The following is a 112432-nucleotide window of genomic DNA, read 5'->3' as shown; positions in this document are numbered from 1 at the left end:
CAAGAGGCGCAGCGGCGGCCCGTGGCGCTTGCCGAGTTGCAGCAGCGCATCGATGACCGCAACAGGATTCCGTTCGCGATATGGGACGACAAGGTACGCATGTCGGTAGCGGGATACCAGGACAAGCTGCTGGTGCTGCGCGAAGGAGAAGCCTTGTTCCTAGCGGATGGCTCGCTCTCTTCGACGCACATCCTCAAGCCCGAGCCGTTGAACGACAAGCTGCCCTGCATGGTGGCCAACGAGCATTTCTGCATGCAGCTCATCAACCGGCTCGGCCAGCGGCGCTTGAAGGAAAACTGGGCGGCCGAGGTGGAGATCCTGCGCGTGCCCGCGCCGGTCCTGTGCGTCGAGCGCTTCGACCGGGTGCGTGACGGCGGGGATGTGCGGAGAGTGCACGTCATCGACGGCTGCCATGCGCTGAACCTCCCCGTATCGCACAAGTACGAGCGTCCACTGGGCAACGCAGAGGACGTTCGGCACATCCGCGACGGGGCCAGCTTCGATGCCTTGGCCACGCTGCGACCGCATCTGTCGAATGCAGCCATCGGCATCCGGCAGATGGCTCTGTGGGCAATCACCACGCTGCTGCTGGGCAACAGCGATGCGCATGGCAAGAACATCTCCTTCTTCGGACGGGGCGATGCCTTGGCAGTGGCACCGTTCTACGACCTGGTCAGCGTGGCCGTGTACGACGCCCGCCACATCGATCAGGAACTGGCGATGGCGTTCGGCGATGAGTTCGTGCTGCCGGCCGTGAAGTCGTTCGCGCTGGCTGACTTCTGCGAGCGACTGGGATTCCCCCGGCGAACGTTTGCGCGCGAACTGAAGCAGCTCTGCGAGTGGGCGCGGGAGGAGGCGAGGGCGCAGGCCCAAGATCCCGTGTACGTGGAGGCGGAGCGGCCCTTTGTTCGCGCTCTGGCGGACTACGTTGTGGCCAGGGCGGATTTTCTGTTGGGACAGGTGATGGAGATCCCTCGGTTCAGCGACGATCTCTTCTGAAGGTTGGGCCCGAGCGCCTCGCTGCTCAACGGTGGCAGGATTGCTGGATCGATCAACAACCAACGCTGCCGAAGTGGCTACCGCGCGCGCACTTAGCCCTCAGGTTGATTGCTGCCGGTGGGATTGGGGGCGTGGAAGGGCAACTGCTGCCGAAACCTGACGTTGAAGCTCCCCGGGAGTTCGACCAACGCGTCCGAGAAGAGCAGGCGGTCGATCTCGACGTTGATCGCTACCACCACAGTCGTACTTGATCCGTCCTATGGCCGCTGGCGCCAGGTTGAAAGCAGTGCATCGTCCTCCCGGCAGCTTCCCTGCCGATCCGCAGCCCTTGGCGACTGATCAGGTCCACCACGACCTCGGCATGGTGATGGCCTTTGTGCGAACCACACTTGTCTCCCCGCCATGTCACCTCAGTGAGGATTTGACATTGTCAGAAAAAATAAAATAAAATCTGACAAATGGAGGCATCCAATGAGTGACGGACCGCACAGAAGTTTGGACCTGAGGAAGCAATGGAAGAAGCTGGCCGAGGTCGGCGACAACCAGGCTTACGCCAATGTTGAAGTCGCGCAAGCGGCCGCTACAGCCTTGGCGAGCGACTTCATCAACGAGGTCTCTTGGAAGTTGCTTAACATGCTGAAGTCCATCTTCAGCTGCAGTGACAATTCATTGGGCTCGCCGGAAATCGCTTTGCAGCAGCTGAACGATGCGCGCGCTCTGGCTGGTGGGTCCGTATTTGGACAAAACGCGGTGTCCTGTAGCGAGGTACTCGTAGCCGAGGGCCGGCTTGAACTACCGGCGTTCTATGACGCTATCGGTCTTGCCGCCAAGATGCGAGGGTTGGCCAACGCAAAGGCGGTAGAGGAGCACTATCTCCGCAAATCCACGGTAAAGAGAGCAAATAACGTGGCCAGCCGGATTAAAAGCGCCGTTGTTAGCTTTTCCGAGAGCAGCCTTGGCACACTGCTCATAGATGCCCGGTCAGCAATCTCTCAATCGCGTAAACGTAAGAGCGGGCTCGATGATGGAGTGCAGATAGCATGAATATGCTTGCCCTAAAAGAACTCATTGTCGACGTTGTAGAGCCGAACGGGCGCTGCCGCCGAGGCGCGGAACCTTGCCGGATCAACAACAACATCACCTTTGACATAGGGGCTCTCGAGTCCTTTTCGTCGCGTAGATGGCAGCCATTGGTTTATGACTTGCTGCTTCTGGCCGCCGCGGTGGAATTCTGTGACCGTACTCTTGTGCGTAGCTCCATGAATTGGGGTCGTCGATTCAAATTGCACATTCCCGTTCATGAACCCTATCGATGGAAGGAGGCGTCCGTTGGCAGAGCGTTGACCGAGGCATTGAATCTTCTGACCGGTGATGACTGGCACCTCGAGTTTCGCGCGCGAAAAGCGCCAGCGCCCCGTCCTGCTCAAGAGCGAATGACGTTTCCTGCAGATGCAGAAGCTGTAATCGCGTACAGCGATGGTATGGACTCACAGGCAGTTGCGGCTTTAGAAGGCAACAGGTTAGGAAAACGCCTAGTCCGGGTTCGTGTCGGCAGCAAGCAGCACGACATCTCGAGGATTGAGCGAAGAGAGATGCCTTTCAAGGCAGTTCCTTATGACGTAAAGCTAAACAAGAAAAACGGTGAGTCCAGTGCGCGCAGTCGTGGCTTCAAGTTCAGCGTGGTGTCTGCCGTTGCGGCTTACCTGATTGAAGCTCCGGCCGCTATCGTTCCGGAAAGTGGGCAAGGTGCCTTGGCTCCTGTGTTTTTGCCCGTTGGTCATGGTTACGAGGACTATCGCAACCACCCGGCCTTCACTTCGCACATGGAGCGCTTCTTTTTTGCGCTCTTGAACTATCGTGTCAAGTTTCAGTTTCCGCGCCTGTGGGCGACCAAGGGAGAAACCCTGCGGGAGTTCGTCGAGAGCTGTGACGCTGGAGCTAAATGGCAGAAGACCAGGTCATGCTGGCAAAACTCACGACAGGTCTCCGTTGGACGGGCCAGAAGGCAGTGTGGGGTCTGCGCAGCGTGCATACTCCGTCGCCTGAGTGTGCATGCGGCAGGCCTTGTTGAGTCCCCGGACGTCTATGTGTGGGAATCGTTGAGTGCTGAAACGTGGAAGGAAGGTGCTGCTAAGCAGTTCTCTCAGTTCACGAAGGCCTTGCATGAATACTCGATTGCCGGAGTTCTCCACTTCGAGCACCTTGCAGCGCTTCCGGGCTCCTCTCAGTACCAGCTCATCAAGCGCTTGAAGACTTACGAGCTGGCTCGTTCCTTAGGGCAGGACCCTCAAGATGTTTCACAGAAGCTGGATAGGCTTCTGCTGCAACACGCCAAGGAGTGGTCGGCGTTCACGAAGGACCTCGGGCCGAGGTCCTTCGTGAGGCAATGGATAGATGAATCATCATGACCAAAGACAACTATGAACTGAGCCAACTTGAGCTCGGCGAACGACTTAGGAGCGCGCGTGAAACCGCAAACCTTACCCAGGACGTCGCAGCAAAGGCTGTTGGCATTGCTCGAACGACGCTGGTAGCCATCGAGAAGGGCCAACGCGCAGCCAAGCTCAAGGAACTACAAGACCTATGCAGGTCATACGGCGTGTCAGTCAATTCCATGTTGCGTCGCGAGTCCGTTCATGTGGACCTTGTCCCTCGCTTTCGCACGTTCGCAGAAACCGGCGATGCAGGAATCGACCAAGCCGCAAAAATGCTCAGTGACTTGGTCAAAGCCGAGGTCGAACTCGAGAACATTCTGGGTATTCAGAAGACCTACAACTACCCCGCTGAAAAGAACATACTTCCTGGAGATGTGCGCCAACAAGCGGAGCAAGACGCACTGAGCTTGCGTAACTGGTTGGGGTTGGGGGAAGGGCCGATTCACGACCTTTATGCAATCCTTGAATTACAACTCGGCATCCGGGTTTACACGCGAAAACTCGACGCCAAGGTTTCCGGACTATTTGCTTATGATGATGCAGTTGGGGCTTGCATGCTCATCAATGCTAGTCATCGAAAAGACCGGCGGGCCCAAACGGGAAGCCATGAGCTGGGTCATTTCATTGCAACTCGCCGTAAGCCTGAAATTTACCAGGATGATGTGTATGAAAACTCTCGTGAGGAGCGGTATGCAAATTCATTTGCACGAGCGTTCCTGACGCCAGCGAGGGCGGTCATGGAGAAGTTCAGGGAGGTGACCATTGGGTCCACGCACCTCACGCGCCGGCATATCATCTTGCTAGCCAATTTCTTCGGCGTATCGCGCCAGGCCATGGTGATGAGACTTGAAGACCTAGGACTAACGAAGAAGGGAACGTGGGATTGGTTCGTTGATAACGGCGGTATCACCGATGATCAAGTTCGTCAGGTGCTTGGAAGTGACGCAGACGAAACTCCTGCTGTCCAATCACCTCAATCATCAAGACTTTATCTTTTGGCAATTGAGGCTTGGAAAAAGGAGCTAATTAGTGAGGGACAGATGTCGGACTTGCTCAAGCTGAACCGTGAGATGGTCCGAGAACTGCTTGATGAGGCGCAAGAGGATGAGGTAGATGACCTTTTCAAGCTGCCTAGTTGAGCAATCACCCCCAATCGTTCTAGATGCCAGCGTCATCATCAACCTGCTGGCGACGGGACATGTGGACACAATTCTGCAGGCTCTGCCCGGGGCTTCCTGCGTCACGGAAAACGTGGTCGTCGAAATCAAGGGTGGTGCGGAGAACGGCCGCCCAGAATCGAAGAAGCTTTTTGATCTCATTGAGCGCGGGCGCCTTGAGGTTGTAGAGTTGGACGAGGAGGCACTCGAAAGCTTCATCGGCATCGTGTCTGGTTCGGCGTCGGACTCCCTGGGTGACGGAGAGGCTGCCACACTGGCTTTCGCTCATCGCAATGGACGGATTGCGGCTATTGACGAAAGGAAGGCCACTCGCGTTGCCGCTGAGCGTTTTGGTTCGCTAAGAATAGCAACCACTATCGATATCCTCGCGCATACCCCTGTGAGGCTCGCCTTAGGACAAGAAGGGCTCTCCACAGCCGTCCTCGACGCGCTCCGTCTGGCGAGAATGCAGGTTTGGGCACAGCAGTTCGATTGGGTCGTCGAACAAATCGGCGCGGCCAACGTCGTGTCATGTCCAAGCTTGAGGCGTCTCGCAAAGAAATTGCCCGAGACCATTGCCTGATCCCTTTGATCAAGCGGCAGTCGTTAGCCATGGCGCACAACACAAATTTGCCGGTCATAGCCAGTGCGCTGGCGACGACCGGTAATCACAGGAGATCTTGCAATCTCCAAAACCTTGGGCTTGCTAACTCAGCATTGGTATACCTGAAGAGGGCAAGTGACTTCCAGCAACGGTTTGAAGCGCATGGATACGCGAAAACTGACGGAGACGTTCTTTCCCTCGGACATGGTGGGCTCTTCCCGGCTGTATAGAGCTCCACCATACATGTATCCAATGGTTTCTGGAAGTGGTAAAGGCTGGGAAATCGCTATGTCTGCCGGACGAATCCTGGCATCAAGGCCTCGACTTCCGCACGGTTCCTGAGCGCGATTTGTTGTGCTTCGGGCTTGGCGGATTCAGCCAGTTCAAGCCGAAGGTGGCGCATCGCATAGAAGAGAAATGCTTGCCGGCAACGGAACTCCACCCGCCCATCTTCCATGCCGAAGTCAAGCTCAATCGCGCGCTTGTGGGATTCGGACAGTCGGGGGTGAGGAATCAAAATCAACGGGACGATGGTGTGCCATTCCGAGTCTTCCGCCGGGTCGGCTAGACCAGGCTCGGTTCCAGTGACTTCCAGCATGCGTGCGATGACGAAGTCGCGAAATTCCTTGCGCGTATGACAGAACGCGCGTGCGTGCCAGCGAAACCCGTCATGGGCCAAGGCATGTGGCGCAATCGTGCGCACGGTGGGCTGCGGACGTGTCAGGGACTGGTATTGCACGCTGATGGCTGCTCCTTCTCTGATGGCGCGCAATAGTGCGAGCAGAACGTCGGTCCGAAAATTCCGACTGGGTGTCGGTACCGTTGCCACCGGAGGGGCCCAAGCCAAAAAGCTGCTTTCTTTCGCCTGCAGTCCTGCACTGTTTTCAAGCAGCTCGTTCAGGAAACGACCTGCATCGCTGGAGGAATAGAGCGGCTGGAACCCAGAGGAAGCGGTGTAGACCCGAGAACTGCGGTCATACACGAGGTTGCCTGGCGCCAGGCTGGTGTACTTGGCGATGTCCAGTGACGCTTGAGGGACGGAGATGCCGAAGAACTCCATGAGGTCGCTGCGGTTGAGTCGACCGTCCCAGCGCAGGCGGAAGTCTATGAATTCCAAGCGACGGTCTTGGCTCCACCGACCAGAGGAGCGACCTGGGGCTTGTTCCGCTTTGGTTGGCGGCTTGGCGTCTGGCTGTGTCATTCCGCGATTGTCTCACGGGTACAGAAATTAGATGGGAATAAAAAATAGACGCAAATAGTAAATAGATGTATGCTGGTGACCTTGGTCAGCAAACTTGGAGGTCTCTGTGGGAGAAGTCGGCAGGTTTGAAGTTGTCGGGCAGGGGACATGAAAGCCCTTCGCGGTGCGGCCGCCCTCCGCAATCTTCGCGAGCAACCCCTATGGCGCCTGCTGGCCGCCAACAAGGGGCCTGTTGTGATTGCCCTGCTGCAGTCCTTGTTTGTGGAGTCCGAGCAAACGCTTCCAAGTTCAGTGCTTCATGAGCGCTTGACCCGGGATATCGAGGCGCTACGCGCTGTAGGGGAGGAGCTTCCGCAAACGCCGCAGGCGTATGTCGCAGAGTGGCTCAGCCAGGGGTGGTTGACGCGTCGATTTCCTGCCGGCGCGTCCGAGGAGGAGTACGAGCTGTCCGTGGACGCGCTGACGGCACTGCGCTTTGTGACAGGGCTTTTGAAGCCTCGTACCACCGCGACAGAGAGTCGGCTATCCGTTGTGATTCACCAGCTGTCACGACTGGCGGAGGAGACCAACACCAATCCGCAATCGCGTCTGGCTGCTCTGCACGCCGAGCGCGACCGCATTGACCGGGCGATTGCTGAGGTCGAACGTGGTGGGGTCAAAGCGCTTGCCCCAGACCGTGCTGTGGAGCGGGCGCGCGAAGTCATCGCCTTGGCGCAGGAACTCGCAGCCGACTTTCGAAGCGTTCGTGATGAATTCGAGAGGTTGAACCGAGGTCTTCGTCAGAGCTTGATGGAGAACGAAGGGAGCCGCGGCGATGTGCTTGAGCAGCTCTTTGCCGGGGTTGACCTCATCGGTGAAAGCGATGCCGGCCGAACTTTCCATGCTTTCTGGCGGTTGCTGACAGATAGCGAGCAGGCCGCGACGCTGCGCGAGTCGTTGGATGAGGTGACTGGTCGTCCCTTCGCACGACAGCTGGAGTCGCAGGAGCGCAAATTTTTGTTGGGGCTGACGGGGGCCTTGTTGAATGAAGGACGAGGGGTGCACGATGTGCTGCAGCATTTCGCGCGTAGCCTCAAGAGCTTTGTCCAGAGCCGGGAATTCCTCGAGCACCGCCGGCTGCATGGCCTCCTCAAGGCGGCGACGCAGGCTGCGCTGGGCGCCAAGGACGAGGTCCGGCCAAACGAGCAAGTGGGCTTCGAGCTCATGCAGTCCAGCAGCCGCATCAGGTCGGTGTCTCAATGGGCGCTGTATGACCCGGCTGAGCGTGTGACTGACTCATCAATGCAGGCCGCGGAGCCATCCGAGTTGGACCTCGAAACGGTGAGCGAGCTGGTTCGGCAATCGGAAATCGACTTTCGAACGCTCAAGGCCCACGTGCGAGCCATCTTGGAGCGGCAATCTCAGGTTTCCATTGCGCAGGTGCTTGCTGAGTACCCCGCGGAGCAGGGTTTGGGAAGTGTTGTCGGCTATGTCGCCCTGGGCTCCAAGCATGGGGAAGTGACTGACGGGACAGAGCTTGTGGTCTGGGAAGGGGACGACGAGGTGCAGCGCCGCGCCAAGGTTCCCACCATCTATTTCATGAGGGAGCGCTATCTTGAATTCGTTGACTGACACGATGGGTGAGTCTCTTGTAGACGACGCGGGGGCGGACTCCCCTGTTGCCGAAGCTGCAACCTTCCAAGGAGATACGGGGGCGCTGCCCATCGACACCCGGCGGGTCCTGGTCCAGCTCCTTCTGGGGCCCTCGGTGGACGCCCGGCGTCAATCGAAGCTCTGGCCGGTTCTGTTGCGAGATGAGGCTGCCATCCGTTCGCGCATGCATGACCTCTTTCTTGAAGTCGTCATCGACCATGAGCAGAAGGTCGCCTTCACAAGGCAAGTTGTTTCTGAAGACCTGGATGTCCCCATCTTGCTGCGCAAGGCTTCGCTCACATTCCTGGAAACCGCATTGCTGCTTTTCCTGCGGCAGCGGCTGACGCAGGCCGATGCACAGGGCGAGCGGGCGGTTGTGTCGCGCGAAGACATGCAAGAACATCTGGCGGTGTTCGAAAAAGAGAACAACCCCGACCACGCCAAGTTCGGACGGCAGGTCATCAATGCGATCGACAAGGCGAAGAAGCTGAGCCTGCTGCAGTCCATCCGCGGGTCGGGGGAACGCTACGAGGTCTCACCAACACTCAAGCTCCTGTTCTCCGCCGAGGAAATTCAGGAGCTCACGCGCACGTATGCCACTTTGGCTGCCTGCCCCGGAGGAGTCGGTCCCAGTGGGGAGCCTGATGGCGATGACGACGAGCAGCCTGCAGATGAGGAGGAGGCCCAATGAACCCGTTTTCTCAAGCCGAACTGCTGGGCGGCAGCAGTGACCAATTCCGTCTCGCACGGATTCAGACGTTCAACTGGGGGACGTTCTCGAATGTCTTCGACTTCCCCATCCCGAAAGAGGGCTACCTCTTCGTCGGCCCCTCGGGGTCTGGCAAGTCGACAGTCCTGGATGCGCATGCTGCACTTCTGACGCCTCCGAAGTGGGTGGACTTCAACGTTGCTGCGCGCGAGGCCGAGCGCAATGGCCGGGACCGCAGCGTCATGACCTACCTTCGTGGGGCTTGGGCGCAGCAGACTGGCGAGGCTGGCGAATATGTGTCGCAGTACCTGCGTGGCGGCACGACGTGGTCGGCCATTGCGGAAACCTACCGTGATGAACTGGGGCGTGTGGTGGTGCTCGCCCAAGTTCTGTGGGTGAAGGGAAACTCGACCGCCCCCGGTGATGCCAAGCGGGTGTACCTGACGCTTGAGCGGGAGTTTGATGTTCAGGAGCTGGAGTTCTTCGCGAAGAACGAATTCGATGCTCGCCGCTTCAAGCACGATTTGCCTGATGCAAAGGTGCATACGGAGTTCAGTGCCTACCAAGAGCGTTTCCGCCGGCTGCTGGGCATCGAGAACGAGCGCGCGTTGCGCTTGCTGCACAAGACGCAGTCCGCCAAGAACCTGGGCGACCTCAACGTGTTCTTGCGGGACTTCATGTTGGATGAACCCGAAACCTTCGGCATCGCCGCTAGCCTGGTCAATGAATTCGGGGAGCTCAACGAGGCGCACCAAGAGGTCGTCGCTGCTCGCAAGCAAATTCAGACGCTGGTTCCGGCGCGCGATGAACACGGAGAACTGGACAGGGTAAAGCTTGAGAGCAATGGCTTGCAGGCCATACAGACCGCCATTGACCAATATCGAGAACACCGGCGCAAGCTTCTTCTCGACGAGCGCATTGCCGAACTCGAAGTGGACAGGGAGGGGTCGAGGCAAGAAACGTTGCGTCTCGCCTCCATTGTCGAGAACGAGTTCCAGAAGCTGACTGACCTTCAGCGGCAGAAGCTCAACATGGGGGCCGATGTTCTTGTGCGGCTTGAAGATGACATCAAGGCCGCCGAAGCTGAAAAGCCAATCCGTATCGGCAAGCGCGACCTGGCCGCAGCAGCATGCGAAGCCATGGGATGGGCTGTTCCTGATTCCGTGGTGTGGTTTGTCCAGCGTGTCGAAGCCGCCAAGCAGCGGGTGTTGAAGGCGCGCGACTTGAAGAAAGAGGTTGAAGAACGGAAGGACGGTGTCAAGGAAGAACTGCGCAAGGCAAATGAAAGGTTCCAGAAGGTCGTCGCTGAGGTCAAGGCGCTTGAACGCCAGAAATCGAACTTGCCGGCACGGCTGGTCGACCTGCGGGAGCGCATGGCACGGGACCTCTCGATTCCCGAAGAGAAGCTGCCGTTCGTTGGCGAACTGGTCGAGGTGCGAGCCGAGGAGACGGCGTGGCGTGGTGCCATCGAGCGTGTCCTTGGTGGCTTCGCACGTTCTATCCTCGTGGACGAGAAGCACTACTCTGCGGTATCGGCTTACCTGAACGAGCGAAACATCGGTGAGCGGTTGGTGTACTTCCGTACCATTCCCCAGACCTCGGGGCGGTCCCCCGGGCCCAACTCCTTGGTGCGCAAGCTCAACATGGCATCGGGTAGTTTCGGGGACTGGGTTCGGGAGGAGCTCAAGCATTCCTTCGACTTCGAGTGCGCCGACACCCTGCAGGCGTTCCGCAATGCTTCGCGTGCGGTCACCCGGGAGGGGCAGGTCAAGCACAGCACGATGCGGCATGAGAAGAATGACCGCCACTCGGTCAACGATCGTAATCAGTGGGTCCTGGGGTTCGACAACAAGGAAAAACTGGCCCTCTTCAAGCAGCAGGCTGCGGAAATCGGTGGTCGCATCAGCGAGCTGGAAGAGACCGTTCGCAAGATTGGGAAAGAGGAAGATGCTCAACAGGTGCAGATGCTGAACTGCCAAAACCTGTCGAACCTGACTTGGAACGATGTGGATGTCGGGTCTCTGTTGACGCGCATCAACGACCTGACTCTCCGGTTGAAGGCTGAGCGTGAGGCACGTCCGGACCTTGCAGCGTTGAACGACAGCATTCGGAAGCAAGAAGATGCGCATTCCAAGGCTGTCGGAAAGAAGAACACTGAAGACGGCAAAGGGCAGTCCATTTCTGCCGAAATCAATCGTTTGAAAGGGAAGCTGGAAGAGCTTGCCCGGCTGTGGCCGACTTCGGACCGTCCGCCTGCGTTCGCCGCGCAGATTGCCGTCCGGTACGAGGCCACGGAGAAGGCTGTCACCTTGGAGAGCCTTGACCATGTGACCACGCTGGTTGAGCGCGGCCTGAACTCGGAGCTGCGGACACTGGAAAGTCGGTTGTCGGACCTTCGCAATTCCATTGTGCAGCGTTTTGCGGATTTCAACCGCGTGTGGCCTGCGCTTGCTGGCGGCCTTGATGCGACGCTCGAAAGCGCCGACGACTATCTGGCGAAGCTCAAGCGGCTGGAGGACGACAACCTGCCTGCGTTCGAGGACCGGTTCTTTAGCCTTCTGCGGGAGCAGAGCGACCAGAATCTCACGCTGCTCACCACGAAGCTGGACGAGGAGCGCTCTGCCATTCGGTCGCGCATGGAACTCGTCAATGAAAGCCTGCGGACGGCGCCGTTCAATCCAGGTACGCACCTCGTCATCGACACGACCGACAAGGCCATCGAGGATGTGCGCCTGTTCCGCGCGAGCCTCAAGGAATCGCTCAGCCACTCGTTCTCCAACGACCGCGACTTGGCCGAGGAACGCTTCAAAGCTTTGGCTTCCCTCGTAAAGCGTCTCGCGAGCCAGGAAACCGCAGACAAGAATTGGCGGAATTTTGTGCTCGACGTGCGGCAACACGTGGAGTTCGTTGCCCGTGAACTGGACGAGGACGACCTGGAGGTCGAGGTCTACCGCAGTGGCGCCGGCAAGTCCGGTGGTCAGCGCCAGAAACTGGCGGCAACGTGTTTGGCGGCAGCGCTTCGGTACCAGCTTGGCGGCCAGGACAGGGCACTTCCCCGCTACTCCACTGTTGTGCTGGATGAGGCTTTTGACAAGGCTGACGCGGAATTCACGGCCATGGCCATGAACATTTTCAAGACCTTCGGATTTCAGATGATTGTGGCGACGCCGTTGAAGTCCGTGATGACGCTGGAGCCGTTCATCGGCGGCGCATGCTTTGTGCACATCAAGGACCGCAAAAAGTCGGCGGTCATCCCCATCGAATACGACAGCGAGTCTCATCGACTGAAACTGACCCAGGACGTGCGCGATGTCGAAGAAATTACTGTCTCCTGAGGCTGCGCGCGATTTCTTGGTTCGTCGCTTCAACAACCAGCATCAGAACTGGCTGGCCGGGGAAGGAACCTGGCCGCTGGTTGTGGCGCTGGGCGTTCCAACCGAGAAGGACATCGCGGAGGATGCTTCCGCGGTCAGGGCGTGGGCGGCCGCTTGGCAGTCACGGACTGGCCCAGGGGCGGTTCTGTTCGAAGAGCGGCAATTTGCGCGATTCGGCAGGCATCGGCTACCCAGCCGGCTGAGCTTTGAAAGCGCTGCCGTCGTGGCCGCTGCGGTTGGTCAGTCCAGGCGGTGGGAGATTGCCCGCGAGCGATATCAACGGATGTCGAGCCGGTGGCCGATACTTGCTCATGGCAGTGTCTTGGTTTCTCGGTTCGATGTGCTCGCGGACTATTCTGCCGAGGATTTTGAACGCTTGGTGACCCTGCTTGCGTGGTTGACCGCGAATCCCGTCTCGGGCCTGTATCTACGGCAGCTCCCGGTGGAGGGGCTAGATACAAAGTGGTTGGAGAAGCGCACGGGGCTTGTGGCTGGTCTTCTTCGCGCGATACGGGGTATTGGGGATGAGGGCGGTGACTTTCATGCGTTGGTTGGCCTCAAGAAGCCTGCTCACCGAGTACGCATCCGATTGCTCTGTCCTATGCTGCGCAGCCGCGTCGGAGGCTTGGGTGACATTGAAGCACCGGTAGGGGATCTCGGCAGATTGCCCATTTCTCCGGCAACTGTCGTGATTGTCGAGAACCTCGAAACAGGGCTGGCACTTCCCGATGTCGCGAACACTGTGCTCGTCATGAAGCTCGGAAATGCGGTGAGCGCTCTTGGGGCACTTCCCTGGTTGCAGAGTGCTGACGTTGTGTATTGGGGAGACATTGACTCCCATGGCTTTGCAATCCTGGACCGCGCCCGCAAGGCTGTTCCTCAGATTCGATCCGTTCTGATGGACGAAGCAACGCTTTTGGCTCACCGACCGCTGTGGGTCGAGGAGCCGGCGTTGTGCGCCAATGTGGCCTACGACGAGCTGACCCCTGGGGAGAAATCGGTCTACGAGCACCTGCGTGCGGGCACATGGGGTGGTCGTGTGCGACTTGAGCAGGAGCGACTGGAGTGGAGCACTTCGTTGAAACAACTGACGGAGGCCCTTGGCCGTGACTGTCTTTACACTGGGGTCTAGCTCCGCAGGGTGACTCGGGGTTTGGTAGGTCTGCCGAATCAGTGACTGAAACTTGATAGCAGTTGCTCCGTCTCTCAAAACGTCCGGCTGCCCAGGATCATGACTCAAGAAAGAATACCGATTCCCTTCTCTTGACCAGTTGGGCTATCACGGCTTGTCTTGTTCCTTCCGGTTAAGAACGATGACTACATCAGTAGATACCGTATGGCCAGAATTTGATGCCGACTCTCAGTCTGATGACGACATCGCGATAGCCAAGGATGGTTCTGCAGCGATAGCAATTGGTGAGGTAAATCGTGGATGGCTGTCAGTCCTCTGTCGGTATCAAGTGGGTGAGCTGCTGCAGCGAAGGGGGCGACCTTGTTTCACACAAGCTCACAAAGAAAGGGTAGCTGGAGAAGTGTGTTGCGAGCCGTTCTTGATTTGCAAGTGATTGATTTTTAATGAATTTAGGACATTAAACCAGACATGTACGACATCGTGCTGCTGTGAGGGGTTGTTGCGGACTGGCTCGGGGTGTGCGTTTTTAACTCGAAGGGACGGCAATTGCCCTTCTCATCACCACAGCCCCAGCACCGTTTAACGTTGGAAGCCAAGTGCTGCCAAAGGCTGTCGCCTCTGGATCGACGGGTTAAAGATCACTTCGCAACCCCTGTGGTTCGAGTCAGCCCGATGAATGAACATCCCTCGGTCAAAGCGATGTACTCGAACACCGGCGTTTCGGCAAATTCCTTCAAAGCCTTGCGGGAGTATTTACCGGTCATCAATACGTCACCAGAGTCCGTGTTCATAGTGGACAGAACCGCTTTAACTTTGCCACGAGATACTTTCCCATCAATCCTGTGGCGGAGGCCCATGCCCATTTCCTTTTCGTGTAGTTCAGCAACCAGGCTGCTGCCAGTGAACACCACCGAGGCGGTTCCTTTGTAAGTAAGCCAGTTACCAGTAGCCGAGCAAGTTGATTCGGACCAAGTCCAGTCTCGCACAGGCTCAGCCGCAAAAACCAAAGGCAGAGTGGCTGACAACAGCAGCACGGCGATCAGTTTTCTCATACTTGGGTTTTTGGAGCTTTTTTACTCAAAGATGAACGGAAATTCTGCATGGCATCCATTTCGTAGCTTTTGCAGCAATTGCTCGGATCGTTTACATAGCTGCTTTCAACGCTTCTTCAGACGTTTCAGCGCCTTCACAGAGTGCATACCCCTGCTTTTCGCTTACTAAGTACCGCAATACTCCCATGTTAGGAAGGCCCGTATCGCGGGTTTCTTCCCGAACATTGAGTTCTTTCCAAGGCTTTTGCTGGCATGCCTTTGTTGCCTCAGCTTCCCACGCGCTCCTTGCCGAACGAAGGTTGGGCCATGGCGCCCAGTTGGTCTGCGAACGAACAAAAAAAAGTCCGGGCTTTACTTCTGAGTGCATAACGCCGCCGCCAAAAGCTCCGGGGCCTTTGCTTAGGTCGTGAGTTGAAGCGCAACCACCAAGAAGAAAAATGATGGAGCAAACCGGATACTTAAGGTGCTGGTACTTGTTTCTCATTTGACTATTTTGGAGCGAAATTTTGAAGCCCACGGAATGTTGCGAAATAAGCTAGACGCTGCGGGGTATCTTGGTCACGGTCTCCCCCTGAAAGTGGCATGCAGCTTGGGTTTGCGGTCGAAATACTATTCAACAACCCAAGCCTAAACAACCCCAGCAAACCCGGCATACCTGTTTTGGATCTCGATTCGCCTGTTGAACCAACTTAAGGGGGCAGACCCGCTACTTCCACTATGGTCTCAGCACCGAGAGGGGCCCGCTCCCCGCAGCCAGTACGATAGCGGCTTGTTTCTCCCGCCGATCCGCATGACCCGCCCCCCCATCCCCATCCTGACCTACCATCAGGTCGATGCGCCTCCGCCCCAGGGCACGCCGTACCGCAGCCTGGTGGTGGCGCCCGCGGCGTTCGCGCGGCAGATGGGGCTGCTCAAGGCGCTGGGTTACCAGGGGCTGTCGATGTCGGCGCTGGAGCCCTATCTGCGTGGCGAGAAGGCGGGCCGGGTGGTGGGCATCACGCTGGACGACGGCTATGTGAACAACCTCACGCACGCGCTGCCCGCGCTGCGCCGGCATGGCTTCTCGTCCACTTGCTACATGGTGAGCGGCCAACTGGGTGGCAGCAATGTGTGGGACGCGGACAAGGGCGTGCCGGCGTCGCCGCTGATGGATGCCGCGCAGTTGCGCGCCTGGGTGGCGGGCGGCCAGGAGGTGGGGGCGCACACGCGCCATCATGTGGACTTGAGCGCGCTGGACGAGACCCATGCGCGCGAGGAGATCGAAGGCAGCCGCCGCGACCTTGAAGCGGTGCTGGACGCCCCGGTGCGCCAGTTCTGCTATCCCTACGGCCACTACGGCGCGCAGCACGCGGCCATGGCGCGCGCGGCCGGCTATGCCTGCGCCACCACCACGCAGCGCGGCCGTGCGATGACCAGCGACGACCTGTTCGAGCTGCCGCGCGTGCCGGTGCTCCTGTCCACGGCGTGGCCGGTGTTCTGGCTCAAGCTCGCCACGGCCTATGAAGACCGGCGGCGTGGCCGTTGACCGAGCAGAGCACCTGATGACCGATTCCTCTTCGCGCCGGCTGCGCATTGCCGTGCTCAACCGCGTGTTCGCACCCACGGGCGGCGGGGCTGAGCGCTATTCCATCGCGCTGGTGGAGCAACTGGCGGCGCGCCACGACATCCATGTGTTCGCCCAGCAGATCGACCATGCCTGGCCGGGCGTGCACTACCACCGCGTGAGCCAGCCCTGCGCCAAGCCGCGCTGGGTGAACCAGCTCTGGTACGCCTGGGCTACGTGGCGCGCCACGCGCCAGGGCTTCGACGTGGTGCATTCGCACGAGAACACTTGGCACGGGCAGGTGCAGACGGTGCATGTGCTGCCCGTCAAGTACAACCTGTTTCGTGGCCGCAGCGGCGCGGCGCGCCTGGCGCGCTGGCTCAAGGTGGTTCTGAGCCCGCGCCTGGGCAGCTACCTGTGGCTGGAACGCCTGCGTCTGGCGCCGCGGCCTGATCGCTGCATCGTGGCTGCGTCCGACACGCTGCGCGAGGTGCTGGCCGAGAGCTACCCGGCGTCGCGCAACGCCACCGTGGTGATTTCCCCTGGCGTGGCCGAGGTGGCTGCTGCGCCCGCCACGCTGGCGCAGCAGTGCGCCGCGCGTGAGCAGCTCGGTTGGCCCACCGAGGGGCGCTGCGTGCTGTTCGTCGGCAACGACTACCGCAAGAAGGGGCTCGACGCATTGCTGCAGGCCCTGGCCGGGCTCCCGCCCGATGTCTGGCTGGCCGTGGTGGGCCACCCGGGGCAGCAGGGCGCTTTCCAGGCGCAGGCCGAGGCGCTGGGCGTGGCGGGCCGCGTGCACTTTGCCGGCCCGCTGCAGGAGGTGACGCCGGCCTATGTGGCCGCCGACGCGCTGGCGCATCCGACGTTGGAAGACACCTTTGCCATGGTGGTGCTCGAAGCCATGGCCCAGGGCCTGCCCGTGGTGGTGAGCGGACCGGCTTTCTGCGGCATCGCCGGCCTGCTGTCGCCGGGGCGCGATGCCTGGGTGCTGCCCGAGCCGCGCGACGTCGCCGCGCTGCGGCAGGCGCTGGCCGAGGCGCTCTCCGGCACGGCCGCAACCCAGGCGGTGCGCGCCGCGGCGCTGGCTTTCGCGCGCGCCCATGCCTGGCCGCAGCAGGCGCGCCTGCAAGAGGCGGTGTACCGCGACGTGGCAGGGCGGAGCGCGCCTGGCTCCGACTGAGCTGGGGTTGCTATTGTTTTTATAGCTACAAAGAACCAGCTGGCCTGGACATCGGGCCATTTTGGCTTGAAATTCCGGGTGACAGACCCTTTTCCGGGCTGCGGAGGGGCCGGCCCGGCGCGGAGGCGCCTCAGGCCACCAGCTTGAAGTGCTTGCGGCTGAAGTCGAGCCCGGTCAGGCTTTCGAGCCGGCGCATGAAGTGGTACTTGTTTTCTTTGGGCGTGGGCTGGTAGGCCGGGTCGATGTGCAGTTCCTGCTCGGCGCCGGTGCGCAGCCACTCCCGCACGGCCTGCGGGTGCGTGCCGGTGAACGGTGCCAGCGCGCGCTTGTCGAAGCGGCTGTAGGTCACCTTCGTGGCGGTGTCGGAGCCCCAGTACTTGCTGACCTGGTCCAGCTTCTTCTGCATGTCCTCGTTGCGGCGGATCCAGCCATAGTGGTAGATGTGGGCGTTGGCCAGTGCCGCGTGCGGGTTGCGCGGACGCTTGTGTTCGTGGGTCACGAGCCAGTACTGGCCATCGGGGGCGTAGCTGCGGATCGTGTTGCGGATCAGCCGGCACTCGCGCCGGTACCAGCCCGGGCTGATGGAGATCCACTGCGGCGAACCGTAGAAGTGGATGTAGTCGAACACCAGCGCCTCGACGGCCGGGTTGCCATGGTGCAGCTCGACGCTGGCGCGGATGGTAGCCAGATCGTCTTCGTGCACCACCTCGTCGCCTTCGAGGTAGAAGGCCCAGTCGCCGATGCAGGCGTACTGCGCGATCATCTTCTGCTGGGCGTAGACGAAGCCGCGGTCGGCCATGCGCTCGTTCCAGCGCGTTTCGATGATGCGGATCTTCGGGTCGCCGATGGCGCGCACGCGTGCCAGCGTGTCGTCGCTGCCCGCACCGACGGCGACCACGAACTCGTCGACCAGCGGCAGCAGGGAGCGGATCGAGGCTTCGAACGGGAACCCCAGTTCGACGCCGTTGCGAATGAAGGTGAAACCGCTGATGGAAATGGTCATGAGGGGGCGAGCTCGGTCGGTGAAGCCGAAGGGCTTTCGGGTGAATGCAGGCCCAGCCGGTACAGGCGGGCGTAGAGGCCATCCTGCAGCAGCAGGTCGGCGTGGCTGCCGGTCTCGACGATGCGGCCGGCCTCCATGACCACGATGCGGTTGGCATGCTGCACCGTGGACAGGCGGTGGGCGATGACCAGCGTGGTGCGGTTGGCCATGAGCCGCTCCAGCGCCTCCTGCACCGCGCGCTCGGACTCGGCGTCCAGCGCCGACGTGGCTTCGTCCAGGATCAGCACCGGCGCGTCCTTGTAGAGGGCGCGTGCAATCGCCAGCCGCTGGCGCTGGCCGCCCGAGAGCTGGGTGGCGTTGTGTCCGACCAGCGTGTCCAGGCCCTGCGGCAGGCCGGCCACCATCTGCGCCAGGTTGGCGGCCTGCAGGCAGCGCTCGACCTTGGCGCGGTCCAGCGGGCGGCCCAGCACCACGTTGGCGGCAATGGTGTCGTTGAGCATGATCACATGCTGGCTGACCACCGCAAACTGCGCGCGCAGCGAGGCCAGGTCCCACTGGTCGATCCGCACGCCGTCGAGCAGGATGTCGCCGCTGGTGGGCTCGATGAAGCGCGGCAGCAGGTTGACCAGGGTGGTCTTGCCCGAGCCCGAGGCGCCGACCAGCGCCACGGTTTCACCGGGATGGATCGAGAGGTCCAGCGCATCGACCGCGGGCCCGCCTTCAGGGGTATAGACCACCGTCACCCCGCTGAAGCGGATGTCTCCCTGCGCGCGGGGGCTGGTGTAGGTGCCCCCGGCTTCGCTGGGCGTGCCTTCCACCAGGTCCATGCCGCGCTCCAGCGCGGCGAGGCCGCGGGTGATCGGGCTGGCCACCTCGGACAGGTGCTTGATCGGTGCCACCAGCATCAGCATCGCGGTCACGAAGGCCACGAAGTCGCCCACCGTGGCGCCCTCACTGGTGCTCTGCAGCAGCGCCACCGAGATTACCGCCGACAGCGCCACCGCGGCCAGCATCTGGGTGATCGGCGTCATGGCGGCCGAGGCCACCGTGGTCTTCATCGACAGCCGGCGCAGCGACTCGCTGAGTTCGCCGAAGCGGAACGACTGCGAGGCCTGCGCGCCGTGCAGCCGCACGTCGCGGTGGGCCAGCACGTTTTCTTCCACCACGTAGGCCAGGCTGTCGGTGGCCTGCTGGCTGGCGCGCGTCAGCCGGTACAGCCGGCGCGATAGCGTCTTCATCACCACCGCGATAGCGGGGAACAGCAGCGCCACGATCAGCGTGAGCTTCCAGTTGAGGTACAGCAGATAGCCCACCAGCGCCAGCAGGGTCAGGCTGTCGCGCGCCAGGCTCATCAGCGAGTTGACCAGCATCGAGCTGCCGTTGTAGACCTCGTAGACGATGGTGTTGGCCAGCTTGCTGGAGGACTGGCCGCCGAACAGCGCGAGGCGCGCATCGAGCAATTTTTCGAACATGCGCCGGCGCAGGGTTTGCAAACCCTCGTTGGTGACCTTGGCCAGGGCCATCTGGGCGAGAAATCCGGCCAGCCCCCGTATGCCGAACAGCAGCAGCAGCGAGGCCGGCACCACCCACAGCTTCAGCGAGCCCTGGTTGAAGCCGCGGTCCAGCAGCGGCTTGAGCAGGGCCGGGATCATGGGCTCGGTCGCCGAGGCGACGACGGTGGCCAGCACTGCGATCGCCCACGAACCCCAGGAGCGGCCGAAGTAAGGCCAGACGCGCCGCAGCCGGGTCTTGATGTCCGGCGGGGCCGGCGGTTCTGGGGACATGGGTTCAGGCATGGGCGCGGACAGCGGTTGACTCGTGAAATCCGTGGAGGGTGGCCAGGGCCGGCTCAAGCAGGAGCCGGCAGGCCTGGCCGATCTGCTGCGCCGACAGCTCGCTGACGGCCCCGGTGGATCGCAGGGCGATGATATGCGGATCGCGGGGCAGCCGCCAAGCGGGATCGATGCTGCGGTGGAACAGCGCCACCACGGGGGTGGAGGTGGTGAATGCCAGGTGCATCAAGCCGCCGTCGGCGCAAACCACCAGCGCCGCCTGCCGCATCAGGGCCTGGCTCTGGGCCAGCGTGGTCCGGCCGGTGAAGTCGGCCACCCTGGCGCGCAGCGCCGGGGGCAGGGCCTCGATCAGATCGCTGGCGGCCTGCCGACCGTTGTCGCTGCCGGTGAGGGCCACGCCCAGGGGCGTGCCGTCCAGGATCCAGCGTGCCAGCGCTGTCCACTGCGTGTAGGTGCGCACCGGGTCCACGCCGCCGAGGCCCAGCACCACGTAACCCGGCGCAAGGCCGGGGCGATCCACCGAGGGCGAAGCGACGGCCGGTGTGTCCAGCTTCTGCCGCGCGTGCCGCTGGAACGCGGAGACGGAGAGGGGGCTTCCCGTGAGATCGGCCAGGCGGCGTGTTGCGAATTCCGCGCGATGGAAGTCCGGCCCCACATAGTGCTGCTGCAGGCAGACCCAGGGCAGACGCGGGAACAGCCGCCGCTTCAGCGGGAACGAGCGGCGCATGAAATTGAGGACGAGGGCACCATCGAACACCGCGTCGGGCGGGTGGTGTTCGTCATGCACCCCCTGGAGCCAGGCATCGCCGCGAAACACCGCGGCCAGCGCAGGCGAGGTCAGCAGCGAAACCTCGTAACCTTGCTCCGCCAACAGCGAGCGCGGCGCGAGGTCCATCAGGGCATCGCCAATCTGCGCCATGCCGTCGTAGATCCACAGGATCCTGCGGCCGCCGGGCGGCAGCGCGTCCAGCCGATGGCGCTCCTGCCCGAGGCCGGCATAGATCAGCTTGCGGCGGGCAACGCGCCAGCCGAGCTTGCGCAGGCCCAGCTCCGCAGCGAAGGCGTCGCTGTTCGAGGCCACCGGCGCCGACAGGGGCTGCACCAGACAGCTGCGGGCCTGACGTTGCAGGAATCCTTCAGCCGTCATGGCGCGCCGTGCTTCGCAGTCCGAGGGCCAGGGTCAGGCCCATGGCGACGCAAAAGAAGTCGCCGATGGTGGCGTCGAACAGCGAGGAGTTGAACAGGCACGACAAGGCCATGGCCGCCAGCACTGACAGGGCGGCGCGGTGCTCCTGCGTGGGCAGCCGCAGCGCATCGCGCAGCAGCGCGAGCAGCACGCCGCAGAACAGCAGCAGGCCGCCGATGCCGGCCTCGACCCCCCACAGCAGGTACTCCTGGTGCGGGTTGCGGACCACGTCGGTGCCCGAGCGTCCCTTGCCGCCTTCCAGGCGGTTGTATTCGAGGTTCCAGCTGCCCACGCCATGGCCCGTCAGCGGCCGCTCCTCGATCGACTGAAGGGAGCGGCGCCAGAAGTTCAGGCGCTGGCTCGACGAGGTGTCGACATTGGCGGTCTGTTCATACAGATTGACTTCGGTGACGATCAGCGACAGGCGCTCGCGCAGATGCGGCGAACCGGCCAGCAGCACCAGCACGACCACGAACGGCACGGCCACCGCGGCAAACTTGTACCGGCGCGGAAACTCCCAGATCAGGGCCAGCGACAGCAGGCCGATGGCCGCGACATGGCCGGTGCGCCCCTCCATGAAGAACAGCACGTTGCCCAAGGTCAGCAAGATCACCGCGCCAACCAGATAGAGGCTGTGGCGGCCCGGCACCAGGCCGCGCAGTTGCCAGCACAGGGCTGCGAAGACGCTCATCATGATGGGCTGATCCAGGTGGCTGGTGAACACCGAATGATCGACCAGTGCGCTGCCGGCGCTGGCCCAGGGCACCGGCCACTCCAGGATCAGCATCCAGGAGCTGAGCACGGTGAACAGCTGCGCGCCCGCGAAGCAGGCCAGGGCCAGCACCGCCTCGCGCCGCGTGTGGATCAGGCAGATCAGCAACGGGATGACCAGCAGCTTGCCGTGCTTGGCGAGTGCGACCAGCGCCTCACCCATCGGTGCGGCGGTCCAGAACAGGGTCAGGCCCAGGCCCGCCAGGGCCAGCAGCACAGCCGGCGGCGTCCAGAGCCACCGGGGCAGGGCGCCCGCAGCGTCCTTGCGGAGCCAGGCGGACCCCAGCACGATGACGCCGCCCACCAGCAGCAGGGCCTTGGCGAGACTGATGACTGCCATGGCAAGCCCCACGGAGGTGGCCGCCGCGCAGACGATCAGGAGGCGGGGGTTGGGCTTGTTCTTCAGGGAAAATGCGGACATGGGAACGGGTGGCGAACATTCAGGCCCGCATTATCCGTGTTGCGCCCGGCGCCTCCTTCGAGGGGTAGGCGCTCTGCTATGCTCGATTGCTTCGGAGATCGTGACCTGTGCCCCAGATTTCAGCCTATATCATTGCCTACAACGAAGCTGCCAAGGTCGCCGATGCGATTCGCAGTGTGAGCTGGGCCGACGAGGTCGTGGTCGCGGACTCCCACAGCACGGACGACACCGCCAGGATCGCCGAATCGCTGGGGGCCCGGGTGGTCCAGATCCCCTTCAACGGCTTTGGTGCGTTGCGCAACGATGCCGTGGCGGCCTGCACGCACGAGTGGATCTTCAGCCTGGACTCGGACGAGCGTTGCACGCCCGAGGTCGGCCAGGAAATCAGGGACCTCGCAGCCCGGGCCGAGCATGGCGCTTTTTTCGTGCCGCGCCGGAACTTTTTTCTTGGCCGCGAAATCCGTCACTCGGGCTGGTATCCCAATTACCGCCAGCCCCAGCTGTTCCGGAAAGAAGCCATGCGCTATGAGATGAGTCCCGTGCACGAAGGCTTTGAACTGGCCGACGGTGTCACGGTCGGCTATCTTCGGCACGCCATCTGGCAATTGCCGTTCAAGGACCTGGCCGAAGTAATCGGCAAGATGAATCGCTACTCGACCCTGGGCGCAACCAAACGCCGCCAGGCCGGTTCGAGCTACGGCAAGGCCTTCACGCACGCCCTGTGGGCGTTCTGGAAGCACTACCTGTTCAAGCGCGGCTTCCTGGATGGATGGCCCGGGTTTGTCATTGCCCTGTCCTATTTCGAAGTCACGTTCTACCGCTATGCCAAGGCGGTCGAGCTGGCCCATGAGGAACAGTGGGCCGAGCAGTGGAAAAACATCCTGAAACGCTGAGACACCCTATTTGTTGGAGGATAGACGCAAGTTATGGGTACTGATATTTCCATTCGGCGCAGAACATGTCTTGCGGGGTTGCTGATGGCAGGGAGCCTGCCCGCCTGGAGCCAGTTCCGGGTCGAGGTCTCGGGCGTGGGGCTGACCCAACTGCCGATTGCCGTGGCGGCCTTCCGCGGCGATGAGTCGTCTCCCCAGAAATTGGGCGCGATCGTGCAGGCCGATCTGGAGCGCAGCGGCCAGTTTCGCGCGGTGGACACGGCAGGCGTCGGCGGGCTGGACGAAACCTCCCGCCCCGACGTGGCCCTGTGGCGCCAGAAGAATGCGGATTCGCTGGTCACCGGCAGCGTGGCCCGGCTGGCTGACGGCCGGTTCGACGTGCGCTTTCGTCTCTGGGACGTGGTGCGCGGGCAGGATCTGGGGGGCCAGAGCTACGCCGTGACGCAAGGCGATCTGCGGCTGGCCGCGCATCGCATCGCAGACTTCATCTACGAAAAGCTCACGGGCGAGAAGGGCGTGTTCTCGACCCGCATTGCCTACGTCACCAAGGCGGGACAGCGCTTCAATCTCTGGGTGGCCGATGCCGATGGAGAGAACGCGCAAACCGCCCTGACCAGCCCCGAGCCCATCATCTCGCCGGCCTGGTCGCCCAATGGAGCGCAGCTCGCCTACGTCTCCTTCGAGTCGCGCAAGCCCGTGGTGTACGTGCACGACGTCGCCAGCGGCAAACGCCGGCTGATTGCCAATTTCCGCGGCTCCAATAGCGCACCGGCCTGGTCACCCGACGGCCGCACGCTGGCCGTGACGCTGAGCCGCGACGGCGGCTCGCAGCTCTACACGATCGACGCCAACGGCGGCGAGCCGCGCCGGTTGATCCAGTCTTCCAGCATCGACACCGAGCCGGCCTTTTCGCCCGATGGCAAGAGCATCTATTTCGTGAGCGACCGCGGCGGCGCGCCGCAGATCTACCGCATGCCGGCCGCTGGCGGCTCCGCAGAGCGCGTGACCTTTACCGGGAGTTACAACATTTCGCCGGCCGTCAGTCCCGATGGACGCTGGCTGGCCTACATTTCCCGGGTCAACGGGGCCTTCAAGCTGCAGGTGATGGAGCTCTCGGGCGGTGCCGTGCAGGCCATCACGGAGACCTCCGCGGATGAAAGCCCGAGCTTCTCTCCCAACGGCCGGCTCATCGTCTATGCCACCCAGCAACAAGGCCGCGAAGCGCTGATGACCACCACGCTGGACGGAAAGATCAAGGCGCGCCTGGCCGGGCAGGGCGGTGACATCCGCGAACCCGACTGGGGCCCGTTCCAGAAACCCTGACTATTTAAGACTTGTCATTCCCAGGAGATAGATGATGAAACGAATCTTGTTGATGCTTGCCATGACCGCTTTGATGGCTGGCTGCAGTTCCGGCGTCAAGCTGGACAACGTGCCGGTCGAAGACAAGACCGGCAATGCGGTCATGTCCGGTCAGAACGACGGCAGCGCCACGACCAAAAGCGGCGTCGAACCGGTCGATCTGAGCAAGTCAACAGAGGACAAGGCCGGCCCGGCCGGCGTGGCCCGCATCGTTTACTTCGATTACGACAGCTACGTCATCAAGCCCGAATTCCAGAGCCTGCTGGACGCGCATGCGCGCTTCATCAAGGCCGACAAGAACCGCAAGGTCGTGATTGAAGGCCATACCGACGAGCGCGGCGGCCGCGAGTACAACCTGGCGCTCGGCCAGAAGCGGTCCGAAGCCGTCCGGCGCGCGCTCGGCCTGCTGGGGGTGACGGACAGCCAGGTCGAAGCGGTCAGCTTCGGCAAGGAGAAGCCCGCCGTGCCAGGCCATGACGAAGCGGCCATGGCCAAGAACCGCCGCGCTGAAATCGCCTACCGCTGATGTCCAGCCTAAGCCTCACCGTGAAGCGGTTTTCCCTGTCGCGTGCGCGGCTTGGCCGCGCAGCCCTCGTGTCCCTGGCCTGCCTCTGGCTGTCTGCGGCCCATGCGGGGCTGTTCGATGACGATGAGGCGCGCAAGGCCATCCTGGACCTGCGCCAGCGCGTCGAGTCCACTCGCGAGGACTTGCGCAAGTCCAATGACGACAACGCGCAGATGCGCCGCAGCCTGGTCGACCTGCAAAGCCAGATCGAAAGCCTGCGCGCCGACCTGGCGAAGATGACCGGCCAGAACGAGCAGCTGGCGCGCGACGTTTCCGAATTGCAGCGCCGCCAGAAGGACATCGCGCAAGGGGTGGACGATCGCCTGCGCAAATTCGAACCGACCAAGGTGGCGGTGGATGGCCGGGAGTTCACCGCGGACCCGGCGGAGAAGCGGGATTTCGAAGCGGCGCTGGCGGTCTTTCGCAAGGGCGACTTCCCTGCGGCCCAGACGGCCTTCGTGGACTTCGTGAAGCGCTACCCGCAAAGCGGCTACGGGCCGTCCGCGCTGTTCTGGCTGGGCAATGCGCAGTACGCCACGCGCGACTACAAGGAAGCCATCGCCAATTTCCGCTCGTTGCTCGCCCAGGCGCCCGATCACGCACGTGCACCGGATGCCGCGCTGTCCATTGCCAACTGCCAGATCGAGCTCAAGGACAGCCGCTCGGCCCGCAAGACGCTGGAAGACCTGGTCAAGGCCTACCCGCAGTCGGAGGCCGCACAAGCGGCCAAGGACCGGCTGACCCGCCTCAAGTAGCGGAGCCTAAGAGGCTGTGAGCAGGCATCTAAAATCAGGGGATGCAATCCTCTGATTTGTCTTCGCTCACCACCCAGGTGCTGTGGGCCGCTTTCTTCCTGTCCGTGGTGTTTGGCGCGATCGCCCAGCGCACGCACTTCTGCACCATGGGGGCCGTCAGCGACGTGGTCAACATGGGCGACTGGACCCGCATGCGCCAGTGGGGCATGGCCATCGGCGTGGCCATGATCGGCTTCGCGGCGCTGGCCTTCGCCGGCCTGATCGATCCAGCCAAGACCCTCTACGCCTCGAACCGATGGATCTGGCTGTCGGCTGCGGTGGGCGGATTGATGTTCGGCTTCGGCATGGTGCTGGCCTCGGGCTGCGGCAGCAAGACGCTGGTGCGCATCGGCGGCGGCAGCCTCAAGTCGCTGGTGGTGTTTGTCGTCATGGGCGTGGCTGCGTTCGCCACGCTCAAGGGCGTCACGGCCGTGATCCGGGTGGCCACGGTCGACCGGGTTGCTATTGATTTTGTAGCGGGAGCGAACCTACCCGCCTGGACATCGGCCGCTTTTGGCATCAGAACCTCGATCGCGGGGCTGCTTTGGGCACTGGTGCTCGGCGGCGGCCTGATGGCGTGGGCCTTCGTGGGCTTCCGGCGTTCCGGCGAACTGCCGAACAACCTGCTGGCGGGCCTAGGCATCGGCGCGGTGGTGGCGGCCATGTGGTGGGTCAGCGGACACCTGGGCTATGTGGCCGAGCACCCCGAGACCCTGCAGGAAGCCTTTCTCGCCACCAACTCCGGGCGCGCCGAAGCCCTGAGCTTCGTCTCGCCCGTGGCCTACACGCTGGACTGGCTCATGTTCTTCAGCGACAAAAGCAAGGTGCTCACGCTCGGCATCGTTTCGGTGTTCGGCGTGATCGCGGGCTCGGCGCTCTGCGCCATCGCCACGCGCACCTTCCGCTGGGAGGGGTTTGGCAGCACCGAAGACGTGGCCAACCACCTGGCCGGCGCGGTGCTCATGGGCGTGGGCGGCGTCACCGCCATGGGCTGCACGATCGGCCAGGGGCTGAGCGGCATTTCCACGCTCAGTGCCACCAGTTTCGTGGCCGTGGCGGCCATTCTGGCGGGGGCGGTTGCCGCCTTCAAATACCAGGTCTGGCGCCTGGACCGAATGGCCTGAGCATGAGCGCCGTGACGAGCGTCATTGAGGCCGCTTTGGCCCCGGACCTTGCACGCCGTTTCAGCGGCCTGGAGCGCTTGTACGGGGTGGCGGGGGCGGCGCGCATCCGCCAGGCGCATGTCGCTATCGTCGGCCTCGGCGGCGTTGGCTCCTGGGCGGCTGAGGCGCTGGCACGCAGCGGGGTAGGGCGGCTGACACTGATCGATCTCGACCATGTCGCCGAGTCGAACATCAACCGGCAGATTCAGGCGCTGGACACGACGGTGGGGCAGGCGAAGGTGCAGGCAATGCGCGAGCGCATTGCCCAGATCAACCCGGCGTGTGAAGTCATTTGCATCGAAGAGTTCGTTGAGCCCGGCAACTGGCCCCGGTTGTTGCCAGCAGGGGTGGATGCCGTGATCGACGCCTGCGACCAGGTCAAGGCCAAGACCGCCATGGCCGTGTGGGCGCGGCAGAGTGGAACCCTGTTCGTGACCGCCGGTGCGGCGGGCGGCAAACGGCTCGCGCACCGCGTGGATGTCGGGGATCTCGCCGAGACCACGCACGACCCGCTGCTGGCGCAGTTGCGCTACCGCTTGCGCAAGGAGCATGGCGCGCCGCGTGAAGGCAAGAAGATCGGAGTCGCCTGCGTCTTCAGCCGCGAAGCGGTAGCGCCGCCTGACGCCTCGTGTGCCGTGGAGGGCGACGGCTCGCTGAATTGCCACGGCTATGGCTCGGTGGTCAGCGTCACGGCCACCTTCGGCCAATGCGCGGCGGGCTGGGTTCTGGATCAGCTGTCCAGACGGGCGAACAGCGAGTAAATCCACGTTATAATCATAGGCTTTGCAGCCACCCGGTGGGTGGAGCAAAACGGGACGTTAGCTCAGTTGGTAGAGCAGCGGACTTTTAATCCGTTGGTCACAAGTTCGAATCTTGTACGTCCTACCAAAAACACGAGGCCCTGCAATCATTGCAGGGCTTTTGTTTTTTGCTATCGAAAATATAGCAATCATGGTGAGCTACGCCGCCTGATTTTTCGGGATTGTGCGCATTTTTTTGCCCACAGTGGCCAGGGCCCTGACCAGCTTTGCATTCAGGTGTTGGCCAAGGCCGGCTGACATGCCAGCACCGCCAGCAGGTTCTTCGCGGCGCCCACGCCCATGTTGACGTAGGCGTCGCTGGTGACGCCGCCGATATGCGGGCTCAGCACGATGCGCTCCTGGCCCTGGAACGGGTGGCCGGCCGTCATCGGTTCCACCGCGAAGCTGTCCAAGCCGGCGGCCATGACCTGGCCCGAGCGCACGGCCGCCAGCAGCGCGGCCTCGTCGACGAGGCCGCCGCGCGCGGTGTTGACCACGATCACGCCGCGCTTGCACCAGCCCAGCGTGTTGGCGTTGAGCATGCCGCGGTTGTCGTCGGTCAGCGGGCAGTGCAGCGAGATCGCGTCGGACTCGCGCCAGACCGTCTCCAGGTCCACGCTCTTCACGTAGGCCGGCAGGTCTTTCGCGAACGGGTCGAAGCCGATCACGCGCATGCCCAGGGCGTCGGCCATGCGCGCAAAGCGCAGGCCGATGGCGCCCAGGCCCACCAGGCCGATGGTGCGGCCGCCCAACTCCAGGCTCTTGTGCGTGGCCTTGTCCCAGTGGCCGGCGTGCATGCGCGCGTCCAGCGGAACGACCGACTTGGCGCAGGCCAGCAGCAGCGCCAGCGCCTGCTCGGCCACGGCCGCGGCGTTGGCGCCGACGGCGGCCACTACCTCGATGTCGCGCGCCTGGGCTGCTGCCTTGTCGATAGTGTCGGTGCCGCTGCCGTGCTTGGAGATGACCTTGAGCGAGGGCGCGGCGTCCATCACCGCGGCGCCGACTTTGCCGTAGCGCACGATCATGGCCACCGGGTCGTGCGCGCCGCACAGCGCCACCAGGTCGGCTTCGGTCGGCGTCTTGCCGGCGTAGACGATCTCGTAGTCCTTGAGCAGGTCCAGCGCCTGCTGCGCCAGGTCGGCGCCCGTGACGACGATGCTGCTCACAGTTCCTCGCCTTCCTTCAGCACGCCGGCCGCGCGCAGGGCGGCGGGCAGCCACTTGGAGGCGGTGTCGCCGCGCGCGATGGCGTCCAGGCGGGCGGCCTCGTCATCCACCTTCTTGTCGGCCAGCGCCAGCATGGCGGGGGCTTTCTCGCGCTCGATCACCACCACGCCGTCGGCGTCGGCCACGATCAAGTCGCCCGGGTTCACCACGGTGCCGCCAGCCGAGATCGGGTGGTTGATGCGGCCGGGCACGAGCTTGGTCGGGCCAGCCGGGTTGAAGCCGGCGCTGAACACCGGGAAGCCCAGATCCAGCAGCTCCAGCCGGTCCCGGATCGCGCCGTCGACCACCACGCCAGCGATGCCCAGCTTCTTGCAGGCGCTGAGCATCAGCGTGCCCATCAGCGCGGCGGTCTGGTCGCCCTTGCCGTCCACGACGATCACGTCGCCGGGGCGGGCCAGCGCGATGGCGGCGTGGATCATCAGGTTGTCACCGGGGCGCACTTCCACGGTGAAGGCGGGGCCGGCCAGCTGCATGCCATGGTGCACCGGCGCCACGCGGGCGTGCATGGTGCCGCGGCGGCCGGCCACGTCGGCGAGGATGGCGGCCTGGAAGGTGCGGGCCTTGGCGACGACGTCGGGGGAAACGCGTTCGATGTCACGGATGATGTCGGGGAGGGTGCTCATGGCGTGTGTCATGGAGGTGGGTTACGAAGAGGGGGTGGCGGAAGGCACGTGCGACGTCACTCGTATGTGGCAGTCAAAGGCATCGGCTGGCAGCATCGCTAGTGGTCGCCCTGTGCCAGCCGAGAACGGCACGGCGGCAGGTATTGCCCCTTGCAAAGAGGTTGGCGAAGACACGAAGTGCGTAGCCTGAGGATTAGTCGATGCGCGCGCCCGAATCGCGCACGATCTGCCCCCAGCGCACGATGTCGGTCTTGAGCAGAGCCGCAAACTGCTCGGACGTGCCGCCCAGTACATCGCCGCCCTCCGACTTGAGCTTGGCAGCCACGTCGGACTGTTTGAGCACCTTGTTGATCTCGGCATTGAGCGTCTGCACGATGGCCGCGGGCGTGCCGGCGGGGGCCAGGATGCCGAACCAGGTGGAGGCATCGAAGCCCGGGTAACCCGACTCCGCCAGCGTGGGCGCCTGCGGCAGCTCGCTCGAGCGCCGCAGCGAGGTAACGGCAATGGCGCGCAGCTTGCCGTTGTTCACATGGCCCAGCAGCGTGGGCACCGAAGACATGTAGATGCCGACCTGGCCGCTCATTACGTCGGTCATGGCCTGGGCCGCGCCCTTGTAGGGCACGTTCTGCATCTGGATGCCGGCGGCCTTCTTGACTTGCTCGCCCGCCAGGTGCGCCACCGTGCCGTTGCCGGAGAAGCCGAGCGTCAGCGCATCCGGCCGAGCCTTGGCGGCAGCCACGATATCGGCAAACGTCTTGTAGGGTGACTGCATGGGCACCACGATGGCAATCGGCGAGGAAGCCACCAGCGCCACCGGCACCAGATCTTTCAGCGGGTCATAGGGCAGCTTGGGGTAGAGCGTCGGGTTGACCGCGAGATTGCTGGTCTGCCCCATCACGAGTGTGTAGCCATCGGGGGCGGCCTTGGCCACGGCATCGACGCCGATGTTGCCGCCCGCGCCAGGGCGGTTGTCGATGACGATGGTCCATTTGAGCGTGTCGGAGAGCTTCTGCGCCACCGTGCGCGCCAGCAGGTCGGTGCCGCCTCCGGGGGGGAACGGCACGACCAGCTTGATGGGCTTGGCCGGGTAGGGCGCCTGGGCCAGCGCTGCCCCCGTGGCGGCAGCGGCCAGCAGGAAAACGAGGGCCGTGCGTCGGCTGAATGACCGGGTCATGGAATGCATGGATGTCTCCGTCTTTTCGTCTCTGAACAAGGCAGGCATGGCTGCCTGCATGGGAACGAGACTTTAAGTTCGGGTTTCATTCCATACAATGCTGTTTCATTTCTCAGATCATGTTTCATGGTACGAAACAACATTGTCAAAAAGGGGTTGACCCAAGCCCCTGTCGCGGCGCCGGTGTTCGACGCGTCAGCCTCTGGCGTGATCGCGGTGACACGCGCGCTGCAGATCATGGAAGCCTTCGGGGTGGCCGAAGCCCATCTCTCGCTCGCGGAGCTGAGCCGGCGCTGCGGCATGCACAAGACCACGGTGCTGCGCCTGGCACGCACACTCGCGCAATCCGGCTACATGGTGCAGCGCGAGGACGGCGACTGGCGCCTGGGGCCGGCCGCGGGCTGGCTGGGCATGCGCTACCAGTCAGGCTTTGATGTCAACAACGTGGTCGAGCCCACCCTGCGCGAACTCTCGCGCACCACCGGCGAAAGTGCCTCGTTCTACGTCCGTGAAGGCGACATCCGGGCCTGCATCTCCCGGGTGGAGGGGCCGCAATCGGTGCGCCACCATGTGCGCATGGGCGAGCGGCTGCCGCTGGACAAGGGAGCGCCGGGCCGCGTGATCCTGGCGTTCTCGGGCGCCAGCGGCAAGGTCTACGAGGAAATCAGGCAGCGCGGCTACCACATGTCCCTGGGTGAACGCGAGCCCGAGGTCAGCAGCGTGGCGGCACCGGTATTCGGCCTCAACTGGAGACTGCTGGGCTCGATGTGCATCTCGGGACCGACAGCCCGCCTGACGCGCCCCAAGCTCGTCAAGCACGCAAAAACGGTGATGGATGCGGCCACCCAGCTGTCATATGCGCTGGCGGGGGCGCGCTCGCACCAAACGCCAAAAGTTGTGTCGACCTGGCATCCCTGAAGCGATAGCATTTCTCACTGGCTGCGTGTCGATGATCAATTGCCCAGAACAGCCGTTCAGAGAGAGGGGGCTGGGCTACCGCGCAGCGATCATTGCACTGCCGTCTTTATTATTTAACATAATATACATCGTATAAAGTTAAAATCAATAAAAAAGAGCAAATGGTTGATTTCATTTCCATTTATTTCCCTTTTTGTTTCCCACACGCCTCCCTACACTGCGGCGCCAAGTGATTCATCGAGGAAACCATGTCTGTCTACCGCGCTGCCAAGATCCGATTGTCCGAAAACGTGCGCCCGGAGCTGGCCCGGGTCTGCCTGCCTGGGCCTGACGCGGCGGTTCTGGGCCAGTATGCCCGCATGGGCCCGCAGTTGGCCGCATTCCATGCTTTTGACAAGGCCCACATCCTGATGCTGGCCGAGGAAGGCCTGCTGCCGAAAGCCGATGCCGCCGCGATGCTGCGCGAGCTGCGCAAGGTCGAGCAACTGGGCGCGATCGAGGCCCGCGCGGCCACGGCCGAGCACATGCATTCGGGCGAAGCCATCCTGACTGGGGCGCTCGGCCCGGACGTTGCCGGAAAAATGCACCTGGGCCGCAGTTCGGGTGATCTGCTCGCGGTGTCTTTCCGCTACACGCTGCGCGGCAAGCTGCTGCTGGTGGCCGCCCAGCTCAACGAGCTGCGCCAGATGATGCTCGACCTCGTGCCATTGCACATCGACACGGTGATGCCCGGCTGCACCCATCTGCAGCACGCCCAGCCCGAAAGCTTCGCGCACTATCTGCTCTCCTGGGCCAGCGCCTTTGACCGTGATGCACAGCGCATTCGCCAGTACTTTGCGAGGCTCAACACCAGCCCGGCCGGCGCGGCGATTCTGAACGGCTCCGAATTCCCTTTGAACCGGGAGCGCACGGCCTCGCTGCTGGGATTCGACGGCCTGGCGCTGAACACGCGCGATGCGGTCTGGGGGCGCGACCTGGAGATCGAGGCGCATGCGATCACCACGCTGCTGGCCGGCAACTTCAACCGCCTGGCCGAAGACCTGATGCTGTGGTCCGCACCCGAGTTCGGGCTGGTGGAGTGTGCGGACGGGTTCTGCGGCACGAGCAGCATCATGCCGCAGAAGAAGAATCCCAACGCGCTCGAATGCCTCAAGGGCGTGGTGGCCACGTCCACGGGCTACTTCGTGAGCACCGCGATGATCCACAAGAACCCCTCGACGGTGCCGGTGTTCGAATGGGTTCGCTCCATGTCGGACGCCTGGCGCAGCTACGACGAAATGAGCGGCGCGCTTCCGCTGATGACGGCCGTCCTGGGCAGCCTGACGGTCCGCGCGGGCGCCATGGCGTCCACTGCCGGCCGCCATTGGGCGACTGCCACCGACCTGGCCTCCGCCATCGTCCGGTCCACCGGGCTGCCCTGGCGTGCCGCGCACCAGATCACGGGCATCGTGGTCCGGCTGTCGCTGGAGGCTGGCCGCACTCCGGCGGATGTCGATACCGCCCTGGTCGATCGCGCTGCCATCGAACACACCGGCCAGCCCCTGGGCCTCGATCCCGCCGTGATCGCCTCGGCCATGGACCCCGCCGAGTCGGTTCGCCGGCACCAGATGCCCGGCGGGCCGGCGCCGCAACGCGTCCAGGAAGCGCTGGCGCTTCACGCAGAGGCCCTCGCGGCTGACCTCCGCTGGCTCGAAGCCGCCCAGGCCCGGGTGGCCGAGGCGCAGCACCGGCTGGAGGCCGGAATCGACGCCCTGCTCGGCTGACCGGCTCTCATGCAACTTCCCATTTCCCTTCAGTACCAAGACCAGGAGACTCCCATGACCCCGATTTCCCGCCGCCGCCTTGTGGGCGCCGCACTGGCCGCCGCCGCCTCGCAAGCCTGGGCCCAGAAAGCCGGCGGCTGGCCCGACCGGCCCATCAAGCTGCTGATTGGCTACCAGACGGGTGGCGCCACCGACGGCGTCATGCGCCCGCTGGAACCCCGGCTGCAGGCGGCGCTGGGCCAGCCCCTGATCTTCGACTACCGGCCGGGCGCGGGCGCCACCGTGGCGGCAGGACTGACGGCCAAGGCCCCCGCCGACGGCTACACGATCCACATCACCGACAGCGGCCCGATGACCATCCTGCCCAACGGCAAGCAGCTGAGCTACGACCCGACTTCGGCCTTCACCCCGCTGGGCATGATCTGCGAAGGCTGCTCGGTGATCGCCGTCCATCCGTCGGTGCCGGCCAAAAATCTGGCCGACCTGGTGAAGATGGCAAAGGCCAGGCCCGGCAGCCTCACGTATGGCACCTCGGGTATTGGCGGCTCCGCTCATCTTTCGGGCGAGCTGTTCCAGGCCATGACGGGAACGGAGCTGGTGCATGTTCCCTACAAGGGCGGCAGCCCGGCTGCCGTTGATCTGGTGGGCGGCCAGATTCCCATGCTGTTCGCCTCCACGGGCACGGCCCTGCCCTTCATTCAGTCGGGAAAGATGCGCGCCCTGGCCGTGACCTCCGCCAGCCGCAGTTCCGTGCTGCCGGAGGTGCCGACGGTGGCCGAGCAGGGCTATCCCGGCTACGACGCCACCGTGTGGTTTGCCCTGGTGGGGCCGGCGCGCATGCCGGCTGACGCCAGCAGCCGGGTGCACCGTGCGCTGCAGGGCGCCCTGGCCGATCCGGCCGTCGAGCAGGCCTTGCGCCGGCAGGGCTACGAGCCGATCCTGGGCCCGGCCGATGTCATGCAGGCGCGGGTGCGGACCGATCTGGCCAAGTGGGGAAAACTGATCCGCGAAAGAAAGATCAGCTTCGAGTGAGCGAAGACAGTTCCACGGCTTGCGCGGATGGCGCCTGCACAGCAGGCCGGTCCGCAAGCTGCCGCAAGACCAGTTCGCGAAACAGCCGCGCCGTGGGCCGCGTCGGCAGGGCTTCGTTCCAGATCATGCCGACTGAATCGGTTGCGGCCGGCACGTCCAGCGGCAGGATGCAGCCGACCGGCAGCTTCAGGTGGTGCTCGGCCACCCGGCGGGGCACCAGGGTGACGTAGGGGCCCAGGCGGAACAGCGGCGCCACCATCGTCATGTCGCTGGTTTCCACATACTGCTGCGGCAAGCCCAGGCGCCGCGCGCCGAGCAGGCGCTCCAGGTGGTCCCGCATCAGCGTGCCGGGCACCGGCAGGCACCAGCGTTGGCCCACCAGTTCAGGCCAGTCCAGATCCGCACGGCCGGCCAGGGGATGGTCGGCGCTGGCCGCCACCACCACGTCGTCCGTGAGGATCGCCGCCTTCTGCAGCCCGGAATGGACGATGTCCGGGCTCAGCCGGGCAAACAGCAGCTGGATCCGGCCGTCATCGAGCAGATCGCGCAGGTGCTTCGACGTGCCTTCGACCAGGCTGATGCGCACTTGCGGATAGTGCGCGGCGAAGGCGTTGATGGTGTTCGCCAGGAAAGGATGCAGCGAGACCGCCTTGGTGCCGATGGCCAGTTCCCCCTGGTAACCCCCCTGCAGCCCCTGCACCACGTCGGACAGCCCCGCGAGTTCGGAACCCACGACGCGGGCCGAGGCCAGCACGGCCCGCCCGAGCGGCGTCAGCCGCACCCAGCCGCGCCCCCGGTCGAACACCGCAGCGCCAAAGACCTCCTCCACCTCGGCGAGCGCCTTCGACACGGCCGCCGCCGTGACGTGAAGCCGTTCGGCCGCCTGCGCCAGGCTCTCGGCTTCGCTGACCGCCAGGACGATCCTCAGATGCCTGAGCTTGAGGCTGCGCATCTCACCACTTGCCCTTGGGCTGCCGGCCGCGCACGAACGCGGCGATGATGTCGGCCGATTCCTTGCGGTTGGCGCGCTGGGCGAAGTCGATGGCGCTGAGGTCCTGCTGGTTCTTGAGCAGCGGGTCGGCGCCCTCTTCCAGCAGCAGCTTCACCGCCGAGGCGCTGCCGTAGAACGCCGCCATCATCAGCGGCGTGGTGCCATTGGGCGAGGCGGCGTCGATGTAGGCGCTGTTGTCCAGCAGCAGCCGCATGACGTCGAGGTGGCTGTTGGTGGCCGCGTAGTGCAGCGGCGCCCAGCCGGTCTTGTTGACGCTGGCATCGCGCTCGATCAGCTTTCGGGCGATGTCGAGCTGCCCTTTGAGCGCCGCAATCATCAGCGGGCTTTCACCCTGGGCGTTGAGGACATCGACATCGGTCTTGGGCCAGTCGATCAATACCTGCGCCACCTTGAGCGACGGTTCGCGCAGCGCGAGGTAGAGGCCGTTCTGCCCCTTCGGATCGGGCGTATTGGGGTCGAAGCCGCGCTGCAGCAGGCGCGTCATGGCCGCCGCATTGTCCTGCTTGATGGCAACGAAAAAATCCTCGTAGGAGCCGGCATGACAAACATTAAATCCAATTAAAACAATCAAATAAATTAAATTCTTAAAGTAATTTCTCATGATTGAACTCCCTTGAACAGGCGCTCGAAATTGGCGCTCGTAACCTCGGCAATCTGTTCCATCGGGAGCTGCTTCAGATCGGCCACCTGACGGGCCACGTAGGGCACGTAGGAGGGGTTGTTGGTCTTGCCGCGGTAAGGCACGGGGGCCAGATAGGGGCTGTCGGTCTCGATCAGCAGGCGGTCCAGCGGCACGAAGGCCGCCACGTCGCGCAGGTCCTGCGCGTTCTTGAAGGTCAGGATGCCGGAGAACGAGATATAGAACCCCAGGTCCAGCGCAGCCCGGGCCACCTGTGCGGTTTCGGTGAAGCAATGGAACACCCCGCCGGCCGCGCCACGGGAGCCGTCCTCGCCCTCCTCCTTCAGGATGGCCAGCGTGTCGGCCGAGGCGCTGCGGGTGTGGATCACCAGCGGCTTGCCGCACTGGCGCGCGGCGCGGATGTGGGTGCGAAAGCGCTCGCGCTGCCACTCCATGTCGGCCAGCGTGCGGCCGCCCTTGCGCTCGTCCATCTGGTAGTAGTCGAGCCCGGTTTCGCCGATGGCCACCACGCGCGGCTGCGCGGCGCGCTCGAGCAGGTCCTGCAGGCTGGGCTCGGTAACGCCTTCGTTGTCGGGGTGCACGCCCACGGTGGCCCAGAAGTTGTCATAGCGCATGGCCAGCGCATGGACCGAATCGAACTCCTCCAGCGTGGTGCAGATGCACAGCGCCCGGTCCACCTGCGCCTCGGCCATGGCCTGGCGGATCTGCGGCAGCTGTGCGGCCAGTTCGGGAAAGCTCAGGTGGCAATGCGAGTCGACAAACATGGAATATCAATGAAAAGGGCCGCAGGTCCAGGTGCTGCGGTCATTGGGCGCTACGAAAACCGTAGCAGATCAAATGGTCTGGGTCGGCCGTTCCGACGCCAGGTGCCCGCCCAGCAGCTCTTCGATCCTGATCTTGAGCAGGCGCGACTTCTCGTCGGCCGGAAACCGGATGCCCACGCCCTGCGTGCGGTTGCCCGCGGCGCGCGGCGGCGTGACCCAGGCCACCTTGCCGGCCACCGGGTAGCGCTGCGGGTCTTCGGGCAGCGACAGCAGCACGTAGACATCATCGCCCAGCCGGTAGTCGCGCGTCGTCGGGATGAAGATGCCGCCTTCGGAGAACAAGGGAATGTAGGCGGCGTAAAGGGCCGCCTTTTCCTTGATGGCGAGCTGGATGACGCTGGGGCGCGGGGTGGTGGGAGAAGGATTGCTCATGGGCAGCGAAGGCTCAGGGCCTCGAGTTTAGGGCCAGGCGGGCCTGGCTCACAAGCGCCTCCAGCATCAGTCCGGCATTGAACGGGTGTTCCACGGTGCGCGCGGCCTGGCCCAGGTCGCGCGACCAGCGGGTCAGCGCCGCCAGCGACGCGGTGGGAGCGGCCGGCAGGTCGGCTGCCGCGAAGAAGCGGGGCTGCGCGCCGGCCTGCAGCGCCAGCAGGTCGTGGCAGAGCTTTTGCAAGGCATCGACGGCGTGCGCCGGAGCCCAGTTGGCCAGCGCGCCGGCATCGCCGCGCGCCATGGCCCGGGGCAGCAGCGCCCACAGCTTGGGATCGCGCCCGGACTGCGCGAAGCCCAGCGCGTCGTCGGGCCGGCCGCCGGCCGCGCGCAGCAGGGCCGGCGCGTCGGCAGAGGCCACGCCCTGCTGCTGCAGCCAGGCCAGCGCCGCGGGCGCCTCCGGCCAGACCATGGTGTGGCCCAGGCAGCGGCTGCGGATGGTGGGCAGCAGTTGATGCGAGGCTTCGCTGGCGAGCACGAATTTCACGTCGCCGGGCGGCTCCTCGAGTGTCTTGAGCAAGGCGTTGGCCGTCACCGTGTTCATGCGCTCGGCCGGGTACACCAGCACGGCCTTGCCGCGGCCGCGGGCGCTGGTGCGCTGGGCAAACTCCACGGCGTCGCGCATGGCCTCGACGCGGATCTCCTTGCTGGGCTTGCGCTTCTTGTCGTCGATGTCGGCCTGGGCCTTCTCGCTGAGCGGCCAGCCGAGCTCCAGCATCGCGGTTTCGGGCATCAGCACGCACAGGTCGGCATGGGTGCGCACCTCGATCGCATGGCAGCTGCCGCAGTGCCCGCAGGCACCCTGGGCCGTGGGCTGCTCGCACAGCCAGGCGCGCGCCAGCTCGAAGCCCAGGCGGTACTGGCCCAGGCCCGACGGGCCCTGCAGCAGCCAGGCATGGCCGCGCTGGGCCAGCAGGCCGCCGAGCTGCTCGCCCAGCCACGGCGCCAGCGCAGCGCCGGCCGCCGCCGTCATGCCGGCCCCCCGTTGGGAGCCACCATGATGGCCAGCCAGCCGCGCCGCACGAAGGCGCTGGTGAGCTGCTGCCAGACCTTGTGCCGGTCCTGCGCCGCGTCGATGCGCGCGAAACGCTGCGGCGCCTGCGCCGCGCGTTGCCCGTAGCCCTCGGCCACGCGCCTGAAAAACTCGATCGGCTGGGCCTCGAAGCGGTCCGGCAGGCGGGCGCCGGCCAGCCGCTGGGCCGCGATCTCGGGCGCCAGGTCGAACCACACGGTCAGGTCGGGTTGGCGCACGAAATCCGGCTGAGGTCCAGGAACAGCCTGGACCCATTGCTCCAGTTTTGATAGCACGGCGAAGTCGAAGCCGCGCCCGCCGCCCTGGTAGGCGAAGGTGGCATCGGTGAAGCGGTCGCACAGCACCACGTCGCCGCGTGCCAGCGCCGGCTCGATCACCTGCTGCAGATGGTCGCGCCGCGCGGCGAAGATCAGCAGCGCCTCGGTCAGCGCGTCCATGGCGTCGTTGAGCACCAGGGCGCGCAGCTTCTCGGCCAGCGGCGTGCCGCCGGGCTCGCGCGTGAGCGTCACGGTGCGGCCCTGGGCGCGCAGGGCGGTGGCAAGGCCTTCGATGTGGGTCGATTTGCCGGCGCCGTCGATGCCTTCGAAAGTGATGAAGAGGCCCGGTTTGCTCATCGGTTCATTGCCCGCGCTGGAATTTGTTGACGGCCCGATTGTGCTCGTCCAGCGAATCGCTGAAGTGGCTGGAGCCGTCGCCGCGCGCCACGAAATAGAGCGCCTTGGTGCGGGCCGGCTGCACGGCGGCCAGCAGTGCCGCCTTGCCCGGCATGGCGATCGGCGTGGGTGGCAGGCCGGTGCGGGTGTAGGTGTTCCAGGGCGTGTCGGCCTGCAGGTCACGCTTGCGCAGGTTGCCGTCGAAGCTGGCGCCCAGGCCATAGATCACCGTCGGGTCGGTCTGCAGCGGCATGCCGATGCGCAGGCGGTTGACGAACACGCCGGCGATCTGCGCGCGGTCGGCCGCCCGGCCGGTTTCCTTCTCGACGATGCTCGACAGGGTCAGGGCCTCGTCCGGGGTCTTCAGCGGCAGGCCCGGCGCGCGCAGCGCCCAGGCGGCCTCGAGCTTCCTGTCCATGGCGCGCAGGGCGCGGCGCAGCACGGCCAGGTCGGTCGAGCCCTTGGCGTAGGTGTAGGTGTCGGGGAAGAAACGCCCTTCGGGCGGCTGGCCCGGCCGGCCCAGCAGGCTCATGACGGCCTCGTCCGAGAGGCCGCTGGCCTCCGGCTTGAGCTGGTCGGCCTTGGCCAGCGCGTCGCGCACCTGGCGGAAGGTCCAGCCCTCGACCAGGGTGACGGAGCGCAGGGCTTCCTCGCCGCGCACCAGTTTCTGCAGCAGGCTGCGCGGCGTGGTGCCGGCCTCGATCTCGTAGCTGCCGGCCTTGATCTGGCGGCCCTGCCCCGAGAAACGGAACCAGCCGTACAGCAGGTCCGCATTGACGCGGGTACCGGTGTCGGCCACGGCCTGAGCCACACCGCGCGGGGTGGTGCCGGACTCGATGGACAGGTCCACGGTGGCGGCCGGCAGCGCCAGCGGCTGGTTCACCCACCACAGCGCCCAGGCCGAGCCGGCCAGGGCCGCCAGCGCCGCTGACAGGAAAACGAACAGGAATAGCCGACGCACCGGGTTGCAGCCCCACAAAGTGAAATGGATTGAAGCGACGATGATAATTCACGCATGACGCACCCACTGAACGGCATTGCCCCCCTGCCCCACCTGGGCATCATCCGTGTCGAGGGCGAAGACGCCGCCAAATTCCTCCAGGGCCAGTTGACGCAGGACTTCGTGCTGCTGGAACCGTCCGAGGCGCGACTGGCGGCGTTCTGTTCACCCAAGGGCCGCATGCAGGCCAGCTTCGTCGGCTTCAGGCGCGGCCCGGCCGAGATCCTGCTGGTGTGCAGCCGCGACCTGCTGGCCCCCACGCTCAAGCGGCTGTCGATGTTCGTGCTGCGGGCCAAGGCGCGGCTCAGCGATGCCAGCGCCGACCATGCGCTCTTCGGCATCGCCGGGAATGCTCTCAAAACCATAGCGCCCGATGACCACCCGGCCTGGACCTTAAGCACTTTTGGTTCTGAAAATCTGGTTCACCTGTATCCCGCCGACGGCCAGCCGCGCGCGCTCTGGGTCGCGCCGGCCGGCACCGCCGCGCCCACGGGGCCCGCGCTGGAGACGGCACTCTGGCAATGGGGCGAGGTGCGCAGCGGCATCGCCACGGTGACGCCCGCGATCGTCGACGCCTTCGTGCCGCAGATGCTCAACTACGAGTCGGTGGGCGGCGTCAACTTCAAGAAGGGCTGCTACCCGGGCCAGGAGGTGGTGGCGCGCAGCCAGTTCCGCGGCACGCTCAAGCGCCGCGCCTACCTGGCCCATGCCGACGCGCCGATGGCGGCCGGGCAGGAGCTGTTCCTGCCCTCCGACGATGGCACGCAGCCCTGCGGCCTCGTGGCGCAGGCCGCGGCGGCGCCGGGCGGCGGCTGGGAGGCCATCGTGTCGCTGCAGATCGCAGCGGCCGGAGCCGGCGATCTGCGGCTGGGCTCGCCCGCGGGGGCGGCGCTGGCGGTGCAGGCCGCGCCCTATCCTCTGCTGCAGGATCTCTGAGGACCAGGGGCGACGGTCTGCCGCAGCAGGCAGGCCCCGCCTCACTCAAAGCCGGGGCTGGTAGGCCGCCGGGATCTGCTGGCGCACCGAGGCCTTGTCCTTGTCGGCCGCCGCGGCCAGCGCGGCCTTGTAGGCTTCGAGGGCCTTGGCGTCGTCCTTGATCTCGGTCGAGGCGTAGATGTTGCCGATCTTGATCCAGCCGTCCGGGGCCTGGGCCGGCCAGTCCTTGTTGCGCATCTCCATGCTGCGCACGGCCAGCGGCCAGTCCTTGGCGCGAACGCCCAGCACGTAGCCGGCATTCACCATGTCGAAGTCGTAGACGTTGTTCGCGTAATGGCTCTTGACCTTCTGCAGCGCCTCGGGCTCCTTGCCGGTGCGGCTCAGCAGGATCACCTCGAGCGAGCCGACGGCGGGCGCGTTGGGCTGCAGTTTCTGGGCGCGATGCAGGTAGTCGAGCGCCTTGTCGTTCTGGCCGAGCTGCGCGTAGCCGCGCGCGATGTTGCTGAGGATGGCCACCACGTAGGGACGTGAACCGACCACCGACTCCCAGATCCAGACCGCATTCTTCCAGTCGCCCCATTTGGCCAGCTCGTCGGCCACCATCGGGGTGATCTTGCGGTAGTGCGGGTTGATGTCGGTGCCTTCCTTGATGAGCTTGAGCATCTCGGCCCGGGTCTTGTCCCACTTGGGGTTGCCCGGATCGCCCGACTGGGAGACGCTCAGCGCGAGCTTGACGGCCCTCACGATCTTGCTCTCGCATTCGGCGGCCTGCTGGGAGATGTAGGCTCCCAGCGCCAGGCACAGCATCATGGCCACCGCCATGGCCTGCGAGTAGGCGGGCCGCCAGTCCAGCCGCCCGGCCGCGAACGGGCCGCGCCAGCCGAGCCGCGCGTCCGAGGCGGCCAGCACCGCCAGCGCCAGGGCAAAGATCGCGCCCGTGCTCGCCATGCGCCACGGGAAGCCGGCATTGCTCACGATCAGGAACGCCAGCAGGCTGAGCAGCGCCAGCGCCCGCAGCGGCGCCTCGGCCTGCCCCTCGGGCGTGCGGTTGCGCCAGGTCCGCCAGGCGGCGTTCGCCAAGTAGGCCAGCAGGCACAGCAGGAACAGCCAGCCCACCAGCCCGTATTCGGCCAATAGCTGCAGGATCTCGTTGTGCACGTAGTAGTCGGTTTCGAGCTGCGAGCCCTCGGCCTGGTACAGGGGGATATCGACCTCCCAGGCGCCAGCGCCCACGCCGCTCAGGGGATGGGCCTTGATGATGCGCGCGGTGGCTTTCCACATCACCATGCGCACCGAGAAGGAGCCCACGGTGTACTCCTCCTTCTGGCCCACCGACAGGATCCGCGAGAACCCGCGCTCCAGCGCAGTCAGGCCGCGATGTTCGGTCGTGTTTTCATCGATGATCTTGGCATTGCCGGTCTTGATCATGCCAAGGCCGAGAACGGTGGCGAGCAGCACGCCGAACACCAGGATGCGCTTGGCCGCGTCCCAGCGCGGGAACGCCAACTGGCTGCGGTAGAGATACAGGATGACCGGGAGCACGAAGACGAAGACCAGCATCGCGGACAGGGCCGAGCGCGTGCCCGTCATCATGATGGCCACGATGTTGAACCCGATGGTGAACGCCAGCAGGCAGAGCTGGGCGGAATCGCGGGACCGGGCCAGCAGCAGCACCGAGAACGGAATGGTGCAGATCACGAACTCGGCCACGAAGTTTCGGTTCACGAACGTCGAAGCCGGATTCGGCCCCTGCGGGAAGAAGCGGAAATCGATCCAGAACTGCAGCGCGGTCCAGAGCGAGGCCACCACGGCGCCCCAATGGATGCCCCAGGCCAGCACCGGCACACGCTCGCGCGACAAGGTGTTCAGGCCGAGCCACAGCAGCAGGCTGAAGATGAACCAGCGGATCGCCTCCACGCCGCCCAGGTAGGTGTGGGACCAGACCATGCTGCCCAGCGCATAGGCCATCAGGGCCAGCGGCAACCACATCAGCGCGTGCCAGCGCAGCGCGTCGCGCCGGTTGCGCTGGTGCCAGAACAGCAGCAGCCCGGCCACCAGCGCGATCAGCGACACGATGATGGACTTCAGCGTGTCCTGCAGCATCTCCTCGTGCGGCACGCCCATGGCCGGCGCGAAGAACATCATGAGCGCCAGCAGGATGGCCGTCCAGTCGCCCTTGCCGATTTCGGCCGGCAGCGCCAGGGTGCTCCGGGTGGCCGCCGCGATGCGCGCCTTGACGCCTTGCGCCGCCGGGGCGGCGGCAGGCGCCGGTGAAGGGGCCTGGGTGGTATCAAAGGGTTTGCTGGAAGGACTGCGCTTTTTCTTGGCCATAGGTGAAAGACTGCGGATCGGGGCATTCCGGCATCGGGCCGGGCAACCTTTTATTGTCGCCGGTTTGCGTGACGCTTCCAGTCGCTCATGCAGCGCGCAGCGGCAGCACCATTTCGATGTGCGCGATGCCCACTTCCTCGAAGGGCTCGCCCCGGGGCGCAAAGCCCTGCCGGGCATAGAACCCCTCGGCGCTGCGCTGGGCGTGCAGCAGCACCTCGTGGTCGCCGCGCTGCCGGGCGAACTCGACCAGGGCGTGCACTATGTCACGGCCCAGGTGCGTTCCGCGCAACACCCGGGCCACGGCCATGCGGCCGATCTGGCCCACGCCGGGCGCGGGCTGCAGCAGGCGCCCGGTGGCCACCGGCTGGCCCAGCCGGTTGCAGGCCACGGCGTGCAGCGCCGTCTGGTCGGCCGCGTCCCACTCCATGTCCGCGGGAATGCGCTGCTCCTGCACGAACACCTCCGTGCGCACCTGGGCGGCGTCGGCACCCAGCTCGGCCCAGGAGCCCAGCCGGACATCGGCGACCGTCTCGCCGGCTTCATACCCCGCCAGCAACTCGCGCAGCGCGGGCGGCACGGGGCGGGAGGTCTGCGTGGCCGGGTCGGCAAACACGTAGATCAGCTCGCCGGTGATCAGCAGTTCCTCGTCGCGGAAGATGCCGCCCAGGAACACCATGGACGAATTGCCGATGCGCGCGCACTGCAGGCCCACGTCGATCCGGTCGTCCATGCGGGCCGAGGCGTGGAACTCCACGGTGGCCTTCTTCACGTACAGGTCGCCGCCGAGCCGGTGCATGGCCTCCTCGTAGGGCAGCGCCAGCGCACGCCAGTAGTCGGCCACCGCGGTGTCGAAGTACATCAGGTAGTGGGCGTTGAACACGATTTTCTGCATGTCCACTTCGGCCCAGCGCACGCGCAGGCGGTGGAAGAATCGGAAGTCCTGTCGTTTCATGGTGTTCGCGGTTCAGCGTGAAAAAGCAGTCTGCAGGGCGCGCGCGGCATCGGCATGAGCCTGCCGCGCCTCGGGGAGGGCTCGCCCCATCTTGATGAATTCATGGGTCACGCCGCGGTAGATCTCCAGGTCCACGGCCACGCCGGCGGCGCGCAGCTTGTCGGCGTACATCACACCCTCGTCCACCAGCGGGTCGCATTCGGCCAGGCCGAACCAGGCCGGCGCCACGCCGTCCACATCCGGCGCGTTCAGCGGCGCGAAACGCCAGTCGTCGCGGTCGGCCGGCGTGCGGATGTACTGGTTGAAGAACCAGGTGATGAGCGGCTCCTCCAGCACCAGGCCCTGGGCGAAGCGCTGGTGCGAGGGCGTGTCCTGGTGCGCGGCGCAGCCCGGGTAGAACAGCAGTTGCAGCGCCAGCGGCAGGCCGGCATCGCGCGCCAGCACGGCGCACATCGCGGCCAGCGTGCCGCCCGCGCTGTCGCCGCCCACGGCGAGGCGGCTGGCGTCCACGCCCAGCGCCGGGGCCTGCGCGGCCAGCCAGGCCAGCGCGTCCCAGGCGTCCTGCGTCGCGGTCGGGAATCGGTGCTCCGGCGCCAGCCGGTAGTCGAGCGACACCACCGCGCAGCCGGCCAGCCGGCTCAGCTCGCGGCACAGCACGTCGTGCGAGGCGATGCTGCCGATGGTGAAGCCGCCGCCGTGAAAGTACAGCAGCACCGGCAGCACCTCGCGCGACGGCGCATACAGGCGCGCCGGCAAGGCCGCGCCGTCGCGCGCGGGGAGGCTGAAGTCCTCCACCCGGGCCAGCGGGGCCTTGGGCACCTCCAGCACGCCCGCCCCCGCCTCGTAGGCGGCCTTGGCCTGCTGCGGCGTCAGCGTGTAGAGCGGCGGGTGGCCGGCGCGCGCCATGCGGTCGATCACGCTGCGCATCTGCGGCGTCAGCGGCGCGGAGGGGGAATCGGGGGTCATGCCGCTATCGCTCCTGCGACAGCCATGAGGGTTTGCTTGCGGATCAAGGGCGCGGTCCTGCCGTAAAGTTCAACCATCGATCGTACAACGCAGGCAGCCATGGCATTCATCTACTACGTGACACAGGTTCAGTTCGATTTCGGCGCGATCCAGCTGCTGAAGCAGGAATGCGGGCGCGTCGGCATCAGCCGGCCGCTGATCGTGACCGACCCCGGCGTCAAGGCCGCCGGCATTTTGCAAAAGGCGCTCGACGCCCTGCCCGGCCTGCCCGTGGCGGTGTTCGACCAGACCCCCTCCAACCCGACCGAGGCCGCCGTGCGCGCCGCGGTCGAGGTCTACCAGGCGAATGCCTGCGACGGCCTGATCGCCGTGGGTGGCGGCAGCGCGATCGACTGCGCCAAGGGCGTGGCCATCGCCGCCACGCACGAGGGCCCGCTGACCACCTACGCCACCATCGAAGGCGGCTCCGCGAAGATCACCGAGCGCGTGGCGCCGCTGATTGCCGTGCCCACCACCAGCGGCACCGGCAGCGAAGTGGCGCGCGGCGCCATCCTGATCGTGGACGACCACCGCAAGCTCGGCTTCCACTCCTGGCATCTCGTGCCCAGGACGGCCATCTGCGACCCCGAGCTCACGCTCGGCCTGCCGCCGAAGCTGACCGCGGCCACCGGCATGGACGCCATCGCGCACTGCATGGAGACCTTCATGGCGCCGGCCTTCAACCCGCCGGCCGACGGCATCGCGCTCGACGGCTTGCACCGCGGCTGGGCCCACATCGAGCGCGCCACGAAGGATGGCAGCGACCGCGAGGCCCGCCTCAATCTCATGAGCGCCAGCATGCAGGGCGCCATGGCCTTCCAGAAGGGCCTGGGCTGCGTGCACTCGCTGAGCCACAGCCTGGGCGGCGTGGACCCGCGCTTGCACCATGGCACGCTCAACGCCATGTTCCTGCCGGCCGTGGTGCGCTTCAACGCCGGCGCCGACTCGGTGCAGCGCGAACAGCGCCTCGACCGCATAGCCCAGGCCATGGGGCTGGCTTCGGGCAGCGACATCCCCGACGCCATCCGCGACATGAACGCCCGCCTCGGCCTGCCCACCGGCCTCGCGGCCATGGGCGTGCGGCCCGAGCAGTTCGGCCAGATCATCCAGGGCGCCCTGGCGGACCATTGCCACAAGACCAATCCGCGGCTGGCCAGCGCGCAGGAGTACGAGGCCATGCTGGCGGCCTCGATGTGAGGCTGCGGCAACGGGCCGGCCACGTGCCGCAGAATTCGCATAGCATTGGCACCCTCGCCGATGGGTTCCCCGTCTTTTTCTGATCATTGCGCACCGCCGCAGGTGGCCTGCCTGCCCGATGCGCCCCCGCCGCCATGTTTGACACCCTTTTCGATCTCGATGCCTTCTGGCAATTGCTCGTGTTCTGCGCCCTGTCGGCCATCATGCTGGCCATCAGCTTCCTCTGGCTGGGCCTGCTGAATCGCCGCTTCGCCCTGAACCCCAAGCTGCTGCCGGTCGGGCCGGCCTTCGTGCCGGTGACCACCGTGTTCGCCCTGTTCCTCGGGTTTCTGGCCGTCGATGTCTGGAACCAGCAGCGGCAGGCCACGGACGCAGCGCTCAAGGAGCGCGCCGCCTGGGTCCGGTTGACGGACCTGGCCTCGGCCGATGCCCTCAACATGCCGGCCGGCGCCCCGATGCTGCTGCGCTACCGCAAGGCGATCGCGCAGGAGTGGGACACGGCCTCCAACCGCGTCGAGAACCCGGAAGCCAGCGAAGCGCTGCGCGAACTCCGCCTGGCGACCGGGGCGCTGAGCCGCCAGGGGGCGCCGGCGGCGCTGGTGTCGCAGTGGCTGCGCGCCGTCGACGAACTCGAGGAGGCCCGCCTGCGTCGCCTGCTGATCGGCGCCGACCACACCGACGACAACCAGTGGTCCGTGGTGCTGGTGCTGGCGTTCTTTGTCTACTTCATGATCGCGGCCGCGCACCTGGACAAGCCCCCGGCCGGGCGCCTCATCCTGGTCCTGTTTGCGCTCTCGACCACCGTCGCGTTCTGGCAGCTGTCCATGCACACCAATCCCTACAAGGGCGCGCTCTCGCGCAACGGCATGCTGGCGCCCGGTGTCTCGCCGCTCGTGATACCGAAACCCTGAAGCCGGGCGCAGGGACGAGCGCCGCTCACAGCACGGCGATCTGCTCCGGCCGGGGCTGCGCCAGCCAGGCCTGCCACTCCTCGGCCAGCTGCTGGCTGGCCGCCACGGCCGCGCCCCAGGCCTTGGCGCGGGCGCGCCAGTCCATGCCGTAGCGCGTGAAATCGGTGCGGTCGGGCAGCTTGCCGTTGGGCAGGCGCTTCACCCATTGAGGGTCGGGCGCCAGCACCAGCATGGAATCGAGGAACGGCGTGGCGCCGTGGCGCCACGCCAGGCCCTTGTCGAGCCAGCCGGGCACCACGTTCCGCTGGAAGTGCGGGTACAGCACCAGGCCCGGCGCGCCCTCGCCCACCGCAGATTGCGGCGGCGCGGCCGGGCGGTAGTCCAGGTGCAGGTGGTAGTCGGTGATGCCGCCGTCCCAGTAGGCGCCGGGCGGCGCGCCGGGAATGTCGTGGATCGCCTGCAGCACGAAGGGAATGGAGCAGCTCGCCTGCAGCGCCGGCTGGAAGTTGGCCTCGCTCAGCCGCACCTGGCGCGTGCGGTAGTCGCTGGTGGAAAAAGGCAACGGCGCGCCATGCGGAGCCGATGGCTGGCTCGCCCCCGCGGGCGCCGAAAACACCACGCGCTCCAGCCAGGCGCCCATGGCCTTGCGGCGCACGGTGTTGGTGAGAAAGGCGCCAAGGTAGCCCAGCGGCGTGCGCGCCGAGCCTTCGCGGCCCAGGATGTGGCGCCCGCGCGAGGTGACGATGTGCAGCCGGTAGCGCGGGTGGTTCAGCACCTCGCCGATGCGCCCGCCGTAGAACGCCTGCAGGTTCTGGCCGAACTCGCGGCTCACCTGCTCGGCCGTCGGGCGCTTGCGCCCGGGCGGCAGCTCATAGTGCTGGTGGATGTAGTCGTGTTCGAGCCGCTCGAAGGCCGCGGCCGGGTCGTTCAGGCAGGCCGTGGCCATGCGCCAGGCGCCGATGGAGGCGCCCACGAGGTGCACCTCGTGCGTGCTGCCGGCCAGCCAGTCGCCGAAGAGGAAGCGGTCCAGCGGGCCCAGGATCAGGCCCTTGGGGCCGCCCGCCGCACCGGGGATGACGCGCACGTCCTGCGGGCGCAGGCCGTGCTGCTCGATGTGGCGGCGCGCGGCGGGGCCGGCGTAGAGGCGCAGGGCTTTCATGCCGCTATTTTGAATGAAATCGGCCGGATGTCCTTGTCGCGTGGACGTCAGCAGCTATCAAAACCATAGCACCTACTTGCGCAGGCCCTGCAGCTTGGCGAACGCGCCGGCCATGGCCGTGGGCTGCGGCGCCTGCGCGCCCTGTCGCTGGCCCTGCGGCGGCCGTTGGCCGCGCCCGGCGCCTTCGAAGCGGTTGTCGCGCGGGCCGTCGCGCCCATCGCGTGACCTGGGTGCCTCGCCGAGCTTCATGCTCAGGCCGATGCGCTTGCGCTCCACGTCCACCTCCATCACCTTCACCTTCACGATGTCGCCGGTCTTGACCACCTCGCGCGCGTCGTTGACGAACTTGTGGCTGAGCTGGCTCACGTGCACCAGCCCGTCCTGGTGCACGCCCAGGTCGACGAAGGCGCCGAAGGCCGCCACGTTGCTGACCGTGCCTTCGAGGATCATGCCTTCCTTGAGGTCGCGGATGTCTTCCACGCCGTCGTTGAAGCGCGCCACCTTGAAGTCGGGGCGCGGATCGCGGCCGGGCTTCTCCAGCTCGCCCAGGATGTCCTTGACGGTGATGACGCCGAATTTTTCATTCGCGAACAGCTCGGGCTTGAGCGTCTTGAGCATGTCGGCGCGGCCCATGAGCTCGGCCACCGGCTTGCCGGTGGTGGCGATGATCTGCTCCACCACGGGGTAGGTCTCGGGGTGCACGCCGGTCATGTCCAGCGGGTTCTCGCCGCCGCGGATGCGCAGGAAGCCCGCGCTCTGCTCGAAGGTCTTGGCGCCCAGGCCGCTCACGTCCATGAGCTGCTTGCGGCTCTTGAAGGCGCCGTTGGCTTCGCGCCAGCGCACCACGGCCTTGGCCACCGTGCCCGACAGGCCCGACACGCGGCTGAGCAGCGGCACGCTCGCGGTATTGAGGTCCACGCCGACCGAGTTCACGCAGTCCTCCACCACGGCGCCCAGGGTGCGGGCCAGCTCGCTCTGGTTCACGTCGTGCTGGTACTGGCCCACGCCGATGCTCTTGGGGTCGATCTTCACGAGTTCGGCCAGCGGGTCCTGCAGGCGCCGCGCGATGCTGGCGGCGCCGCGCAGGCTCACGTCCACGTCGGGCATTTCCTGCGAGGCGAATTCGCTGGCGGAGTACACCGAGGCGCCAGCTTCACTGACCACCACCTTCTGGATCTCCCCGCCGTCCTGGGCCTTGGCCAGCAGCTTGATGAGGTCGGCCGCCAGCTTGTCGGTCTCGCGGCTGGCGGTGCCGTTGCCAATCGCGATCAGGTTCACGCCGTGCTTGGCGCACAGCTTGCCCAGCGTGTGCAGCGAGCCGTCCCAGTCCCGGCGCGGCTCGTGCGGGTAGACGGTGGCGGTTTCCACCAGCTTGCCGGTGGCGTCCACCACGGCCACCTTCACGCCGGTGCGGATGCCCGGGTCCAGGCCCATCACCACGCGCGGGCCGGCCGGCGCGGCCAGCAGCAGGTCGCGCAGGTTGTCGGCGAAGACCTTGATGGCGACCTTCTCGGCGTCCTCGCGCAGGCGGGTGAACAGGTCGCGCTCGGTCGAGAGGCTGAGCTTGACGCGCCAGGTCCAGGCCACGCATTTGCGGATCAGGTCGTCAGCCTTGCGGCTTGCATGGCTCCAGCCCAGGTGCAGCGCGATCTTGCCTTCGGCTAGGCTGGGCTTACCGGGTTCGGGTTCCGTGGGCAGCACCAGCTTGGCGTCAAGGATTTCCAGCCCGCGTCCGCGGAACACGGCCAGCGCGCGGTGCGAGGGCACGCGGCCGATCGGCTCGTCGTAGTCGAAGTAGTCGCGGAACTTGGCCACGTCGGCGTGGTTCTCGTCCTTGCCGTCGGTCAGTTTGCTGCGGAACAGGCCTTCGGCCCAGAGCCATTCGCGCAGGCCCTGCACCAGCGCGGCGTCTTCGGCCCAGCGCTCGGACAGGATGTCGCGCACGCCGTCCAGCACCGCGGGCACGGTGGAGAAATCGGCGCCGGGCTTGCCGTCGTCCAGCACTTCGGGCGGGCGGGTGAAGGCGGCGGCCTCGGCGGCCGGGTCCAGCGTCGGGTCGGCGAACAGCTTATCGGCCAGCGGCTCGATGCCGAATTCGCGCGCGATCTGGCCCTTGGTGCGGCGCTTCTGCTTGAACGGCAGATACAGGTCTTCGAGCTCCTGCTTGGTCGGTGCGGCTTCGATGGCCGCGCGCAGCAAGGGCGTGAGCTTGCCCTGCTCGTCGATGGCCTTGAGCACGGCGGTGCGCCGGTCTTCGAGTTCGCGCAGGTAGCCCAGGCGGTATTCGAGTTCGCGCAGCTGCACGTCGTCCAGCCCGCCCGTGACTTCCTTGCGGTAGCGCGCGATGAAGGGCACCGTGGCCCCGCCGTCCAGCAGCTCGACGGCCGCCTTCACCTGTTGTTCCGAAACCCTGATTTCTGCGGCGATCTGCCGGATGATGTTCTGCATGCGGATGAGAAGCGCCGGCCTGGTGCCGGCCCGTGAAAAAGACCGAAGGCCGCGAGTGTGCCACAGGCCCGGCGGCGGCCCGGCCGCTTCTGGTTACCGTTGGCTACGGTGCCAGAGCTGCGCCCCCAGCCCCGCGGCGAGCAGCACCAGGGTCAGCAGCAGGCCGAGCCACTTGGCCAGCGAGGCCGCGGCCATGGCGAGCCCCAGCAGGCCCAGCAGCCAGCCGTACCAATGGTTCTGGAACAGCAGGATCAGCAGCGTGGCCAGGTCTTCGGCTAGGTCGGCCGCCACCAGCACCGTGAGCCCGTAGCCCAGAAAGTTGAGCAGCGGCCGGCGCGCACTGGCGATGCCGCGCAGGCCCGCCAGCGCGGCAAACCCGCGCGACGCCAGCCAGGCCAGCAGGTAGCCGTAGGCCGCGATGAAGGCCAGATCGAGCGCCAGCGCGGTCTTGGTCGCCACCTCCGGGTTCGGCAGGATCAGGCCGATGCTGTCGAACGGCCAGAGCTGCCAGGCCGCGAAAGCCGCATTGGCCACTGCGGCGGCACCGAACCCATCCCCGAGGCCCGGGCCGGCCAGGCCCCCGGCCAAGCACAGCCCCATGGCCAACCACAGCAGCACCATGGCGCCGCCCGCCAGCAGCGGCGCAGCGGCCCGGCGCGCGCGCCGCCAGATCGTGTCCTTGGGATAGCGCAGCGCGGGTGCCTGCGCCGATGTCTGTGCCGGAGCGGGGCCGGCTACGGGCGCGATGGCATGGCGGCGGCCGTTCTCGTCCGCGGCGTGGCGCGGGTCGCGCACGCACAGGCCCGCGATGGCCCACCACGGCGTGCCCCAGGTTTCGCAATGGACCATGCGCTGCCGGGCCGGATCGGCGGCCTCGGGCGGCGCCAGGCGCAGGCCCTGCTCGGCGGCCTCCCGCGCGAGCCAGTCCAGCGTCTGGTCCGACAGCGCCGCCTCGGCGCCGGCGTAGCCGCCGCCCACGTCGCAGTGCGCGCCGCTGAACCATTCCTGCTTGAGCGTCTGGCCCTCGGCGTTGGCGGGAAAGATGTTGTCCTCCAGGTACAGCCGGGGCTCGAACGGCCGGCGGTGCTCGTCCAGCGCCAGCGCCTGGCGCACGTGGCGCATGCGCTTGCCGGCGATGGTGGGCGAGCCCGTGATCTGGCGCGTGAACGGCGGAAAGCCGATCGACGCCACGGTGTCCCACACGCCGGTGAAATGCACCCACACCTCGCGGCGCTGGGCATCGGTGAACAGGCTGCGGATCTGCGCCGACACGGCGGCCACCTGGGCCTTGCGGGCACTGCCCTTGCGCGAGGAGAAGTAGACGTGCAGCAGCGTGGGCAGCATGTTCTCCAGCCCCGGGCGCAGCAGCCCGAACTGGTTGACCATGCCGGCCACGGCGCGCGCCGTGAAGGCGCCGCGCGAGAAGCCGAAGATGTAGATCTGGTCGCCGGGCTGGTAGTGGCGCATCAGGAAGGCGTAGCTCTCGGCCATGTTCTCGTAGGCGCCGCGCCCGAAGGCCAGGCCGGCGATGCGCTCCAGGCGCCGGCTGAGGCTGTCGAGCAATGTGGCCGAGGGCAGCTCGCCCGGGTTGCCGACGCCGGGGTCGTAGAACACCTGCTGGCGCGCATCGCCCGGCGGCAGGCGGTGCAGCAGCTTGAGCACGTTGGTGTCGGCCCGGCCGCCGGTCAGGTTGTTGTTGGTGCCATCGCACAGGACGATGAGCTGGCGCGGGGTGTCTTCCATGGCGGCCTCCGATGCGGGCGGCGCCGGCGGCCGCCCGTGGCCTGCACGATAGGCCGAAAGCGGCGCCGCCGCATCCCCTCTTTGGTGGAGGCTTGGCAAAGCTGGGCCGGCCTAGCGCGGCGCGGCCACCGCCTGCAGGCGCAGCGCCAGTTCCTGCACCGGGGCGTCCACGCCGCGCAGCGGCGTGTTGTTGGCTTGCGTGCTGGCCAGAAGCCGCGTGAGCTGCTGCGCGTGCGGCAGCATGGGGCCGAAAAAATGCACCTCGGGCACCGCGGCATTGCGCGCGATCAGCAACGTCGGGAAGTTCTCCACCTCGACGTCGCCCATCCAGTCGCTGTCGTCCTCGATGTCGATCCACACGAACGCCGTGCCGGCGGGTGCGGCCCGGGCCACGGTGTCGAAGGCGGTGCAGTAGTCGCGGCAGGTGATGCACCATTGCGCGCACAGGCAGGCGACCACCCAGTTCGGGGCGCCCGGGTGGGCAGAGGCCGCGGTGTCGATGAGTTCTGGCATGGGTGTCCAAGAATACCCGTGCGGGCCGCCGCAGGCAGGACCGCGGTTTCCGGGCCGTGTTTACACTGCCCGCATAGCCCACCCGCCTTGCGAGGACCATGCCCACCATCCGCCGCGCCCTGCGCCTGCTGCTCACCCCGGTGCTGGCCCTCGTCCTGCTGTTCGAGGAATGGGGCTGGGAGCTCCTGGCCGGCCTGCTCGCGCGGCTGGCCAGACTCCCGCTGTGGGCCTGGCTGGAACGCCGGATCGAACGGCTTCCCCCCTGGGCCGCGCTGCTGATCTTCGGCCTGCCGGTGCTGGCGCTGGTGCCGATCAAGCTGCTGGCGGTCTACCTGTTCGGCACCGGCCACAAGACGCTGGGCTTGATGCTGCTGCTCGGCGCCAAGGGCTTGGGCACGGCCGTCGTGGCGCGGCTGTTCCAGCTCACGCAGCCGGCGCTGATGAAGCTCGACTGGTTCGCGCGCTGGTACCCGCGCTGGAAGGACTGGAAGGACCGCCTGCTCGACGAAGTGCGGCAGACCAGTTTCTGGCGCCAGGGGCGGCGCCTCAAGGCCCACCTCAAGCGCTGGTGGGGGCGCGTGCGCGAGCGCGTGCGGCGCCGCGCCTCGCGGATGTAACTCGCGGATGTAAGAGCGGGCCGCCCGGCCCGACCAAGCGGCATGGCGTGGTTTGACGCCGGAGGCCTGATTCATGCGAAACGCTACGAATTCAATAGCAGCCATCGTCCTGTGCGCCTGGACTTCCAGCGTCCTGGGCATGCAAAACGGCTGCGCGGCCCAGTCTGGCGCCGCGCTGGCGCCCGTGATCGAGCTCTACACCTCGGAAGGCTGCAGTTCCTGCCCGCCGGCCGACCGCTGGCTGTCTTCGCTCAAGGCCCAGGCCGCGCAGGAGCAGGCGGTGGTGGAAGCCTTCCATGTGGGCTACTGGGATTCGCTCGGCTGGGTCGACCGCTTCGCCACGCCGGCCTTCACCACGCGCCAGCGCCAGGTGGCGGCGGCCAACGGGCTGCGCAGCATCTACACGCCGCAGGTGGTGCGCAATGGACGCGACGGGCGCTATGGTGAACCGGCCGCCCAGGCGCTAGCCGCGGGTGAGCCGGCACGCGCCGCGATCAGCCTGCGCGGCACGGGCGAGGAGGCGTTCGAGGCGATGGTGACGCCGCTGGATGCCTCGGCCCCGTGGTCGGCCTACTGGACGGTCACCGAGCACGGCCACAGCTCGCGGGTGAAGGCCGGCGAGAACGCGGGCGAGTTCCTGCAGCACGACTTCGTGGTGCGCCAATACGTGCCGGCCGGCGACTACCGGGGGCCGGCGCGGCTGACGCTGCGCACGCTCGCGGCCGACGCGCAGCACCCGCGCCGGATCAACCTCGTGGTGTTCGAGCCGCGCACCGGCCGGCCGCTGCAGGCGCTGAGCCTGGGCTGCTGAGCCGCGCTTTGGATGGCTCTTGGTTTGCTATTGAATTCATAGCAGCGAATGACCACAGCACCTGGACATCGGGCCAAAAAGGCTTGAAAAATCCGTTTCAGAGCTGGATCGAGTAGCGCAGGGCTGGCTTGGGCCGCGCCGGCGGCCGGTCGGGCCGCCAGGAGCCGTCGAACAGGTGCCGGACCTTGACCTGCGCCACATTCTCGGGGCGCGTCTGCTCCCCGGGGTAGGCGCCCCAGACCATGCGCGGCAGCACGGCCACCCGGCCCTCCCGCGTGCCGGTCAGGAACTCGTTGAGCACCTGCGTGAACACCGCGGGGCCGGTGAGCTCCAGCGTGAAGCGCAGCGCCTGGCTCCAGTCCCGCAGCTGCGCCTCGCTCATCTGTGAGACGTAGAAGCGGATGCGCTGCAGCACCAGCGCCAGCGCCGGGTGGCGCGGCGAGGCCGCGAAGGTCCATTGCAGCACCTGGAACGGCGAGCAGTAGTAGGTGGTGTAGTGCTGGATGCCGGGCGCGCAGTGCGCCGGCGTCATCTCCATGCCGGCGATCAACTGGTCGGTGTCGAGATCGAGGTAGCTGTGCAGCGGCGCGCAGCAGATCGTGTCCACGTCGGTGTAGATGCCGCCCAGCTCGTGGATCGCGGCATAGCGGAACAGGTCGCTCTTCTGCACCGGCAGCGGCAGCTTGTCGTAGGTCGGCAGCAGCTCGGGCGCGTGCTCGGCCATGAACTGGTGGCACCGGGCGTCGTCGAAGAACTGATAGTCGTAGTCCGGGTGCTGGTCGATCCAGCTCTGGCGGTGCGCACGGCCAAGGTCCTCGTTCCTGTGGGTCTGGATGATGCGGCGCGGAATGCTCATGCGGGAGACTCCCTGGTGGATGGATTATTTATCCGGGTAATTTGACGATCATTTTTTACCCGGGCATAATAGGCAAAAAATTCACACAGAGGATATGCCATGGACCCCAGCAACGCCAGCCGCTACATCGCCTTCCAGGGAGGGCGGCGCATTGCCAGCGGCGAATTGAAGGAAGTGGCGCTGGCCGTCAGGCAGGCGCAGGCGCACGAGGCGCAGGCGCCCGTGCTGGTGTTCGACGAGGCCACCAGCCAGTTGAAGGAGCTCGATCTGCGCGGCTCGGCCGAGCAGGTCCTGCAGCGCCTGGCCGATCCGGGCGGCGCGCCCGCCAGCCCGCCCGCGCCGCGCGGCCCCGGCCGGCCCAGGCTGGGCGTGGTGGCGCGCGAGGTCACGCTGCTGCCCCGCCACTGGGACTGGCTCAACCTGCAGCCCGGCGGCGCCTCGGTGGCGCTGCGCAAGCTGGTGGAAGACGCGCGCCGCACCAGCGGCGGCAAGGACCGCGCACGCCAGGCCCAGGAAGCCTGCTACCGCTTCATGTCGGCCCTGGCCGGCAACCAGCCGGGCTTCGAGGAGGCCACGCGCGCCCTGTTTGCCGGCCAGCAGCAGCGCTTCGAGGCCGAGCTCGGCGCCTGGCCGCCCGATGTGGCCGCGCATGCGCGGCAACTGGCCGCCGCCGCCTTCCAGGCGCAGGGCCCGGGAGGCGCGGCATGAGCAGCATGGGCAACGAAACGCCTGCGGCCCCCCACGGCGCCCCGGCGGGGCCGACCCCGCCCGCCGCCGCGCCGCGGCCGCTGTGGAAGACCTTCCTGGTGTTCCTCGGCCCGATGCTGCTGAGCAACATCCTGCAAGCGCTGTCGGGCACCATCAACAACATCTACATCGGCCAGATGCTGGGCGTGGGCGCGATGGCGGCCGTCTCCAGCTTCTTTCCGGTGCTGTTCTTCTTCATCTCGTTCATCCTGGGCCTGGGCGCCGGCGCCTCGGTGCTGATCGGCCAGGCCTGGGGCGCGAAGAACCCCGCCATGGTCCGCGCCGTGGCTGGCACCACGCTGAGCGTGGGCATCCTGCTGGGCCTGGCGGTGGCGGTGTTCGGCGGCGCCTTCACGCGCGGTCTGCTCGCGCTGCTGGGCACGCCTCCCGACATCCTGGCCGACGCCACGGCCTATGCGCGCATCATGCTGATTGCCGCGCCGGGGCTGTTCATCTTCCTGCTGGCCACGGCCATGCTGCGCGGCGTGGGCGACACGCTCACGCCGCTGCTCACGCTGGCGCTGTCCACCGCCGTGGGCCTGTCGATCACACCGGCGCTGATCCGCGGCTGGTTCGGCCTGCCGCAGCTCGGCGTGACGGCCAGCGCCTGGGCCTCGGTGGTGTCGATGCTGGTGGCCTCGGCCTGGCTCGGCTGGTACCTGCTGCGCAAGCGCCACCCGCTGGCGCCCGACGCCCTGTTCATCCGCAGCATGCGCATCGACCCGAAGCTGCTCAGGACGGTGCTGCGCATTGGCGTGCCGACCGGCGTGCAGATGATCGTGATCTCGCTGGCCGAGGTCGCCCTGCTCTCGATGGTCAACGGCTTCGGCTCGGGCGCCACCGCCGCCTATGGCGCGGTCAACCAAGTGGTGGCCTATGTGCAGTTTCCGGCGCTCTCGATCGCCATCACCGCCTCCATCCTGGGCGCGCAGGCCATCGGCGCGGGCAAGACGCAATTGCTGGGCGCCATCACGCGCACCGGGCTCATGATGAACCTGGTGCTCACCGGCGGGCTGGTGCTGCTGGCCTACCTGTTCTCGCGCGCCATCGTGAGCTTCTTCATCACCAGCGACCCGGTAATCGAGCTGGCCCAGACGCTGCTGCACATCATGCTGTGGAGCAGCGTGGTCTTCGGCATGGCGGCAACGCTGTCGGGCGTGATGCGCGCCAGCGGCTCGGTGCTGGTGCCCACCGCGATCTCGATCTTCTGCATCGCCGCGGTCGAGGTGCCCGTGGCCTGGGTGATGAGCCGCCAGATCGGCATCAACGGCGTCTGGATCGGCTACCCCGCGGCCTTCCTCGCGATGCTGGCGCTGCAGACGGCGTACTACCGCCTGGTCTGGCGCAAGAAAGCGGTGCGCAGGCTGGTTTGAAACCGTTTTCAACTCTTGAAAACCAATAAAGTCAACAATCAATTGAAAGCAGAAGTTACAAAACCGGATTCGCGAAATTGAAAGTCAAGCCTGTTTTAGGCTTGACTCGGCAACTTTGTAAGCAAACCCTCACAAAAATGTGAGAAGTGTGCGTTAGTTGGCGAAACCTTTCAGGCTAATTTGTCACAAATGACGACAAATCCTTGAAAATTTGCCTGCAACACTTTCTTACCATTTATTTAGGAGCTTTCATGCGTCAGCTGTTTCGCGCCACCCTTCTGTCTGCCGTCGCTGCCGGTGCCATGGTCGGAGCCCATGCGGCCACCGACACGGCGAACATGACCGTGAAAATCACCGTCATGGCGGCCTGCAGCATCAATGCGGCCGCGCCCACCGACGTGGACTTCGGCAGCGCCATCTCCACCGCCACCAACGTGTCCTCCGTGGGCGGCGTCCTCACCGTGAACTGCACGAACGGCTCGGCCTACAACATCGGCCTGGACAACGGCCTGAACTACAACGCCACGACGCGCCGCATGAAGACCGTTGGCAGCAACTACGTGTCCTACGGCCTGTTCCAGGACGTCGGCCACACCACGGCCTGGGGCAACACCGTGGGCACCGACACCAGGACGGGCAGCGGCACCGGCACCAACCAGACCTACACCGTCTACGGCCTGGTCCCCAACGTGGGCGGCGCACCTGCCGGCAACTACACCGACACGGTGATCGCCACCCTGACGTACTGATGCAGCGCCGGTGATGGTCCAGATCCACCGGGCCTGGCACGCGCTCATTTCCCTGCTTCAACAGCCACGCCGGGCGTGGCTGTTGTTCGTTTGGGCGGCTGCCGCGCTGCCGCTGCCCGCCTCGGCCGCCGGCCTGCAGGCCGCCCCGGTCCTGGTCGAGCTGCCCGCGCGCGACCGCAGCCAGAACCTGCAGCTGAGCAACACGGGCACGCAGCCCCTGCGCGCCCAGGTGCGCGTGCTGCAATGGAGCCAGGCCGACCAGAGCGATCAGCTCACGCCGACGCGGGACGTGGTTGCCAGCCCGCCCATCGTGGACATCGCGCCCGGCGCCACCCAGCTGGTGCGCATCGTGCGCCTGGCGGGCGACATGCCCGAGCGCGAGCGCAGCTACCGCCTCATCGTGGACGAGCTGCCGCCGGATGCGCCCGACAGCGGCAGCGCCGGCGGATCGAGCGGCGCGCTGAAATTCCTGCTGCGCTACTCCATCCCCGTGTTCGTGCTGCCGGCCGGCGCCAAGACCACGCTGGAGCGCACGCAGCCCACCGAACTCTCGGCGCTGAAGGCCAGCCTGCGCACTGGCGCCGATATGCAGCTGAGCGTGGCCAACGAGGGGGCGCAACGCGTCAAGCTCAGCCAGTTGAGCTACCTGGCCCCGGACGGGCAGCGCACGCCGCTGGCGACCGGCCTGCTGGGTTACGTGCTGCCCGGCCAACGCATGCAGTGGCCGCTGAAACTGCCCGCGCCGCAGGCGCAGGCCCTGCGCGAAGGCCGGGGCACGATCCAGGCCCGCCTCAATGACGATCCGCAAGAGCAAGTGTTGCCGCTGGCCGCGGATCGCCCTTGACGTTGCCAGGCTTGGCACCGGTACGGCCTGCGCCCTGCTGATCGCCTCGACCTGCATCGCCCAGCCTGCGGCTGCCGCCCCCGGGGAAGAGCTGTTTCTCGAAGTGGTGCTCAATGGCCAGCCCATCGACCAGCTCGCGCGTTTCGTGCGCGGCCCCGATGGACGGCTGACGGCCAGCGCCGCCACGCTGCGCGAACTCGGGCTGCGCTGGCCGGCCGACGCCGCGCCGGTGGCGCTCGGCCAGGTGCCGGGCCTGCAGGTCAACTTCGACAACCCGCGCCAGCGCCTCGCGCTGGTGGCGCCGGTGGAGCTGCTCGACCGGCCGGTGGCCCAGCTCAGCGCCCTGCCCAACGCGCCGCCCGCCGCCGATCCCGCGGCGCCCGGCCTGCTGCTCAACTACGACCTGTACGGCCAGCAGAGCACCGGGCTGAGAACCCTGAACGCGCTGACCGAGCTGCGCCTGTTCGGCCTGGGCCCGGGCGTGTGGAGCAGCACCGCGATCAGCCGCGCCAGCAGCGGCACCAACGCCACCGGCAGCGATGGCAGCGTGCGGCTGGACACGGCCTGGCAGCGCGACTTCTCCGACAGCATGGTCTCGCTGCGGCTGGGCGATGCGGTCACCGGCGCGCTTGGCTGGTCGCGCTCCCTGCGCTTTGGCGGCCTGCATCTGGCGCGCAACTTCGCGCTGCAGCCCTACCGCATCACGACGCCGCTGGCCCAGTTCCAGGGCAGCGCCGTGCTGCCGTCCACGGTGGACCTGTTCATCAACGGCATGCGGCAGAGCATCCAGCCGGTGCCGCCCGGGCCGTTCCAGCTCACCAGCACGCCAGCGCTCAATGGCACGGGCCAGGCCCAGCTCGTGATCACCGACATCACGGGCCAGAGCCGCGTGGTCAGCTACGACCTGTACGGCACGCCGCAGCTGCTACAGGCCGGGCTGTCGGACTGGTCGCTCGACGTGGGCGCGGTGCGGCGCGACTATGGCCTGCACTCGTCCGCCTACGACGGCAGCCTGATGGCCAGCGCGTCGCTGCGCCATGGCTGGAGCGACAGCACGACCCTGGAGGCGCACGCCGAAGCCACCACCGGCCTGCAGCTGGCGGGCCTGGGCAGTGTGTGGCGGCTCGGCCAGCAGGGCGGCGTGCTGAGCGCCTCGCTGGCGGGCAGCCGCGCCAGCGACGGCACGGGCGCGCGCACGGGCCTGCAATGGGGCGGCGGCTACCAGTGGAGCTCGCCGCAGTTCAATGTCTCGTTCACCACCTTGCGCAGCAGCGCCGACTTCCGCGACGTGGCCAGCCTGCACGGCGCCGTGCTTGCGCGCACCAGCGATGCGGCCTACCTCGGCATCAACGGTGGCGTGTGGGGGCAGTTCGGCCTGGCACTGATCCGCCAACAGCAGCAGGCCGCGGCCGGCCCGGCGCGCATCGCCAGCCTGAGCTGGTCGTACCTGCTGCCGGGCAATGCCTCGCTGAACGTCAGCCTCAACCGCAACTTCGACAGCACGGCGAACGGCACCATGTTGTATGTGGGCTGGAGCATGCCGCTGGCGCCCTTCGTCAGCGTCGCGGCGTCGGGCCACGCCGGGCGCGGCGCCAACGGCGCCCTGCTGGAGGCCGCCCGCTCGCTGCCCGGCGACACCGGCGGCTGGGGCTGGCGCTTGCAGGCCGGCCTGGGCGACACCGAAGGCGGCCTGGCGCAGATCAGCCAGCTCGGGCGCTACGGCCAGTGGGCCGCCGGCGTGAGCCAGTGGCGCACCGCCGGCTCTCCCATGGCCACGACCGGCTATGCCAGCACCAGCGGCAGCCTGGTGTGGATGGGCGGCGGCGGGCCGCACGCGCTGCGCCGCGTGGACGATGCCTTTGCGCTGGTGGACACCTACGGCATTCCGAACGTGCCGGTGCGCCTGGAAAACCGCCTGATCGGCCACACCGACGGGCTCGGGCTGCTGTTCGTGACCCAGCTCACCGCCTACCAGCGCAACCGCCTGAGCATCGACACTGAGCGCCTCGACCCGGACGTGATCGCCGAGACCACCCGCGTGCAGGCCGTGCCGGCCAGCCGCAGCGGCACGCGGGTGCATTTCCCACTGCACCGGCTGCTGGCGGTGCAGTTCACGCTCAAGGACGGTGCCGGCCAGGCGCTGCCCGTGGGCAGCGACATCTGGCCCGGCGATGCGCCCGCCGGCACCCCGCCCCTCACGGTGGTCGGGCACGACGGCATCGTCTACCTGGAGAACCCTGCCCCCGGCGCTACCATCCAGGTGCAGACGCCCGCCGGGCGCTGCCGCGCCACGCTGCCGGCGCTGCAAAGCCCCTCGGGGCTGCTCGACCTTGGAGAACTGGTTTGCCGTTGATGACCTGCCCCTTGCCTTTCATGCCGCGGCGCCGGCTGGCCGCCGCGCTGCTGGGCGCGGTGTGCGGGCTCTTCAGTGCGGGCACGGCCTGGGGCCAAAGCTGCTGGACCAACTCGGCCAGCGTGAGCTTTGGCGCCACCGGTCCCACCGCCAACACCGACACGCAGGTGGCCATTCCCTACACCTGCCAGTCCGCCGCCAATACCACCTACTTCAGGCTGTGCGCCACCGTGGGCGATGGCAGCCCCATCTCGGGCATCAACCCGCGCTGGATGACCAACTACAACGGTGCGCAGATGGCCTACAACCTGTACTCGGACGCCGCACGCACCCAGATCATCGGCCCGCCGCCCAGCGGCGGCGGCTACGCCGCCTACACCTGGACGCTGCAAGTGCCGGCCGGCTACGTGCAGATGAGCAACAGCACCCAGATGCTGTACGGCCGCGTGCCCGCGCAGGATCTGCCGGCCGCCTACAGCTTCGGGGCCAACGTCAACGGCTCCATGCTGTACTGGGCCTGGAGCACCAGCGGCTACCCCGCCACCTGCACCGGCGGTGCCAACACCGGCAGCAAGGACTTCTACCTCGGCCTCTCGGCCACCGTGCCCAACCACTGCCGCATCTCGCTGGCCGGCGCCCTCGACTTCGGCAGCGCCAGCACGCTGGCCAGCGCCACCAGCCAGACCTCGTCGATCCGGGTGCGCTGCCCCAATGGCACGGCCTGGCAGCTCGGCCTCAACAACGGCAGCAACGCCACTGGCAGCACCCGGCGCATGCGCAGCGCCGCCGGCAACTACGTGAGCTACGAGCTCTACCGCGATGCCGCGCGCACCCAGCGCTGGGGCAACACGCTGAACAGCACCACCGTCAGCGGCACCGGCCAGGGTGACAGCAACCCGACCACGAGCACGGTGTACGGCCGCGTGCCCGTGCAGTCGAACGTGCCCAGCGGCCTCTACACCGACACCGTGATCGTGACGCTGACCTACTGAACCCAGGCGAGGGTTCGGCGCGCTTGCCAGCCGCACGGGCGCGGCCGATGATCGGGGGTGGCCCTTGCGGCCCGCCTTGTCTTTGCGCCGAAGGGACAGCCCATGCCCAGCTACCCGCTCACCGTCAACGGCACGCCCCGGACTGTCGAGTCCTGGGACGCCGACATGCCCCTGCTCTATGCCCTGCGCAACGCCCTGGGCCTGCACGCCGCCAAGTACGGCTGCGGCCTCGGCCAATGCGGCGCCTGCACGGTGCTGGTGGATGGCCAGCCCGTGCGCTCCTGCCTGCTCAAGGTGTCGGCCGCCGCCGGCCGCCACATCACCACGGCCGAAGGCCTGGGCTCGCCCGAGAAGCCGCATCCGGTGCAGGCCGCCTTCATCGCCGAGCAGGCCGCGCAGTGCGGCTACTGCACCAATGGCATGGTGATGGGCTGCGTGGCGCTGCTGGCGGCCACGCCCAGGCCCACACGCGAGCAGGCCCAGGCCGCGCTGGCCGGCAACCTGTGCCGCTGCGGTTCGCACGACCGGGTGCTCAAGGCCGTTGAACGCGCCTCGGGCCCGCGGGGAGCCTGACCATGCCGACGCTTGACTCCCCCCGTGAGGCGACGGTCCTGCTGGCGCGGCGCGAGCTGCTCCAGGCCGGCGCGCTGGTCGTCGGCTTCTCGTTGGCCGGCCTGCCCATGGCCCGGGCCCAGGGCGCGGCGCCGGCGCGCTCGCTGGCGCTGGACGCGGTCGATTCCTTCCTCGCCATCAAAAGGGACGGCACGGTCATCGTTTACTCGGGCAAGGTGGACCTCGGCACCGGCCACCGCATCGCGATGCGCCAGATGGTGGGCGAAGAGCTGGGCATTGGCGTGGACCGCATCGAGCTGATCGAGGGCGACAGCGCGCTTACCCCCAACCAAGGCCCCACGGCCGGCAGCACCGGCGTGATGCGCGGCGGCGTGGAGCTGCGCCAGGCCGCGGCCACCGCGCACGAGGCCTTGCTGGCCCTGGCAGCCGAACGCCTGCAGCAGCCCGTCATCGGGCTGGTACTGGCCGATGGCGCGGTACGCGCCGCCGATGGCCGCCAACTCGGCATCGGTGAACTGGTCGGCGAGCGTGCGCTGAACCTCAAGATGAACCCCAAGGCGCCGCTACGCGCGCCAGCTCAATACAAGCTGGTGGGCCAGCCGCTGCCGCGCCCGGACATCCCGGCCAAGGTCACCGGCCGTCATGTCTATGTGCACGACCACCGCGTGCCCGGCATGCTGCATGGCCGCGTGATCCGGCCGCCGGCGGTAGGTGCGAAGGTGTTGGCGCTTGATGAAAGCTCGGTGGCGCATCTGCCCGGCGTGCGCGTGGTGCGCATCATCGATTTCGTGGGCGTGGTCGCGGCCGACGAATGGGCCGCCATGCGCGCTGCGCGCGAGCTGAAAGTGCAGTGGAGCGAGAGCGCACCGCTGGTGGGCCACACCGCCCTGGTCGACTGGGCCCGGCGCGGCCCCTTCGTGGCCGAGGAAACCCTGGTCAACAAGGGCGACGCCGCGCGCCTGGCGGCGCTGGCCACGGCGCCCGATGCCTTGAGCGCCACCTACGTCTGGCCGATCCAGTCGCATGCCTCGATGGGGCCGTCCTGCGCCGTGGCCGACGTGCGGCCCGACGGCGCCACGCTGTGGACCGCCTCGCAGGCCAGCCACCGGCTGGTGGCCTCTTCCTCGGCCCTGCTGGGCCTGCCGCGCGAGCAGGTGCGCGTGATCTACCTCGACGGCGCGGGCTGCTACGGCATGAATGGGCACGACGACGCCACGGCCGACGCCGCGCTGCTGTCCCGGACCGTGGGCCAGCCGGTGCGCGTGCAGTGGAGCCGCCAGGACGAACTCGGCTGGGATCCGAAAGGCCCGCCGCAGTTGCTGAAGATCGGCGGCTCGCTCACGCCCGAGGGCCGCATCGACGCCTGGGACACCGAGATGTGGGTGCCGCGCGCCACCGCCAACCTCGAATGGATTCCGCTGCTCGGCCCGCAGGCCGCGGGCATCCGGCAGCCCGTGGGCCAGTCCACCGGCCTGGTGTCGCAGAACGGCGATCCGTCCTACCCGGCCAATGCGGTGCGCGTGACGGCGCACTGGCTGGGCGCGGCGCCGCTGCGCCCGTCCAACATCCGCGCGCCGGGCAAGGTGGCGAACTGCTTCGCGGTGGAGAGCTTCACCGATGAACTGGCCGCGAAGGCCGGCGCCGACCCATTGCAGTTTCGCCTGCGTGACCTGGCCAACCCGCGCGGACGCGAGGTGCTGCAGCGCACGGCCGCGCTCATGAACTGGGCGCCCCGCCCTTCACCCAACCCGGCGCCCAAGGACGCGAAAGTGGCCACGGGCCGCGGCATCGCCTACATCCACTACAAGCACAACGAAACCTTCGTTGCCGTGGGCATGGAGGTCGAGGTGGATCGCGGCAGCGGCGAGATCCGCGTGCTGCGCATCGCCTGCGCCCACGACTGCGGCCTGATGATCAACCCCGACACCGTGCGCGCCCAGGTCGAGGGCAACCTGCTGCAGACGCTGTCACGCACGCTCTATGAGGAAACCACCTTCGACCAGTCTGCCGTCACCAGCGTGGACTGGTCCAGCTACCCGCTGCTGCGCTTCCCGCAGGTGCCGCGGCTGGACATCGCACTGATCCAGCGCATCGACCAGCCGCCGCTGGGCGCTGGCGAGGCGGCCTCCAGCCCCGTGCCAGCCGCGCTGGCCAATGCCGTCTTCGACGCCACCGGCGTGCGCCTGCGCAGCGTGCCGTTCAGCGGCGCGCGGCTGCAGGCGCTGCGGGCCTGATCCTGCCCGCCGTCAATTCAGTCGCGGGCAGCGCTTGATCGGGTCAAGCCCACGAATGGGAGCAACCTCATGAATCAACGGACTAGCTCTCGGCCCTTCCCAGGCGTTCCAGGATTTCCAGGAATGCGCCCGCGGCCATTGTCAGACGCGAGTCTCTCCGGCGTAAAACGCTTACGGTTGATGGAGGAAGACTTTCACGAAGTGGAAGCGCCTTGAGACCATGATGCCGGAATTCGGCTTTGGCGAGCGGTTCGGCAAACACACTCAGGTAGTCCATTCTCTTGATGATGCCTAGTGCCACCGAGAGGGAATAACAACTGGTGATACTCATGGGAATGGGTAGCCCGTTCGCGGCGAATATCTGCTCTCCAACTCCGTGAGCCTCGTGGCCGCTTGACGGAAGCAACCAGTCCGCGCCGATCAAATTTTTGAGGGAGCGGCTACGTGCCAAAGGGTGGTCCGCGCGCGCGCCCACAATCGATGGAAGCGTGTAGAGAGAATTGACAGACACATCGGGTTCCACGGGCGCGTTCACCCCTTGGGACACCACAAGGTCGAGAGTTCCGTCGCGGAGCCGGTTCAGCGTTGAGGGCTGTACGTCCTCCCACAGACTCAACTTCGCGCGAGGATATGCCTTTCGAAAAGCGATGAGCACCTTGGGCAGTAGCGTTAGCGCGACCGTGGAACTCACCGCGATTGAGACGGTGGTTCCCGAGCCATCGCGAATCATCTGCAACTCCTCGCGCGCGCGCCGCCCATCTTCTATCAGCGAGCTGGCGCGCAGGCGAAACGCCTCGCCGAACTCGGTAAGCCTGATCCCCGAAACACTTCGCACGACAAGGGGCACGCCCAAGTCTTCCTCCAGCTCTCGCAGCGACTTGGTCACAGCCGGCTGGGAAAGTGGCAGAGACCGTGCGGCAGCGCGGATGCTGGAGTATTGAGCAATTGCCAGGAAGCAGCGCAGTTGGTGGTACTTCATGATCACCGAAAGTTATCACATGCAAAAACTTAATGTCTTTTGTATGGCAACGGTCGCGCTTAAGCTGAAGTCCGCAACCCAAAGAACCGGAGACAGAACATGGAAAGACGCCAAGCATTGACTCGGATTGCCGGCCTTGCTGCCAGTGGAACCTTGCCGCCGCTCGCTCGGGGGCAGTCTGAAAAGGCCCTCACGCTGGTTGTGCCGTATCCGCCGGGGGGAGGATCAGACATTTTGGCGCGAGCCATCCAGCCAGGGCTACAGAAGACGCTGGGGCAGACCGTGATCGTCGAGAACCTCGCCGGTGCCAACGGCTCCCTGGCCGCCCGAAAGGTTCTGAATGCTGCACCTGATGGCAATACCCTGCTTGTCGCCTCCCCGAATGAGGTGGTCTTGGCGCCACTGGCGATGCCTGGCACGCGATATACGGCGGAAGAGTTCAGGATGATCAACCTGTTCTATGTCACTCCACTGGCACTCTACGCACGCACCGGTTTGACGGTCGACAGCGTCGATTCGTTGATTGCACTGGCTCGCATTGATGGTACCCGCGAACTTCCTTACGGGACGACAGGCGTTGGGTCGATGTACCACGTCGTAGGCGAGAACTTCCGCGCCCTCACGGGCACCCGTCTCCTCCATGTGCCCTACAAAGGAGGGGGCCCTTTGATTCAAGACCTCATCGGGCAGCAGATCGACCTGACGATTCTTCCCGTCGCTGCAAACTTGCTTGGGATGGTGGACGCCAGGCAAATCAAGATCTTAGGCGTCGCAACTCCGCAGCGCTCTCCGATGGCACCGAACGTGCCTACATTTGACGAGGGCAAGCTGCTAAAGGGCTTCCATCATTCTCTGTGGTTCGGAACTGTGGTGCCTGCAAAGACGCCTGAAGGGGCCGTGCGGCGGCTCCATCAGGCGCTCGCGCAGGTTGTGCAGATGCCAGAGACTCGCGCCGCTATCCAGGTGGGCGGTGCTGAATTTGGGCCTGTACTTTCGCTCACCGACGCTGCACGCTTCTACGCATCGGAAAACGCGCGCATCCGTCGCATGGCGAAGGGCGTCAAGCTGGAAAGCTAAGTGCAATCCGGTCCCACCTACGCGGCCGCACGAGAGCGCTTTGTGGCTGGCGCCACTTCCAGAGGGCTTCCAGTTGAGACCATATCGTTGCCTGGCCATACTGGAGCGTCAGGCGAAGTGCTGTGTGTTGATGCCGTGCTGCTTGGTCCTCTGCGATCGAAATGCATGTCGATCGTCACATCAGGCGTCCACGGAATAGAAGGATTCTGTGGTTCGATGATTCAGACGTCCGGTCAGGGCAGCATCGCCAATAGCAAGCCGAGAACGCCGCGTGCAACGGCATTCCAGCGCGGCTTCAGGTCGCAGGCCCGTCCCCGTCGAACAAGCCTGCGGTCTCCGGCGACGCGCCCAGCGGTGCGCCCTCGATCTGCAGCATGCGCAGCTTGGTGCGCGCACCGCCGTCGGCCGAGAAGCCGCCCGAGCGGCGCCCGGCGGCCAGCACGCGGTGGCACGGCACGATGGGGGCGAACGGGTTGTGGCCTAGCGCCTGCCCCACGGCGCGTGCCGCGCCGGGCTCGCCCAGTTGCGCGGCAACCTCGCCATAGGTGAGCGTGCGGCCCGGCGGGATGGCACGTGCAATGGCGTAGACGCGCTGGTGGAACGGCGGCACGTCCGTCATGTCAAGCACGACGTCACCCAGGTCGTCGCGCCCGCCCTGCAGCAGGGCCACGACGCGCGCGATGACGGCCTGCACTTCGGGCGGCGGCACGGCCTCGCCGGTGTGCGGGAAGCGCCGCTGCATGCGGGCGTGCGTGCGGGCCGGGCTGGCCTCGGGCAGTTGCACGCCGGCCAGGCCCCGCGGCCCCCAGGCGATGCCGCAGGCGCCGATGGCGGTGTCGAACAGAGTGAAGCCGGAGGCCGACATAGTGCTTGCGATGGTAGCGCAGGCGCTTCGCACGCTCGGGGCGATCACCGGTCACTATCAAAACAATAGCAACCAATGACCACTGCACCTGGACATCAGGCCATTTTGGCTCTGAAAACCGGGAAAATAGGCCTACGCGGCCCGCAAGGCCGCCTTGAGCTGGGCGCCGAGCTCGGGCTTGTCGGCGAACGGGTCGGTCGGGTTGCGCGCCAGCATGATGTCTTCCAGCCGCGTCTGCACCGACTGGATGGCCTTGGGATGGCTGTAGATGTAGAACTGGTTGGCGGCGACAGCGTCGAACACTTTCTGCGCCACGTCGGCCGCCGTCACCTTGCCCGAACTCACGGCCTTGTCGCTCATGGCCTGGCCAATCATCTGGCTCTTGGTCGGCTTGCCGGCCGCGAGTTCGCCCGGCCGGTTGCGGTGGCTCTGGCTGATGCCGGTGGCGACGAAGAACGGGCACAGCACGCTGGCGCCGATCTGGTCGGTCACCAGCGACAAGTCCTGGTACAGGGTTTCGCTCAGGGACACCACGGCGTGCTTGCTCACGTTGTAGATGCCCATGTTGGGCGGCGCCAGCAGGCCGGCCATGCTGGCGGTGTTGACGATGTGGCCCTGCCAGGCCGGGTCTTGCTGCGCGGCCTCCAGCATCATGGGCGTGAACAGGCGCACGCCATGCACCACGCCCCAGACGTTGACGCCCAGCACCCATTCCCAGTCCTGGACCGAGTTCTCCCAGACCAGGCCGCCCGCGCCCACGCCGGCGTTGTTGAAGACGAGGTGCGGCGCGCCGAAGCGCTGCTTGACGGCCGCGGCCAGCGCCTCCATCTGTTCGGCGCTGGCCACATCGACCTTGCGCGCCAGCACGGGGGCACCAGCGGCCTGCATCTCGGCGGCGGCCTTGTCGAGTGCGTCCTGCTGCACGTCGACCAGCACCAGGTTCATGCCCAGCTTCGCGCCGATGCGCGCGCATTCGAGGCCGAAGCCCGAGCCGGCGCCGGTGAGCACGGCGGTTTTGCCTTTGAAGTCCTGAATCATGGATTGCTTCCTGTCCTTGGGGGTTGTCCTTGCACTGCCTATTGGACCGCTTGCGGGCGCGCCGCGCTGTCGTTCATGCGACCGCCGGGCTCAGATACGTTCTCAGGTGCGCGGGCTGAACCCATCGGCGCTCCAGTCCTCGCTGCCCACGCCGTGGTGCACGAAGAACAGGCCGTCCGGGTCATACCGGCGCTTGGCCGCCTGCAGGCGCGGGTAGTTGGCGCCCCAGAAGGCGCGCTGCCAATCGGGCTGGAAGTAGTTGCTTTCCGACACGTAGGCGCCGGCATCGGGCACCAGCCGGCGCAGCTCGGCCATGGCGCGGCCGAGTGCCTGCGCCTGCTGGCGCGCTAGCGCCACGTCGGGCTCGCGGCCCGCAACGCCCGGGTAGCCGGGCTGGCCCTGGGTGCCGAGGATGGCGAGCGCGAAGGCGTCGAGCACGGCCGGGTTCATGGCCGTGTCGCGCGCGGCCGCGATCGCTTCGGCCGGTGCGCCGGCCAGGCCCTTGTTGAAGTGCAGCGCCACGGGCCAGTGGCGCGTGGCGGCAAAGAGCGCATCGCCGAGCGCATCGCGCCGGTTCGGCTGCAGCAGCGCGGCCGGCAGCCAGGCCGACTCGAAGCCATGCAGCACCTGCCCGGCCTGCCCCTGGTCGCCAGGCCAGAACACGTTGGTCCTGGGCGCGCCGGGCCGCTCGTCCCTGCGGATGAAGCCGAGCACCCGCTTGACCAGCGTCGGCGCCCAGAAGTCGCGCGCCGAGGTCGAAACGATCGACAGCGGCGAGGAGTCGACCACAAAATCTCCCGGCTCGCGCGCCAGCGCATCGCGCAGCGGCTGCCAGACGGCCACGGCCTCGCTGCGCGTGAGGCCCTGGAACACCATCGAGACCTGGACCGTGTTGTCGCGCCGAAAACGGATCTGCTCGCCCCAGTGCGGGTCGATCAGCGCCTGGCTGCAGAAGTCGAGTACTCGCCCGATCAGGCGGCGGAAGGCAGCCGGCGACGTGGCCTTGATGTTGAAGTTCACGGCGCCGAAGTCTTCGGGCAGCTCGTGCACGCGCAGGGTCAGCCGGATGACGACGCCCAGGCTGCCGCCGCCCCCGCCCTTGAGGCCCCAGAACAACTCGGGATTCGTGCAGGCATTGGCGATGCGCACCTGGCCGTCGGCCGTGACCACCTCGGCCTGCAGCAGGCTGCCCGAGGCCAGCCCGTAGCGCTTGGAAAAACTGCCGAAGCCGCCGCTTTGCACCAGCCCGGCCACGCCCACCGTCATGCAGCCGCCGCCCTGCACATAGCCGCCAGCCTGCGTGGTGACCGCGTCGTAGACCTGCGACCACATCGCGCCGGCTTCCACGGTGACGGCGCGCTGCGGCGCGGCCTGGCCCGCGCACCCCTCGGCGACGAAGGCTTCGTGCAGCGTGATGGCGTTCATGGCGCGCGTCCACACCAGCAGCGAATCGGGCGCGCTCGAGGTGCCCTGGTAGCTGTGGCCGCCGCCCTTGACGACCAGCCGCAGCCGGTGCTCGCGCGCGAAGTTGACGGCGGCGACCACGTCGCTGGTGTGCCGCGCGGCGACGGCATAGGCGCTGGGCATCGAGGTCCAGGCATCGACCCAGCCCAGTGTCTGCGTCAGGGCCACGTCGTCGCCGATGAAGTACGGGTTCTTGACCGCCTTGAAGAGCTGCGCACAGGCCGCGCTGGCCGGCTCGCTACGGCAGGCAACCAGTGGCGACTGCACGCGGATGAGCCGCCCGCCGACCTGCTCGCCGAGCTGCTGCCAGCGCGCCGCGGATGGCCACGCGGCATCGCCGGGGCGCACGCGGGCCGCGCCGGCAACGGCCCACGCCGGGGCCGGCGACAGCGGCAGCAAGGGCCAGGCCGCAGCGGCCTGCAGTAATCGCCGCCGCCTCGTGCCTCGTCCCTTCCCTGTGTCGAAGGCCGGCATCGATGTCCTCTTCGTCTCAGCCTTCTGCCTTGCGCAGCACGTAGCCGATGCGCGGGAAATGCACATGCACCGTGCCGGCGCGCTCGTCGCTGCGGCGCAGGGTGTAGTGCATGCGGGTGGCGGCGAGCAGTTCGCCCTCGGTCGACTCGGGGCCAAAGCTCTCGGCCGTGACCGTGACGCGGCTGCCCAGCGCAATGCCGTGCTCGTCCTGGAACGGTTCGTCGGCGAGCGCAGCCGGTGTGGCGCGGGCGGCGATGGCGATCGCGTCGGCGGAGCCGAGCTCCTGCGAGGGGCCGTGGCCGATGGCGGCCATGCGGTCCATCCAGGCCAGCACGCCGGGCGTGGCATCGAGGATGCCGGCCATCGACGGCACGCGCACACGGCTGAACCACAGCGGGTGGTAGACGGCGAAGTCGGCCACGCAGGGCGCATCGCCCAGCAGGAACGGATGCTCTTCCAGCATGTTGGCCAGGCGGCGCAGGTAGCTGCGGTAGGCGGCGGCGGCATCGGCCGGGCGCAGGCGCGTCATGTTCACGCTCATCTTGCCGCGGTCCTCGCCGAAGGCCTTGCCCAGGGCTGGATCGGTGAACAGCGTGGCCGCGCCCTTGGGCTGCAGCGTGTAGGCCATGGCGGCCCAGAACAGCGTGCTGTCGGCCCACTGCGCGAGCACGCGGGCCAGGCCTTTGTTGTGCGGCGGGTAGAGCGTGGGCGTGGCCTGGCGGTGCTCGAGCACGTCGCAGATCAGGGCGCTGTCGCAGTAGATGTCGGCCCCGATCTGCAGGAACGGCGTCTTGCGGTAGCCGCCCGTGAGCGCCAGCACGTCGGGCTTGGGCATGATGGCGGGAATAGTGACGGACTTCCAGGGCAGTTTCTTGTAGCCGAGGATCAGGCGCACCTTCTCCGAGAACGGGGAGGTGGGGTAATGGTGAAGGATCAGGTCGCTCATGGCAGTTCCTTCAGCGAGGCAGGGCCCGCTGGATGATGGTGTCGAAATCGGTGCCGGCACCCAGGGTGCCGAAAGCCTGGCCCCAGTTGCCGCCCAGGCGCGAGTCGCAGAACGCGCCGAACACGGCGGCCGGCGCGGTCTGGTAGAGCAGCGCGGCCTGCACGGCCAGCGCCACGTCCTGCGCCAGGCGGCGCGCTTCCAGCTCGGTGGCCATCTCTTCCACACGCGTGGGCAGTGCGGCCACGAGACGGTCCAGCGCGGGGTGCGCGCCTTTGGCGGGTGCCAGCTCGTGCGCCAGCGCGGCGGCAGCGTCGGCCTTGCGTAGCGCACGCAGCAGGTCCAGCGCCATGATGTTGCCCGCGCCCTCCCAGATCGAGTTGAGCGGCATCTCGCGGTAGATGCGGGCCATGATGCCCTCGCCGCCCTCCTCCACATAGCCGTTGCCGCCCAGGCACTCCATCGCCTCCTGGGCGAAGTGGCTGCCACGCTTGCAGATCCAGAACTTGGCCACCGGTGTGAGCAGGCGCGCCATGACCTGCTCGTGCGGATCGCCCTGGCGGTCGAAGGCCCGGGCCAGCCGGATGGACAGCGCGGTGGCCGCCTCCGACTCCAGCGCCAGATCGGCCAGCACGTTGCGCATGAGGGGCTGCGCGACCAGCGGCTTGCCGAAGGCCTGGCGCTGGGCCGTGTGGTTCAGCGCAATGGCCAATGCCTGGCGCATCAGGCCGCTGGTGCCCAGGGCGCAGTCCAGCCGCGTCATGGTGCCCATCTCGAGGATCTGCGGCACGCCGCGCCCCTCCTCGCCCACCAACCAGGCGCTGGCCTGCTGAAACTCGACCTCGGAGCTGGCGTTGGCCTTGTTGCCGAGCTTGTCCTTGAGGCGCTGGATGCGGATGGCGTTGAGCGAGCCGTCGGGCAGCACGCGCGGCAGGAAGAAGCAGCTCAGGCCGCCCGGCGCCTGGGCCAGCACCAGGAAGGCATCGCACATCGGCGCCGAGAAGAACCACTTGTGGCCGGTCAGCCGGTAGCGTTGGCCCCAGGCATCGCTGCCATCGGCCGCGGCCTGGGTGGTGTTGGCCCGCACGTCGGAGCCGCCCTGCTTCTCCGTCATGCCCATGCCCATGGTCAGGCCGGGCTTGTCGCGCCAGATTTTCAGCGCCGGATCATAGGCGCGGCTGGCCAGGCCCGGGCCCCAGTCGGCGTAGATGGCCGCATTGCTGCGCAGCGCGGGCGTGACCGCGTAGCTCATCGAGATCGGGCACAGGATGGAAGGCTCGAGTTCGGTGAACAGCATGAAGCCGGCGGCGCGCCGCACATGGGGCGAGACCGCGGGGTCGGCCCAGGGCGTGCCGTGCAGGCCGGCGCCGGTGGCGGCCGTCATCAGCGCGTGGTAGCTCGGGTGGAATTCCACCCGGTCGATGCGCCGGCCAAAGCGGTCATGGCTGTGCAGCTCGGGCGTGTGGATATTGGCCAGCCGCGCGTGGGCCTGCATCTCGGCACTGCCGAGCCGCGCGCCGAGCGCGGCCAGCTCCGCCGTGGCCAGCTGCGGCGCGTTGAACTTCAGCGCATCGCGCAATGGCCGATTGCCATCGAACAGGTTGTAGTCGACCAGCGGCTCGGGCTGGTTGAAGACGTCATGGGTGATGTCCATGGGGCCCCCGCGCCAGAGTTCAGATCAGCTTGACGAGTTGCTTGCCGAAGTTCTTGCCCTTGAGCAGGCCGAGAAAGGCTTCAGGCGCTGATGCGATGCCCTGGGCGATGGATTCTCGCGGGCGCAGCTTGCCCGTGGCGACCAGCGTGCCCAGTTCCTTGAGCGCCTCGGGCCAGACTTCCATGTGTTCACCCACGATGAAGCCCTGCACCTTGAGGCGGTTGACCAGGATCAGCGCCGGGTAGGCCAGCGGCATCGGCCTGCCGTCGTAGCCGGCGATCATGCCGCACACCGCGATGCGGCCATGCGCGTTCATGTTGGCCAGCACGGCGTCGAGCACCATGCCGCCCACGTTTTCAAAGTAGCCGTCGATGCCCTTGGGGCAGGCCTCGCGCAGCGCCTTGGCCAGCGAGCCGGCGTCCTGATGCAGCTTGTAATCAACACAGGCGTCAAAGCCCAGTTCATCGACGGCGTACTTGCATTTGTCCGGGCCACCGGCAATGCCCACCGCGCGCAGGCCCCGTGCCTTGGCCAGCGCGCCGTAGGCGCTGCCCACGGCGCCGGTGGCGGCACTGACCACCACGGTCTGGCCGGCTTGGGGTTCGATGATTTTTACCAGGCCGTACCAGGCGGTCACGCCGGGCATGCCGACGGCGCCCAGGTAGTGGCTCAGCGGCACATGGGTGGTGTCCACCTTGCGCAGGGCGCCGGGCTGGTCGGCGCTGACCACGCTGTACTCCTGCCAGCCGCCCATGCCGACCACCTTGTCGCCGGCGGCGTATTTGGGCGAACGGCTTTCCACCACCTCGCCCACCGTGCCGCCGATCATCACCTCGCCCAGCGGCTGCGGCTGCGCGTAGCTCTTGCCGTCGTTCATGCGGCCGCGCATGTAGGGGTCCAGGCTCAGGTAGTGGTGGCGCACCAGCACCTGGCCGTCCTCAAGCGGCGGCGTGTCGCGCGAGACGAGCTTGAAGTTGCCGGTGGTGGCTTCGCCCTGCGGGCGGTTGTCGAGAACGATCTGTTGGTTGAGAGGCATGTCAATCTCCTGAAGTCTTGGGTGTGGCGCTCACGTAGCGGAAGGTACCGCTGGCCTGGGCACAGCGCCTGCCCTCGGCGTCGAACACCGTGGCCTCGGCAAAGGCCATGCGGCCGGTCCTGTGCAGCAGCGTGCCGCGCGCGGTGAGCACGCCGAGCGAAGGTTGAAAGAACGTGGTCTTCATTTCGATGGTGATGACCGAGGCGCCGCCGTTGCTGCTGCGCGCGGCCTGCGCCATGGCCACGTCCAGCAGTGTCATGATGACCCCGCCGTGCGCCAGATGCAAATGGTTTTCCTGGTCGGGCCGCACTTTCAGGCGCAGCTCGGACTGCCCGTCGGCCGAGGCAACCAGTTCGATGCCCTGGGCGTGGACGAACGGGATGTGGGACGGGTAATCCAAGCGCCCGCCCTTTCAGCCGCCGGTGACGATGCTCACGCCGCCGTCCACCGCCAGCCACTGGCCGGTGATGTGCTTACCGGCGTCCGAAGCGTAAAGCACGCACAGGCCCTTCAGATCCTCGTCGTCACCCAGACGGCGCAGTGGCGCGTGTGCGGCCAGCGTTTCCTCGCCCATGGCCTTGAGCGTGCCCACCGTCATCTTGCTCGGGAAGAAACCCGGGCAGATGGCATTGACGCGGATGTTGTAGCGGCCCCATTCGGCGCCCAGGGTGCGCGTGAAATTGATCACCGCGCCCTTGGAGGTGTTGTAGGCAATGGTGTTCATCCCGGCAGGGTTTCCGCCCAGGCCGGCGATCGAGGCCACGTTGATGATGCTGCCGCTCTGGCGGGCGATCATGCTCTTCTTGGCAATGTGCTGGCTCAGGATGAAATAGCCGCGCACATTGAGGTTCATCACCTTGTCCCAGGCCTCGACCGGGTGGTCTTCGGCAGGCGCGCCCCAGGCGGCGCCGGCATTGTTGATGAGGATGTCCACATCGCCCATGCGCTGCAGGGTTTCATCGGCCAGGCGGCGGATGTCCTCTTCCTTGGCGCAGTCGGCGGCGATCCAGCGGGCGTCGATGCCGGCCTTCTGCAGCACGGCGGCGGCCTCTTCCAGGTCTTCGGCCTTGCGCGAGCTCAGCATGATCTTCGCGCCGGCCTCGCCGAGCGCCTGGGCCAGTTGCAGGCCCAGGCCGCGCGAGCCGCCGGTGACGAGGGCGGTCTTGCCTTCGAGGTTGAAGAGTTGCTGGATGGTGCGGGTCATTGGAAATCTCCTTCGGGCATTCGATGCGTCGATTGTGCGATGCCTGCCGGCCGTCTGCCTGTCCCGGGCGCGATATTCGCGCTGGCTCAGGCGTCTTCCCGGAGCCTGGAGCGCACCCAGATCAGCGTGAAGCCTGCGGCCGCCACCACGCTGCCCGCCACGACCAGCGACCAGCCGAGCGCGTCGTCCTCGCGTTCGGTCGCCAGGCCGAGCACGGCAGCGAGCAGGCCGCCGTAGATCAGGATCCAGATCAGCTTCTGCAGCCGGGCCAGCGCGCGGGGCGAGGCCATCAGAACGCCTCTTCCGGCAGTTCGGCGCAGGTCAGGTCGCGGGTTTCGACGACCTTGAGCCAGGCCCCGATCTTTGGAAGTTCGTAGCGGTAGAAGTACGTCATGGCGCCCAGTTTACCGGCGCGGAATGCGGCTGATTCCGCAGCGCCTGTGCGCTGGGTGGCCAGCACCACGTCCAGCCAGATCCAGGCCAGCACGGTGTGGCCAAAGGCCTGCATGTAAGGCACGGCATTGGCCAGCGCATCGGCCGGGTTGCCGGTGGCCCAGGCGGCCTTGGTGGCCGCGCCGACCTGCTGCAACGCCTGGCCCAGCGCATTGGCATGCACGGCCAGCGCCGGCACCTGGATGGCGCGCTCGATGGTGGCATTGATGCGGCCGGCCAGCAATTGCAGGCCCCGGCCGTTTTCCATCAGCACCTTGCGGCCCAGCAGGTCAGTGGCCTGGATGCCGTGCGTGCCCTCGTGGATCATGTTCAGGCGGTTGTCGCGCCAGTACTGCTCCACCGGGAAGTCGCGCGTATAGCCATAGCCGCCGTGGATCTGAATCGCCAGCGAATTGGCCTCGAGGCACCACTCGCTGGGCCAGCTCTTGGCGATGGGCGTCAGCACCTCCAGCAGCAGCCGGGCGTCATCGACGGCCTGGGCCTCGCCGGTCTTCTGTTCGTCCACCAGCCGGGCGCAATACAGCTCCAGTGCCAGCGCGCCCTCGCAGTACGACTTCTGCGCCAGCAGCATGCGCTTGACGTCGGCATGCTCGATGATGCGGATCTGCGGCTGCGAGGCGTCCTTGCCGCCCACGCCGACGGGCCGGCCCTGTGGCCGGTTCTTCGCATAGTCGAGGCTGGCGTAGTAGCCGGCCATGCCCAGCATGGTGGCCGCCGTGCCAACGCCGATGCGTGCCTCGTTCATCATGTGGAACATGCAGTGCAGGCCCTTGCCGGGCTCACCCACGAGGTAGCCCACCGCGCCAGCCTTGCCTCCTACCGGGTACTTGCCTTCGCCGAAATTGAGCAACGTGTTGGTGGTGCCGCGCCAGCCCAGCTTGTGGTTCAGGCCCGCGAGTGCCACGTCGTTGCGCTCACCAGTCAGTTCGCCCTGGGTGTTCACCATCCGCTTGGGCACGATGAACAGCGAGATGCCGCGTGTGCCCGGGATCAGCCTGCCATCGGCATCGGGGATCTTGGCCAGCACGATGTGCACGATGTTCTCGGTCAGCTCATGGTCGCCGGCCGAGATCCACATCTTGTTGCCGGTCAAGCGGTAGCGCGGACCCAGCGGGTCGTTCTGAAAGTCGTCGCCGTCCGGCACGGCGCGCGTGGCCACGTCGCTCAGGGACGAGCCGGCCTGCGGTTCCGACAGGCACATGGTGCCCGACCAGCGGCCGGAAAACTCGTTCTTCGCAAAGACCTCCTGCTGCATCGGCGTGCCGTGCACCATCAGCAGGTTGGCGTTGCCGCTGGTGAGCATGCCCGAGCCGATGCTGACCGAGGCCATGGCGAAGAAGCTGTTGGCCGCCGCCTGCACCGTGTAGGGCAGCTGCATGCCGCCGATCTCGTAGTCCTGCGCGGCGCTCAGCATGCCCGAGGCCGCGAAGGCGGCATGGGCCTCGTGCGTGGCCTTCGGCAGGATCACCTTCTCGCCGTCGAAGCGCGGCTCCTCGGTGTCCACGGTGCGGTTGAACGGTGCGTACTTCTCGCGCGCGATGCGCTCACAGGTGTCGAGCACCGCGTCGAAGGTTTCGCGCGAATGGTCGGCGAAGCGCTCGCGCTGGTTCAGCGCCTGGGCGTCGAGCCAGTCGTAGAGCAGGAAGTCGAGGGTGCAGCGAAGCTTCATCGTTTTTTCGCTTTGTTTTTGGTTCCAACCATCCAAGTGGTATGCATTGGAATGTCCCGCTTTCTTCGACGTGACTTTTTCTCAATCAATTCGATCAACTCATCTGCCTGCGTTAAATGCTTACGAACCAAGGAAGGCTCGAGCAACATTTGCTGCTTATGCTGAGGAGCCCCCCAGTGAACGTAGACTGCCCGCTCCGCATCCACCTTGATCTCTTCTCGCACGCGTTCGTCTTTGCCGTGCGCGAGCCAATTCCTGAACTCAAAAAGCATTGGAACGCATTGAAATGGCGCCTTGCCGAAATCCGTTTGCAGCCCCAGTGCAGTGCCAATGAGCTGGCACTTCTCTTTTGGAGATAGCTTGCGTTCAAGAAAATCCCAATGTGGTATCCAAACGCGCCCAGCGGAGTTTGCAAAGGCTTCTAAGCAAAAACCTCCAAAGACTAACGCGGCAGCGGCGTTACTCTTCAGTCCTTCTGGCCGCGACGCGTCTTCAGCACTCTCTAAAAAATATTCGGCTTGATCCGCAATCCAAGCGTGTGCAACAAACCATCCTGACTTCCAGACGATATCGCTCACGCTAAGCTCACAAGACTTAGCTCACAGCACCTCAAACACACCCGCAGCACCCATGCCGCCGCCGATGCACATCGTGACCACGACCTTCTTGGCGCCGCGGCGCTTGCCCTCGATCAGCGCGTGGCCCGTGAGGCGCTGGCCGCTCACGCCATAGGGGTGGCCCACCGCGATGGCACCGCCGTTGACGTTCAGGCGGTCACCGGGGATGCCGAGCTTGTCGCGGCAGTAGATCACCTGCACGGCAAAGGCTTCGTTCAGTTCCCACAGGTCGATGTCGTTGACCGTGAGGCCGAGCTTCTTGAGGACCTTGGGGATCGCGAAGACCGGGCCGATGCCCATTTCATCGGGTTCGCAGCCGGCCACGGCGAAGCCGAGGAAGCGGCCCAGGGGCTTGAGGCCCTTGCGCTGCGCCACGTCTTCGTTCATCACCACCACGGCGCCGCCGCCGTCGGAGAACTGGCTGGCATTGCCCGCGGAGATCACGCCGCCCGGGATGGCCGGCTTGATGCCGCTGATGCCTTCCTTGGTCGTGCCGGGGCGGATGCCTTCGTCGTTGCTGACGGTCACTTCCTTGGTGCGCAGGCCCATCACGGGATCGGCCACGCCGGCCAGCACGGTGATGGGGGCGATCTCGTCCTTGAACAGGCCCGCTTCCAGCGCGGCCGTGGCCTTCTGCTGGCTGGCGGCGCCGTACTCGTCCATGGCATCGCGGCTGATGCTGTAGCGCTTGGCCACCTGCTCGGCCGTCTGCAGCATGTTCCAGTAGATCTCGGGCTTCATCTTCTCCAGCACCAGGTCCCTCAGCATATGCGTGTTCATTTCCTGCTGTACGCAGGAGATGCTTTCCACGCCGCCTGCGACGAAGATGCCGGCTTCGCCCGCGATCACGCGCTGGGCCGCCATGGCGATGGTCTGCAGGCCCGACGAGCAGAAGCGGTTGACCGTGACGCCCGAGGTGGTGACGGGGCAATCGGCCATGAGCGCGATCTGGCGCGCGATGTTGGCGCCGGTGGCGCCTTCGGGGTTGGCGCAACCCATGATGACGTCGTCCACCTCGGCCGGGTCGATGCCCGCGCGCTGGATGGCGTGCTTGACGGCATGGCCGCCGAGCGTGGCGCCGTGGGTCATGTTGAATGCGCCCTTCCAGCTCTTGGCGAGCGGGGTGCGGGCGGTGGAGACGATGACGGCGTTGGTCATGACGGATCCTTTCTGGAGGCGTTTTGCAGAAGCTGGTGGTAGAAGCGAATCATCTCGGCGTAGTTCTTCACCGAAATGCGTTCGTTGGTGCCGTGGAAACGCGGCAGGTCTTCATTGGTGGCGCGCACCGGCGAGAACTTGTAGATGTTGTCACTGACCTCGCTGAAATAGCGCGAGTCGGTGGCCGCTACCATGAGGCCCGGTGCCACGATGGTGTTGGCGAAGGTTTCGCGGATGGTACGGTTGATGGCCTGATAGCCCTCTGACGTGGTGGGGGCCACCGGCGACGCTTCGGCGTTGCCGGGGTACTGCGTGATCGTGATGGCGTCGTTGGCCACCGCCTGTTTCACATGGTCCCCCACCGCCGCCAGCGTGTCGCCCGGCAGCAGGCGGAAGTTGACGACGGCTTCCGCGTGCCCGGGCAATACGTTGTCCTTGTTGCCGGCATTCACGATGGTGAGCGCCGTGGTGGTGCGCAGCATGGCATTGGTGGAGGGTGCGTTCTCGAGCTGTTTCTGCACCAGCGGCCGGAACAGCCAGAGGTTGGACAGCACGACACGGTTCAGGCCATTCATCTCAGGCGCGATGGCATCGAACATCTCACCTGCCACGCCGCGAATGGCCGCCGGCATCTGCTTGTTTTCGAGGTTGGCCAGCGCCACGCTCAGCATGCCGATGGCCGAACTCTTGCCCGGCATGGAGGAATGGCCGGGCGTGGTGTCCAGGCTCAGCACATAGGTGCCATAGCCTTTTTCGGCAACGCCGATCAGGGCGGCGTTGGGATCCAGGCCCTTGAGGATGCCCTCGGTAACGAGCAGGCCTTCATCGATGATCCAGTCGAGCTTGACGCCGCGCGATTTGAGGAGTGCGGCCATAACCTTGGCACCGCGCACGCCCAGCACCTCTTCGTCGTCGCCCATGATGAGGTAGACCGTCTGGCGCGGCTTGAAGCCCGAGCCGATCAGCATCTCGATGGCTTCGAGTTGGGAGAACAGGTTGCCCTTGTTGTCCCACGCGCCGCGGCCCCAGACGAAACCGTCCTTGATTTCGCCGCCGAAGGGCTCGGCCTTCCACATCTTCTCGGTGCCAGAAGCAATGGGCACCACATCCTGGTGCGCCATGAGCGCAATCGGCTTGGCGGCCGGGTCGGTGCCCTGCCACGTGTAGAGCAGGCTGTTCTGGCCGATGACCTCGCGCTTGAGCGTAGCGGCCACCTTCGGGAAGCTCTGCTCGATGTGCGCGTGCAGCTTCTTGAACTCGGCGTCGTTGGCCTTGGCGTCGTCCTTGTCGGAGATGGTGCGCAAGCGCACCGCCGCCGCCAGCCGGCTGGCGGCGGCGGCCTCGTCAACGGCCACCGGCGTGACGGGCCGGATGGCCAACTGGCGCGAAGGCGTCATGGCCGTTTTCAAGCCCACTGCCGCGGCCAGCAGCACGATGACACCCACGAGCGCCAGGAAAATGCGCTTGATCATTCGCGACTGCCCCGTTGTGCTCAGTTGAAGGTCTTGCCTTCGGCGGCCAGCTTGGCCAGCAGCGGCGCGGGCTCCCAGAACTTGGCGTCGTCCAGCGGGTTGCGGGCAAAGCGGTTCATGCTCTGCACTACGTTGAACAGGCCCACCTGATCGGCGTAGAGCATCGGGCCGCCGCGGTAGATCGGGAAGCCGTAGCCCGTGAGGTAGACCATGTCGATGTCGCTGGCGCGCGAGGCAATGCCCTCCTCCAGGATGTGCGCTGCCTCGTTGACCAGCGAGTAGACCAGGCGCTGGACGATCTCCTCGTCGGAAATCTTGCGCGGCGTGATGCCCAGCTCCTTGCGATGGTCCTCAATCATCTGATTGACGAGTGCCGAGGGGATCGCATCGCGCTTGCCGGCCTGGTAGTCGTACCAGCCGGCGCCGGTCTTCTGGCCGAAGCGGCCCAGCTCGCACAGCTTGTCGGCGGTGCGGCTGTACTTCATGTCGGGCTTTTCCTGCGAGCGGCGCTTGCGGATGGCCCAGCCGATGTCGTTGCCGGCGAGGTCGCCCATGCGGAACGGGCCCATGGCGAAGCCGAATTTCTCGATGGCCTTGTCCACCTGGGCCGGCGTGGCGCCCTCATCGAGCAGGAAGCCGGCCTGGCGGCTGTACTGCTCGATCATGCGGTTGCCGATGAAGCCGTCGCAAACGCCCGACACCACGGCCGTCTTCTTGATTTTCTTGCCCAGGGCCATCACGGTGGCCAGCACGTCCTTGGCCGTCTTGGCGCCGCGCACCACTTCCAGCAGCTTCATCACGTTGGCCGGGCTGAAGAAATGGGTGCCGATCACGTCCTGCGGACGCTGGGTGAAGGATGCAATCTGGTTGACATCCAGCGTGGAGGTGTTGGACGCCAGGATGGCGCCAGGCTTCATCACCCGGTCGAGTTCCTTGAACACCTTTTCCTTGACGCCCATTTCCTCGAACACGGCCTCGATCACCATGTCGGCGTCCTTGAGGTCGTCATAGCTCAGCGTGGTGGACAGCAGGCTCATGCGCTGCTCGTACTTGTCCTGCTTGAGTTTGCCCTTCTTGACCTGCGACTCGTAGTTTTTGCGGATCGTGGCCAGGCCGCGGTCCAGCGCTTCCTGCTTCATCTCGAGGATCTTCACGGGAATGCCGGCGTTCAGGAAATTCATCGAGATGCCGCCGCCCATGGTGCCGGCGCCGATCACGGCCACCGACTTGATGGCGCGCTGCGGCGTGTCTTCCGGAACGTCCGGAATCTTGGAGGCGGCGCGCTCGGCCGCGAAGATGTGGCGCAGCGCGCGGCTCTCGGGGGTCCACATCAGGTTGATGAAGATCTCGCGCTCGAAGGCCATGCCTTCGTCGAACCTCTTCTTCGTTGCGGCTTCGACGGCGTCCACGCACTTGGCCGGCGCCGGGAAGTTCCTGGTCATGCCCTTGACCATGTTGCGTGCGAACTGGAAGTAGGCATCGCCCTGCGGGTGCTTGCACGGCAGGTTGCGCACCAGCGGCAGCGGGCGGGCATCGGCCACCGAGCGGGCGAAAGCCAGGGCCTCCTCGGCCAGGGATTCCAGTGACGCGGCCATCTTGTCGAACAGCTTCTGGCCCGGCTGCTGGGCCAGCAATTCGCTCTTGACCGGCTCGCCGCTGACGATCATGTTCAGCGCGGTTTCCACACCGAGCGCACGCGGCAGGCGCTGCGTGCCGCCGGCTCCGGGAATCAGGCCGAGCTTGACCTCGGGCAGCGCCACGTTGGCGCCGGGTGCGGCGATGCGGTAGTGGCAGCCCAGCGCCAGTTCCAGGCCGCCGCCCATACAGACCGAATGCACGGCCGCGACCACCGGCTTGGATGAGTTCTCGACCGTCAGGATCACGCTCAGCAGGTTGGGCTCGTGCAGCGCCTTCGGCGTGCCGAACTCCTTGATGTCCGCCCCACCCGAGAACGCCTTGCCGGCGCCCGTGATGACGATGGACTTGACCGCTGCATCCGCATTGGCCTTGGCCAGGCCGTCGGTGATGCCCTGGCGCGTGGCCAGGCCCAGACCGTTGACGGGCGGGTTGTTCAGGGTGATCACGGCCACGTCGCCGTGGACTTTGTATTCAGCCGTCATGCTGGTGTTCCTCAGTGAATGGAAAAAGAACGGTCGTTCTATTTTTGATTGTAGAAGGTTTATGTTGCACCGCAATGAGGGGTTGTCTCGATTGGGACAATCCCTCTCACGGTTTTTACACTTCGAGCCACTCCTTGCGGACGTAGGCGTCGGCGCGCAGGGTGGCGGGCGTGCCCTGGAACACGATGCTGCCATGCCCCATGACCAGCGCGCGGTCGGAGATCTGCATCGCGATGGTGAGCTTCTGCTCGATCAGCAGCACCGAGATGCCGCGTTCCTTGAGGGTCTTGAGGTAGCCGGCGACCAGCTCGACGATCTTCGGCGCCAGGCCTTCGGTGGGTTCGTCGATGATGATGAGATCGGGGTCGCCCATCAGGGTGCGGCACAGCGTGAGCATCTGCTGCTCGCCGCCGGACAGCACGCCGGCCTCGACATGCTGGCGCTCCTTGAGGCGGGGAAACATGCCATACATGTCGTCGAAGGACCAGCGGCTGCCCTTGCCCGAGCCCTTCTGGCCCAGCAGCAGGTTCTGGTGGACGGTCAGCTGCGAGAAGATGTCGCGGTTTTCCGGGACGTAGCCCAGGCCCAGGTGGGCAATCTCGTAGGGCTTGCGGCCCACGAGCGGCTGGCCCTTCCACTGCACCTGGCCCGTGCACTGCACCATGCCCATGATGGCCTTGGCGGTGGTCGAGCGGCCCGAACCGTTGCGGCCCAGCAGCGCGACGATCTCGCCTGCGCCCACGCCGAATTGCACGCCGTGCAGCACGTGGCTCTTGCCGTAGTAGGCGTGAAGGTTGTCGATTTCCAGCATGTTCAGTGTCCCTGCGCCTGCGCGTCCGCCACGTGCGAACCCAAATACGCTTCCTGCACGCGCTGGTTGGCGCGCACGGCCTCCGGCGTGTCGAAGGCGATCACCTCGCCATAGACCACCACGGCGATCTTGTCGGCCAGGCCGAACACCACGCCCATGTCATGCTCCACCGTGAGCAGGGTCTTGCCTTGCGTCACCTCCTTGATGAGGCTGATGAAGCGGCTGGTTTCGCTGCGGCTCATGCCGGCCGTGGGCTCGTCGAGCAGGATCACGCTGGCGCCGCCCGCGATGGTGATGCCGATTTCCAGCGCCCGCTGTTCCGCGTAGGTCAGGTTGGTGGCCAGCACGTCGCGCTTCTTTTCGAGCTTGATCATCTTCAGCAGGGTTTCGGCGCGCTCATTGGCGTCATCCAGGCCCGACAGGAAGCGCAGGAAGGTGTAGCGGTAGCCCAGGCTCCACAGCACGCCGCAGCGCAGATTCTCGAACACGCTGAGCTTGGGGAAGATGTTGGTGATCTGGAAGCTGCGCGACAACCCGGCCCGGTTGATCTCGTAGGGCGCCTTGCCGTCGATGCGATTCCCGTGCAGGACGACCTCGCCGCTGGTGGGGGCGAAGCGTCCGCTGATCAGGTTGAACAGTGTGGATTTGCCCGCGCCGTTGGGGCCGATAATGGCCACGCGCTCGCCGGGCGCCACCTTGAGGTTGACGCCGCGGATGATTTCCGTCTTGCCGAAACTCTTGCGCAGGTCGCGTAGCTCCAGCGCGTTGGGGGTGCCGCTCATGCCGCCAGCTCCTTGCGCTTGATGTCGCGCTCGATGTCTTCCTGTATCTGGCCCCAGCGCGTGGCGAAACGCCGGCGCACGATTTCGAGCAGGCCCAGGCCCACGGCCAGCAGCGCCACGGCGGCGGCCCAGGTCAACGGGTTCTGCGTGTCGAGCATCAGGCCCGCCAGGGGCACGTTGGGGCCAAGCGCGGCATTGAGCTGCCGGTGATAGGCCATCTCGATCAGCATGGCCGCGCCGGCCAGCGCAATCAGGCCGGTTGCCAGCAGGCCGAGGTAGGACGGCCACAGCGGGCGCCACCGGCCGAAACGCGCCACGCGCAGGTTCATCATGATCAGGCTGGCGACGCCGCCGGGCGCGTACATCACCATGAACAGGAACACCAGGCCCAGGTAGAGCAGCCAGGCCTTGCTCATCTCCGACAGCAGCACCGAGGCCAGCACCAGCAGCACGGCGCCGATGATGGGGCCGAAAAAGAAGGTGGCGCCGCCCAGGAAGGTGAACAGCAGGTAGCCGCCCGAGCGGATCGGGCTGACGCTGTCGATGGCGGTGACGATCTCGAAGTTGATGGCCGCCAGCCCGCCCCCGATGCCCGCGAAGAAACCCGCGATGATGAAGGCGAAGTAGCGCACGCGCTGGGTGTTGTAGCCGATGAACTCCACGCGCTCGGGGTTGTCGCGCACCGCGTTCAGGATGCGCCCGAGCGGCGTGCCGGTGAAGGCAAACATCAGCGCGGTGCAGATGAAGCAGTACGCGGCGCACAGGTAGTACACCTGCATCTGCGGCCCGAAGGTGATGCCCAGGAAGGACTGCCCGTACACGCGGTTGCCGCTGACGCCGCCCTCCCCGCCAAAGAACTCGGGGAACATGAAGGCCATGGAGGCCACCAGTTCACCGATGCCCAGGGTGATCATGGCAAAGGTGGTGCCCGACTTCTTGGTGGTCACGAAGCCCAGCAGCGCCGCGAAGAACATGCCGGCCAGGCCGCCGCAGATGGGAATCAGCGACAGAGGGATCGGCACTCGGCCGGCGGACGCCAGGTTGATGGCATGGATGGCGATGAACGAGCCCAGGCCCGTGTACACCGCGTGGCCGAAGCTCAGCATGCCGCCCTGCCCGAGCAGCATGTTGTAGGACAGGCAGATGATGATGACATAGCCGATCTGCGACAGCATGGTCAGCGCCAGGCTGCTGCGAAAGACATGGGGCGCCAGGATCAGCGCCAGCGCGAACGCGGTCCAGATGATGGCGCGGCCGATGTTGAGCGGCTTGAAGCGGTAGTACGCCGGAGTGGAGGTGCTCATGGTGTCAGTCTTCCCGCGTGCCGAGCAGGCCCTTGGGCCGGAAAATGAGGATCAGCACCAGGAACAGGTACGGAAGGATGGGCGCCACCTGCGAGACCGACAGGCGCCAGACCGGCCAGCCGAAGCTCTGGTCGTTGACGCTGACGCCGAATGACGCGAACAGGTTGACGAAGGAGTAGTCGATGGCGATGGCGAAGGTCTGGACCACCCCGATCAGCAGCGAGGCGAGGAAGGCGCCGGCCAGCGAACCCATGCCGCCGACCACCACCACCACGAAGATGATGGAGCCGACCGAACTGGCCATGGCCGGTTCGGTCACGTAGGTGTTGCCGCCGATCACGCCGGCCAGGCCCGCCAGCGCGCAGCCGCCGCCGAACACGAGCATGAAGACGCGCGGCACGTTGTGGCCCAGGGCCTCGACCATCTCGGGGTTCTTGAGCGCCGCCTGGATCACCAGGCCGATGCGCGTGCGCGTGAGCAGCAGCCAGACCGACAGCAGCATCAGCATCGCGACGAGCATGATGAACGAGCGCGATTTGGGGAACTGGGTGCCATACAGCGTGAACAGCGGCCCCTGCAACTGGGAAGGCAGCTGATACGGCACGGTCGAGCGGCCCCAGACCAATTGCACCAGCTCGAGGATCAGGTAGGACAGCCCGAACGTGACCAGCAGCTCGGGCACATGGCCGAACTTGTGCACGCGCCGCAGGCTGTAGCGCTCGAACAGGGCGCCCAGCGCGCCAACCAGCAGCGGTGCAATGACCAGTGCCGGCCAGAAGCCGATGCTGCCCGACAGCGTGTAGGCGAAATAGGCGCCCAGCATGTAGAAGCTCGTGTGCGCGAAATTGAGCACCCCCATCATGCTGAAGATGAGTGTGAGGCCCGAACTCAGCATGAACAGCAGCAGGCCGTAGCTCACGCCGTTGAGCATCGAGATCGCAAAAAACTCCGGATTCATGAGGGACTGGGCTCCAGGCAAAAGAAAGGCCCGAGTTCGGTCGGGCCTGGCGCCCGCGGGCCGGACTGGCCCGCGGAAATCGTCGGATCAGGGACGCTTCATCTGGCAGGACGTCGGCGTGCTGGCCACGTAGGGCTCATAGTACTTGACGGGCACGAAGGTGTAGCCGGTGCTTTCGGCATCCAGCGGATTCTTGCCGCCGGCCTTCTCCCAGCGTGCGATGTACAGGCCCTGCTGCAGCTGGTGGTCGGTCTTGCGCATCTCGACTTCACCGTTGTAGCTCTTCATCTTCATGCCTTCCATGACCGCCGCGACCTTGACCGGGTCGGTGGACTTGGCGCGCGCCATCGCTTCGCTGAGCATCGCGAACACGGTGTAGATGTCCTGCGTGTAGAGGTCTTCGTTGAACTTGGCCTTGAAAGCCTTGCCCAGGCGCTCGATCTCGCCGCCCATGTTGTAGTGGCCGTAGCCGACCTGGTACACGCGGCCGGCAGAGGCGGCGCCCATGGCGGTCGGCGTACCGCTGACCGTGCCGTAGTAGGTGTAGAACTTGACGTTGAGGCCCGCGTCGTTGGCGGCCTTGATCAGCAGCGTGAGGTCGGAACCCCAGTTGCCGGTGATCACGCTGTCGGCACCCGAGGCCTTGATCTTGGCAATGTAGGGCGCGAAGTCGCGCACCTGGGCCAGCGGATGCAGGTCTTCGCCGACGATCTGGATGTCGGGACGCTTGGCGGCAAGATTGGCCTTCGCGTACTTGGCGACCTGCATGCCGTGCGAGTAGTTCTGGCCGATCAGGTAGACCTTCTTGATGTCCTTCTCATCCTTCATGAAGGTCGTGAGGGCTTCCATCTTCATCGAGGTGTCGGCGTCGAAGCGGAAGTGCCAGTAGTTGCACTTGCTGTTGGTGAAGTCAGGGTCCACCGCGGCGTAGTTCATGTACATGACCTCCTTGCCGGGGTTGCGCGAGTTGTTCTTGTCGATCGCGTCGATGATGGCCTGCGCCGCGCCGGAGCCGTTGCCCTGCACGATGTAGCGCGCGCCCTGGTCCATGGCCGAACGAAGCGCCGTGGTGGTTTCCTGGGGTGACAGCTTGTTGTCGATGCCGATGATTTCGTACTTCACGCCCGCCGCGTTCTTCTTGTTGAACTCTTCGGCCAGGAACTGGAAGCTCTTGAGCTGGTTGGTGCCGACAGCGGCCATCAGGCCCGACAGCGGGTCGAGCCAGCCGATCTTGACGGTCTCGCCCTTCTGGGCAAATGCCATGCCCGTGCATGCCATGAGGGCACAGGTGGCGGCGAGTTTGAGAGTGAATTTCATGGGTTGTCTCCAGGGGGTTCTGAACAGGCGCAGCGTACAAGTTTTTGTGCAGTGCAACGTCAGGGATTGCCCCTACCAACTATCGCCTGTGCGACTGTTAGCGGTAGGGCAAAACTCACGTGCGTCAGGCAATGCCTACAGCTGCGGCAGTTTGTAGTCCTTAAGTTGTTCGCGCAGCCGGGTCTTGAGGATCTTGCCGGTGGCGCCCAGGGGAATGGCATCGACGAAAACCACGTCGTCGGGGATCTGCCATTTGGCGGTCTTGCCTTCGTAGAACTTGAGAAGTTCCTCGCGTGTCACCTCGGCCCCTGGCCGCTTGACCACGGCGATGATGGGCCGCTCGTCCCACTTGGGATGCTTCACGCCGATGCATGCGGCCATCGCCACGGCCGGGTGGGCCACGGCAATGTTCTCGATGTCGATCGAGCTGATCCATTCGCCGCCGGACTTGATCACGTCCTTGCTGCGGTCGGTGATCTGCATGTAGCCGTCGGCATCGATGGTGGCCACGTCGCCCGTGGGGAACCAGCCGTGGCCGTTGGCATCCTTGACGAGCGGGTCACCGCCCTCGCCCTTGAAGTATTCGCGCACGATCCAGGGGCCCCTGACCAGCAGGTCGCCGTAGGTCTTGCCGTCGCGCGGCAGCTCCTGGCCATCCTCGCCCACGATCTTCATGTCCACGCCATAGATCGCACGGCCCTGCTTCAGGCGGATTTTCATCTGCTCGTCCTTGGGCAGCGCCAGGTGCTTGTTCTTCAGCGTGCACAAGGTGCCCAGCGGGCTCATCTCGGTCATGCCCCAGGCATGCAGCACTTCCACGCCATAGTCTTCCTGGAAAGCGGTAATCATGGCGGGCGGACAGGCCGAGCCGCCGATCACGGTGCGATTGAGCCTGGAGAATTTCAGGCCGGCCGGCTTCATGTGGGTCAGCAGCATCTGCCAGACGGTGGGCACGCCGGCAGCGAAGGTCACCTGCTCGGCTTCGATCAGGTCGTACACCGACTTGCCGTCCAGCGCCGGGCCGGGAAACACCAGCTTGCAGCCGGTCAGCGCCGCCGAATAAGGCAGGCCCCAGGCGTTGACGTGGAACATGGGCACCACGGGCAGCACCGAATCGCGCGCGCTCAGGCACATCACGTCGGGCAGCGCGGCGGCATAGGCGTGCAGCGTGGTGGAGCGGTGGCTGTACAAAGCAGCCTTCGGGTTGCCCGTGGTGCCGCTGGTGTAGCACATGCTGGAGGCCGAGTTCTCGTCGAACTCGGGCCAGGCATAGTCGCTGGACTGGGCGCCGATCCAGGCTTCATAGCTCGTCAGATTGGGGATGCCGCTGTCGGCCGGCAGCTTGTCGGCATCGCACAGCGCAATCCAGTGCTTGACCGTGGCGCACTTGGCATGCACGGCCTGAATGAGCGACAGGAAGGTCATGTCGAAGCACAGCACCTGGTCTTCGGCGTGGTTGGCGATCCAGGCGATCTGCTCAGGGTGCAGGCGCGGGTTGATGGTGTGCAGCACGCGGCCCGAGCCGCTGACGCCGAAATACAACTCCAGATGGCGGTAGCCGTTCCAGGCCAGCGTCGCCACGCGGTCGCTGAATGCGAGCTTCAGGTCATCGAGCGCGTTGGCGACCCGGCGCGCGCGCGCGGCCACATCCTTGTAGGTATACCGATGGATATCGCCTTCGACGCGGCGCGAGACGATTTCACCGTCGCCATGATGCCGCTCGGCAAATTCGAGCAACGATGAAATCAGCAGCGGTTGGCTTTGCATCAAACCCAGCATGGGTACTCCTTGGGAAGCATTGGTTTCAGATCCTTTGATCGTAGTGGCTGGAAAGGGGCGTGAAAAGCCGCGATTACACCTAGGGCTTGCGCACCGAGGGCGCGGGCTTACTTGGCGAATTTCTCGCCCGGTCCGATGATGGTCAGTTCGACGAAGCGCGAACCCTGGTGCGACTCCCTGCTGAAGCCGACTTCGAAGCCGCCCAGGTTGAGTTGTCTCATGCCCTCCAGGGCGCTGATGAACTTCGCCCGCGTCAGGTCCCGGCCTGCGCGCCGAAGCCCTTCGACGAGCACCTTGGCATTGATGTAGCTCTCGAAGCCGAGGAACGACAAGTTGTCATAGCCGGCCTTCTGCATGCTGGCGCGGTATTCCCTGGCCAGCACGCTGCTCTGGCTCCAGGGAAACGGCACGACCGAGGTGACCACCACGCCGACGCCGTCAGGGCCCAGGGCCCGCAGCGTGGCCTGGGTACCCATCACCGACAGTGTGTAGAACCGCATGCCCTTGCGCAGCTTGTTGTAGCTCTTGATGAAGCTCACCGTGGGCACGCCGGTGGTGATCATGACGATGACCTCGGGGCGCTTGTCGTGCAGCTCGGCAACGGCCTTCTCGGTGTCGGAGCCGTCGGGCTGGATCGAGGCCGTGGCATAAGGCTTCATCGCCCGCTTGCGCATGGCTTTCTCGATGCCGGCCATGCCGTCCTGGCCCATGCCGTTGTTGATCCAGAGCACGCCGATGCGCTGGACGCCGATGGTCGTCAGGTGCTGGACCAGCTTCTCGAGCTCGTCGGCGTAGCTCGCCCGGATGTGGAACACGTTGTTCATGGCCGGGTAGCGCACCACGTCCGCGCCCGTGAACGGCGCGAACACCGGCACCGGCGGCTTCTCGCCGGCCAGCATGGGCAGCACGCCCGCCACGTTGGCCGTGCCGGTCATGCTGTAGAGCGCGAAGACCTGCTCGTCCTCCACCAGCTGGCGCACCGTCTTGAGCGTGTTGGCCGGCTGGTAGCCGTCGTCCAGGACCACGGTCCGGATCCTGCGGCCGTTGACGCCGCCCCCGGCATTGACCGCGTCGAAATACGCCTGGGCGGCATGCGTGATGTCCGGCGCCAGCTCGGCCAGCGGGCCCGTCAGACCCAGCGACTGGCCGAGCACGATCTCCTTGTCGGTCACGCCGGCCTCGGCGCTGAGCGCGGCAGGCGCGGCGAGGCCCATGGCCAGGCTGAAAAGGCAGGATAGAAAGCGTGAATATTTTTTCATGGTTGTCTCCATCGCCGGCCGTCGGACAAGGCCCGGTCTCCAGCGATGGGCGCGAGTTTGGAGCCGGGGTGAACCGCGTGCAACAGCTGTCGTCTTGGCGACAGATCGGCCGCGCCTGCTGCGCCCCTATTGCGTGGAAATGCTGGCCTGCGTCAGGCTCGCATCGAAGAACAGCTTATGCGGCCAGGGCTGCCACGGCGTGCCCAGCGCGGCATGGTTCGGGTCGCCGTTGCGCGCGAAGGCGCCGAGGCTGGCCATCATCGCGGCCGACAGCGCCAGCCGCCCCGGCTTGTTGGCCGTGCTGTTGACCGCGTTCGAGAACACCGAAGGCCCGAACGTGCCGAACAGGAACGGCAGGTCGAAGGCATGCGCCGCGCCATAGACCTCGTTCCAGGGCGCAGGCTCCTGCGCCCAGTTGAACTGGTAGTACCAGACGTTGGGTTGCTGGCCCGCCAGCGTGTTCAGCACGTTGTCCCGGTTGGGCGTCATGAACAGGTTGCCCAGCAGCGCCGTCTTCGCGTTGTAGCCCGAGCCCGGCGTGGTGACCGGCAGGTACGAGGCGTCGAGGATGTCGGCCGAGGTCAGGCCGGTGGGCGCATCGGGATTGAAGCCCGCCATCAGGTCGAAGCGCAGGGCATCGCTGACCTTGATGCCGGGCGCCCCGCCCAGCAGCGTGAGGAACGGCGCGAACAGCTTGCCCTCGTCGGCCGTATTGCCCGCCAGCACCGGCACCTTGTTGTAGTGACCCGAAGCCATGGCCGCGATCGGGTCCGCGGGCAGGACCGTTCCATCGGGAATCGGGCCCGAGGTGCTCAGGCCCTTGGCCAGCACCATCGCCAGAATGGCTTTCGCATCCTTGCCGCGCAGGTAGTCGGCGATCTGGGCGGGTGTCTGGGTGCCAGCATAGACCTGCGCCGCGGCCAGGTCCGCCGCCTTGCCGTCGGCCACCAGCAGGTTCAGCAGCAGGGCGTTGCCTTGCGCCAGATAGGCCGAAGCCGGATTGAGCGTTGGGAGCATGCCCGGCGCCAGGTTGCTGGCCAGCGAAATGCCCCCGCTCAGCGGCACGGCCTTGTGGAACAGGCCCGCGGCCAGCGGCGAGGCCATCAGCGCCCAGGTGTTGATGGCGCCGGCGGACTGGCCCATCAAGGTGACGTTGCCGGCATCGCCGCCGAATCCCGCGATGCTGCCCTTGACGAACTGCAGGGCCTGCATGATGTCCAGCAAGGCGAAGTTGCCCGAATCGTCCGCCGCGCTGGCGCCGGTCTTGAGCTGGGGCAGGTTCATGAAGCCCAGCACGCCCACACGGTAATTGGTGGTGACGACCACGGCATTGGCAGCCTTGGCCAGCGCGGCGCCGTCGTACACCGGGTCGGCGCTGTAACCCGAGATGTTGCTGCCGCCATAGGCGAACACGATCACGGGCAGCTTCGCCGTGGCGGTGGCGGGACGCCAGATGTTCAGCGTCAGGCAGTCTTCGCTGCCCACTGGCGTGTTCAGGGTGCTCGCGATGCTGGCATCGTAGGTGTTGTTGGCGCCGGGTCCGTAGATGCGGCCGTTCTGCAGGCAGGCGTTGCCGAATTTCTGCGCGGCCAGCGTTCCGCTCCAGGGCGCGGGCGCCACCGGAGCCTTCCAGCGCAACGCGCCGACCGGGGGTTGGGCGAAAGGAACGCCCTTCCACGAGTAGGTGCCCGTCGTGGCGGCCTCGTTGTTGCCACGGACCTGGCCATAGGCCGTGGCGCGCAGTTCCGGCGCATCGCGCGGCACCTCCGGGGCGGCCGTGTCCGGCTGGGAAGCGCTCAGCGTGGTGCCACCGCCGCATCCGTAAAACAAGGCTGCCAAGCTCACGCCCAGCATCGGCCAAAGCCTGCTGTTCACCGTCATCTCTGTCTCCTCTTGCGGGTAAATATCGACTTGCGCGCACCGGCGAAATCACTTCGAATCCACGGAGCGCGCGGTGTGTGCCGCGACAGAAAAATTCTAGGGACCGGACGCTGCAAGACCGCTATCGCAACGCGGCCAAAACAGTGACTTCAGAAGACAAATTCGACATGGAACGAACAAGCTCATCGATCTGGGTCAAGGGAGTAGCCGAGATGTTTGCCTCGCAGGGCATCGACTTGCCCCGGTTGTTCCGGGCCGCGAAGCTCGACCTGCAGCGGCTGGACCAGCCCGACGCGCGCTTCGGCGCCGAGCAGGTCTCCGAGCTGTGGGAACTGGCCGTGGCCTGGTCGGGCAACCCGGCCCTGGGCATGAGCCGGGAACTCACGGCCCGGTACGTCAACTTCGACCTCGTGGGCTACGCCATGCTGTCGTCCCCCAACCTGCGCACGGGCCTGGAGAACCTGGCGCGCTATCTGGCGCTGATCTCGGATGCCGCGACGTTCGAGGTGGTGCCCGAGCGGCGGCACTGCTGGCTGGTGCTCGGGCATGTCGGCAACACGCGGCGCGTGCCCCGGCAGCGGCAGGAGTATGGCCTGCTCGCCCTGCTCACCATGTGCCTCTGGCTGACGCGGCGCGAGGTGCGTGCGCTGGAGGCCGACTTCATCTTCCCCGACCCGGTGGACGCCCATCCCTACCGCGCAGCCTTCGGATGCCCCGTTCGCTTCAATCAGCCGGCCACGCGCATGCTGCTGGACGGCGACGACCTGGAGGCTCCCCTGCCCTCGCGCAATCCGTCGATGTTCGCGCTGCACGAGCGGGTGATCGAAGAACGGCTGAGCGGCCTGGGCAATGCGCGCACCAGCTACCGTGTGAGCGAGGAGATCATCCGCCGGCTGCGCGAAGGCGAACCGCGCCGCGAAGACGTGGCCGGCAGCCTGGCGCTGACCGACCGCACGCTGCAGCGCCGGCTGCAGGCGGAGAGCACGTCATTCCAGCAGCTGCTGGACGAGGCTCGCCGCGAGCTGGCCCGCAAGTACCTGGCCGAAGACCGCTACTCGCTGGCTGAGGTGGCCGACCTGCTGGGCTTCGTCGACCAGAGCAACTTCTTTCGCGCCTGCAAGCGCTGGTTCGGCCTGCCGCCCGGGCAGTACCGGCGCCAGCTCGCCGGTGTCACCGGGACGTTGCCAGCGCAGTGAGGCTGGCGCGCGTCTGCGCCTCCTGGTCTGCGAACAGCGCCTGTGCCAGCGCCGGGCCGAACTGGGCTCGGCGCAAGGCCATCTGGCGGGCGAACATGTCCTGTGCGCTCGCCACGTCTTCGGCCTGGCGCGGCTGCGACAGCAACTGCGCTTCGGCCTGGCTGTAGCTGAGGTACTGGTGCAGCAGGCGCAGCGCCTCGGCGGCCTGCGGCGCGGGCAGCCCCGCGCGCATGATGCCTTCCGCCCGCTCCAGCTCAGCCGGATCGCGCAGGTCCGACAGGCCCGCCACCAGGGTGTCGAGCCGCTGCGCCACGGCCTCGTCGATGATCAGGCGGCCGGCCTCGTCCGTTCTGAAAATCGTGTTGCGCTCGGCCTCCGCTGCCCTGCGGGCATCTGGCGAAGAGGCCACGGCGGCCTGCGGCCAGGCGCCTGCGGCGAACGGGATCGCAGCCTCTGCCCGCAACGCCACGGGCCAGGCCCCGGCGGCACGCCCGGCAGCCACCGGTGCCTGTTCCCTATCGCCGAAGAAGCCGTAAAGCAGGGCGCAAGCGCCCACGCCCAGCAGCAGCGTCGCCGCGACAAGCCGTGTCTTCACCGCTGGTAATTCTTGAAGAAGGCCCAGCTGATGCCGGTGGCGTCCGGGCCCAGCTCGTCGCTGAAGGGCCACAGCGGGGGGCCACCGCTCCAGGCGTGGTTCATGCCTTCCACCGTGTATTTCTGGGCCACGGTCACGCCGGCATTGTTCTTGTAGGTGGCCACGGTGTAGTTCCGGCCGCCGGGCACCGGGGTGGTATAGCTGTTGATGCTGGACGCCACGTAGCGCGCGCTGTCGTTGTCCAGGCCGTCGTCGCCCAGGTCGTTGGTCTGCACGAACTGCTGCACGGTCTGCTCGCCATTGACCGGGTTGACCACGATGTCATCCGTGCCGTGGAACACCAGCATGGGCATCAGGCGGCGCGGCGAGCCCGAGCATTGCCAGGCGTCGCGGCCCCGCACATCGGGGTCGTAGGGGCTACCCAGCAGCAATGATTCGGCCGATGTCACCAGGCCCACGCCGCCCTTGTACATGCCGCCCGAATGCACCGCCCCCGCGGCGAACACGTCGGAATAGCAGGCCGCCATGATGGAGGTCATGGCGCCTCCGGAGGAAATGCCGGTGACGTAGACGCGCGAGTTGTCGACGCTGTAGCGGCTCTTCACCTTGTTGACGATGCCCATGAGGATCGACGGTTCGCCCGAGCCGCGCGACTGGTTGAACGAGAACATGAAGTTCCAGCAGCGCTGCGGGTTGGCCGTTGCGTTCTGCCGCGGATAGACGACGATGAAGTTCTCGCGGTCGGCCAGCTCGTTGAAGCGGCTCACGGCGGCCATGCTGTTGGGGTCGCTCAGGCAGCCATGGATCATCAGCACCACCGGCACGGGCGTGCCGGCGCGGTAGTTGGTCGGTACCCAGGTCTGGAATTCACGGGTGCCCCAGATGTTGCCGTAGAGGTCGAACGTCCATTGGCCCGCGGCGGCGGGCCAGGCGATGAAAAGGCAGAGCGAGGCGAGAAGGCCGGCGGCAAGCCGGCGCAGGATGCGGTAAGCCATGGGTTGTCTCCATTCCGTTGAGGGTTGGGGGTCTGTTCTTCAGGTACTGCCCGAAAACTTTAGGGCGGGAGGCGCACCGGGCCGTTATCCGTGGCGGCCAATCTATTGACTTTGCAGGACAGCGCGCGGCCGGGCCGGCGGCACAATACCGATCCCAGGCTCCAAGGACAATTGCAGGCATGTTCCACGACATCTCCCGCCCCTCCACCCGGCTCCTTCAGTCGCAGCCCTGGTTCCAGCGGCTGCCCGAAGCGGCCCGGGCCCGCGTCACCGAGCGCGTGCGGACGCAGTCCGGCGGCAAGGGCGAGGTGCTGCTGCGCGAAGGAGAGCCGGTCGAGGGCTGGTATGCGGTGCTGTCGGGCCTGGTCAAGCTGCAGAGCCAGTCGCCGCAGGGGCGGCTGTCGGTGTTTCTGGGCGTGCCCGGCGGTGAATGGTTTGGCGAAGGCTCGGTCCTGAAGACCGAGCCGCGCCGCTACGACGTGATCGCGCTGCGCGACACCGAGCTGCTGTGCCTGCCGCGCGGCCAGTTCGACGAGCTGCGCGCCACCAGCCTGGAGTTCAACCAGGCGCTGGTGACCCAGATGAACATGCGGCTGGGCCAGGCCATGGCCATCATCGAGGCCGGCCGCATCCGCTCGCCCGAGCAGCGCGTCGCGCTCTACCTGAGCCGGCTCTTCTGGCATGGCCTGCGCCGGCTCAGGCTGTCACAGGAAGAGCTGGGGCATCTGGTCGGCCTGTCGCGCCAGACCGTCAACCGGGCCCTCAAATCGCTCGAGCAGCAGGGGCTTGTGTCGCTGGAATCCGGCCGCGTGAGCATCCTCGACGAGGAAAAGCTGGCCCGGCTCCTGACCCACCCCGAAACGGCCGCCGAGTAACCCTGCCCGGGCTGCGCCGCGGCGCATGCGGCGACAATCCTCCCCATGAACCCGCCCGCCGACACGGCCCTCGACCCCGCTCCGGGCCTTGCCTGGCACAACAGCTTCGCCGCGCTCGGCGAAGACTTCTACACCTTGCTGCCGCCCACGCCCCTGCCCGAGCCCTATTGGGTCGGCAAGAACCCCGCGCTGGCGCGCGAACTGGAGCTGGACGATGCCTGGTTCGCCTCGCAGGCCGCGCTCGAGGCCTTCACCGGCAACCGGGCGCTGGCCGGCAGCCGGGCGCTGGCCAGCGTCTACAGCGGCCATCAGTTCGGCGTCTGGGCCGGCCAGCTCGGCGACGGCCGGGCCCTCCTGCTTGGCGAGCTGCAGACACCCGCCGGCCCGCAGGAGCTTCAGCTCAAGGGCAGCGGCCGCACACCCTACTCGCGCATGGGCGATGGCCGCGCGGTGCTGCGTTCGAGCGTGCGCGAGTTCCTGTGCAGCGAAGCCATGCAGGCCCTGGGCATCCCGACCAGCCGCGCCCTGTGCGTGACCGGCTCGGACGCGCCAGTGCGCCGCGAGGAGATCGAAACCGCCGCCGTGGTCACGCGCGTGGCGCCGAGCTTCATCCGCTTCGGCCATTTCGAGCATTTCGCGGCCAGCCGGCAGCATGCGCAGCTCAGGATCCTGGCCGACTACGTGATCGACCGGTTCTACCCGGCGTGCCGCACCACGGAGCAGTTCGCCGGCAATCCCTATGCCGCGCTGCTGGAGGCCGTGAGCGGGCGCACCGCCGCGATGGTGGCGCAGTGGCAGGCCGTGGGCTTCTGCCATGGCGTGATGAACACCGACAACATGAGCATCCTGGGGCTGACCATCGACTACGGCCCGTTCCAGTTCCTCGATACCTTCAACCCCGGCCACATCTGCAACCACAGCGACACCCACGGCCGCTACGCCTATGGCAAGCAACCCAACGTCGCCTACTGGAACCTGTTCTGCCTGGGCCAGGCCCTGCTGCCGCTGGTCGGTGAGCAGGAACTCGCGCTGGCGGCGCTGGAGCCGTACAAGACCGTCTTTCCCCGGGAGTTCGAGGCGCGCATGCGCGCCAAGCTGGGCCTGGCGGATGCGCAGCCGGGCGATCTGGCGCTGATCGAGTCGCTTCTCAAGCTGCTGACCCGGGACCAGGTCGACTACACCATCTTCTGGCGGCGGCTGTCACACCATGTTGCAGGGGCCGGGCCCGAAACGGTGCGCGACCTGTTTCTCGACCGGGCCGCGTTCGACGCCTGGCTGCTACAATTTTCGGAGCGCCTCACGACCGCTGGACCTGGACATCCGGCCGATTTGATGCTCAAAACCAACCCGAAGTACGTGCTGCGCAACCATCTGGGCCAACAGGCCATCGAAAAAGCGAAACTAAAGGATTTTTCCGGGGTCGATACCTTGCTGAGCCTGCTGCAGGCCCCATTTGACGAACATCCGGGACAGGACGCAGCTGCCGGCTTCCCGCCCGACTGGGCCTCTTCCATCGAAATCAGCTGTTCATCATGAGCCACAAGATCGAAAAGACCGACGCCGAATGGCAGGCGCTGCTCGCGCACAAGGGCGCCGAGCCGCGCGCCTTCGAAGTCACGCGCCACGCGGCCACCGAGCGGCCGTTCACCGGCAAGTACGAGGCCCACTGGGCCGACGGCTCCTACCACTGCGTCTGCTGCGGCGCCAAGCTGTTCGACTCCGACACCAAGTTCGACGCCGGCTGCGGCTGGCCGAGCTTCTCGCTGGCGAGTCCCGGCGCGATCCGCGAGATCGTGGACCGCAGCCATGGCATGGTGCGCACCGAAACCGTGTGCGCCCAATGCGATGCCCATCTGGGCCATGTGTTCGAAGACGGCCCGGCACCCACCGGCCTGCGTTACTGCATGAATTCGGCCTCGCTGGATTTCACGCCCCAGCCCTCCCCCTGACCCGGCCGCCCCCCTCTCCATGAAACTGTTTCTCGACTTCTTCCCCATCATCCTGTTCTTCGTGGCCTTCAAGGTCTGGGGCATCTATGTCGCCACGGCCGTGGCCATCGCCGCCACACTGGTGCAGATCGGCTACGTCCGCTTCAAGCACGGCAAGGTCGAGCCCATGCAATGGATCAGCCTGGGCGTGATCGTGCTGTTCGGCGGCGCTACCCTGATCGCCCACAACGACACCTTCATCAAATGGAAGCCCACCGTGCTGTACTGGCTGATGGGCGGCGCGCTGCTGGCGGGCCAGTTGTTCTTCAGGAAGAACCTGCTCAAGTCGCTGATGGGCGCCCAGATGGAGCTGCCCGACAACGCCTGGCGCGTGATGAACTGGAGCTGGACTGCCTTCTTCGCGGTAATGGGCGTCATCAACCTGTGGGTGGCCTTCAATTTCGACACCGACACCTGGGTCAACTTCAAGCTGTTCGGCGGCCTGGGCCTGATGGTGCTGTTCGTGATCGGCCAGGCGCTCTACCTGGGCCGCTACCTCAAGACCGACACGGAGACACGCGACTCGTGAGCACCGCCATCCACGCCGCCGCGCTCGAGCAGCGGCTGCGCGACGCGCTGGCGCCGACGCAGCTCGAAGTGCTGGACGAAAGCGCCGCCCACGCCGGCCATGCGGGCGCCAACGGCACGGGTTTCGGCACCCATTTCCGGGTGCGGATCGCGTCACCTTTGTTTACAGGACAGCCCCGATTGGCGCGCCATCGCCTTGTGTATGATGCGCTGCAAGATTTCATTGATCGGGGCGTTCATGCCATCGCCATTGAAACGCTCTGATACCGCCCCGCTTTGCCATGCTTTCATGAGCGGGTTGCGCTTCATTTTCTAAGACTATCAAGGAAAGACCATGAAAAAGCAGTTCTTATCGGCTATCGCAGCTGCGGCCGTCCTGGGCGCGGTGGCGTTGCCTGCTGCAGCGCAAAACGTCGCCGTGGTGAACGGCAAGGCCGTGCCCAAGTCGCGCGTCGATGCCCTGACGCAGCAAGTGGCGCGCACCGGCCGCCCCATCACGCCCGAGATGCAGGGCCAGATCAAGGATGAAGTGATCGCGCGCGAGATCTTCATCCAGGAAGCGCAAAAGCGCGGCCTCGACGCCACCGACGACTACAAGACCCAGCTCGAGCTGGCCCGCCAGAGCCTGCTGATCCGCGAACTGTTCGCCGACTTCCAGAAGACCCACCCGGTGACCGACGCCGACATCAAGGCCGAGTACGACAAGTTCGTCGCGGCCAACGGCGGCAAGGAATACAAGGCGCGCCACATCCTGGTTGAAAACGAAGCCGATGCCAAGGCCATCATCGCCCAGCTCAAGAAGGGCGCCAAGTTCGAGGACATCGCCAAGAAGCAGTCCAAGGATCCCGGGTCCGGCGCCAATGGTGGCGACCTCGACTGGGCCACGCCCAGCAACTACGTGAAGGAGTTCTCCGACGCGCTGGTCAAGCTCAACAAGGGACAGCTCACCGACACGCCGGTGAAGAGCCAGTTCGGCTGGCACATCATCCGCCTGGACGACGTGCGCCAGGCCCAGTTGCCCAAGCTGGAAGAGGTCAAGCCCCAGATCTCGCAGCAACTGCAGCAGCAGAAGCTGGCCGCCTTCCAGGAAGAACTGCGCAGCAAGGCCAAGGTGGAATAAGAGCTCTCCCGCTTTTTCCGAGTACAACGCGGCCCACGGGCCGCGTTGTTCATTTGAGCGCTGCCAGCGCCGTCAGCAGGCCGATCAGCACCGGCTGGTGCAGCATGTACCAGCTCAGGCTCCAGCGGCCCAGCAGCGCCAGCGGCCGGCCTGCCGCCCCGCCCGGAACGCGCGCCAGCCATTGCGGCCGCTGCTCCAGCACCCAGCGGCCGGCAGCCATGCCCCACCACATCACGCCCAGCCAGGGCAGCACGGGCACATAGTCTTCGGTGATGGGCTTCTTGGTGATCAGGCCGAGCCAGTTCAGCGGCCGGGCATTGAACATCTCGGCAAAACTGCTCAAGGTCCCTGTCGCCAGGAGCTGTTCAGCTATGAATTTCATAGCAATCGCGAGCGCGCCGGCAAGCCACAGCCAACGGCCCCAGCCCGCCGTGAGCCGGACGATGAGAAGCATCACCGCAATGCCGTGCAGCACGCCGAAGTAGATATAGCTTTGCGGGAACATCAGGGCCGATCCCGCCGTGACCAGCAGCGCACAGCCCGCCACCTGCGCCCAGCGCCGCCAGAAACGCCGCCAGCTCTGCCCCTGATGCACCGCGATGGCCTGCCCGAACCCCGCGCAGAACAGGAACAGGCTCACGATGCAGGTGCGCTGCCAGGTCCAGAAAGGGTCATGGTAGAAGTTTTGCCGCAGGTAGCCGAAGTGGTTGAGGTCGAAGCAGAAGTGGAACACCGTCATCCAGACGATGGCCACGCCGCGCAAGGCATCGATCGACCCGAAACGCTGTGTGGAAGAAGCCATGGGCGCCAAGTGTACGCAGGGCCCGCGGCTGACGGCGCACGTGGTCCAGGCGCCTAGTCGCTTTGGGTGATTTACACCTCGCCACCGTTTCCCGACACTGTGCGCTCGCTCACACCGGCGCCGTCCCTCACGTGTACCGCCAGCCGCCCGGGCCTCTGCCCGCCACCAGAGACCCTTGATGCAACAAGGCCGTCACACCTTCATCGCCCTGCCGTTCCTAGAATCACCAACATTACAAATTACTAACAAATGGCCACCGGGCCCCGTTGATGCGGGCGCAGGCGGGCAGACATGAAGGTTGATTCGTCGTTGGATCTGCCCGCGCAGCGCGCGGGCTGGGCGCGTCATGCGCCCCCCGCCTTTGCGGCCTTGACGGTGGCAGGCTGGGTCGTGCTGGCCTGCTGTGTCAATCCCGCGCAGTTTGCCGACAGCATCGAGCAGTACAACTGGGCCCACAGCCTGGAGCTCGGCTACTGGAAACACCCGCCCCTTCCGACCTGGCTCATGGCCCTGGCCATCTGCCTGATGGGTGCCTCCCCGGCCACGGCCTATCTGCTGGCCGCCCTCTGCCTCGCAGGCTGCGCCTTCTGCACCTGGAAAATCGCGCAGCGGCTGCTGCCGCCAGGATCTTCGGCCCCCGCCATCGCCGTGGTGCTGTGGTCGCTGCACCAGGGCTTCTCGTGGCGCGCCCAGACCTACAACCACAACACCGTCCTGGTGCTGGCCATTGCCGCGATGGTCTGGGCCACGCTGGTGGCGGTGCAGAGCCGGCGGCTGCTGCACTGGGGCATCGTGGGGCTGCTGGCCGGCGCGGCGCTGCTGAGCAAATACCAGGCGGTCGTTCCGATTCTTGGCGTCCTGTTTGTCCTATGGCGGATCGGCGTGCTCAGAGGCCCGCAAGGCCAGCGCCGGGGCGTGGCCCTGGCCCTGCTGGTGGCCTGTGCCGTGTTCCTGCCGCACCTGCTCTGGTCGCTTCAGCACGGCCTGCCGTCCTATCAGTATTTCAAGCAAAGCGCCCCGGTCCTGGGTTACAGCGAACGCATCGTGCGCTGGCTGTCTTTCCTCACGAACCAGCTGCGCTTTCATCTGCCCATGCTGGCCGCGCTTGGCGTGGCCGTGCTGTTCGCCCGGGCCCGGCCGGCCGAGCCTTCCACCGGTGCGGCCAATTCCACCCTGGTCACGCAGTGGTTCTGGGGGCTGGTGGGCATTCCCTTTCTGGTCCTGATGGCGATCGTGCTGCTGGGCGGCGTGAAGCTGCAGAGCTTCTGGGGGCTGCAGACGATGCAGTTCGTGCCGCTGCTGATTGCCTGGCAGATCAGCCGGCTCCCCTTTCGCATCCGGCTCAAGCCGCTCGTCTTCGCCGCGCTGGCGATCCATCTGGCCGGCGCCTTCCTCTACATGCGATCGATCAGCAGCCCGACGGCGCAGCGCTCGCTCACGAGCGCCGACCGCATCTTTCCCGCGCGCACCATGGCAGCCCGCGCCCTCGCCGACTGGCAGGCAGCCACCACCTGCCCGCTCCGCTACGTGGTGGGCCCCGGCTTCGAAGCCGGGTTGATCTCGGTCTACTCGGGCGCCTATCCCTCGGTGCTGGAAGACGGCGACTTCCACAAGTCGCCCTGGATCGACCGGGCCGACCTGCAACGCCGCGGCGCGCTGATCATCGGCAGCGCGCTGCCCGGGCCGGGCCTGTCTAGCCCGCCGCAGATGCATTCCATGGAGGTGCCTGCCAGGCGCCGAGGCGCGGCGGGGCAGACGCAGCAGTTGTACTGGTCGGTCACGCCGCCGCGCGAGCCCTGCCCCGGTTGAGCGGCTTCGGCGCCGGCCGCCTCACGGGGCGACGGCAGGCGTGCGCTGGCGCAGCAGCTTGAGCTGCTGGCGGAACAGCTTGGACAGCTCTCCCACCAGCACGCTGACGCGCGCCGGCACGAAGCGGCTGCTGGGCATCACCGCGTAGAGCGGCACCTCTTCACCAACGTAGTTCGGCAGCAGCCGGATCAGGGCGCCGCTGGCCAGCGAAGGCGCCACCACCAGCTCGGACTGGTAGGTGATGCCCCGCCCTGCCAGCGCCCACTGGTGCGCGATGGAAGCGTCATGGCAGGCCAGCCGGCCACTGACCTTGACCTGTGCGGGCGCCCCGGGCGAGGCCGCAGGCTCGAAATACCAGCGGTCGTACATGCGGTCCCGCACGCGCGACACCAGGCATTCGTGATGGGCCAGGTCGCGGGGATGCCGGGGCACGCCGTGTTGCGCCAGGTAGGCCGGGCTGGCACAGGCCAGGCGCCGCGCCGGTGCCAGCAGCCGCGCCACCAGGCTCGAATCGATCAGCGGGCCATTGCGCACCGCCACGTCGATGGCGTCGCGCACCAGGTCGAGCTGCGCATCGCTGACCTGCAGATCGATCTGGATCGCGGGATGGTGCGCAGCGAACTCCGCCAGCCAGTCGACCAGCAGTTCCCGCGCCATGGTGACCGAGGCCGTGATGCAGATGGTGCCGCTCAGTTCGAGAGAACCATGCCGGACCTTGGCCTGCCCTTCGGCCACGAGTTCCAGCGCACGCCGGGCATGGTCGATCATCACCTCGCCCTCGGCCGTGGGCCGCACCGAGCGGGTGGTCCGCTCGAACAGCCGGACGCCCAGCGAGTTCTCGTGCCGCTTGATGGCCGCGCTCACGGCCGCCGTGCTGAGGTCGAGTTGCCGTCCCGCCGCCGTGAGGCTTCCGGTGTCTGCGATGGCGAGAAGCACACGCAGAACGTTGAGATTGTCAAATTCCATTGAAGAGTGATTCTTGCTGCAGTCGTTGTTCTGGGCATGCAGTCTGCGTACATTCTGCCGTCATTCATAAAACACTTGGAGCAACCATGTCGTTGGGTAAAACAACCGTATTAACTTTGTCCGTGCTGGCCGGCCTGGCCGGCTGCGGCGGGTCTGATTCTTCATTCATCAGCAGCAAAACGCCCGTGCCGGACGATGGGGTCAAGCCGCCCGATGTGCCCGTGGTGCGCACCGTCAAGTTCGACCCTGCGCTGTGCCAGCAGCAAGATGGCGCGCCTTACGGCCAGACCGTCGGCATCAGCGGCACCAACCTGATGGTGACCTCGGCCGACGTCAAGGCCTCGGCCGCGGGCTGCAAGGTGCTCGCCAAGGGCGGCACCGCGATCGATGCCGCCATCGCCGTGCAGGCCGTGCTCGGCGTGGCCGAGCCCTTTGCCTCGGGCATGGCTGGCGGCAGCGTCATCACCTACTACGATGCGGCCAGCAAGAAGGTGCGCACCTTCGATGGCTTCTCGGCCGCGCCGGCCACCACCGGCGGCGTCGCGGACATCTACCGGGCTGTGGCGCAGGATGTCTCAAGCACCACGCCCTTCAACATCTGCAAGTCGGGCCTGGCCGCGAATACCAGCATTTCGTCCCAGCAGGGCAACACCAACATCTCGGGCCGCGCCGTGGGCGTGCCCGGCACGCTGAAGGTGCTGGACCTGGTGTACCAGTCCTACGGCAAGACACCCTGGAACCAGCTCTGGGGCGATGCGATCGATCTCGCGAACAACGGTTTCCCGATGACGCCCTACATGTACAAGACGCTGTTTGCCGACACCGCCGAGTACGACGACGACGGCAACCTGGTCAGCGCAGGCAGCGGCGTGTCGGCCTGGGTCAACTCGGCCGGCACCGCCAAGGGCGCGCCGCGCTGCAAGTACCCCGACATCAAGGCGCGCTACTGCGACGCCACCGATGCCTCAGGACAACGGCCGCTCGCCGTTGGCACGATCATCAGGAACACTGATCTGGCCGACACCATGCAGCGGGTGCGCGATGGCGGCGCCGCCGCCTTCTACAACCCCGCCGGCCCGATCGCCCAGGCGGTCGTGGCCAAGATCGGTGCCGGGCAACTGCCGTGCAAGTCGATCCTGCCGGTGGCCGGTACCGTGGCAGCGCCCTCGGTGGCCACCACCATCGCCGCGATCCCGAGCCTCATGACCACGGCCGATTTCGGCAGCTACCGCGCCGTGGAGCGCCAGCCGCTGGTCGGCCAGCGCCTGGGCATGACCATCTACACGCAGCCGGCTCCGTCGTTCGGCGGCGTGGTCACGCTGTACACCCTGGGCCTGCTGGAGCGCCAGAACATCAAGGCCCTGCCCGCCTTCAACGGCGCGCAATTCGTGCACCTCGCCACCGAAGCCAGCCGGCTGGCCAATGCCGACCGCCGCAACATCGTCGGCGACCCGGCCTATTCCAACATCAAGGAGCGCGTCAACGCCCTGCTCACGCCGGCCTACCTCGATGCGCGCGCCGCGCTGATCACCTCGACCGCCCTCGGCACGGTGACCACCGGCGGCGTGGCGGACGGCATTCCGGCCTTTGCCGCCAACGCGGATCCGGCCAACTATGACACCATGGCCGCGCTGACCGTGCCCGCCGCCAAGGCCCGGCAAGCGCGCAAGCAAGCCGCCGTGATGCTGGCCAAGGCCGACCGGCCGGCCCGCGAGGAGGACTGGAACACGACCAGCAACATCGCCATCATCGACGGCTACGGCAACGCCCTGTCCATGACCACCACGATCAACACGCACTGGGGTGCCCACATCGAAGCGGCCGGCATGATGATCAACAACGCCATGTCCAACTTCTCCGCCAGCACCCCTGGCCTCGACGTGAATGGCTATGCGCCCTACAAGCGGCCGCGCAGCTCCATCGCACCGGCCATCGCCTTCGACGCGAGCGGCAAGATGCGGCTGGTCTGGGGCTCTGCCGGCGGCGGCCCGATCCCTGACTACATCGTCAAGACCTTCCTCGGCCACGTGCTCTACGGCATGGACCTGCAGGCCGCGATCAACGCCGACAACTGGACCGGCCAGAACGGCATCGCCGAACTGGAATCGGGCAAACCCATCGCGAACCTGGTGCCGAACCTGATCACGACCTACGGCAACACCGCCGCCAACGCCGCGGCCACCGGCCTGACCAGCGGCCTGAGCGGCATCGCGGTGAGCTATGACGCCAACGGCTTCCCGATCTACAAGGGTGCGGCCGACAACCGGCGCAATGGCGGAGCCAACGGCTACTGAGAAAGCCTTCAAGGCCGGGCCATGCCCGGCCTTCGCCCTACCGCTCGCGCCGGCCCTGTCCGGCGCGTTGTCGTTTCGGGCCTCCGTTCATGGCCCCCGCATGGAGCGGCCGCCCCAGGTGGATCAGCTGGCGCGCTTGACCCGCACCAGTTGAACCACCTGCCGCGCCGGCGAAGTGCCCGAGGCCGGCACCGAACACTCGGAGCGCACCGCCACAGGCACATCCTGGCTCAGCCAGAACAGGCAGCGCGTGGCCTGGCCCGCCTTGAGCGAGCTGTAGGTCACCCATTCGATCTTGAAGGTACTGAAAGCGCCGGCCGGGGTCTGCAGGGTTTCCCGCGCCAGCACCCGGGCCTCTCCGTTGATGGTGTGCGAGGGAAAGCTGCCGAACAGCGTGCCCACGGTCTCGAAGCCCACCTTCCAGCTCTTGCCGACCTGCATCTGTTCGGCCGGGAAGAACGTTTGCGGCGGGTTGTAGCGGTACATCCCCTTGATGCCGCGCGATCCCCCGCTGGGGTCGAACAGCTCGACCGTCTCGTGGGACTGCTCCTTGCCGTCGATCACCGCACGGCTGGTGACGGCCACTTCATCGGGCGTGACACTGGTCACACGCTGGATCAGGCGCATGGTGCCCCCTTCATAGGCCGACTCGAACTCGTCGCCGAGCTTGTACGTGGCGCGGGCGTAGGGCTTGTCGCTGCCGTCCGCGCCCGCGCCCTGGACCAGCAGCGTGGGCTGGTTGATCTGGTTCAAGCGGGCCAGCGCGGCTTCGCTGATGCTGCCGCTGGGGTACTTCTGCAGGAAGGCGTAGAAGTCGTCCGCCCGGGTGCTGTCCTTGATGCGGTCCCAGTCCTGCTTCTCCTGCGTGAACTCGGCCTGCAATTGCTGCGCCGTCGGCCTGGCAGCGGCGATGACCCTGCCTTCGTTGAACTGGAAGTCGTCCTCCAGGCTGGTGCTCTCCCACGGGATCTGCCGGCCGTTGCTGGCCTTGCGCACGGCAAAGCGCACGCGTTTGAACACGTCCTCGATGCGGGCCTGCGGCTTCTTCAGCTCCTGCAGCAGGAACTGGGTGTACAGGCCGTTGCCTGATTTCACATCACCGTCTTCGGCCACGTTGCCCGGTGCCGTGGCGTAGGCCAGGAAGGTGCCGCTGGGGGCATCCAGCGGCGCCAGGCCCCGCCCGGTGGTGATGCCGCCGAACGGGTTGTCGCGGCAGGCGTCGAGCACCAGGATGTTCATACGGTTGCCGGCGGCCTTGAAGGCCTCGATCACAGAGCTCACGTCCACCGTCTGCTGGGGCACGTCGGCGGTCCTGGCCATCCGGGCGTCCACCGGCACCATGTAGTTGCGCGCATCCATCTGCAGGCCGTGGCCCGCGTAATACAGCATGCCCACGCCCTGCCGGCCCTTCAGCGTTTCGCGCACCCGGGCGATCGCCTCGGCCATCTGGGCCTTGGTGCCGTCGCGCAGCTCGATCACCGTGAAGCCCAGGCCTTTCAGCGTGCTGGCCATGGCGCCCGCGTCGTTGGCCGGGTTGGGCAGCGCCGGGGCCGAGGCATAGGCACCATTGCCGATGACCAGGGCCACCCGGGCATCCCCGGGAGCCTGGGCTCCCGCGGCGACCGAGGCCAGGCAAATCAGGGCGCACAGCCCCTTGAGACGAATGGGAGCGGAAGGCAGAAGCGGCAGCATGGGCCGATTATGCGAGCTGCCCCCGGCGCGCCCCTCCCATATTCGGGGGAACCGCCGGGCCCCTCAGCCGACCCACTTGCGCGCGTTGCGCCAGATCCTCATCCAGGGGCTGAAGTCGCTCTTGTCGCCCGAAGTCCAGCTCATCTGGATGTTGCGGAACACGCGCTCGGGGTGCGGCATCATCGCGGTGAAGCGGCCGTCGGCCGTGGTCACGGCGGTCAGGCCTCCGGCGCTGCCGTTGGGGTTGAACGGGTAACGCTCGGTGGACTGGCCGTGGTTGTCCACGAAGCGCATGGCGGCAATGGCCTTGGCCGCATCGCCGCGGCGGGCGAAGTTGGCATAGCCTTCGCCATGCGCCACGGCGATCGGCAGGCGGCTGCCGGCCATGCCGGCGAGGAACAGGCTGGGCGAGGCCAGCACCTCCACCATGGACAGGCGGGCCTCGAAGCGCTCGCTCTGGTTGGTGGTGAAGCGCGGCCAGTCTTGCGCGCCGGGAATGATGTCGGCGAGTTCGGCGAACATCTGGCAGCCGTTGCACACGCCCAGGCCGAAGGTGTCCGGGCGCGCAAAGAAGCGCTGGAACTGCTCGGACAGGACCGGGTTGAACGTGATGCTGCGGGCCCAGCCGATGCCAGCGCCCAGCGTGTCGCCATAGCTGAAGCCGCCGCAGGCCACCACGCCCTTGAAGTCCGCCAGGCGGGCGCGGCCGGCCTGCAGGTCGGTCATGTGCACGTCATGGGCCTCGAAACCCGCCTCGGTGAAGGCGTAGGCCATCTCCACATGCGAGTTGACGCCCTGCTCGCGCAGGATCGCGACCTTGGGGCGGGCCAGATTGAGGAATGGAGCCGCTATGTTTTCAGTAGCATCAAATGACGGCAGGACGCGGACCCCCGGGTCATTTGGCTCACCTGCGGCGGCATGTTCGGCATCGGCGCCTTCGGGGTTGTCGCGCAACTGGGTAATCTTCCAGCTCACCGAATCCCAGACCTGGTGCAGGTCGGGCAGCGCGGCGCTGAACACGGCCTTGGTGTCGCGCCAGACCTCGAGTTTGCCCTTGCCCACGTCGATGGCCGACGACGCCGGACGCGTCTTGCCGATGAAGTGGCTGTGGCGCGACAGGCCATGCTCGCGCAGCGTCTGCATCACTTCGTTGCGCTGCGCGGTGCGCACCTGCAGCACCACGCCCAGCTCTTCGCAGAACAGGGCCTTGAGCGTGAGTTCCTCGCGGCGCGCGCTGACCTGGCCGGCCCAGTTCTTGGCGTCGCCGGTGTCCATGCGGCTGTCGGAGATGCCATCGCCCTCGGTCACCAGCAGGTCGATGTTGAGCGACACGCCCACGTGGCCGGCAAAGGCCATTTCGCAGACGGTGGCGAACAGGCCGCCGTCGCTGCGGTCGTGGTAGGCCAGGATCTTCTGCTGCGCGCGCAGGGCGTTGACGGCCTGGACCAGGTTCACGAGGTCCTGCGGGTCGTCGAGGTCGGGCACGCTGTCGCCCACCTGGTCCAGCGTCTGGGCCAGGATGCTGCCACCCATGCGGTGGCGGCCGCGGCCCAGGTCCACCAGCACCAGGGTGGTGTCTTCCTCGGTGGCGTCGAGCTGCGGCGTGAGCGTGCCGCGCACGTCGGCCAGCGTGGCGAAGGCGCTGACGATCAGGCTCACCGGCGAGGTGACCTTCTTCGCCGCCGCGCCCTCGGTCCACTGCGTGCGCATGGAGAGGCTGTCCTTGCCGACGGGGATGGACACGCCCAAGGCGGGGCACAGCTCCATGCCCACGGCCTTGACCGTCTCGTACAGGGCCGCATCCTCGCCGGGCTCGCCGCAGGCGGCCATCCAGTTGGCCGAGAGCTTGACGCGCGGCAGCTCGATGGGCGCCGCCAGCAGGTTGGTGATGGCCTCGGCCACCGCCATGCGGCCCGAGGCCGGCGCGTCGATCGCGGCCAGCGGCGTGCGCTCGCCCATGCTCATGGCCTCGCCGGCGAAGCCGCTGTAGTCGGCCAGGGTCACGGCGCAGTCGGCCACCGGCACCTGCCAGGGGCCGACCATCTGGTCGCGGTGGCTCAAGCCCCCCACGGTGCGGTCGCCGATGGTGATGAGAAAGCGCTTGGAGGCCACGGTGGGGTGGGCCAGCACCTGGATCGCGGCCTGCTGGAGATCGACCCCGGTCAGGTCCACCGGCTTGAAGCGGCGCGGCACGGCCTTGACGTCGCGGTGCATCTTGGGCGGCTTGCCCAGCAGCACGTTCATGGGCATGTCGACCGGAGCCAGGCTGTCGCCAGCCTTGGCCTCGGCCACCACGAGCCGGCGCTCCTCGGTGGCCACGCCCACCACGGCAAACGGGCAGCGTTCGCGCTCGCAGAAGGCCTGGAACTGCGCCAGCGACTCGGGCGCGATGGCCAGCACGTAGCGCTCCTGGCTTTCGTTGCACCAGATTTCCTTGGGCGCCAGGCCCGACTCTTCCAGCGGCACCTTGCGCAGGTCGAAACGCGCGCCGCGGCCGGCATCGTTGCTCAGCTCGGGAAAGGCATTGCTCAGGCCGCCCGCACCCACGTCGTGGATGGCCAGGATGGGGTTGGCCGCGCCCTGCTGCCAGCAGTGGTTGATGACCTCCTGCGCCCGGCGCTCGATCTCGGGGTTGCCGCGCTGCACCGAGTCGAAGTCGAGCTCGGCCGCGTTGGCACCGGTGGCCATGGAGCTGGCCGCGCCGCCGCCCATGCCGATGCGCATGCCCGGGCCGCCGAGCTGGATCAGCAGCGTGCCGGCCGGAAACTCGATCTTCTTCGTGAGCCCGGCGTCGATGGTGCCGAGGCCGCCCGCGATCATGATGGGCTTGTGGTAGCCGCGCAGCACCTGGTCCACGTCGGAGGCCACGGCCTGCTCATACTCACGGAAGTAGCCCAGCAGGTTGGGCCGGCCGAACTCGTTGTTGAAGGCCGCGCCGCCCAGCGGGCCTTCGGTCATGATCTGCAGCGGGCTGGCGATGTGGCCGGGCTTGCCGCCCGGCTGGCTCGACCAGCCGCCCCACAGCTTCGAGACGGTGAAGCCGGTCAGGCCCGCCTTGGGTTTCGAGCCGCGCCCGGTGGCGCCCTCGTCGCGGATCTCGCCGCCCGCGCCGGTGGAGGCGCCGGGGAACGGCGAGATCGCCGTCGGGTGGTTGTGAGTTTCCACCTTCATCAGCACATGGTTCGTGGCGCTATGCTTTTGATAGCTGCCCGCGTCCGCTGCACCTGGACCTCCGGCCGATCCGGCCATGAATCGCTGGACCGGCGAGCCCTCCATGACCGAGGCGTTGTCTGAGTACGCCACCACCGTGTGCTGGGGGCTCCGCTGGTGCGTGTTGCGGATCATGCCGAACATGCTTCGCTCTTGCGGCACGCCGTCGATGGTGAAGCCCGCGTTGAAGATCTTGTGGCGGCAGTGCTCGCTGTTGGCCTGCGCGAACATCATCAGCTCCACGTCGCTCGGGTTGCGCTTCAGGCCTTCGAAGGCCTCGACCAGGTAGTCGATCTCGTCGTCGGCCAGCGCCAGGCCGAACTGCATGTTGGCCGCCTCCAGCGCGGCCCGCCCGCCGCCCAGCACGTCCACGTGCTCCATCGGCGCGGGCTGCAGCTCGGTGAACAGGCCCGCTGCCTGAGCGCGGTCGGCCATGGCGCTCTCGGTCATGCGGTCGTGCAGCAGCTCGGCCACCGCGGCCCGCTGCGCTTCGCTCAGGCTCGCCCTGCCCAGCAGACCCGACGCCAGCGTCAGGCGGTATTCGGTGACGCGCTCCACGCGCCGCAGCGCGAGCCCGCAGTTGTGGGCGATGTCGGTGGCCTTGGAGG

97 protein-coding genes, 1 tRNA gene and 1 pseudogene (2 of these 99 cut by a window edge) are annotated in these 112432 nt (G+C 66.4%); 45 read left to right on the top strand and 54 right to left on the bottom strand.

From position 1 onward, the window contains the following. From MMF98_RS08990 to MMF98_RS08970, 5 genes are all read left to right on the top strand, one after another. On the top strand, positions 1 to 999 hold the 3' portion of the coding sequence (locus MMF98_RS08990; protein WP_243305937.1) for a HipA domain-containing protein. 363 nt of this gene lie to the left of the window's left edge; the window shows 999 of its 1362 coding nt (coding positions 364–1362); its start codon lies off the left edge, out of view; the stop codon is at positions 997 to 999. A 471-nt stretch (positions 1000 to 1470) separates the two neighbouring features. After that, complete coding sequence (locus MMF98_RS08985) at positions 1471 to 2043, top strand: hypothetical protein (protein WP_243305936.1); 573 nt, start codon at positions 1471 to 1473, stop codon at positions 2041 to 2043. Further along, a complete protein-coding gene (locus MMF98_RS08980) occupies positions 2040 to 3407 on the top strand; it encodes a 7-cyano-7-deazaguanine synthase (protein ID WP_243305935.1) in 1368 nt (455 codons plus the stop codon). The genes MMF98_RS08985 and MMF98_RS08980 overlap by 4 nt, the downstream gene beginning before the upstream one ends. Beyond that, positions 3404 to 4573, top strand: coding sequence for an XRE family transcriptional regulator (locus tag MMF98_RS08975; RefSeq protein ID WP_243305934.1), 1170 nt, complete (start codon positions 3404 to 3406; stop codon positions 4571 to 4573). Before MMF98_RS08980 ends, MMF98_RS08975 begins: the two co-directional genes overlap by 4 nt. Continuing rightward, entirely contained in the window at positions 4548 to 5174 is a 627-nt protein-coding gene (locus MMF98_RS08970) for a PIN domain-containing protein (RefSeq protein WP_243305933.1), read from the top strand. Before MMF98_RS08975 ends, MMF98_RS08970 begins: the two co-directional genes overlap by 26 nt. 307 nt (positions 5175 to 5481) lie before the next feature. Here MMF98_RS08970 and MMF98_RS08965 read toward each other — a convergent pair whose 3' ends face one another. Further along, positions 5482 to 6312, bottom strand: coding sequence for a helix-turn-helix transcriptional regulator (locus MMF98_RS08965; protein WP_243305932.1), 831 nt, complete (start codon positions 6310 to 6312; stop codon positions 5482 to 5484). A gap of 231 nt (positions 6313 to 6543) precedes the next feature. On the opposite strand from MMF98_RS08965, the gene MMF98_RS08960 reads away from it, so the two are divergent. From MMF98_RS08960 to MMF98_RS08945, 4 genes are read left to right on the top strand one after another with little or no spacing between them, the layout of a single operon-like run. Next, on the top strand, positions 6544 to 8007 hold the full coding sequence (locus tag MMF98_RS08960; RefSeq protein WP_243305931.1) for a DUF3375 domain-containing protein: 1464 nt from the start codon (positions 6544 to 6546) through the stop codon (positions 8005 to 8007). Next, on the top strand, positions 7991 to 8719 hold the full coding sequence (locus MMF98_RS08955; protein ID WP_243305930.1) for a DUF4194 domain-containing protein: 729 nt from the start codon (positions 7991 to 7993) through the stop codon (positions 8717 to 8719). The genes MMF98_RS08960 and MMF98_RS08955 overlap by 17 nt, the downstream gene beginning before the upstream one ends. Beyond that, entirely contained in the window at positions 8716 to 12072 is a 3357-nt protein-coding gene (locus tag MMF98_RS08950) for an ATP-binding protein (protein WP_243305929.1), read from the top strand. Before MMF98_RS08955 ends, MMF98_RS08950 begins: the two co-directional genes overlap by 4 nt. Continuing rightward, positions 12047 to 13243 (top strand): Wadjet anti-phage system protein JetD domain-containing protein, encoded by a 1197-nt coding sequence (locus MMF98_RS08945; protein ID WP_243305928.1) that lies wholly within the window; start codon positions 12047 to 12049, stop codon positions 13241 to 13243. Before MMF98_RS08950 ends, MMF98_RS08945 begins: the two co-directional genes overlap by 26 nt. 638 nt (positions 13244 to 13881) lie before the next feature. Here the strand turns inward: MMF98_RS08945 and MMF98_RS08940 are convergent. Both MMF98_RS08940 and MMF98_RS08935 read right to left on the bottom strand, forming a co-directional pair. After that, entirely contained in the window at positions 13882 to 14295 is a 414-nt protein-coding gene (locus MMF98_RS08940; protein WP_243305927.1) for a hypothetical protein, read from the bottom strand. A 91-nt stretch (positions 14296 to 14386) separates the two neighbouring features. Continuing rightward, on the bottom strand, positions 14387 to 14779 hold the full coding sequence (locus MMF98_RS08935; RefSeq protein ID WP_243305926.1) for a hypothetical protein: 393 nt from the start codon (positions 14777 to 14779) through the stop codon (positions 14387 to 14389). A 306-nt stretch (positions 14780 to 15085) separates the two neighbouring features. Here MMF98_RS08935 and MMF98_RS08930 point away from each other — a divergent pair, with 306 nt between their 5' ends. Both MMF98_RS08930 and MMF98_RS08925 read left to right on the top strand, forming a co-directional pair. Then, entirely contained in the window at positions 15086 to 15820 is a 735-nt protein-coding gene (locus MMF98_RS08930) for a polysaccharide deacetylase family protein (RefSeq protein WP_243305925.1), read from the top strand. Between the two features lie 16 nt (positions 15821 to 15836). After that, positions 15837 to 17018, top strand: coding sequence for a glycosyltransferase family 4 protein (locus MMF98_RS08925; RefSeq protein WP_243305924.1), 1182 nt, complete (start codon positions 15837 to 15839; stop codon positions 17016 to 17018). 130 nt (positions 17019 to 17148) lie between these two features. On the opposite strand, the gene MMF98_RS08920 is transcribed toward MMF98_RS08925, so the two are convergent. The 4 genes from MMF98_RS08920 to MMF98_RS08905 are packed head-to-tail and all read right to left on the bottom strand — an operon-like array spanning position 17149 to position 22192. After that, entirely contained in the window at positions 17149 to 18021 is an 873-nt protein-coding gene (locus MMF98_RS08920) for a glycosyltransferase family protein (RefSeq protein ID WP_243305923.1), read from the bottom strand. Continuing rightward, complete coding sequence (gene msbA / locus MMF98_RS08915) at positions 18018 to 19805, bottom strand: lipid A export permease/ATP-binding protein MsbA (RefSeq protein WP_243305922.1); 1788 nt, start codon at positions 19803 to 19805, stop codon at positions 18018 to 18020. The genes MMF98_RS08920 and msbA overlap by 4 nt, the downstream gene beginning before the upstream one ends. Before the next feature lie 4 nt (positions 19806 to 19809). Further along, entirely contained in the window at positions 19810 to 20961 is a 1152-nt protein-coding gene (locus MMF98_RS08910; protein ID WP_243305921.1) for a glycosyltransferase family 9 protein, read from the bottom strand. Further along, the gene (locus tag MMF98_RS08905; RefSeq protein ID WP_243305920.1) at positions 20951 to 22192 is read right to left on the bottom strand and encodes an O-antigen ligase family protein; all 1242 of its coding nucleotides are present in this window, start codon (positions 22190 to 22192) and stop codon (positions 20951 to 20953) included. The genes MMF98_RS08910 and MMF98_RS08905 overlap by 11 nt, the downstream gene beginning before the upstream one ends. Positions 22193 to 22299: 107 nt before the next feature. On the opposite strand from MMF98_RS08905, the gene MMF98_RS08900 reads away from it, so the two are divergent. From MMF98_RS08900 to MMF98_RS08870, 7 genes are all read left to right on the top strand, one after another. Next, complete coding sequence (locus tag MMF98_RS08900) at positions 22300 to 23085, top strand: glycosyltransferase family 2 protein (protein ID WP_243305919.1); 786 nt, start codon at positions 22300 to 22302, stop codon at positions 23083 to 23085. Between the two features lie 84 nt (positions 23086 to 23169). Then, positions 23170 to 24408 (top strand): Tol-Pal system beta propeller repeat protein TolB, encoded by a 1239-nt coding sequence (gene tolB, locus MMF98_RS08895; protein ID WP_243305918.1) that lies wholly within the window; start codon positions 23170 to 23172, stop codon positions 24406 to 24408. Positions 24409 to 24439: 31 nt separating this feature from the next. Then, positions 24440 to 24973, top strand: coding sequence for a peptidoglycan-associated lipoprotein Pal (gene pal, locus MMF98_RS08890; protein WP_243305917.1), 534 nt, complete (start codon positions 24440 to 24442; stop codon positions 24971 to 24973). Continuing rightward, the gene (ybgF, locus tag MMF98_RS08885) at positions 24973 to 25767 is read left to right on the top strand and encodes a tol-pal system protein YbgF (protein WP_243305916.1); all 795 of its coding nucleotides are present in this window, start codon (positions 24973 to 24975) and stop codon (positions 25765 to 25767) included. Before pal ends, ybgF begins: the two co-directional genes overlap by 1 nt. Before the next feature lie 41 nt (positions 25768 to 25808). Continuing rightward, positions 25809 to 26930 carry a YeeE/YedE family protein gene (locus tag MMF98_RS08880; protein ID WP_243305915.1) on the top strand — a complete coding sequence of 374 codons (1122 nt, stop codon included), beginning with the start codon at positions 25809 to 25811 and terminating at the stop codon, positions 26928 to 26930. Positions 26931 to 26932: 2 nt separating this feature from the next. Next, positions 26933 to 27730 carry a tRNA threonylcarbamoyladenosine dehydratase gene (locus MMF98_RS08875; RefSeq protein ID WP_243305914.1) on the top strand — a complete coding sequence of 266 codons (798 nt, stop codon included), beginning with the start codon at positions 26933 to 26935 and terminating at the stop codon, positions 27728 to 27730. A gap of 51 nt (positions 27731 to 27781) precedes the next feature. Next, a tRNA-Lys gene (locus MMF98_RS08870) sits at positions 27782 to 27857 on the top strand. 145 nt (positions 27858 to 28002) lie between these two features. On the opposite strand, the gene MMF98_RS08865 is transcribed toward MMF98_RS08870, so the two are convergent. The 3 genes from MMF98_RS08865 to MMF98_RS08855 all read right to left on the bottom strand — a co-directional run bounded on the left by MMF98_RS08865 (position 28003) and on the right by MMF98_RS08855 (position 30792). Beyond that, entirely contained in the window at positions 28003 to 28935 is a 933-nt protein-coding gene (locus MMF98_RS08865; RefSeq protein WP_243305913.1) for an NAD(P)-dependent oxidoreductase, read from the bottom strand. Next, complete coding sequence (locus tag MMF98_RS08860) at positions 28932 to 29618, bottom strand: RraA family protein (RefSeq protein ID WP_243305912.1); 687 nt, start codon at positions 29616 to 29618, stop codon at positions 28932 to 28934. Before MMF98_RS08860 ends, MMF98_RS08865 begins: the two co-directional genes overlap by 4 nt. 193 nt (positions 29619 to 29811) lie before the next feature. Beyond that, positions 29812 to 30792, bottom strand: a complete 981-nt coding sequence (locus MMF98_RS08855; protein ID WP_243307359.1) for a tripartite tricarboxylate transporter substrate binding protein — start codon at positions 30790 to 30792, stop codon at positions 29812 to 29814. A gap of 126 nt (positions 30793 to 30918) precedes the next feature. Between MMF98_RS08855 and MMF98_RS08850 the strand changes: the two genes are divergently transcribed. The 3 genes from MMF98_RS08850 to MMF98_RS08840 all read left to right on the top strand — a co-directional run bounded on the left by MMF98_RS08850 (position 30919) and on the right by MMF98_RS08840 (position 34505). Then, complete coding sequence (locus MMF98_RS08850; RefSeq protein ID WP_243305911.1) at positions 30919 to 31710, top strand: IclR family transcriptional regulator; 792 nt, start codon at positions 30919 to 30921, stop codon at positions 31708 to 31710. 248 nt (positions 31711 to 31958) lie between these two features. Then, a complete protein-coding gene (gene argH, locus MMF98_RS08845; protein WP_243305910.1) occupies positions 31959 to 33473 on the top strand; it encodes an argininosuccinate lyase in 1515 nt (504 codons plus the stop codon). Between the two features lie 54 nt (positions 33474 to 33527). Continuing rightward, a complete protein-coding gene (locus tag MMF98_RS08840; protein WP_243305909.1) occupies positions 33528 to 34505 on the top strand; it encodes a tripartite tricarboxylate transporter substrate binding protein in 978 nt (325 codons plus the stop codon). Here the strand turns inward: MMF98_RS08840 and MMF98_RS08835 are convergent. The 7 genes from MMF98_RS08835 to mltG all read right to left on the bottom strand — a co-directional run bounded on the left by MMF98_RS08835 (position 34492) and on the right by mltG (position 40057). Then, positions 34492 to 35457, bottom strand: coding sequence for a LysR family transcriptional regulator (locus MMF98_RS08835; protein WP_243305908.1), 966 nt, complete (start codon positions 35455 to 35457; stop codon positions 34492 to 34494). The two genes, MMF98_RS08840 and MMF98_RS08835, sit on opposite strands and share 14 nt — an antisense overlap. Position 35458: 1 nt before the next feature. Then, complete coding sequence (locus tag MMF98_RS08830) at positions 35459 to 36118, bottom strand: ankyrin repeat domain-containing protein (RefSeq protein ID WP_243305907.1); 660 nt, start codon at positions 36116 to 36118, stop codon at positions 35459 to 35461. Beyond that, a complete protein-coding gene (locus MMF98_RS08825; RefSeq protein ID WP_243305906.1) occupies positions 36115 to 36921 on the bottom strand; it encodes a TatD family hydrolase in 807 nt (268 codons plus the stop codon). The genes MMF98_RS08830 and MMF98_RS08825 overlap by 4 nt, the downstream gene beginning before the upstream one ends. A 69-nt stretch (positions 36922 to 36990) precedes the next feature. Then, positions 36991 to 37353 (bottom strand): PilZ domain-containing protein, encoded by a 363-nt coding sequence (locus tag MMF98_RS08820; RefSeq protein ID WP_243305905.1) that lies wholly within the window; start codon positions 37351 to 37353, stop codon positions 36991 to 36993. Positions 37354 to 37366: 13 nt separating this feature from the next. Continuing rightward, the gene (locus MMF98_RS08815; protein WP_243305904.1) at positions 37367 to 38383 is read right to left on the bottom strand and encodes a DNA polymerase III subunit delta'; all 1017 of its coding nucleotides are present in this window, start codon (positions 38381 to 38383) and stop codon (positions 37367 to 37369) included. Continuing rightward, on the bottom strand, positions 38380 to 39057 hold the full coding sequence (tmk, locus tag MMF98_RS08810) for a dTMP kinase (RefSeq protein WP_243305903.1): 678 nt from the start codon (positions 39055 to 39057) through the stop codon (positions 38380 to 38382). Before tmk ends, MMF98_RS08815 begins: the two co-directional genes overlap by 4 nt. Before the next feature lie 4 nt (positions 39058 to 39061). After that, complete coding sequence (gene mltG / locus MMF98_RS08805; RefSeq protein ID WP_243305902.1) at positions 39062 to 40057, bottom strand: endolytic transglycosylase MltG; 996 nt, start codon at positions 40055 to 40057, stop codon at positions 39062 to 39064. Positions 40058 to 40111: 54 nt separating this feature from the next. On the opposite strand from mltG, the gene ygfZ reads away from it, so the two are divergent. After that, positions 40112 to 41032 (top strand): CAF17-like 4Fe-4S cluster assembly/insertion protein YgfZ, encoded by a 921-nt coding sequence (gene ygfZ, locus MMF98_RS08800; RefSeq protein WP_243305901.1) that lies wholly within the window; start codon positions 40112 to 40114, stop codon positions 41030 to 41032. A 45-nt stretch (positions 41033 to 41077) separates the two neighbouring features. Here ygfZ and MMF98_RS08795 read toward each other — a convergent pair whose 3' ends face one another. The 3 genes from MMF98_RS08795 to MMF98_RS08785 form a co-directional block, all read right to left on the bottom strand. Beyond that, positions 41078 to 43363 (bottom strand): O-antigen ligase family protein, encoded by a 2286-nt coding sequence (locus MMF98_RS08795; protein WP_243305900.1) that lies wholly within the window; start codon positions 43361 to 43363, stop codon positions 41078 to 41080. An 85-nt stretch (positions 43364 to 43448) separates the two neighbouring features. After that, positions 43449 to 44315 (bottom strand): YbgC/FadM family acyl-CoA thioesterase, encoded by an 867-nt coding sequence (locus MMF98_RS08790; protein ID WP_243305899.1) that lies wholly within the window; start codon positions 44313 to 44315, stop codon positions 43449 to 43451. 12 nt (positions 44316 to 44327) lie between these two features. Then, entirely contained in the window at positions 44328 to 45281 is a 954-nt protein-coding gene (locus tag MMF98_RS08785; protein ID WP_243305898.1) for an alpha/beta hydrolase, read from the bottom strand. A 99-nt stretch (positions 45282 to 45380) separates the two neighbouring features. Here MMF98_RS08785 and MMF98_RS08780 point away from each other — a divergent pair, with 99 nt between their 5' ends. Both MMF98_RS08780 and MMF98_RS08775 read left to right on the top strand, forming a co-directional pair. Next, positions 45381 to 46517 (top strand): iron-containing alcohol dehydrogenase, encoded by a 1137-nt coding sequence (locus tag MMF98_RS08780; protein WP_243305897.1) that lies wholly within the window; start codon positions 45381 to 45383, stop codon positions 46515 to 46517. Positions 46518 to 46651: 134 nt separating this feature from the next. Next, positions 46652 to 47428, top strand: a complete 777-nt coding sequence (locus tag MMF98_RS08775) for a bestrophin-like domain (RefSeq protein ID WP_243305896.1) — start codon at positions 46652 to 46654, stop codon at positions 47426 to 47428. A gap of 25 nt (positions 47429 to 47453) precedes the next feature. On the opposite strand, the gene MMF98_RS08770 is transcribed toward MMF98_RS08775, so the two are convergent. From MMF98_RS08770 to MMF98_RS08755, 4 genes are all read right to left on the bottom strand, one after another. Next, complete coding sequence (locus MMF98_RS08770) at positions 47454 to 48587, bottom strand: phospholipase (RefSeq protein WP_243305895.1); 1134 nt, start codon at positions 48585 to 48587, stop codon at positions 47454 to 47456. 72 nt (positions 48588 to 48659) lie between these two features. Then, a complete protein-coding gene (locus MMF98_RS08765; protein ID WP_243305894.1) occupies positions 48660 to 51035 on the bottom strand; it encodes a Tex family protein in 2376 nt (791 codons plus the stop codon). A 93-nt stretch (positions 51036 to 51128) separates the two neighbouring features. After that, positions 51129 to 52778, bottom strand: a complete 1650-nt coding sequence (locus tag MMF98_RS08760; RefSeq protein WP_243305893.1) for a T6SS phospholipase effector Tle1-like catalytic domain-containing protein — start codon at positions 52776 to 52778, stop codon at positions 51129 to 51131. 111 nt (positions 52779 to 52889) lie between these two features. Continuing rightward, complete coding sequence (locus MMF98_RS08755; RefSeq protein ID WP_243305892.1) at positions 52890 to 53291, bottom strand: thioredoxin domain-containing protein; 402 nt, start codon at positions 53289 to 53291, stop codon at positions 52890 to 52892. Positions 53292 to 53389: 98 nt separating this feature from the next. Here MMF98_RS08755 and MMF98_RS08750 point away from each other — a divergent pair, with 98 nt between their 5' ends. Together MMF98_RS08750 and MMF98_RS08745 are read left to right on the top strand one after the other, a co-directional pair. Further along, positions 53390 to 53908, top strand: coding sequence for a hypothetical protein (locus MMF98_RS08750; RefSeq protein WP_243305891.1), 519 nt, complete (start codon positions 53390 to 53392; stop codon positions 53906 to 53908). A 73-nt stretch (positions 53909 to 53981) separates the two neighbouring features. Beyond that, positions 53982 to 54719 carry a DUF1223 domain-containing protein gene (locus MMF98_RS08745; RefSeq protein ID WP_243305890.1) on the top strand — a complete coding sequence of 246 codons (738 nt, stop codon included), beginning with the start codon at positions 53982 to 53984 and terminating at the stop codon, positions 54717 to 54719. Between the two features lie 97 nt (positions 54720 to 54816). On the opposite strand, the gene MMF98_RS08740 is transcribed toward MMF98_RS08745, so the two are convergent. Then, positions 54817 to 55575 carry a glycosyltransferase family 32 protein gene (locus MMF98_RS08740; protein ID WP_243305889.1) on the bottom strand — a complete coding sequence of 253 codons (759 nt, stop codon included), beginning with the start codon at positions 55573 to 55575 and terminating at the stop codon, positions 54817 to 54819. Between the two features lie 99 nt (positions 55576 to 55674). Between MMF98_RS08740 and MMF98_RS08735 the strand changes: the two genes are divergently transcribed. The 8 genes from MMF98_RS08735 (at position 55675) to MMF98_RS08700 (ending at position 65440) form a co-directional block, all read left to right on the top strand. Then, on the top strand, positions 55675 to 56283 hold the full coding sequence (locus tag MMF98_RS08735; RefSeq protein ID WP_243305888.1) for a DUF2239 family protein: 609 nt from the start codon (positions 55675 to 55677) through the stop codon (positions 56281 to 56283). A 5-nt stretch (positions 56284 to 56288) separates the two neighbouring features. After that, entirely contained in the window at positions 56289 to 57695 is a 1407-nt protein-coding gene (locus tag MMF98_RS08730; RefSeq protein ID WP_423837614.1) for an MATE family efflux transporter, read from the top strand. 251 nt (positions 57696 to 57946) lie between these two features. Next, positions 57947 to 58444 (top strand): Csu type fimbrial protein, encoded by a 498-nt coding sequence (locus MMF98_RS08725; protein WP_243305887.1) that lies wholly within the window; start codon positions 57947 to 57949, stop codon positions 58442 to 58444. Between the two features lie 82 nt (positions 58445 to 58526). Next, complete coding sequence (locus MMF98_RS08720; RefSeq protein ID WP_243305886.1) at positions 58527 to 59288, top strand: fimbrial biogenesis chaperone; 762 nt, start codon at positions 58527 to 58529, stop codon at positions 59286 to 59288. Next, positions 59239 to 61641, top strand: a complete 2403-nt coding sequence (locus MMF98_RS08715) for a fimbria/pilus outer membrane usher protein (protein ID WP_243305885.1) — start codon at positions 59239 to 59241, stop codon at positions 61639 to 61641. The genes MMF98_RS08720 and MMF98_RS08715 overlap by 50 nt, the downstream gene beginning before the upstream one ends. 20 nt (positions 61642 to 61661) lie before the next feature. Further along, complete coding sequence (locus tag MMF98_RS08710; protein ID WP_243307356.1) at positions 61662 to 62633, top strand: Csu type fimbrial protein; 972 nt, start codon at positions 61662 to 61664, stop codon at positions 62631 to 62633. A gap of 102 nt (positions 62634 to 62735) precedes the next feature. Further along, positions 62736 to 63206, top strand: coding sequence for a (2Fe-2S)-binding protein (locus MMF98_RS08705; RefSeq protein WP_243305884.1), 471 nt, complete (start codon positions 62736 to 62738; stop codon positions 63204 to 63206). Positions 63207 to 63208: 2 nt separating this feature from the next. Next, the gene (locus MMF98_RS08700; RefSeq protein WP_243305883.1) at positions 63209 to 65440 is read left to right on the top strand and encodes a xanthine dehydrogenase family protein molybdopterin-binding subunit; all 2232 of its coding nucleotides are present in this window, start codon (positions 63209 to 63211) and stop codon (positions 65438 to 65440) included. An 82-nt stretch (positions 65441 to 65522) separates the two neighbouring features. Here the strand turns inward: MMF98_RS08700 and MMF98_RS08695 are convergent, their stop codons facing one another. After that, on the bottom strand, positions 65523 to 66419 hold the full coding sequence (locus tag MMF98_RS08695; RefSeq protein ID WP_243305882.1) for a LysR substrate-binding domain-containing protein: 897 nt from the start codon (positions 66417 to 66419) through the stop codon (positions 65523 to 65525). 99 nt (positions 66420 to 66518) lie between these two features. On the opposite strand from MMF98_RS08695, the gene MMF98_RS08690 reads away from it, so the two are divergent. Together MMF98_RS08690 and MMF98_RS23795 are read left to right on the top strand one after the other, a co-directional pair. Next, positions 66519 to 67496: a tripartite tricarboxylate transporter substrate binding protein gene (locus tag MMF98_RS08690; RefSeq protein WP_243305881.1), complete on the top strand. Its 978-nt coding sequence runs from the start codon at positions 66519 to 66521 to the stop codon at positions 67494 to 67496. After that, a pseudogene (locus tag MMF98_RS23795) lies at positions 67497 to 67715 on the top strand (DUF2817 domain-containing protein); the annotation flags it as partial. It abuts the gene before it with no gap. 76 nt (positions 67716 to 67791) lie between these two features. On the opposite strand, the gene MMF98_RS08685 reads toward MMF98_RS23795, so the two are convergent. The 22 genes from MMF98_RS08685 to MMF98_RS08580 all read right to left on the bottom strand — a co-directional run bounded on the left by MMF98_RS08685 (position 67792) and on the right by MMF98_RS08580 (position 93754). After that, on the bottom strand, positions 67792 to 68361 hold the full coding sequence (locus MMF98_RS08685; RefSeq protein WP_243305880.1) for a methylated-DNA--[protein]-cysteine S-methyltransferase: 570 nt from the start codon (positions 68359 to 68361) through the stop codon (positions 67792 to 67794). 132 nt (positions 68362 to 68493) lie between these two features. Beyond that, on the bottom strand, positions 68494 to 69399 hold the full coding sequence (locus MMF98_RS08680) for an SDR family oxidoreductase (RefSeq protein WP_243305879.1): 906 nt from the start codon (positions 69397 to 69399) through the stop codon (positions 68494 to 68496). Positions 69400 to 69501: 102 nt separating this feature from the next. Then, a complete protein-coding gene (locus MMF98_RS08675; protein ID WP_243305878.1) occupies positions 69502 to 71262 on the bottom strand; it encodes an FAD-binding oxidoreductase in 1761 nt (586 codons plus the stop codon). Between the two features lie 91 nt (positions 71263 to 71353). Then, entirely contained in the window at positions 71354 to 72283 is a 930-nt protein-coding gene (locus MMF98_RS08670; RefSeq protein ID WP_243305877.1) for a glutathione S-transferase family protein, read from the bottom strand. Between the two features lie 10 nt (positions 72284 to 72293). Continuing rightward, positions 72294 to 73934: an isovaleryl-CoA dehydrogenase gene (locus tag MMF98_RS08665; RefSeq protein WP_243305876.1), complete on the bottom strand. Its 1641-nt coding sequence runs from the start codon at positions 73932 to 73934 to the stop codon at positions 72294 to 72296. A 19-nt stretch (positions 73935 to 73953) separates the two neighbouring features. Further along, entirely contained in the window at positions 73954 to 74970 is a 1017-nt protein-coding gene (locus MMF98_RS08660) for an NADP-dependent oxidoreductase (protein ID WP_243305875.1), read from the bottom strand. Position 74971: 1 nt separating this feature from the next. After that, positions 74972 to 75370: a PaaI family thioesterase gene (locus MMF98_RS08655; RefSeq protein WP_243305874.1), complete on the bottom strand. Its 399-nt coding sequence runs from the start codon at positions 75368 to 75370 to the stop codon at positions 74972 to 74974. Positions 75371 to 75382: 12 nt separating this feature from the next. Beyond that, complete coding sequence (locus MMF98_RS08650) at positions 75383 to 76174, bottom strand: SDR family oxidoreductase (protein WP_243305873.1); 792 nt, start codon at positions 76172 to 76174, stop codon at positions 75383 to 75385. 86 nt (positions 76175 to 76260) lie between these two features. Next, a complete protein-coding gene (locus MMF98_RS08645) occupies positions 76261 to 76464 on the bottom strand; it encodes a hypothetical protein (protein WP_243305872.1) in 204 nt (67 codons plus the stop codon). Further along, entirely contained in the window at positions 76464 to 78296 is a 1833-nt protein-coding gene (locus MMF98_RS08640) for an acyl-CoA dehydrogenase (protein WP_243305871.1), read from the bottom strand. The genes MMF98_RS08645 and MMF98_RS08640 overlap by 1 nt, the downstream gene beginning before the upstream one ends. After that, positions 78293 to 78874, bottom strand: a complete 582-nt coding sequence (locus MMF98_RS08635; protein ID WP_243305870.1) for a hypothetical protein — start codon at positions 78872 to 78874, stop codon at positions 78293 to 78295. The genes MMF98_RS08640 and MMF98_RS08635 overlap by 4 nt, the downstream gene beginning before the upstream one ends. A 21-nt stretch (positions 78875 to 78895) precedes the next feature. Beyond that, complete coding sequence (locus MMF98_RS08630; RefSeq protein WP_243305869.1) at positions 78896 to 80071, bottom strand: acetyl-CoA C-acyltransferase; 1176 nt, start codon at positions 80069 to 80071, stop codon at positions 78896 to 78898. Beyond that, positions 80068 to 81543, bottom strand: coding sequence for a M20 family peptidase (locus MMF98_RS08625; protein WP_243305868.1), 1476 nt, complete (start codon positions 81541 to 81543; stop codon positions 80068 to 80070). Before MMF98_RS08625 ends, MMF98_RS08630 begins: the two co-directional genes overlap by 4 nt. A 20-nt stretch (positions 81544 to 81563) precedes the next feature. After that, positions 81564 to 83663, bottom strand: a complete 2100-nt coding sequence (locus tag MMF98_RS08620) for a 3-hydroxyacyl-CoA dehydrogenase NAD-binding domain-containing protein (RefSeq protein ID WP_243305867.1) — start codon at positions 83661 to 83663, stop codon at positions 81564 to 81566. 115 nt (positions 83664 to 83778) lie between these two features. Continuing rightward, positions 83779 to 84474 (bottom strand): ABC transporter ATP-binding protein, encoded by a 696-nt coding sequence (locus tag MMF98_RS08615; protein ID WP_243305866.1) that lies wholly within the window; start codon positions 84472 to 84474, stop codon positions 83779 to 83781. 2 nt (positions 84475 to 84476) lie between these two features. Then, the gene (locus MMF98_RS08610; RefSeq protein WP_243305865.1) at positions 84477 to 85256 is read right to left on the bottom strand and encodes an ABC transporter ATP-binding protein; all 780 of its coding nucleotides are present in this window, start codon (positions 85254 to 85256) and stop codon (positions 84477 to 84479) included. After that, a complete protein-coding gene (locus tag MMF98_RS08605) occupies positions 85253 to 86560 on the bottom strand; it encodes a branched-chain amino acid ABC transporter permease (protein ID WP_243305864.1) in 1308 nt (435 codons plus the stop codon). The genes MMF98_RS08610 and MMF98_RS08605 overlap by 4 nt, the downstream gene beginning before the upstream one ends. 4 nt (positions 86561 to 86564) lie before the next feature. Then, positions 86565 to 87518 (bottom strand): branched-chain amino acid ABC transporter permease, encoded by a 954-nt coding sequence (locus tag MMF98_RS08600; RefSeq protein WP_243305863.1) that lies wholly within the window; start codon positions 87516 to 87518, stop codon positions 86565 to 86567. Between the two features lie 87 nt (positions 87519 to 87605). Beyond that, positions 87606 to 88835 (bottom strand): branched-chain amino acid ABC transporter substrate-binding protein, encoded by a 1230-nt coding sequence (locus MMF98_RS08595; protein ID WP_243305862.1) that lies wholly within the window; start codon positions 88833 to 88835, stop codon positions 87606 to 87608. Positions 88836 to 88970: 135 nt separating this feature from the next. Next, positions 88971 to 90614 (bottom strand): 3-(methylthio)propionyl-CoA ligase, encoded by a 1644-nt coding sequence (locus tag MMF98_RS08590; protein ID WP_243305861.1) that lies wholly within the window; start codon positions 90612 to 90614, stop codon positions 88971 to 88973. A gap of 107 nt (positions 90615 to 90721) precedes the next feature. Beyond that, entirely contained in the window at positions 90722 to 91873 is a 1152-nt protein-coding gene (locus tag MMF98_RS08585; protein ID WP_243305860.1) for an ABC transporter substrate-binding protein, read from the bottom strand. 126 nt (positions 91874 to 91999) lie between these two features. Then, complete coding sequence (locus MMF98_RS08580; RefSeq protein ID WP_243305859.1) at positions 92000 to 93754, bottom strand: carboxylesterase/lipase family protein; 1755 nt, start codon at positions 93752 to 93754, stop codon at positions 92000 to 92002. A gap of 167 nt (positions 93755 to 93921) precedes the next feature. On the opposite strand from MMF98_RS08580, the gene MMF98_RS08575 reads away from it, so the two are divergent. Then, positions 93922 to 94950 carry an AraC family transcriptional regulator gene (locus MMF98_RS08575; protein WP_243305858.1) on the top strand — a complete coding sequence of 343 codons (1029 nt, stop codon included), beginning with the start codon at positions 93922 to 93924 and terminating at the stop codon, positions 94948 to 94950. Here the strand turns inward: MMF98_RS08575 and MMF98_RS23715 are convergent. Continuing rightward, positions 94925 to 95545, bottom strand: a complete 621-nt coding sequence (locus tag MMF98_RS23715) for a lipase secretion chaperone (RefSeq protein ID WP_243305857.1) — start codon at positions 95543 to 95545, stop codon at positions 94925 to 94927. The two genes, MMF98_RS08575 and MMF98_RS23715, sit on opposite strands and share 26 nt — an antisense overlap. Continuing rightward, positions 95542 to 96540: an extracellular catalytic domain type 1 short-chain-length polyhydroxyalkanoate depolymerase gene (locus tag MMF98_RS08565; protein WP_243305856.1), complete on the bottom strand. Its 999-nt coding sequence runs from the start codon at positions 96538 to 96540 to the stop codon at positions 95542 to 95544. Before MMF98_RS08565 ends, MMF98_RS23715 begins: the two co-directional genes overlap by 4 nt. 179 nt (positions 96541 to 96719) lie before the next feature. Between MMF98_RS08565 and MMF98_RS08560 the strand changes: the two genes are divergently transcribed. From MMF98_RS08560 to MMF98_RS08535, 6 genes are all read left to right on the top strand, one after another. Then, positions 96720 to 97415, top strand: coding sequence for a Crp/Fnr family transcriptional regulator (locus tag MMF98_RS08560; RefSeq protein WP_243305855.1), 696 nt, complete (start codon positions 96720 to 96722; stop codon positions 97413 to 97415). A 45-nt stretch (positions 97416 to 97460) separates the two neighbouring features. After that, the gene (locus MMF98_RS08555; protein ID WP_243305854.1) at positions 97461 to 98951 is read left to right on the top strand and encodes a protein adenylyltransferase SelO; all 1491 of its coding nucleotides are present in this window, start codon (positions 97461 to 97463) and stop codon (positions 98949 to 98951) included. After that, positions 98948 to 99364 (top strand): peptide-methionine (R)-S-oxide reductase MsrB, encoded by a 417-nt coding sequence (gene msrB, locus MMF98_RS08550; RefSeq protein ID WP_243305853.1) that lies wholly within the window; start codon positions 98948 to 98950, stop codon positions 99362 to 99364. Before MMF98_RS08555 ends, msrB begins: the two co-directional genes overlap by 4 nt. A gap of 19 nt (positions 99365 to 99383) precedes the next feature. Continuing rightward, positions 99384 to 99932, top strand: coding sequence for a septation protein A (locus MMF98_RS08545; protein ID WP_243305852.1), 549 nt, complete (start codon positions 99384 to 99386; stop codon positions 99930 to 99932). Further along, a complete protein-coding gene (locus tag MMF98_RS08540; protein ID WP_243305851.1) occupies positions 99929 to 100195 on the top strand; it encodes a BolA family protein in 267 nt (88 codons plus the stop codon). Before MMF98_RS08545 ends, MMF98_RS08540 begins: the two co-directional genes overlap by 4 nt. A 70-nt stretch (positions 100196 to 100265) precedes the next feature. Further along, positions 100266 to 101051 (top strand): peptidylprolyl isomerase, encoded by a 786-nt coding sequence (locus tag MMF98_RS08535; protein ID WP_243305850.1) that lies wholly within the window; start codon positions 100266 to 100268, stop codon positions 101049 to 101051. Positions 101052 to 101100: 49 nt separating this feature from the next. Here the strand turns inward: MMF98_RS08535 and MMF98_RS08530 are convergent, their stop codons facing one another. Next, on the bottom strand, positions 101101 to 101853 hold the full coding sequence (locus tag MMF98_RS08530) for an acetyltransferase domain-containing protein (RefSeq protein WP_243305849.1): 753 nt from the start codon (positions 101851 to 101853) through the stop codon (positions 101101 to 101103). A gap of 291 nt (positions 101854 to 102144) precedes the next feature. Between MMF98_RS08530 and MMF98_RS08525 the strand changes: the two genes are divergently transcribed. After that, on the top strand, positions 102145 to 103662 hold the full coding sequence (locus tag MMF98_RS08525) for a glycosyltransferase family 39 protein (RefSeq protein ID WP_243305848.1): 1518 nt from the start codon (positions 102145 to 102147) through the stop codon (positions 103660 to 103662). Positions 103663 to 103683: 21 nt separating this feature from the next. On the opposite strand, the gene MMF98_RS08520 is transcribed toward MMF98_RS08525, so the two are convergent. After that, complete coding sequence (locus tag MMF98_RS08520; protein WP_243305847.1) at positions 103684 to 104628, bottom strand: LysR family transcriptional regulator; 945 nt, start codon at positions 104626 to 104628, stop codon at positions 103684 to 103686. Positions 104629 to 104750: 122 nt separating this feature from the next. On the opposite strand from MMF98_RS08520, the gene MMF98_RS08515 reads away from it, so the two are divergent. Continuing rightward, positions 104751 to 106922, top strand: coding sequence for a gamma-glutamyltransferase family protein (locus tag MMF98_RS08515; protein WP_243305846.1), 2172 nt, complete (start codon positions 104751 to 104753; stop codon positions 106920 to 106922). Between the two features lie 123 nt (positions 106923 to 107045). On the opposite strand, the gene MMF98_RS08510 is transcribed toward MMF98_RS08515, so the two are convergent. Continuing rightward, positions 107046 to 108614 carry a caspase family protein gene (locus tag MMF98_RS08510; protein WP_243305845.1) on the bottom strand — a complete coding sequence of 523 codons (1569 nt, stop codon included), beginning with the start codon at positions 108612 to 108614 and terminating at the stop codon, positions 107046 to 107048. Between the two features lie 63 nt (positions 108615 to 108677). Then, positions 108678 to 112432 carry the 3' portion of a phosphoribosylformylglycinamidine synthase gene (gene purL, locus MMF98_RS08505; protein WP_243305844.1) on the bottom strand. Its footprint extends 268 nt past the window's final position, so the window shows 3755 of its 4023 coding nt (coding positions 269–4023); the start codon falls outside the window, past its right edge; it ends in the stop codon at positions 108678 to 108680.

The sequence above is a fragment of the Variovorax terrae genome (assembly GCF_022809125.1).
In the GTDB taxonomy this organism is placed as follows: domain Bacteria; phylum Pseudomonadota; class Gammaproteobacteria; order Burkholderiales; family Burkholderiaceae_C; genus Variovorax_A; species Variovorax_A terrae.
The sequence above is the reverse complement of the archived record's forward strand: the minus strand, read 5'-3'. Positions and strand labels throughout refer to the sequence as shown.

Excerpts from the sequence above, each read along its gene's own strand:
- MMF98_RS08985 (WP_243305936.1), top strand. The coding sequence starts at position 1,471 with ATGAGTGACGGACCGCACAGAAGTTTGGACCTGAGGAAGCAATGGAAG.
- MMF98_RS08980 (WP_243305935.1), top strand. The coding sequence starts at position 2,040 with ATGAATATGCTTGCCCTAAAAGAACTCATTGTCGACGTTGTAGAGCCG.
- MMF98_RS08975 (WP_243305934.1), top strand. The coding sequence starts at position 3,404 with ATGACCAAAGACAACTATGAACTGAGCCAACTTGAGCTCGGCGAACGA.
- MMF98_RS08970 (WP_243305933.1), top strand. The coding sequence starts at position 4,548 with ATGACCTTTTCAAGCTGCCTAGTTGAGCAATCACCCCCAATCGTTCTA.
- MMF98_RS08960 (WP_243305931.1), top strand. The coding sequence starts at position 6,544 with ATGAAAGCCCTTCGCGGTGCGGCCGCCCTCCGCAATCTTCGCGAGCAA.
- MMF98_RS08950 (WP_243305929.1), top strand. The coding sequence starts at position 8,716 with ATGAACCCGTTTTCTCAAGCCGAACTGCTGGGCGGCAGCAGTGACCAA.
- MMF98_RS08945 (WP_243305928.1), top strand. The coding sequence starts at position 12,047 with ATGTCGAAGAAATTACTGTCTCCTGAGGCTGCGCGCGATTTCTTGGTT.
- MMF98_RS08940 (WP_243305927.1), bottom strand. The coding sequence starts at position 14,295 with ATGAGAAAACTGATCGCCGTGCTGCTGTTGTCAGCCACTCTGCCTTTG.
- MMF98_RS08935 (WP_243305926.1), bottom strand. The coding sequence starts at position 14,779 with ATGAGAAACAAGTACCAGCACCTTAAGTATCCGGTTTGCTCCATCATT.
- MMF98_RS08930 (WP_243305925.1), top strand. The coding sequence starts at position 15,086 with ATGACCCGCCCCCCCATCCCCATCCTGACCTACCATCAGGTCGATGCG.
- MMF98_RS08925 (WP_243305924.1), top strand. The coding sequence starts at position 15,837 with ATGACCGATTCCTCTTCGCGCCGGCTGCGCATTGCCGTGCTCAACCGC.
- MMF98_RS08920 (WP_243305923.1), bottom strand. The coding sequence starts at position 18,021 with ATGACCATTTCCATCAGCGGTTTCACCTTCATTCGCAACGGCGTCGAA.
- msbA (WP_243305922.1), bottom strand. The coding sequence starts at position 19,805 with ATGTCCCCAGAACCGCCGGCCCCGCCGGACATCAAGACCCGGCTGCGG.
- MMF98_RS08910 (WP_243305921.1), bottom strand. The coding sequence starts at position 20,961 with ATGACGGCTGAAGGATTCCTGCAACGTCAGGCCCGCAGCTGTCTGGTG.
- MMF98_RS08905 (WP_243305920.1), bottom strand. The coding sequence starts at position 22,192 with ATGTCCGCATTTTCCCTGAAGAACAAGCCCAACCCCCGCCTCCTGATC.
- tolB (WP_243305918.1), top strand. The coding sequence starts at position 23,170 with ATGGCAGGGAGCCTGCCCGCCTGGAGCCAGTTCCGGGTCGAGGTCTCG.
- pal (WP_243305917.1), top strand. The coding sequence starts at position 24,440 with ATGATGAAACGAATCTTGTTGATGCTTGCCATGACCGCTTTGATGGCT.
- ybgF (WP_243305916.1), top strand. The coding sequence starts at position 24,973 with ATGTCCAGCCTAAGCCTCACCGTGAAGCGGTTTTCCCTGTCGCGTGCG.
- MMF98_RS08880 (WP_243305915.1), top strand. The coding sequence starts at position 25,809 with ATGCAATCCTCTGATTTGTCTTCGCTCACCACCCAGGTGCTGTGGGCC.
- MMF98_RS08875 (WP_243305914.1), top strand. The coding sequence starts at position 26,933 with ATGAGCGCCGTGACGAGCGTCATTGAGGCCGCTTTGGCCCCGGACCTT.
- MMF98_RS08860 (WP_243305912.1), bottom strand. The coding sequence starts at position 29,618 with ATGAGCACCCTCCCCGACATCATCCGTGACATCGAACGCGTTTCCCCC.
- MMF98_RS08855 (WP_243307359.1), bottom strand. The coding sequence starts at position 30,792 with ATGACCCGGTCATTCAGCCGACGCACGGCCCTCGTTTTCCTGCTGGCC.
- MMF98_RS08850 (WP_243305911.1), top strand. The coding sequence starts at position 30,919 with ATGGTACGAAACAACATTGTCAAAAAGGGGTTGACCCAAGCCCCTGTC.
- argH (WP_243305910.1), top strand. The coding sequence starts at position 31,959 with ATGTCTGTCTACCGCGCTGCCAAGATCCGATTGTCCGAAAACGTGCGC.
- MMF98_RS08840 (WP_243305909.1), top strand. The coding sequence starts at position 33,528 with ATGACCCCGATTTCCCGCCGCCGCCTTGTGGGCGCCGCACTGGCCGCC.
- MMF98_RS08835 (WP_243305908.1), bottom strand. The coding sequence starts at position 35,457 with ATGCGCAGCCTCAAGCTCAGGCATCTGAGGATCGTCCTGGCGGTCAGC.
- MMF98_RS08830 (WP_243305907.1), bottom strand. The coding sequence starts at position 36,118 with ATGAGAAATTACTTTAAGAATTTAATTTATTTGATTGTTTTAATTGGA.
- MMF98_RS08825 (WP_243305906.1), bottom strand. The coding sequence starts at position 36,921 with ATGTTTGTCGACTCGCATTGCCACCTGAGCTTTCCCGAACTGGCCGCA.
- MMF98_RS08820 (WP_243305905.1), bottom strand. The coding sequence starts at position 37,353 with ATGAGCAATCCTTCTCCCACCACCCCGCGCCCCAGCGTCATCCAGCTC.
- MMF98_RS08815 (WP_243305904.1), bottom strand. The coding sequence starts at position 38,383 with ATGACGGCGGCGGCCGGCGCTGCGCTGGCGCCGTGGCTGGGCGAGCAG.
- tmk (WP_243305903.1), bottom strand. The coding sequence starts at position 39,057 with ATGAGCAAACCGGGCCTCTTCATCACTTTCGAAGGCATCGACGGCGCC.
- ygfZ (WP_243305901.1), top strand. The coding sequence starts at position 40,112 with ATGACGCACCCACTGAACGGCATTGCCCCCCTGCCCCACCTGGGCATC.
- MMF98_RS08795 (WP_243305900.1), bottom strand. The coding sequence starts at position 43,363 with ATGGCCAAGAAAAAGCGCAGTCCTTCCAGCAAACCCTTTGATACCACC.
- MMF98_RS08790 (WP_243305899.1), bottom strand. The coding sequence starts at position 44,315 with ATGAAACGACAGGACTTCCGATTCTTCCACCGCCTGCGCGTGCGCTGG.
- MMF98_RS08785 (WP_243305898.1), bottom strand. The coding sequence starts at position 45,281 with ATGACCCCCGATTCCCCCTCCGCGCCGCTGACGCCGCAGATGCGCAGC.
- MMF98_RS08780 (WP_243305897.1), top strand. The coding sequence starts at position 45,381 with ATGGCATTCATCTACTACGTGACACAGGTTCAGTTCGATTTCGGCGCG.
- MMF98_RS08775 (WP_243305896.1), top strand. The coding sequence starts at position 46,652 with ATGTTTGACACCCTTTTCGATCTCGATGCCTTCTGGCAATTGCTCGTG.
- MMF98_RS08770 (WP_243305895.1), bottom strand. The coding sequence starts at position 48,587 with ATGAAAGCCCTGCGCCTCTACGCCGGCCCCGCCGCGCGCCGCCACATC.
- MMF98_RS08765 (WP_243305894.1), bottom strand. The coding sequence starts at position 51,035 with ATGCAGAACATCATCCGGCAGATCGCCGCAGAAATCAGGGTTTCGGAA.
- MMF98_RS08760 (WP_243305893.1), bottom strand. The coding sequence starts at position 52,778 with ATGGAAGACACCCCGCGCCAGCTCATCGTCCTGTGCGATGGCACCAAC.
- MMF98_RS08755 (WP_243305892.1), bottom strand. The coding sequence starts at position 53,291 with ATGCCAGAACTCATCGACACCGCGGCCTCTGCCCACCCGGGCGCCCCG.
- MMF98_RS08750 (WP_243305891.1), top strand. The coding sequence starts at position 53,390 with ATGCCCACCATCCGCCGCGCCCTGCGCCTGCTGCTCACCCCGGTGCTG.
- MMF98_RS08745 (WP_243305890.1), top strand. The coding sequence starts at position 53,982 with ATGCGAAACGCTACGAATTCAATAGCAGCCATCGTCCTGTGCGCCTGG.
- MMF98_RS08740 (WP_243305889.1), bottom strand. The coding sequence starts at position 55,575 with ATGAGCATTCCGCGCCGCATCATCCAGACCCACAGGAACGAGGACCTT.
- MMF98_RS08735 (WP_243305888.1), top strand. The coding sequence starts at position 55,675 with ATGGACCCCAGCAACGCCAGCCGCTACATCGCCTTCCAGGGAGGGCGG.
- MMF98_RS08730 (WP_423837614.1), top strand. The coding sequence starts at position 56,289 with ATGGGCAACGAAACGCCTGCGGCCCCCCACGGCGCCCCGGCGGGGCCG.
- MMF98_RS08725 (WP_243305887.1), top strand. The coding sequence starts at position 57,947 with ATGCGTCAGCTGTTTCGCGCCACCCTTCTGTCTGCCGTCGCTGCCGGT.
- MMF98_RS08715 (WP_243305885.1), top strand. The coding sequence starts at position 59,239 with ATGACGATCCGCAAGAGCAAGTGTTGCCGCTGGCCGCGGATCGCCCTT.
- MMF98_RS08710 (WP_243307356.1), top strand. The coding sequence starts at position 61,662 with ATGCCGCGGCGCCGGCTGGCCGCCGCGCTGCTGGGCGCGGTGTGCGGG.
- MMF98_RS08705 (WP_243305884.1), top strand. The coding sequence starts at position 62,736 with ATGCCCAGCTACCCGCTCACCGTCAACGGCACGCCCCGGACTGTCGAG.
- MMF98_RS08700 (WP_243305883.1), top strand. The coding sequence starts at position 63,209 with ATGCCGACGCTTGACTCCCCCCGTGAGGCGACGGTCCTGCTGGCGCGG.
- MMF98_RS08695 (WP_243305882.1), bottom strand. The coding sequence starts at position 66,419 with ATGAAGTACCACCAACTGCGCTGCTTCCTGGCAATTGCTCAATACTCC.
- MMF98_RS08690 (WP_243305881.1), top strand. The coding sequence starts at position 66,519 with ATGGAAAGACGCCAAGCATTGACTCGGATTGCCGGCCTTGCTGCCAGT.
- MMF98_RS08685 (WP_243305880.1), bottom strand. The coding sequence starts at position 68,361 with ATGTCGGCCTCCGGCTTCACTCTGTTCGACACCGCCATCGGCGCCTGC.
- MMF98_RS08680 (WP_243305879.1), bottom strand. The coding sequence starts at position 69,399 with ATGATTCAGGACTTCAAAGGCAAAACCGCCGTGCTCACCGGCGCCGGC.
- MMF98_RS08670 (WP_243305877.1), bottom strand. The coding sequence starts at position 72,283 with ATGAGCGACCTGATCCTTCACCATTACCCCACCTCCCCGTTCTCGGAG.
- MMF98_RS08665 (WP_243305876.1), bottom strand. The coding sequence starts at position 73,934 with ATGGACATCACCCATGACGTCTTCAACCAGCCCGAGCCGCTGGTCGAC.
- MMF98_RS08660 (WP_243305875.1), bottom strand. The coding sequence starts at position 74,970 with ATGCCTCTCAACCAACAGATCGTTCTCGACAACCGCCCGCAGGGCGAA.
- MMF98_RS08650 (WP_243305873.1), bottom strand. The coding sequence starts at position 76,174 with ATGACCCGCACCATCCAGCAACTCTTCAACCTCGAAGGCAAGACCGCC.
- MMF98_RS08645 (WP_243305872.1), bottom strand. The coding sequence starts at position 76,464 with ATGGCCTCGCCCCGCGCGCTGGCCCGGCTGCAGAAGCTGATCTGGATC.
- MMF98_RS08640 (WP_243305871.1), bottom strand. The coding sequence starts at position 78,296 with ATGAAGCTTCGCTGCACCCTCGACTTCCTGCTCTACGACTGGCTCGAC.
- MMF98_RS08630 (WP_243305869.1), bottom strand. The coding sequence starts at position 80,071 with ATGACCAACGCCGTCATCGTCTCCACCGCCCGCACCCCGCTCGCCAAG.
- MMF98_RS08625 (WP_243305868.1), bottom strand. The coding sequence starts at position 81,543 with ATGATCAAGCGCATTTTCCTGGCGCTCGTGGGTGTCATCGTGCTGCTG.
- MMF98_RS08620 (WP_243305867.1), bottom strand. The coding sequence starts at position 83,663 with ATGACGGCTGAATACAAAGTCCACGGCGACGTGGCCGTGATCACCCTG.
- MMF98_RS08615 (WP_243305866.1), bottom strand. The coding sequence starts at position 84,474 with ATGCTGGAAATCGACAACCTTCACGCCTACTACGGCAAGAGCCACGTG.
- MMF98_RS08610 (WP_243305865.1), bottom strand. The coding sequence starts at position 85,256 with ATGAGCGGCACCCCCAACGCGCTGGAGCTACGCGACCTGCGCAAGAGT.
- MMF98_RS08605 (WP_243305864.1), bottom strand. The coding sequence starts at position 86,560 with ATGAGCACCTCCACTCCGGCGTACTACCGCTTCAAGCCGCTCAACATC.
- MMF98_RS08600 (WP_243305863.1), bottom strand. The coding sequence starts at position 87,518 with ATGAATCCGGAGTTTTTTGCGATCTCGATGCTCAACGGCGTGAGCTAC.
- MMF98_RS08595 (WP_243305862.1), bottom strand. The coding sequence starts at position 88,835 with ATGAAATTCACTCTCAAACTCGCCGCCACCTGTGCCCTCATGGCATGC.
- MMF98_RS08590 (WP_243305861.1), bottom strand. The coding sequence starts at position 90,614 with ATGCTGGGTTTGATGCAAAGCCAACCGCTGCTGATTTCATCGTTGCTC.
- MMF98_RS08585 (WP_243305860.1), bottom strand. The coding sequence starts at position 91,873 with ATGAAAAAATATTCACGCTTTCTATCCTGCCTTTTCAGCCTGGCCATG.
- MMF98_RS08580 (WP_243305859.1), bottom strand. The coding sequence starts at position 93,754 with ATGACGGTGAACAGCAGGCTTTGGCCGATGCTGGGCGTGAGCTTGGCA.
- MMF98_RS08575 (WP_243305858.1), top strand. The coding sequence starts at position 93,922 with ATGGAACGAACAAGCTCATCGATCTGGGTCAAGGGAGTAGCCGAGATG.
- MMF98_RS08565 (WP_243305856.1), bottom strand. The coding sequence starts at position 96,540 with ATGGCTTACCGCATCCTGCGCCGGCTTGCCGCCGGCCTTCTCGCCTCG.
- MMF98_RS08560 (WP_243305855.1), top strand. The coding sequence starts at position 96,720 with ATGTTCCACGACATCTCCCGCCCCTCCACCCGGCTCCTTCAGTCGCAG.
- MMF98_RS08555 (WP_243305854.1), top strand. The coding sequence starts at position 97,461 with ATGAACCCGCCCGCCGACACGGCCCTCGACCCCGCTCCGGGCCTTGCC.
- msrB (WP_243305853.1), top strand. The coding sequence starts at position 98,948 with ATGAGCCACAAGATCGAAAAGACCGACGCCGAATGGCAGGCGCTGCTC.
- MMF98_RS08545 (WP_243305852.1), top strand. The coding sequence starts at position 99,384 with ATGAAACTGTTTCTCGACTTCTTCCCCATCATCCTGTTCTTCGTGGCC.
- MMF98_RS08535 (WP_243305850.1), top strand. The coding sequence starts at position 100,266 with ATGAAAAAGCAGTTCTTATCGGCTATCGCAGCTGCGGCCGTCCTGGGC.
- MMF98_RS08530 (WP_243305849.1), bottom strand. The coding sequence starts at position 101,853 with ATGGCTTCTTCCACACAGCGTTTCGGGTCGATCGATGCCTTGCGCGGC.
- MMF98_RS08525 (WP_243305848.1), top strand. The coding sequence starts at position 102,145 with ATGAAGGTTGATTCGTCGTTGGATCTGCCCGCGCAGCGCGCGGGCTGG.
- MMF98_RS08520 (WP_243305847.1), bottom strand. The coding sequence starts at position 104,628 with ATGGAATTTGACAATCTCAACGTTCTGCGTGTGCTTCTCGCCATCGCA.
- MMF98_RS08510 (WP_243305845.1), bottom strand. The coding sequence starts at position 108,614 with ATGCTGCCGCTTCTGCCTTCCGCTCCCATTCGTCTCAAGGGGCTGTGC.